This is a genomic window from Streptomyces sp. CA2R106, assembly GCF_037034245.1.
Classification (GTDB): domain Bacteria; phylum Actinomycetota; class Actinomycetes; order Streptomycetales; family Streptomycetaceae; genus Actinacidiphila.
The window spans coordinates 229,029-338,252 of record NZ_JBAGKC010000008.1; the positions used below are offsets into that span (position 1 = coordinate 229,029).

The 109,224-nt window shown below is 73.7% G+C and carries 100 protein-coding genes (1 of these 100 cut by a window edge); 46 read left to right on the forward strand and 54 right to left on the reverse strand.

Annotation, left to right across the window (positions count from 1 at the left end):
* From WA788_RS14920 to WA788_RS14930, 3 genes are all read right to left on the reverse strand, one after another.
* A protein-coding gene (locus WA788_RS14920) for a hypothetical protein (protein WP_335977336.1) crosses the window boundary here: on the reverse strand, window positions 1-129 show its 5' end (the start). 132 nt of this gene lie to the left of the window's left edge; only the first 129 of its 261 coding nucleotides appear in the window; the start codon lies at window positions 127-129; its stop codon lies beyond the left edge, outside the window.
* Window positions 130-301: 172 nt separating this feature from the next.
* Window positions 302-805, reverse strand: coding sequence for a molybdenum cofactor biosynthesis protein MoaE (locus WA788_RS14925; protein WP_435172955.1), 504 nt, complete (start codon window positions 803-805; stop codon window positions 302-304).
* Between the two features lie 6 nt (window positions 806-811).
* Complete coding sequence (locus WA788_RS14930) at window positions 812-1,915, reverse strand: SDR family oxidoreductase (protein ID WP_335977342.1); 1,104 nt, start codon at window positions 1,913-1,915, stop codon at window positions 812-814.
* 198 nt (window positions 1,916-2,113) lie between these two features.
* Between WA788_RS14930 and WA788_RS14935 the strand changes: the two genes are divergently transcribed.
* Both WA788_RS14935 and WA788_RS14940 read left to right on the forward strand, forming a co-directional pair.
* Window positions 2,114-3,631, forward strand: coding sequence for a zinc-dependent metalloprotease (locus WA788_RS14935; protein ID WP_335977345.1), 1,518 nt, complete (start codon window positions 2,114-2,116; stop codon window positions 3,629-3,631).
* Entirely contained in the window at window positions 3,628-4,158 is a 531-nt protein-coding gene (locus tag WA788_RS14940; RefSeq protein ID WP_335977346.1) for an NUDIX hydrolase, read from the forward strand. The genes WA788_RS14935 and WA788_RS14940 overlap by 4 nt, the downstream gene beginning before the upstream one ends.
* A 94-nt stretch (window positions 4,159-4,252) precedes the next feature.
* Here WA788_RS14940 and WA788_RS14945 read toward each other — a convergent pair whose 3' ends face one another.
* The 4 genes from WA788_RS14945 to WA788_RS14960 form a co-directional block, all read right to left on the reverse strand.
* Window positions 4,253-5,008: an AIM24 family protein gene (locus WA788_RS14945; protein ID WP_335977349.1), complete on the reverse strand. Its 756-nt coding sequence runs from the start codon at window positions 5,006-5,008 to the stop codon at window positions 4,253-4,255.
* A gap of 17 nt (window positions 5,009-5,025) precedes the next feature.
* Window positions 5,026-5,709 carry an AIM24 family protein gene (locus tag WA788_RS14950; protein WP_335977351.1) on the reverse strand — a complete coding sequence of 228 codons (684 nt, stop codon included), beginning with the start codon at window positions 5,707-5,709 and terminating at the stop codon, window positions 5,026-5,028.
* A gap of 6 nt (window positions 5,710-5,715) precedes the next feature.
* Window positions 5,716-7,368 carry a TerD family protein gene (locus tag WA788_RS14955; protein WP_335977353.1) on the reverse strand — a complete coding sequence of 551 codons (1,653 nt, stop codon included), beginning with the start codon at window positions 7,366-7,368 and terminating at the stop codon, window positions 5,716-5,718.
* Window positions 7,369-7,522: 154 nt separating this feature from the next.
* Window positions 7,523-8,134, reverse strand: a complete 612-nt coding sequence (locus WA788_RS14960) for a M48 metallopeptidase family protein (protein WP_435125932.1) — start codon at window positions 8,132-8,134, stop codon at window positions 7,523-7,525.
* A 276-nt stretch (window positions 8,135-8,410) separates the two neighbouring features.
* Here WA788_RS14960 and WA788_RS14965 point away from each other — a divergent pair, with 276 nt between their 5' ends.
* Both WA788_RS14965 and WA788_RS14970 read left to right on the forward strand, forming a co-directional pair.
* Complete coding sequence (locus tag WA788_RS14965) at window positions 8,411-9,709, forward strand: TOMM precursor leader peptide-binding protein (protein ID WP_335977355.1); 1,299 nt, start codon at window positions 8,411-8,413, stop codon at window positions 9,707-9,709.
* A gap of 22 nt (window positions 9,710-9,731) precedes the next feature.
* Entirely contained in the window at window positions 9,732-11,081 is a 1,350-nt protein-coding gene (locus WA788_RS14970) for an ABC1 kinase family protein (protein ID WP_335977357.1), read from the forward strand.
* A gap of 1 nt (window position 11,082) precedes the next feature.
* On the opposite strand, the gene WA788_RS14975 is transcribed toward WA788_RS14970, so the two are convergent.
* The 5 genes from WA788_RS14975 to WA788_RS14995 all read right to left on the reverse strand — a co-directional run bounded on the left by WA788_RS14975 (window position 11,083) and on the right by WA788_RS14995 (window position 15,216).
* Window positions 11,083-11,310 (reverse strand): hypothetical protein, encoded by a 228-nt coding sequence (locus WA788_RS14975; RefSeq protein WP_335977358.1) that lies wholly within the window; start codon window positions 11,308-11,310, stop codon window positions 11,083-11,085.
* Between the two features lie 171 nt (window positions 11,311-11,481).
* Complete coding sequence (locus WA788_RS14980) at window positions 11,482-11,823, reverse strand: hypothetical protein (protein ID WP_335977360.1); 342 nt, start codon at window positions 11,821-11,823, stop codon at window positions 11,482-11,484.
* Window positions 11,820-12,233, reverse strand: coding sequence for a WhiB family transcriptional regulator (locus WA788_RS14985; protein ID WP_335977362.1), 414 nt, complete (start codon window positions 12,231-12,233; stop codon window positions 11,820-11,822). The genes WA788_RS14980 and WA788_RS14985 overlap by 4 nt, the downstream gene beginning before the upstream one ends.
* Before the next feature lie 152 nt (window positions 12,234-12,385).
* Window positions 12,386-12,769, reverse strand: coding sequence for a hypothetical protein (locus WA788_RS14990; RefSeq protein ID WP_335977365.1), 384 nt, complete (start codon window positions 12,767-12,769; stop codon window positions 12,386-12,388).
* 137 nt (window positions 12,770-12,906) lie between these two features.
* Window positions 12,907-15,216, reverse strand: coding sequence for an ATP-dependent DNA helicase UvrD2 (locus WA788_RS14995; protein ID WP_335977607.1), 2,310 nt, complete (start codon window positions 15,214-15,216; stop codon window positions 12,907-12,909).
* Between the two features lie 221 nt (window positions 15,217-15,437).
* Here WA788_RS14995 and WA788_RS15000 point away from each other — a divergent pair, with 221 nt between their 5' ends.
* The 5 genes from WA788_RS15000 to WA788_RS15020 all read left to right on the forward strand — a co-directional run bounded on the left by WA788_RS15000 (window position 15,438) and on the right by WA788_RS15020 (window position 18,559).
* On the forward strand, window positions 15,438-15,692 hold the full coding sequence (locus WA788_RS15000; protein ID WP_335977368.1) for a mycoredoxin: 255 nt from the start codon (window positions 15,438-15,440) through the stop codon (window positions 15,690-15,692).
* A 107-nt stretch (window positions 15,693-15,799) separates the two neighbouring features.
* Window positions 15,800-16,423 carry an RraA family protein gene (locus tag WA788_RS15005; protein ID WP_335977372.1) on the forward strand — a complete coding sequence of 208 codons (624 nt, stop codon included), beginning with the start codon at window positions 15,800-15,802 and terminating at the stop codon, window positions 16,421-16,423.
* 102 nt (window positions 16,424-16,525) lie between these two features.
* Window positions 16,526-17,410, forward strand: coding sequence for a GrpB family protein (locus tag WA788_RS15010; RefSeq protein ID WP_335977374.1), 885 nt, complete (start codon window positions 16,526-16,528; stop codon window positions 17,408-17,410).
* 45 nt (window positions 17,411-17,455) lie between these two features.
* Window positions 17,456-17,905, forward strand: coding sequence for a MarR family winged helix-turn-helix transcriptional regulator (locus tag WA788_RS15015; protein ID WP_335977377.1), 450 nt, complete (start codon window positions 17,456-17,458; stop codon window positions 17,903-17,905).
* Window positions 17,906-18,001: 96 nt separating this feature from the next.
* Window positions 18,002-18,559: an isochorismatase family cysteine hydrolase gene (locus WA788_RS15020; RefSeq protein ID WP_335977380.1), complete on the forward strand. Its 558-nt coding sequence runs from the start codon at window positions 18,002-18,004 to the stop codon at window positions 18,557-18,559.
* A 57-nt stretch (window positions 18,560-18,616) separates the two neighbouring features.
* Here the strand turns inward: WA788_RS15020 and nudC are convergent, their stop codons facing one another.
* From nudC to WA788_RS15045, 5 genes are all read right to left on the reverse strand, one after another.
* Complete coding sequence (gene nudC, locus WA788_RS15025) at window positions 18,617-19,564, reverse strand: NAD(+) diphosphatase (protein WP_335977383.1); 948 nt, start codon at window positions 19,562-19,564, stop codon at window positions 18,617-18,619.
* Window positions 19,565-19,719: 155 nt separating this feature from the next.
* Entirely contained in the window at window positions 19,720-21,162 is a 1,443-nt protein-coding gene (locus tag WA788_RS15030) for a M20/M25/M40 family metallo-hydrolase (protein WP_335977386.1), read from the reverse strand.
* 53 nt (window positions 21,163-21,215) lie between these two features.
* Entirely contained in the window at window positions 21,216-24,611 is a 3,396-nt protein-coding gene (locus tag WA788_RS15035) for an ATP-dependent DNA helicase (RefSeq protein ID WP_335977389.1), read from the reverse strand.
* Window positions 24,612-24,688: 77 nt separating this feature from the next.
* Complete coding sequence (locus WA788_RS15040) at window positions 24,689-28,069, reverse strand: ATP-dependent helicase (RefSeq protein ID WP_443034034.1); 3,381 nt, start codon at window positions 28,067-28,069, stop codon at window positions 24,689-24,691.
* A 298-nt stretch (window positions 28,070-28,367) separates the two neighbouring features.
* The gene (locus tag WA788_RS15045; RefSeq protein WP_335977395.1) at window positions 28,368-28,790 is read right to left on the reverse strand and encodes an MGMT family protein; all 423 of its coding nucleotides are present in this window, start codon (window positions 28,788-28,790) and stop codon (window positions 28,368-28,370) included.
* A gap of 227 nt (window positions 28,791-29,017) precedes the next feature.
* On the opposite strand from WA788_RS15045, the gene WA788_RS15050 reads away from it, so the two are divergent.
* Window positions 29,018-31,954: a flippase-like domain-containing protein gene (locus WA788_RS15050; protein ID WP_335977398.1), complete on the forward strand. Its 2,937-nt coding sequence runs from the start codon at window positions 29,018-29,020 to the stop codon at window positions 31,952-31,954.
* Between the two features lie 76 nt (window positions 31,955-32,030).
* Here the strand turns inward: WA788_RS15050 and WA788_RS15055 are convergent, their stop codons facing one another.
* Window positions 32,031-32,678: a hypothetical protein gene (locus WA788_RS15055; protein WP_335977400.1), complete on the reverse strand. Its 648-nt coding sequence runs from the start codon at window positions 32,676-32,678 to the stop codon at window positions 32,031-32,033.
* Between the two features lie 305 nt (window positions 32,679-32,983).
* Between WA788_RS15055 and WA788_RS15060 the strand changes: the two genes are divergently transcribed.
* Entirely contained in the window at window positions 32,984-33,649 is a 666-nt protein-coding gene (locus WA788_RS15060; RefSeq protein ID WP_335977403.1) for a hypothetical protein, read from the forward strand.
* Window positions 33,646-34,728 carry a hypothetical protein gene (locus WA788_RS15065; protein WP_335977405.1) on the forward strand — a complete coding sequence of 361 codons (1,083 nt, stop codon included), beginning with the start codon at window positions 33,646-33,648 and terminating at the stop codon, window positions 34,726-34,728. Before WA788_RS15060 ends, WA788_RS15065 begins: the two co-directional genes overlap by 4 nt.
* Window positions 34,729-34,806: 78 nt before the next feature.
* Here WA788_RS15065 and moeZ read toward each other — a convergent pair whose 3' ends face one another.
* The 7 genes from moeZ to WA788_RS15100 form a co-directional block, all read right to left on the reverse strand.
* Window positions 34,807-35,985: an adenylyltransferase/sulfurtransferase MoeZ gene (gene moeZ, locus WA788_RS15070; protein WP_335977407.1), complete on the reverse strand. Its 1,179-nt coding sequence runs from the start codon at window positions 35,983-35,985 to the stop codon at window positions 34,807-34,809.
* 135 nt (window positions 35,986-36,120) lie between these two features.
* Window positions 36,121-36,969 (reverse strand): spherulation-specific family 4 protein, encoded by an 849-nt coding sequence (locus WA788_RS15075; RefSeq protein WP_335977410.1) that lies wholly within the window; start codon window positions 36,967-36,969, stop codon window positions 36,121-36,123.
* On the reverse strand, window positions 36,957-37,859 hold the full coding sequence (locus WA788_RS15080) for an NAD-dependent epimerase/dehydratase family protein (RefSeq protein ID WP_335977412.1): 903 nt from the start codon (window positions 37,857-37,859) through the stop codon (window positions 36,957-36,959). The genes WA788_RS15075 and WA788_RS15080 overlap by 13 nt, the downstream gene beginning before the upstream one ends.
* Window positions 37,860-38,128: 269 nt before the next feature.
* The gene (locus WA788_RS15085; protein ID WP_335977415.1) at window positions 38,129-39,028 is read right to left on the reverse strand and encodes a hypothetical protein; all 900 of its coding nucleotides are present in this window, start codon (window positions 39,026-39,028) and stop codon (window positions 38,129-38,131) included.
* 725 nt (window positions 39,029-39,753) lie between these two features.
* The gene (locus WA788_RS15090; protein ID WP_335977417.1) at window positions 39,754-41,427 is read right to left on the reverse strand and encodes a DUF3492 domain-containing protein; all 1,674 of its coding nucleotides are present in this window, start codon (window positions 41,425-41,427) and stop codon (window positions 39,754-39,756) included.
* A 272-nt stretch (window positions 41,428-41,699) separates the two neighbouring features.
* The gene (locus WA788_RS15095) at window positions 41,700-43,376 is read right to left on the reverse strand and encodes a DUF3152 domain-containing protein (RefSeq protein WP_335977421.1); all 1,677 of its coding nucleotides are present in this window, start codon (window positions 43,374-43,376) and stop codon (window positions 41,700-41,702) included.
* Window positions 43,377-43,384: 8 nt separating this feature from the next.
* Window positions 43,385-44,458 (reverse strand): alpha/beta fold hydrolase, encoded by a 1,074-nt coding sequence (locus WA788_RS15100; RefSeq protein WP_335977423.1) that lies wholly within the window; start codon window positions 44,456-44,458, stop codon window positions 43,385-43,387.
* Window positions 44,459-44,692: 234 nt separating this feature from the next.
* On the opposite strand from WA788_RS15100, the gene WA788_RS15105 reads away from it, so the two are divergent.
* From WA788_RS15105 to WA788_RS15115, 3 genes are all read left to right on the forward strand, one after another.
* Window positions 44,693-45,031 carry a hypothetical protein gene (locus tag WA788_RS15105; RefSeq protein WP_335977426.1) on the forward strand — a complete coding sequence of 113 codons (339 nt, stop codon included), beginning with the start codon at window positions 44,693-44,695 and terminating at the stop codon, window positions 45,029-45,031.
* Between the two features lie 178 nt (window positions 45,032-45,209).
* Window positions 45,210-45,863 carry a TetR/AcrR family transcriptional regulator gene (locus WA788_RS15110; RefSeq protein ID WP_335977429.1) on the forward strand — a complete coding sequence of 218 codons (654 nt, stop codon included), beginning with the start codon at window positions 45,210-45,212 and terminating at the stop codon, window positions 45,861-45,863.
* Between the two features lie 123 nt (window positions 45,864-45,986).
* Complete coding sequence (locus WA788_RS15115) at window positions 45,987-46,217, forward strand: DUF3107 domain-containing protein (protein WP_335977432.1); 231 nt, start codon at window positions 45,987-45,989, stop codon at window positions 46,215-46,217.
* A 93-nt stretch (window positions 46,218-46,310) separates the two neighbouring features.
* Here WA788_RS15115 and WA788_RS15120 read toward each other — a convergent pair whose 3' ends face one another.
* The 4 genes from WA788_RS15120 to WA788_RS15135 form a co-directional block, all read right to left on the reverse strand.
* Window positions 46,311-48,317, reverse strand: a complete 2,007-nt coding sequence (locus WA788_RS15120; RefSeq protein WP_335977433.1) for a DUF2264 domain-containing protein — start codon at window positions 48,315-48,317, stop codon at window positions 46,311-46,313.
* Window positions 48,314-49,285: a family 43 glycosylhydrolase gene (locus WA788_RS15125; RefSeq protein WP_335977436.1), complete on the reverse strand. Its 972-nt coding sequence runs from the start codon at window positions 49,283-49,285 to the stop codon at window positions 48,314-48,316. Before WA788_RS15125 ends, WA788_RS15120 begins: the two co-directional genes overlap by 4 nt.
* An 18-nt stretch (window positions 49,286-49,303) precedes the next feature.
* A complete protein-coding gene (locus tag WA788_RS15130) occupies window positions 49,304-50,362 on the reverse strand; it encodes a hydroxyacid dehydrogenase (RefSeq protein ID WP_335977439.1) in 1,059 nt (352 codons plus the stop codon).
* 85 nt (window positions 50,363-50,447) lie between these two features.
* Window positions 50,448-51,545 carry a LacI family DNA-binding transcriptional regulator gene (locus tag WA788_RS15135; RefSeq protein ID WP_335977441.1) on the reverse strand — a complete coding sequence of 366 codons (1,098 nt, stop codon included), beginning with the start codon at window positions 51,543-51,545 and terminating at the stop codon, window positions 50,448-50,450.
* A 156-nt stretch (window positions 51,546-51,701) separates the two neighbouring features.
* On the opposite strand from WA788_RS15135, the gene WA788_RS15140 reads away from it, so the two are divergent.
* The 6 genes from WA788_RS15140 (at window position 51,702) to WA788_RS15165 (ending at window position 59,448) form a co-directional block, all read left to right on the forward strand.
* Window positions 51,702-52,682: an ABC transporter permease gene (locus WA788_RS15140; protein WP_335977444.1), complete on the forward strand. Its 981-nt coding sequence runs from the start codon at window positions 51,702-51,704 to the stop codon at window positions 52,680-52,682.
* Window positions 52,679-53,569, forward strand: a complete 891-nt coding sequence (locus WA788_RS15145) for a carbohydrate ABC transporter permease (protein ID WP_335977446.1) — start codon at window positions 52,679-52,681, stop codon at window positions 53,567-53,569. Before WA788_RS15140 ends, WA788_RS15145 begins: the two co-directional genes overlap by 4 nt.
* Window positions 53,570-53,618: 49 nt before the next feature.
* On the forward strand, window positions 53,619-55,283 hold the full coding sequence (locus WA788_RS15150; RefSeq protein WP_335977448.1) for an extracellular solute-binding protein: 1,665 nt from the start codon (window positions 53,619-53,621) through the stop codon (window positions 55,281-55,283).
* 56 nt (window positions 55,284-55,339) lie between these two features.
* A complete protein-coding gene (locus WA788_RS15155) occupies window positions 55,340-57,217 on the forward strand; it encodes a heparinase II/III family protein (protein ID WP_335977450.1) in 1,878 nt (625 codons plus the stop codon).
* A gap of 196 nt (window positions 57,218-57,413) precedes the next feature.
* Entirely contained in the window at window positions 57,414-58,973 is a 1,560-nt protein-coding gene (locus WA788_RS15160) for a DUF4832 domain-containing protein (RefSeq protein ID WP_335977451.1), read from the forward strand.
* A 202-nt stretch (window positions 58,974-59,175) separates the two neighbouring features.
* Window positions 59,176-59,448: a hypothetical protein gene (locus WA788_RS15165; RefSeq protein WP_335977453.1), complete on the forward strand. Its 273-nt coding sequence runs from the start codon at window positions 59,176-59,178 to the stop codon at window positions 59,446-59,448.
* 49 nt (window positions 59,449-59,497) lie between these two features.
* Here WA788_RS15165 and WA788_RS15170 read toward each other — a convergent pair whose 3' ends face one another.
* A complete protein-coding gene (locus WA788_RS15170) occupies window positions 59,498-61,120 on the reverse strand; it encodes a DEAD/DEAH box helicase (RefSeq protein ID WP_443034035.1) in 1,623 nt (540 codons plus the stop codon).
* Between the two features lie 402 nt (window positions 61,121-61,522).
* Here WA788_RS15170 and WA788_RS15175 point away from each other — a divergent pair, with 402 nt between their 5' ends.
* The 3 genes from WA788_RS15175 (at window position 61,523) to WA788_RS15185 (ending at window position 63,798) form a co-directional block, all read left to right on the forward strand.
* Entirely contained in the window at window positions 61,523-62,269 is a 747-nt protein-coding gene (locus tag WA788_RS15175) for a ferritin-like fold-containing protein (RefSeq protein WP_443034040.1), read from the forward strand.
* Window positions 62,270-62,605: 336 nt separating this feature from the next.
* Window positions 62,606-63,520, forward strand: a complete 915-nt coding sequence (locus WA788_RS15180; protein WP_335977457.1) for an alpha/beta fold hydrolase — start codon at window positions 62,606-62,608, stop codon at window positions 63,518-63,520.
* Window positions 63,521-63,657: 137 nt separating this feature from the next.
* Window positions 63,658-63,798 carry a hypothetical protein gene (locus tag WA788_RS15185; RefSeq protein WP_200823142.1) on the forward strand — a complete coding sequence of 47 codons (141 nt, stop codon included), beginning with the start codon at window positions 63,658-63,660 and terminating at the stop codon, window positions 63,796-63,798.
* Window positions 63,799-63,888: 90 nt separating this feature from the next.
* On the opposite strand, the gene WA788_RS15190 is transcribed toward WA788_RS15185, so the two are convergent.
* The 4 genes from WA788_RS15190 to WA788_RS15205 form a co-directional block, all read right to left on the reverse strand.
* Entirely contained in the window at window positions 63,889-64,497 is a 609-nt protein-coding gene (locus WA788_RS15190) for a MarC family protein (protein ID WP_335977459.1), read from the reverse strand.
* Between the two features lie 191 nt (window positions 64,498-64,688).
* Window positions 64,689-65,549 (reverse strand): PHP domain-containing protein, encoded by an 861-nt coding sequence (locus WA788_RS15195; protein WP_335977460.1) that lies wholly within the window; start codon window positions 65,547-65,549, stop codon window positions 64,689-64,691.
* Window positions 65,550-65,810: 261 nt separating this feature from the next.
* On the reverse strand, window positions 65,811-66,449 hold the full coding sequence (locus WA788_RS15200; protein WP_335977462.1) for a DUF6758 family protein: 639 nt from the start codon (window positions 66,447-66,449) through the stop codon (window positions 65,811-65,813).
* 289 nt (window positions 66,450-66,738) lie between these two features.
* Entirely contained in the window at window positions 66,739-67,326 is a 588-nt protein-coding gene (locus tag WA788_RS15205; RefSeq protein ID WP_335977465.1) for a suppressor of fused domain protein, read from the reverse strand.
* Window positions 67,327-67,745: 419 nt separating this feature from the next.
* Between WA788_RS15205 and WA788_RS15210 the strand changes: the two genes are divergently transcribed.
* The 3 genes from WA788_RS15210 (at window position 67,746) to WA788_RS15220 (ending at window position 70,490) form a co-directional block, all read left to right on the forward strand.
* Window positions 67,746-68,891 (forward strand): magnesium and cobalt transport protein CorA, encoded by a 1,146-nt coding sequence (locus tag WA788_RS15210; protein WP_335977466.1) that lies wholly within the window; start codon window positions 67,746-67,748, stop codon window positions 68,889-68,891.
* Between the two features lie 141 nt (window positions 68,892-69,032).
* On the forward strand, window positions 69,033-69,935 hold the full coding sequence (locus WA788_RS15215; RefSeq protein WP_335977610.1) for a DMT family transporter: 903 nt from the start codon (window positions 69,033-69,035) through the stop codon (window positions 69,933-69,935).
* 9 nt (window positions 69,936-69,944) lie between these two features.
* Entirely contained in the window at window positions 69,945-70,490 is a 546-nt protein-coding gene (locus tag WA788_RS15220; protein ID WP_335977470.1) for a hypothetical protein, read from the forward strand.
* Window positions 70,491-70,510: 20 nt separating this feature from the next.
* On the opposite strand, the gene WA788_RS15225 is transcribed toward WA788_RS15220, so the two are convergent.
* A complete protein-coding gene (locus WA788_RS15225) occupies window positions 70,511-71,233 on the reverse strand; it encodes a hypothetical protein (protein WP_335977473.1) in 723 nt (240 codons plus the stop codon).
* 189 nt (window positions 71,234-71,422) lie between these two features.
* On the opposite strand from WA788_RS15225, the gene WA788_RS15230 reads away from it, so the two are divergent.
* The 3 genes from WA788_RS15230 to WA788_RS15240 are packed head-to-tail and all read left to right on the forward strand — an operon-like array spanning window position 71,423 to window position 74,600.
* Window positions 71,423-72,793 carry a magnesium transporter MgtE N-terminal domain-containing protein gene (locus WA788_RS15230; protein WP_335977475.1) on the forward strand — a complete coding sequence of 457 codons (1,371 nt, stop codon included), beginning with the start codon at window positions 71,423-71,425 and terminating at the stop codon, window positions 72,791-72,793.
* Window positions 72,783-73,397 carry a DUF1003 domain-containing protein gene (locus WA788_RS15235; RefSeq protein WP_335977477.1) on the forward strand — a complete coding sequence of 205 codons (615 nt, stop codon included), beginning with the start codon at window positions 72,783-72,785 and terminating at the stop codon, window positions 73,395-73,397. Before WA788_RS15230 ends, WA788_RS15235 begins: the two co-directional genes overlap by 11 nt.
* A gap of 33 nt (window positions 73,398-73,430) precedes the next feature.
* Window positions 73,431-74,600, forward strand: a complete 1,170-nt coding sequence (locus WA788_RS15240) for an Mrp/NBP35 family ATP-binding protein (RefSeq protein ID WP_335977479.1) — start codon at window positions 73,431-73,433, stop codon at window positions 74,598-74,600.
* 59 nt (window positions 74,601-74,659) lie between these two features.
* Here WA788_RS15240 and WA788_RS15245 read toward each other — a convergent pair whose 3' ends face one another.
* The 4 genes from WA788_RS15245 to sigE form a co-directional block, all read right to left on the reverse strand.
* The gene (locus WA788_RS15245; RefSeq protein ID WP_335977482.1) at window positions 74,660-75,277 is read right to left on the reverse strand and encodes a hypothetical protein; all 618 of its coding nucleotides are present in this window, start codon (window positions 75,275-75,277) and stop codon (window positions 74,660-74,662) included.
* Between the two features lie 164 nt (window positions 75,278-75,441).
* Window positions 75,442-75,960 (reverse strand): sec-independent translocase, encoded by a 519-nt coding sequence (locus WA788_RS15250; RefSeq protein WP_335977485.1) that lies wholly within the window; start codon window positions 75,958-75,960, stop codon window positions 75,442-75,444.
* Between the two features lie 163 nt (window positions 75,961-76,123).
* A complete protein-coding gene (locus tag WA788_RS15255; RefSeq protein WP_335977488.1) occupies window positions 76,124-76,987 on the reverse strand; it encodes a zf-HC2 domain-containing protein in 864 nt (287 codons plus the stop codon).
* Window positions 76,984-77,751: an RNA polymerase sigma factor SigE gene (sigE, locus tag WA788_RS15260; RefSeq protein ID WP_335977491.1), complete on the reverse strand. Its 768-nt coding sequence runs from the start codon at window positions 77,749-77,751 to the stop codon at window positions 76,984-76,986. The genes WA788_RS15255 and sigE overlap by 4 nt, the downstream gene beginning before the upstream one ends.
* A 115-nt stretch (window positions 77,752-77,866) precedes the next feature.
* Here sigE and WA788_RS15265 point away from each other — a divergent pair, with 115 nt between their 5' ends.
* A complete protein-coding gene (locus WA788_RS15265) occupies window positions 77,867-78,583 on the forward strand; it encodes an O-methyltransferase (protein ID WP_435173088.1) in 717 nt (238 codons plus the stop codon).
* A 140-nt stretch (window positions 78,584-78,723) separates the two neighbouring features.
* On the opposite strand, the gene WA788_RS15270 is transcribed toward WA788_RS15265, so the two are convergent.
* Window positions 78,724-78,891: a DUF3117 domain-containing protein gene (locus WA788_RS15270; RefSeq protein WP_073493047.1), complete on the reverse strand. Its 168-nt coding sequence runs from the start codon at window positions 78,889-78,891 to the stop codon at window positions 78,724-78,726.
* A 246-nt stretch (window positions 78,892-79,137) separates the two neighbouring features.
* On the opposite strand from WA788_RS15270, the gene WA788_RS15275 reads away from it, so the two are divergent.
* The gene (locus tag WA788_RS15275; RefSeq protein WP_335977500.1) at window positions 79,138-79,920 is read left to right on the forward strand and encodes an enoyl-CoA hydratase/isomerase family protein; all 783 of its coding nucleotides are present in this window, start codon (window positions 79,138-79,140) and stop codon (window positions 79,918-79,920) included.
* A 53-nt stretch (window positions 79,921-79,973) separates the two neighbouring features.
* Here WA788_RS15275 and WA788_RS15280 read toward each other — a convergent pair whose 3' ends face one another.
* The gene (locus tag WA788_RS15280; protein WP_335977503.1) at window positions 79,974-80,561 is read right to left on the reverse strand and encodes a DNA-3-methyladenine glycosylase I; all 588 of its coding nucleotides are present in this window, start codon (window positions 80,559-80,561) and stop codon (window positions 79,974-79,976) included.
* Complete coding sequence (locus tag WA788_RS15285; protein ID WP_443034036.1) at window positions 80,554-81,132, reverse strand: DivIVA domain-containing protein; 579 nt, start codon at window positions 81,130-81,132, stop codon at window positions 80,554-80,556. Before WA788_RS15285 ends, WA788_RS15280 begins: the two co-directional genes overlap by 8 nt.
* Before the next feature lie 101 nt (window positions 81,133-81,233).
* Between WA788_RS15285 and folP the strand changes: the two genes are divergently transcribed.
* Complete coding sequence (gene folP / locus WA788_RS15290; protein ID WP_335977614.1) at window positions 81,234-82,046, forward strand: dihydropteroate synthase; 813 nt, start codon at window positions 81,234-81,236, stop codon at window positions 82,044-82,046.
* Window positions 82,047-82,083: 37 nt separating this feature from the next.
* On the opposite strand, the gene WA788_RS15295 is transcribed toward folP, so the two are convergent.
* The 3 genes from WA788_RS15295 to dapE form a co-directional block, all read right to left on the reverse strand.
* Window positions 82,084-82,914, reverse strand: a complete 831-nt coding sequence (locus WA788_RS15295) for a TIGR00730 family Rossman fold protein (protein WP_335977505.1) — start codon at window positions 82,912-82,914, stop codon at window positions 82,084-82,086.
* Between the two features lie 16 nt (window positions 82,915-82,930).
* Complete coding sequence (locus WA788_RS15300; protein ID WP_335977508.1) at window positions 82,931-84,013, reverse strand: alpha/beta hydrolase; 1,083 nt, start codon at window positions 84,011-84,013, stop codon at window positions 82,931-82,933.
* 106 nt (window positions 84,014-84,119) lie between these two features.
* Window positions 84,120-85,187, reverse strand: coding sequence for a succinyl-diaminopimelate desuccinylase (gene dapE, locus WA788_RS15305; RefSeq protein WP_335977511.1), 1,068 nt, complete (start codon window positions 85,185-85,187; stop codon window positions 84,120-84,122).
* 82 nt (window positions 85,188-85,269) lie between these two features.
* On the opposite strand from dapE, the gene WA788_RS15310 reads away from it, so the two are divergent.
* Window positions 85,270-86,175 carry a hypothetical protein gene (locus tag WA788_RS15310; RefSeq protein ID WP_335977514.1) on the forward strand — a complete coding sequence of 302 codons (906 nt, stop codon included), beginning with the start codon at window positions 85,270-85,272 and terminating at the stop codon, window positions 86,173-86,175.
* 206 nt (window positions 86,176-86,381) lie between these two features.
* On the opposite strand, the gene dapC is transcribed toward WA788_RS15310, so the two are convergent.
* Both dapC and fdxA read right to left on the reverse strand, forming a co-directional pair.
* A complete protein-coding gene (gene dapC / locus WA788_RS15315; RefSeq protein ID WP_335977516.1) occupies window positions 86,382-87,488 on the reverse strand; it encodes a succinyldiaminopimelate transaminase in 1,107 nt (368 codons plus the stop codon).
* A 108-nt stretch (window positions 87,489-87,596) separates the two neighbouring features.
* The gene (gene fdxA / locus WA788_RS15320) at window positions 87,597-87,917 is read right to left on the reverse strand and encodes a ferredoxin (protein ID WP_040248668.1); all 321 of its coding nucleotides are present in this window, start codon (window positions 87,915-87,917) and stop codon (window positions 87,597-87,599) included.
* Between the two features lie 108 nt (window positions 87,918-88,025).
* Between fdxA and WA788_RS15325 the strand changes: the two genes are divergently transcribed.
* Window positions 88,026-89,012, forward strand: coding sequence for a GNAT family N-acetyltransferase (locus WA788_RS15325; RefSeq protein WP_443034037.1), 987 nt, complete (start codon window positions 88,026-88,028; stop codon window positions 89,010-89,012).
* Complete coding sequence (locus WA788_RS15330; RefSeq protein WP_335977523.1) at window positions 89,009-89,881, forward strand: transglutaminase-like domain-containing protein; 873 nt, start codon at window positions 89,009-89,011, stop codon at window positions 89,879-89,881. The genes WA788_RS15325 and WA788_RS15330 overlap by 4 nt, the downstream gene beginning before the upstream one ends.
* A gap of 45 nt (window positions 89,882-89,926) precedes the next feature.
* Here WA788_RS15330 and WA788_RS15335 read toward each other — a convergent pair whose 3' ends face one another.
* On the reverse strand, window positions 89,927-90,541 hold the full coding sequence (locus WA788_RS15335) for a response regulator transcription factor (protein ID WP_335977525.1): 615 nt from the start codon (window positions 90,539-90,541) through the stop codon (window positions 89,927-89,929).
* A gap of 39 nt (window positions 90,542-90,580) precedes the next feature.
* Window positions 90,581-90,910 (reverse strand): nuclear transport factor 2 family protein, encoded by a 330-nt coding sequence (locus WA788_RS15340; protein ID WP_335977527.1) that lies wholly within the window; start codon window positions 90,908-90,910, stop codon window positions 90,581-90,583.
* Between the two features lie 196 nt (window positions 90,911-91,106).
* Between WA788_RS15340 and WA788_RS15345 the strand changes: the two genes are divergently transcribed.
* The 4 genes from WA788_RS15345 to WA788_RS15360 are packed head-to-tail and all read left to right on the forward strand — an operon-like array spanning window position 91,107 to window position 95,040.
* Window positions 91,107-92,126, forward strand: coding sequence for an ABC transporter ATP-binding protein (locus WA788_RS15345; protein WP_443034038.1), 1,020 nt, complete (start codon window positions 91,107-91,109; stop codon window positions 92,124-92,126).
* Window positions 92,123-92,863 (forward strand): ABC transporter permease, encoded by a 741-nt coding sequence (locus tag WA788_RS15350; RefSeq protein ID WP_335977530.1) that lies wholly within the window; start codon window positions 92,123-92,125, stop codon window positions 92,861-92,863. Before WA788_RS15345 ends, WA788_RS15350 begins: the two co-directional genes overlap by 4 nt.
* A 4-nt stretch (window positions 92,864-92,867) precedes the next feature.
* Complete coding sequence (locus WA788_RS15355; RefSeq protein WP_335977531.1) at window positions 92,868-94,085, forward strand: sensor histidine kinase; 1,218 nt, start codon at window positions 92,868-92,870, stop codon at window positions 94,083-94,085.
* A 13-nt stretch (window positions 94,086-94,098) separates the two neighbouring features.
* A complete protein-coding gene (locus WA788_RS15360) occupies window positions 94,099-95,040 on the forward strand; it encodes a hypothetical protein (RefSeq protein WP_335977533.1) in 942 nt (313 codons plus the stop codon).
* Between the two features lie 63 nt (window positions 95,041-95,103).
* On the opposite strand, the gene WA788_RS15365 is transcribed toward WA788_RS15360, so the two are convergent.
* The 4 genes from WA788_RS15365 to WA788_RS15380 form a co-directional block, all read right to left on the reverse strand.
* Window positions 95,104-97,404 (reverse strand): hypothetical protein, encoded by a 2,301-nt coding sequence (locus WA788_RS15365; RefSeq protein WP_335977536.1) that lies wholly within the window; start codon window positions 97,402-97,404, stop codon window positions 95,104-95,106.
* 152 nt (window positions 97,405-97,556) lie between these two features.
* Complete coding sequence (locus WA788_RS15370; protein ID WP_335977538.1) at window positions 97,557-97,994, reverse strand: DUF6113 family protein; 438 nt, start codon at window positions 97,992-97,994, stop codon at window positions 97,557-97,559.
* On the reverse strand, window positions 97,991-98,914 hold the full coding sequence (gene mshB, locus WA788_RS15375; protein WP_335977540.1) for an N-acetyl-1-D-myo-inositol-2-amino-2-deoxy-alpha-D-glucopyranoside deacetylase: 924 nt from the start codon (window positions 98,912-98,914) through the stop codon (window positions 97,991-97,993). The genes WA788_RS15370 and mshB overlap by 4 nt, the downstream gene beginning before the upstream one ends.
* A gap of 92 nt (window positions 98,915-99,006) precedes the next feature.
* Entirely contained in the window at window positions 99,007-99,201 is a 195-nt protein-coding gene (locus WA788_RS15380) for a hypothetical protein (protein ID WP_335977542.1), read from the reverse strand.
* A 271-nt stretch (window positions 99,202-99,472) separates the two neighbouring features.
* Between WA788_RS15380 and WA788_RS15385 the strand changes: the two genes are divergently transcribed.
* The 6 genes from WA788_RS15385 (at window position 99,473) to WA788_RS15410 (ending at window position 108,590) form a co-directional block, all read left to right on the forward strand.
* The gene (locus tag WA788_RS15385; RefSeq protein ID WP_335977544.1) at window positions 99,473-101,707 is read left to right on the forward strand and encodes a S9 family peptidase; all 2,235 of its coding nucleotides are present in this window, start codon (window positions 99,473-99,475) and stop codon (window positions 101,705-101,707) included.
* A gap of 480 nt (window positions 101,708-102,187) precedes the next feature.
* Window positions 102,188-103,219 (forward strand): ABC transporter permease, encoded by a 1,032-nt coding sequence (locus WA788_RS15390; protein ID WP_335977546.1) that lies wholly within the window; start codon window positions 102,188-102,190, stop codon window positions 103,217-103,219.
* A 128-nt stretch (window positions 103,220-103,347) separates the two neighbouring features.
* Entirely contained in the window at window positions 103,348-105,126 is a 1,779-nt protein-coding gene (locus tag WA788_RS15395; RefSeq protein ID WP_335977548.1) for an ABC transporter substrate-binding protein, read from the forward strand.
* A 99-nt stretch (window positions 105,127-105,225) separates the two neighbouring features.
* Window positions 105,226-106,209 carry an ABC transporter permease gene (locus WA788_RS15400; RefSeq protein ID WP_335977550.1) on the forward strand — a complete coding sequence of 328 codons (984 nt, stop codon included), beginning with the start codon at window positions 105,226-105,228 and terminating at the stop codon, window positions 106,207-106,209.
* 113 nt (window positions 106,210-106,322) lie between these two features.
* The gene (locus WA788_RS15405) at window positions 106,323-107,384 is read left to right on the forward strand and encodes an ABC transporter ATP-binding protein (RefSeq protein WP_335977553.1); all 1,062 of its coding nucleotides are present in this window, start codon (window positions 106,323-106,325) and stop codon (window positions 107,382-107,384) included.
* A 21-nt stretch (window positions 107,385-107,405) separates the two neighbouring features.
* Window positions 107,406-108,590: an ABC transporter ATP-binding protein gene (locus WA788_RS15410; protein ID WP_335977557.1), complete on the forward strand. Its 1,185-nt coding sequence runs from the start codon at window positions 107,406-107,408 to the stop codon at window positions 108,588-108,590.
* Window positions 108,591-108,707: 117 nt separating this feature from the next.
* Here the strand turns inward: WA788_RS15410 and WA788_RS15415 are convergent.
* On the reverse strand, window positions 108,708-109,224 hold a 517-nt coding region (locus WA788_RS15415; RefSeq protein WP_335977560.1), incomplete at its 5' end, for an ABC transporter ATP-binding protein.

A 109,224-nucleotide genomic window follows, 5' to 3' on the forward strand; every position in this document is an offset into this window, starting at 1 on the left:
CCGGAACCGCTCGTATCCGGCGAGCGAGGCACCGTCCCCGGTGCGGCGCCGGCGGACGGCCCAGCGGGCCCAGATGGCGGCGGCGACCGCCGCGGCCACCGGAATGAGCAACCAAGTGAGTGCTGCCACTGCGAACTCCCCGATCCCGTATGGCCCAAACGAGGTTAATCAGACCTATGAGCAGATTAACCACGCGGTAGGTCAACGTTCGGCCGGGGCGCGGGGTTACGCAACCGGAAGTACCACTAACGGGCGGTGCCCGGTGGTCCCGGCCGACAGGGGCCCCTGGTGCCGCGGGGCGCTACGCGCCGACCCAGGTCTGCTCGCCGTCGGAGAACGTCTGCTGCTTCCAGATCGGCACCTCGCGCTTGAGGTCGTCGATGAGGCGGCGGCTGGCGGCGAACGCCTCGCCGCGGTGCGCGCAGGCGACGGCGACGACCACCGCGATGTCCCCGACCCGCAGGTCGCCGACCCGGTGCACGGCCGCGAGCGCCCGTACGGGGAAGTCCGCGGCGACCTTCTCCGCGACCCGGCGCAGCTCCGCCTCGGCGGTGGGGTGCGCGGAGTACGACAGGCCCGTCACCTGGGCGTCGGGGCGGCCGTCGTGGTCGCGGACGGTGCCCACGAACAGTGCGGTGCCGCCCGCGGCGTCGTCACCGACCGCGGCGAGGACCTCGTCGACCGACAGAGGCGTGTCGCGGATCGCGAGGAGCCGTACGGCGGGCAGGACTCCGCCCAGGGGCGCGGACTGCGACGGACCGGCCGACTCGCCGGGCGTACCGAACACGGGTGCCATGCCTTTCATCCTGCCTCACAGTCCGCGGCGGCGGCGTGCGCTGCGCACCACGGCCGCCGCGCCGATCAGGGCGACGGTCGCGCCCGCGGCGCCGAGGGTGGTGGCGTCCTTGCGGCCCAGGCGGCGCCCTGCGACGGAGTTGCGTCCCTCGACCTCGGCGAGCAGTTCGGCGAGCACCTCCTCGTTGGACCACTGGGGCCGCCACCCCGCCTCGTACAGCTTGCGCCCGCTGACCACCCAGGGGTGCATGGTGTAGGCGAGGTCCCCGGCGGGCGAGGGGGTCAGGCCCAGGCGGTGCAGCCGGGACGCCGCGCCGAAGGCGACCGCGGCCGGCAGTTCCATGCGGCGGATGCCGGACAGCTGCTCGATCTCCTCCTGCTCCAGCCAGCCGTCGCAGCCGACCGCCATCTCGCCGTCGACCTTCTCCAGCACCGCGAACTCCAGCGCCGACACCAGGTCCTCGACGTGGCAGAACTGCCAGCACGGGCGGCTGCCGGCCACCACCAGCAGCCGGGGCGACTCGAAGTAGCGGGTCAGCGCGGTGTCGGTGTCGCCCACCAGGACCGCCGGGCGCAGGATCGTCACATTGAGGCCCGGGTGGGCGCGCGGGGCGCGCCGGCCCAGCCGCTCGATCTCCAGCAGGTCGTCCACGAAGCTCGCCTCGGAGGTGGCGCGCAGCGGCGCGTCCTCGGCGAGCGGCACGTCGTTGTCGGCCTGGGCGCCGTAGACCATCGCCGAGGTGCACAGCACGACGCGGTGCACCCCGGCCGCGGCGGCCGCGGTGAGCACGGTCTGGGTGCCGCGCACGTTGAACGCCGAGCGGGCCTTCGGGTCGGACTCCAGGTCGAGGTCGAGCGCCAGGTGCACCACGACCGACGCGCCGCGCAGCTTCTCGGCGATCGCCGGGTCGCGTACGTCCAGCACCCGCCAGGTCGCCCCGGGCACCTCGCCGCGCCGCTCGTCGATCGCGACGACCTTCCTGACCTGGTCGGACTCGGCGAGCCGCAGGGCCAGCGCGCGCCCCACCCCGGAAGCCGCGCCAGTGATCGCGACCACCGGCCCGGACCCGGCCCGACCGGGACTCCGCTCTGGGCGAACGTGTGCTTCTGGGGAACTCACCGGGTGTCTCCCACGGTTGTCTCAGATACGTACAGCGCCATCCTGCCGGACAGGTGTCTACGCTGGAGGTAGAGCCCACCACACCGGGCCCGGTGTGCGAGAGTTCCTGCTCCGCCGCACCGGCGACGGCCGGGGGGCAGGCCCGACCACGAACCGGCCCCCGACACAGCCCATCACGACACAGATCCGAGGAATCCCGTGAGTGACATCCCATTCGGATTCGGCGTCCCTCCCGAGGAGCCCGAGGACGGGGACGAGGGCAAGCAGCCCAAGGGCGGCCAGCCGAACCCCTTCGGCTTCGGCGGCGCCGGTCCTTTCGGCGCGGGCGGCGGCGACAACCCGTTCGCGGCGATGTTCGGCTCCATGAACCCTGGTGACCTGGGCGCGGCCTTCCAGCAGCTCGGCCAGATGCTCTCCTATGACGGCGGCCCCGTGAACTGGGACATGGCCAAGGACATCGCCCGCCAGACCGTCGCCCAGGGCACCCCGGACGGTGTGAAGGACGCGACCGTCGGCCGCGCCGACCGCGACTGGGTCCAGGAGGCGATCCGCCTGGCCGACCTGTGGCTCGACGGCGTGACGTCCCTTCCCTCCGGCGCGGGCACCGCGGTGGCCTGGAGCCGCGCCGAGTGGGTCGAGGCGACCCTGCCGGTGTGGAAGGACCTGGTCGACCCGGTCGCCGAGCGGGTGGCCGGCGCCATGGGCGACGTGCTGCCCGAGGAGATGCAGGCCATGACCGGGCCGCTGCTCGGCATGATGCGGTCCATGGGCGGCGCGATGTTCGGCTCCCAGATCGGGCAGGCGCTCGGCACCCTGGCCGGCGAGGTGGTCGGCTCCACCGACGTCGGGCTGCCGCTCGGCCCGTCCGGGAAGGCCGCGCTGCTGCCGGCCAACGTGGCCGCGTTCGGCGACGGGCTGGGCATCCCCCAGGAGGAGGTGCGGCTCTACCTGGCGCTGCGCGAAGCCGCCCACCAGCGGCTGTTCGCCCACGTGCCGTGGCTGCGCGCCCACCTGTTCGGTGCCGTCGAGGGATACGCGCGCGGCATCAAGGTCGACACCGCCCGCCTGGAGGAGGCGGTCGGACAGCTCGACCCGACGCAGCCCGAGCAGCTTCAGGAAGCACTGCAGCAGGGCATGTTCCAGCCCGAGGACACCCCGGCGCAGAAGGCGGCGCTGGCCCGGCTGGAGACGGCGCTCGCGCTCGTCGAGGGCTGGGTGGACGCGGTCGTGCACGAGGCTGCCGCGCCGCACCTGCCGTCCGCGGGCGCGCTGCGGGAGACCCTGCGCCGCCGCCGGGCGAGCGGCGGCCCGGCCGAGCAGACCTTCGCCACCCTGATCGGCCTCGAACTGCGGCCGCGCCGGCTGCGCGACGCCGCCCGGCTGTGGGCCTCGCTCGCCGACGCCCGCGGCGCCGAGGGCCGCGACGGGCTGTGGGCGCACCCGGACATGCTGCCGACGGCGGCCGACCTGGACGACCCCGACGGCTTCGTGCACCGCGACTCGCTGGACTTCTCCGAGCTGGACAAGCTGCTCGGCGAGGCCGCCGGCGGGGCCCCCACGAGCCTGGACAAGGGCGCCACCGGCCCCGCGGGCGAATCCGCGGACCAGGCCCCCGAGCAGCCGGAGAAGCCCGCACCGGGCCAGGACGGCGGTTCCGCGGGCGGCGGCAAGCCCGCCGAGGGCTCCGGCGACGAGGACGGCGACAGCGGCAAGTGAGCACCCTGCACAAGGACGCGGTGGGCGTCCTGGAGAACTGGCACGCCCCCGACGCCGGCCAGGATGAGCTGCGCCACGCGTACCTCGCGCACCTGGCCGCCCACCCGGACGGCATGGGCAAGCCGTGCAAGGACGGGCACATCACCGGCAGCGTGCTCATCCTGGACGCCGAGCGGCAGCATGTCCTGCTGACCCTGCACGCCAAGCTGAGGACATGGCTCCAGACCGGCGGGCACTGCGAGCCGGAGGACCTCTCGCTGTCGGGCGCCGCCCTGCGCGAGGGCACCGAGGAGTCCGGCATCCAGGGGCTCGACCTCCTGGTGCCCGGCCCGGTGAACCTCGACCGCCACCTGGTGCCGTGCGCCTGGCACTTCGACGTGCAGTACGCGGCAGTGGCGCCCCCGGGTGCCACCGAGGCGGTCAGCGACGAGTCGCTGGCGCTGCGCTGGTTCAGCTTCGACGAGGTCGCGGAGCTGCCGGACCGCTCCGTCCGCACCCTGATGGCGCGCACCTTGGCGCTGCTGTAGGGCAGCCGCCGGAACAAGCCGAAAGGTAAGGGGCGCCGTCTTGGGACGGCGCCCCTTACCTGTTGCTGCGACGGCTTTCGCGCGGCCGAAGCCGTCAGCGGCCGCCCCACGCGTTGCCCTGGTTGCCGCCCTGGGCCCCGATGCCGTACTGGCCGCGCAGCCCGTGCAGTTCGACGTTCTGCGGCGGCATCATCTCGCTGGGCTGGACCAGGACGTAGCCCTGGCCGACGAAGTTCAGCTCCCAGCCCTCGCCGGTGTTGCCGCGCCGCCGGAAGACCGACGAACTGCTCGTCTGCGCCTGCATCTGGACCCGCAGCGACGTCGACCAGGCGACGACCGCGTCCGCGTCGCAGGACACGTACGTCTCCGGGGTGACCGGGAGCATCAGCGGCTTGCCCGAAGTCATCAGGGCCACCTTGCCCTGCCCGGCGATCGCGACGTTGTACTGCCCGGTGCCGGCCATGCCGTACTGGCTGTCGACCGCGACGACGTCCCAGTGCAGCCCGGAGTCCAGGGCCAGGACGTAGGCGCTGTCGACGGTGATCCCGTCGTGGTCGACATCCAGGATGTGGATCTGCTGGGCGAGGTTCGCGAGGTACACGGTGCCCTGGCCGGAGCAGCGCATCAGGTCCAGTCCCTCGCCGGTCGCCCGCGCGGCGCGGCGCTGGTGGTGCGGCTGGTACTCCCCGTCGAACTCGACCATGCCCTGGTAGGCGACCATCGCGCCCTTGCGCGCCAGGCAGTCCGGGCCGGTGTTGCCGTCGAGCCGGACCCGCAGCAGGTAGGAGTTCTGGAGGCTGTAGTGGTCCTGGTTCTGGACCTCGGTGAAGGCGAAAAGCGGGCTCTGCATGATGTGTTCGCTCCCCCTCAGCCCCGGGCCCGGAGCCGGTCGGTACTGTCCTCGCTGGGCTGGACGACCACGAAGCCCTGGCCGGAGAAGGCGATCTGGAACGCCTCGCCGCTGCCCCGCCCGATCAGCGACGACGCCTTGAAGCTGCGCTTGGCCTTCATCTTCAGCCCCGACGACCAGGCCACCAGGGCGTCCGGGTCGACATACGTCTCGTCGGCGCCAGAGCCGCAGTCCACCACGATCGGGGTGCCGCGCGAGGTGATCGCGACCCATCCGGTGCCGGTCACCGCCACGTTGAACAGGCCCTGGCCGGCGAACTTCGCCAGCCCCTTGACCCGTTCGACACCCCACTGCAGGTGGGCGTCGAAGGCCAGCAGGTTGGTGCCGTTGACCGACACCGACTCGTCGGCGAGGTTGAGGCAGACCACGTCGGCGCCGTAGTCGGCCAGGTAGAGCAGGCCGTCGCCGCTGCACTTCATCACCGGCGCGCTCTCACCGGTCAGCCAGGACGCCGCCATCTGCCGCACCGCGGGCGGGTTCGCCTCGTACTGGATGAAGCCCTCGTAGGCGATCATCGACCCGGTCCTGGCGTACAGGTCCTGGCCGGTGGCCATGGCGACCTTGAGCATGGACGAGCCGTGGTTCTCCATGCGGGCGGTGACCGGCCTGGGGGCGTAACCCGCGATCATCTGCTGGTCCATGGCGGGTCACACCTCGTAGGGCTGGACGACGATGAAGTTGCCGGGGGCGCCGCGGAACTGGAGGTTCACGGTCTCGCCGCTGTGCCCGGGGTAGGCGCTCCTGCGCAGCCGCACCTGGCTGGAGACGATCACCTGGGAGCCCGCCGACCAGGCGACGATCGCGTTGCTGTCGGCGTAGGTGGTCGGGGTGACCGGCAGGACCACCGGGGTGCCGTGGGTCTTGACGACCACCGTGCCGGTGCCCTGGAACTGCATGGTGAACAGCGCGCCGCCCGGGATGCCGTGGCCCTCGATCCTGCGCACCTCGTACTGGAGGCCCTCGTCGAAGGCGAGCACGTTCTCCGCGGAGACGCAGATCGCGTCGCCCTGCAACTCCACCGGGTGCAGGTAGGAGGCGTTCTCCGCGAAGAAGACCTGGCCGGCGCCGGTGCAGCGCATGAGCTGCATCTCCTGGCCGGTCATGTTGCCGACGACCCGGCCGCGGAAGCCCGCGCCCTTGTAGCCGAAGTCGACCCTGCCCTGGTAGAGCACCATGGCACCCTGCCGGGCCAGCACCGGCTGCCCGTCGCCCTGGCCGAGGTCGGCGCGCATCATCTTCGGGTTCTGCTGCGTCCAGCGCCGGCCGGTCGGCTGCTCGCGGTACTTCTGCATGGACACGGAGATGCCCGCGGCCAGGGTGGGTGTCTGCGGCACCGCGTATCCGCCCGGGGCGCCCGTCGGCGGGCCCGGCGGGCCGGGCTGCCCCGGGAAGGGCGGCGGGGTGGCCTGGCCGGGGAAGGCGGGCGGCGGGGACGGGGGCGGTACCTGGCCGAAGGGCGGTGCCTGGGCCGGCGGCGGGGTCAGCGGCCCGACCATGGTGGGCGCCTGGTGGATGGAGGGGGCGGCGGCGCCGGGCAGCGGCGGCGGGGTGCCCGCGGCGGGCCCGGGCGGCGGGGTGCCGAACGCGGGCGCGGGAAGGGGCGGGGGCGTCGGCGCGGGGGCGGGTGCCGGCGCGGGTGCCGGTGCCGGAAGCGGCGGCGGGGTCGCCGCGGCGGGTCCGGGCGGCGGCGCGAAGCCGGGGGCGGGGGGCGGTGCGCCGCCGGGCGGGGCGAACCCCGGGGCGGCCTGCGGCTCCTGGGCGGCCGGCTCGTCCTCGGCGACCTCGCCGCCGAAGTTCCGCAGCAGCGCCTCCAGCCCGCCGTCGAAGCCCTGGCCGACCGCGGCGAAGCGCCACACGTCCTTGAGGTAGACGTCGGCGAGCATCACCGCGCGCTCGGTGCTGAACTCCGCGCCGGTGAAGGGGTACCGCGCGACCTCCTCGCCCCCGGCGACCAGCCGGATGTAGCCGGGCGAGATCTGCGACATCTGCCCGTCGCCGTCGATGGTGGCGGTGAAGGACAGCTTCCGCACGGCGTCGGGGACCTTGTCGAGGGTGACCCGGAAGGACTCGGTGTCCCCGGCCTGCGCGCCCAGCAGCTGGATCGATTCCTCCGGCGACTTCGGCTGGTTGAAGAACACGAAGTAGCGGTCGTCCGAAAGCCGCTCGTCGGCGTCGAGCCCGAAGCAGCTGATGTCGAACGTGAGGCCGGGAGCGGTGATCTGCACGCCCACGTAGAGATCCCTGCCCGCGGTCAGATCACTGATCCTGGCCTTGTGGCCACGTTGGAACTCCCTGGCCATGCGCGAACTTCCCCCATTTCCGCCTGTCGTCCGGCTCGGCGCGCCGCTGTGCACACACCCTGCGTCCCGGTGCGTTGCGTCAGGCTAACCGCTTGCACCGGAAGCGGCCATCACCGGCTCGTACCAGCCAGGTACCGGTGCGGTCCCGGCGGTGTCAGTCCTCGCTCGGGGCGGGCGCGTGCGGCAGGCGCTCGGCGGCGACGACCCCTTCGAGGAAGCCGCGGGCGCGCTCGGTGCGCGGATAGTTCTCCAGCAGCTTCCAGAACCGCGGGCCGTGGCCGGGCACCAGCAGGTGCGCGAGCTCGTGCAGCAGCACGTAGTCGATGACGTACTCGGGCATGCCCTGAAGCCGGTGGGACAGGCGGATGCTGCCCTCGGCCGGGGTGCAGGAGCCCCAGCGGGAGTTCTGGTTGGTGACCCAGCGCACGGTGTCGGGGACGGCCCGGGCGTTCAGGTACTGCTCCGACAGGCGCGCGGCGCGGGCGGCGAGCTCGTCGTCGCCGGGCATCCGGCGGCTCTCCTGCGCGGCGAGCTTGTCCAGCATCACCGTCACCCAGCGCTGCTCCTCCGCCGCGGACATCCGGGCCGGCAGCAGCACGATCGTACGGTCGCCGTCCCGGTAGGCGGACACCGTACGGCGGCGGCGGGCGCTGCGGCGCACCTCGACCGGGCCCGTCACGGCCGGCCCGCCCGGCCCGCCGGACTCGCCCGCCCGGGTGCCGCGGGCGGGCTGGTCTGCGATGTCATGGGCAGGGTCAGCGGACACAGCTCGACGTTACCCGCTGTACCCGGCGAAAGTCCCGCCTCCAGGCCGGTTGCCCCGCTCATCACCTCGTTTTGTGCTCATCTTGAACGACTATTCCTCACAGCCTGTGGACAACTTTCGCCGGGTCGAGCGCGCTTTCGGGCACAGTGGAGCCAGCGGTCACCGAGAGTGATCGGTTGATTCGGTCGTGGTGGGTCCGGGCGGGCTTGCGGAGACGGGCGCGGTGGCGTGCCCGGGTCGGCCCGGTCCTGCCCGGCGGGTGGAGAGGGCGGAGCCATGCGGTTGATGTTGAAGAGCGCGCTGCGCAGGAGCTGGCGGGACCAGGAGTGCGTGCAGTTCGGGGTGGACCCGGAGCGGGCGGTGGTGCTGGAGCCGGTGGACGGCCCGGCGGCCGGCTTCCTGTCGCTGCTGGACGGCACGCGCAGCGCCGACGTGCTGGCCCGCGAGGCGGAGGCGCTGGGGCTGGGGCCCGACCGGGTCCGCAGGCTGCTGGGCATGCTGGCGGAGGGCGGCGTGCTGGACGACGCCTCGGCGCACGCCGACCTGTCCGGGGCGCTGCGGCACCGCACGGACATGCTGGACCGGCTGCGCCCGGACCTGGCCGCTTTGTCCGTGGTGCACCCGGCCCCGGGCGAGGGCGCGCTGCGGATACGGCACCGGCGCGCGTCGCGGGTGCGGGTGCTGGGGGCGGGGCGGGTGGGCGCGGCGGTGGCGGCGGTGCTGTCGGCGGCGGGGGTCGGCTCGGTCGACGTGGCCGACACCGGTCGGGTCGAACCCTGGGACATCGGCCCGGCGGGCTTCCCGGCCGACCAGGTGGGTGAGCGGCGGGACGCCGCGGGACGCGGTGTGGTCAGCCGGGCTGCTCCCGGAATGCCCCGCGGGCACGGCCGGGCCGGACCGGACGCCGGCCCGCGCACGCGCCCGCCGGGCACGGTCGTCGTGGTCGCCCCGCGGGAGGGCCTGCTCGCGTACGCGCCCGACGTGGAGGACGCGCGCCGGCTGGTGGCCTCGGGCGTTCCGCACCTGTACGCGGGGGTGCTGGAGGGCACCGGACTGGTCGGGCCGCTGGTGCTGCCCGGGTGGAGCGGCTGCGGCGAGTGCCAGGGGCTGGCGCTGGCCGATCGGGACCCGGCGCTGCCCCGGGTGCTGGCGCAGCTGCGGTCCGGGCGCCCGTCGGCGGTGCCGGCCTGCGACATCGCGCTGGCCACGGCGGTGGCAGGGCTGGCGGCGTCGCATGTGCTGGCCTATCTGGACGGGCGGCTGCCGCCGAGCGCGGGCGCCCGGGTGGAGCTGTCGCTGGCCCGGCTGTCCACCCGGGTGCGGGCGCTGGTGCCGGACGGCCGGTGCGGGTGCGGGGCGGTGGAGCGGGACCGGCCGGCCGACGCGCCGGAGGGCGGAGCGGATGCGGGAGGAGGGGTCGCGAAGGCCGGGCCGGAGCCGGGTGCGGGCCCGCCGGGCGGGGGCTGTGCGGGCCCGCGGGGCGGGGCGGAGGCGGCCCGGGACGGCGTTCCGCGGTCGATCGGCGCTGATCGGCACGGTCCGCCGGCGGCGGAGGGAGGCACAATGGCCATGTGACCGACGGGAAATGAGGGGGCGCATGTCTGATCTTCCGCGCAAGGCGGTGACTCGCACCGCGAAGCTGGCCGCGCTTCCTCTGGGCTTCGCCGGGCGGGCCACGCTCGGGCTGGGCAAGCGGCTGGGCGGCCGGCCGGCCGACGAGGTCGCGACCGAGTTGCAGGAGCGCACCGCGGAGCAGCTCTTCAAGGTGCTCGGTGAGCTGAAGGGCGGCGCGATGAAGTTCGGGCAGGCCCTGTCGGTCTTCGAGTCGGCGCTGCCGGAGGACGTCGCGGGACCGTACCGGGCGGCGCTCACCAAGCTCCAGGAGGCGGCGCCGCCGATGCCGGCGCGCACCGTGCACCGGGTGCTGGCCGAGCGGCTCGGCAAGGACTGGCGCTCGCTGTTCACGTCCTTCGAGGACACCCCGGCCGCGGCCGCGTCGATCGGGCAGGTGCACCGGGCGGTGTGGAGCGACGGCCGCCAGGTCGCGGTGAAGGTCCAGTATCCGGGGGCCGGGGACGCGCTGCTGTCCGACCTGTCGCAACTGGGCCGGGTGGCACGCCTGTTCGGTCCGCTGGTGCCGGGGATGGACGTGAAGCCGCTGCTGGCGGAGTTGCGGGCGCGGATCGCGGAGGAGCTGGACTACGAACTGGAGGCGGCGGCCCAGCACGCGCACGCGCGGGAGTTCGCCGGGGACCCCGACGTCGAGGTGCCGGACGTGGTGCACCAGGCGGACCAGGTGCTGGTCACCGAGTGGATGGGCGGGGTGCCGCTGTCGGAGGTGATCGCGGACGGCAGCCAGGAGATGCGGGACCGGGCCGGGCAGTTGCTGGCGCACTTCCTGTTCGCCGGCCCGGCCAGGACCGGGCTGCTGCACGCCGACCCGCACCCGGGCAACTTCCGGCTGCTCACCGACGACGGCCCGGCGGCGGGCTGGCGGCTGGGGGTGCTGGACTTCGGCACCGTGGACCGGCTGCCGGAGGGGCTGCCGCTGCCGATCGGCACCGCGCTGCGGCTGGCGCTGGCGGGCGACGCGGACGAGGTGTACCGCATGCTGCGCGCGGAGGGGTTCGTCAAGCCGACGATCAAGCTCGACGCGGAGGCGGTACTGGACTACCTGCTGCCGATCATCGAGCCGGCCGGGCAGGAGGAGTTCCGGTTCGACCGGGCGTGGATGCGGGCGCAGGCGGCCCGGATCGCCGATCCGCGCTCGCCGGCCCACCAGTTGGGCAAGCAGTTGAACCTGCCGCCGTCGTATCTGCTGATCCACCGGGTGACACTCAGCACGGTCGGGGTGCTGTGCCAGCTCGGCGCCCAGGTGCGGCTGCGCGCGGAGCTGGCGGAGTGGCTGCCCGGGTTCGCCCCGAAGGACACCGCGCCGCCGGAGTGAGCTACCACCAGGCGGAGTCGAGGCGCCCTTCGATGCTGCGCAGGTGCCGGCGGACGCAGGTGTCGCAGAAGTAGCGGCGCCGGCCGTTCTCGACGGAGCAGGCCCAGCTCAGCGGAAAGGTATCGGCAACGGTGCCGCAGCGGCCGCAGCTCGTACCGGACGCGGTGCGGGTGGTCGCGCCGGACGCTGTGCCGGTCGCCGTCGTGGCCTGATCGGGTTTGTGATCCACCGGTTGACGGTACCTCCGCGGGAGGGGGCCGCGCCGCGGCAACGCACCGCGGGACCGGCCCTGGTCGGGCCGGTCCCGCGGGATCGTAGGTGGTCAGTGCCGTTGCACAGGTGCCGGGGGGCCGTTACTGCATCCCGGCTACCCGCGCGCGGGCGTGGGTGGTGGTGCGCGTTACTGCATGACCGCCATGGCCAGTGCGCGGCGGGCGCGCAGCGAGGCGCGTTCGGCGCGGCGCTGGAAGCGGCGGGCGGCGATCAGGTGCTGGGACCTGCGTTCGCGTTCGGCCTCGCGCAGCCGGTCCTGCATATGGGCACGTGCCAGGGCTTCTGGCATGAGTTGCATTTCGAGGTTCCTGTTCTGGGTCGACGCCATGGCGTCGGAGGTGCGTGCGGGCTGATCGGTGCGGGGAGTTGTCATCGGGGCCTGATTCTTGGAGTCGCGGTGCTTCGGGTCGTGCGTCAGGGGCCGGTCGATCGTGCCGGGCCGGGCGCGGAACACGGCGCGCGTGCTCATGCCGCCACGGCGTTCTTGCGCGGACGGCCACGCGGCCGCTTGCGGGGCACCACGACACCCTGGATGAACAGCTCGCCGCCCCAGACACCCCAGGGCTCGCGGCGGTCCTTGGCACCGGCGAGGCAGGCCTCGCGGACCGGGCAGGTCTGGCAGAGGGACTTGGCGTACTCCACGTCCGCCGGGGACTCCGCGAAGAAGACCTCGGGGTCGTAGGTGCGGCAGGGGACGGGGACGCCGAGTCGCTCGATCTCGTCGTCGAGCTCGGTGAGGGGCAGCAAGGTCTTCTCCGGAGGGTCTGTGCTGGGGTTCCCGGCGGTGGAGCCGAGAGGCGGGCGGTCGGTGAGGTCGCCGGTGGGCGTCCCGGTCAGGTCGGGCTGAAGTCCGGACGTGTCGTGCGGGGCGGAATGCACGGTGTTCGTTCCTCGTCTGTCGGTTCGGCCGGTGGGCCGGTCTTCGGTTGTCCTGTCTGCGAAGACAGCGATCTCGGGTGGAGAAAACAGAAGGGCCGCGGTTCCCGGTGTGGGATTCCGCGGCCCTGAGAGGGTGCCGACCTGACTCGCTGTCAGGTTGGATCGCTCCAGGGTTCAGGCCCGCGGAAGGCCCAGCTACCGTGCTGCGTCTGCTTTTCCTGCTGTCCGTTCACCAGGCCGGTGACAATGGCCGTATCGGCACCATTGGCACCGCGCATAGCGGAGATCGCGCTGATCGCGCCGGCGCCGACGGCCGCGGAGGTAAAGGCATAGGCAGTCGCCTGTGCCTTCGCCGCCGCTACCGCGGGCGCCTCGGTCGGTCGCTCACTCCGCGCCCGCAGCGGCAGAACCGGCAGCAGAGCGGAGGCGAGGGACAGACCGGTGCCGCGCAGCGAGACCATGGAGACGTCGAGCGAGCAGGCGGCAGCGGCGACCGGGCGATCGGTCACTTTGGTGATGGTGGTGAAGGTGCTCACTGTGCTCGCCTCCTCTCGGCGTCTCGTAAGGGCGGTAAACCGGACTTGCCTAGTACATCACAGTCTTGGCGGCTCTTGGAAGACCCGCTCCCGACCGTGCTCCCGCAGGCTATGAGGACTCCTGCGGGATGCGCAAACTATTTTTCGGCTTCTTCCGAAGAAGATTCGGCGGCCTCTTCCCCGTCCGCGGGAAACGCCTCCACCGCACCCGCTCCGACCTCGTCCGAAGCCTCCTCCGGCCCCCCGTCGGCGGTGTCGTCGGTGTCGTCGGCGGCGGCAGTGTCGTCGGCGGCGGGACCCTCGGCGTCCCCGGCGTCCCCGGCGTCCTCGACCTCATCGCGCGCATCGCCGGTGCACAGTGCCAGCACCTCGGCCCCGAACTTGTCGAGCTTCCTGGCCCCCACCCCCGGGATCGCGGCGAGCCCCTGCTCGTCGGACGGCCGGACCTCGGCGATGGCCAGCAGCGTCTTGTCGGTGAAGACGCAGTAGGCGGGCTGGCCGAGCGCCTTCGCCTGCTCCGTCCGCCAGCCGCGCAGCCGGTCGTACAGCGCCTCGTCGAGGTCGGAGGGGCAGTCCTCGCAGCGCATCAGCTTGATCTCGCCCGCGTCCGAGAGGGTCCGCCCGCACACCCGGCACAGCACCGGGCCGCGCCGCCGGCTGCGCCCGCCCGCACCGCGCTCGACGCCGCCCTGGCCGCCGGCGCCCCGAGCCCCCCGCGGCGCGGAGCCCGGCCGCAGCCCGTCCATGAAGCGAGAGGGCCGCCGCCCGCCGCGCCCGCCCGGCGAACGCGACAGCGCCCATGACATCGACAGGTGCAGCCGGGCCCGGGTCACCCCGACGTACATCAGGCGGCGCTCCTCCTCGATCTGCTCGTCGGTCTTGGCGTGGGTGATCGGCATGGTGCCCTCGGTCAGGCCGACCAGGAACACCGCGTCCCACTCCAGGCCCTTCGCCGCGTGCAGGGAGGCGAGGGTGACGCCCTCCACGGTCGGGGCGTGCTGCGCGTTGGCCCGCTCGTCCAGCTCCGTGACAAAGTCCGCGAGCACCGCGTCGGGCCGGGCCGCGGCGAAGTCCTCCGACAGCCGCACCAGCGCCGCCAGCGACTCCCACCGGTCGCGCACCGCGCCCGAACCGGCGGGCGGCTCCGAGGCCCAGCCGCGCGAGCTGAGCACGGCCCGCACCTGCTGCGGGATCGTCTCCGGCTGCTCGCCGGGGTCGGCGGCCGCGCGGGCGGCGCCGCGCAGCAGCATGCCCGCCTCGCGCACCTCGGGCCGCTCGAAGAACCGCTCGGCGCCGCGCAGCTGGTAGGGCACACCGGCGTCGGCCAGCGCCTGTTCGTACACCTCCGACTGGGCGTTGATCCGGTAGAGCACCGCGATCTCGCTGGGGCGCACCCCGGCGTCGATCAGGTCCTTGATCCGGCGGGCGGCGCCCTCGGCCTCGGCCGGCTCGTCCGGATACTCGGTGTACACCGGCTCGGGGCCGGGGTCGCGCTGCGAGACCAGTTCGAGCCGGTGGGCGGCGGCGTGGCCGCGGGCCTGGGCGAGCAGGCCGTTGGCCAGGCCGACGACCTGGGGGGTGGAGCGGTAGTCCCGGACGAGCTTGACCACGGTGGCGTCCGGGTGGCGGGTGCGGAAGCCGAGCAGGTAGTCCGGGGTGGCGCCGGTGAACGAGTAGATCGTCTGGGACGCGTCGCCGACCACGCACAGATTCCCGCGGCCGCCGAGCCACAGCTCCAGCAGGCGCTGCTGGAGCGGGCTGACGTCCTGGTACTCGTCCACCACGAAGTGCTGGTACTGCGAGCGGACGGTCTCCGCCACGTCCGGCCGGTCCTGGAGCACGCCGACGGTCAGCAGCAGGACGTCCTCGAAGTCGATCAGGCCGCGGTCGCGCTTCAGCTGCTCGTACGTCGCGTAGATCCGCGCGACCTCGGCCGGGTCGCGCGGCACGTCGCGCGAGGTCTTGGCGGCGACGGCCGGATACTCCTCCGGCACCGTCTGGGTGACCTTGCACCACTCGATCTCGCCGGTCACGTCCCGCAGTTCGCTGCGGTCCAGCCTGATCCGGGAGCGGGCGCCGGCCTCCGCGACGAGCTGCACCTTGCGGTCCATGATGCGCGGCATCTCGCCGCCGATCGCGCGCGGCCAGAAGTACTGCAACTGCCGCAGGGCCGCGGCGTGGAACGTCCGTGCCTGCACCCCGCCCGCGCCGAGCTGCCGCAGCCGGCCGCGCATCTCCCCCGCCGCGCGCGCGGTGAACGTCACCGCCAGCACCGTGGCGGGCTGGAGGACGCCGGCGCGCACGCCGTACGCGATCCGGTGGGTGATCGCACGGGTCTTGCCGGTGCCGGCGCCGGCCAGCACGCACACCGGGCCGTGCAGGGCCGTGGCGACGGCGCGCTGCTCGGGGTCGAGTCCGTCGAGCACCGCGTCCGCGGAGTCGGGCATCGCGGGGAAGAGCGAGTCGTGGGTTGTCGCAGTCACACCGCCACTGTGCCAGGTTCCGGCGACAGCCCCGCCGGGTTGTCCACAGCCCGGCCCGTACCGGGTGTCCCGCCCCGGTCCGGAATGCGCGCCGGGGCCGGGGCGTTGCCGGGAATGCCGAGACCTCGTCCGGCGTTCCCGGACCGAGGCAACTTGAGGACCCTGGACGAGGAGCGGATCACGACATGTCCGGCACCGTGACGATGTACAGCACTTCCTGGTGCGGCTACTGCCGCCGGCTGAAGAGCCAGCTCGACCGGGAGGGCATTGCCTACACCGAGATCAACATCGAGCAGGACCCGGCGTCGGCGAAGTTCGTGGAGGAGGCCAACGGCGGCAACCAGACGGTGCCGACCGTCCTCGTGGTGGCGCCCAGCGGCAAGAAGTCCACGATGACGAACCCGAGCCTCGCGCAGGTCTCCCAGGCCCTGAGCGCCTGACCGGCCCTCCCCCGGGCCGCTGCCCCGGGCGCCCGCCGGCGCCCGGGGCGCCCTCGCGCCTGCGCACGCCGGCACATACCGGTACCGCCGGTGCTACGGTCGGGCGCGTGGACGAGACCGCAGGGTTCCAGGATGTGCCGCCGACCACGCTCGCCGACCTGCTCGAACGCGCCCAGGTCATGGACATCGGCATCCGGCCGCTGTGGCCGTCGGTGCCGCGGGTGGCAGGTCCGGCCTTCACCGTGCGCTGCCCGCCCGGTGACAACCTGATGCTGCACGCCGCGATCCACCGCGCCCCGGTCGGCTCCGTCGTCGTGGTCGAGGCCGGCGACATCGATCACGCGGTCGCGGGCGGCAACGTCTGCGCGGTCGCCCAGCGCAACGGCATCGCCGCGTTCGTGATCGACGGCGTGGTCCGCGACCTCGCCGAGATCCGCGAGATGCGCTTCCCCGTCTTCGCCCGCGGCGTCATCCCCATCCCGGGTGCCAAGGCCGCCGCCACGCCCCTGAACGCCCCGGTCACCTGCGGCGGGGTCCGGGTGCACGCCGGCGACATCGTCGTGGCCGACGAGGAGGGCATCGTGGTCGCCCCGCGCGACCGCGCGCCCCAACTCCTCGCCGACGCCCGCGCGAAGCTCGCCAAGGAGGCCGCGGAACCCCTCGACGCCTGGGAGGCGGCCCACCGCGCCCGCATCGACGCGATCCTCCGCGCCCAGGGCCACCAGGACTGACACCCGCCCGCCGCACACGCCAGGGGGGCGCGTGAACAGGTACGGACACCGGGCGGCGGCGCGGTGACGGCCCGCCGCCCGCAGCGCCCGAGGCGCGGCGCCGTGCACGGCGTCGCCCGCACCGCGGCCGGCGACCCGCTCGGCTACCACTACCTCGACATCACCCCGCACCAGCCGGTGGAACTGCGGTCCTCCGCCTCCTACACCAGCCCGAGCGGCGGCTTCTCCCTCTCCCTGCCCCCGGGCTCCTACACGGTCCGCGTCGGCCTGCGCCGCCGTGACGGGCAGCCGCGGCAGGGCGGCGCCCGGGTGGAGGTGGCCGCGGGTGTGACCTCCTACGTCGAGGTGGTCGGCGCCTCCGGCGAGCCCGGGGGACGGCAGTTCGCCGCCTGGAGCGCGGTGCGCCGCCTCGAAGGCGGCGCCGTCACGGCGTGCGAGCCCGCGCCCGCCGTCACCGTGGCGCACCACGACCCGCGGTGGACACGGGCGTTCGCCGCCGAGCGCGCCCTCCTCGCGGACGCACTGCCCGGCGCCCGGGCGATCGAGCACGTCGGGGCGACCAGCGTCCCGGGCCTGTGCGCGGCGCCGACCGTCGACGTCCTGGTGGTCGTCGAGGACCCGGCCGAGGCCGCCGTACGGGCCCGGCAGCAGCTCGTACGCAGGGGATACGCGCCCGAGCCGGCGCCCGAGGTGTTCCCGGCCGTCGAGCAGCCGCTGCTCCTGGCCAGAAGCGCGGGCGGGCGGCGGACGCACCTGCTGCACCTGGTGGCCGCGGGCTCCCCGCTCGCCGGGCGCTACCTGCTGTTCCGCGACTTCCTGCGGGCCGACCCCGGGACCGCGCGGCGGTACGCCCTCATCAAGCGGACGCTCGCCGCCCGGTACGCGTACGAGCCCGGGCAGTACGCGGCGGAGAAGGCGCGGCTGTTCGGCGTGGTGCTGCTGGGCGCGCGAGAGTGGCGGCACAGGACGGCGCGGTCCAGCAGATAGCCAGCCAACTGTGTAGTTGGCTGTCTAAAGTGCTAGCCTGCCGGTATGGACGGCAGGCAGGCGGACGGCGCGGACCCGGCGGTGCTCGCCGGGGAGTTGCGGGTCGCGGTCGGGCAGCTGGTACGGAAGCTGCGGGAGCAGACGGAGGGCAGCGACCTCACGCGGTCGCAGTCGTCGGTGCTGCTGCGGATCGAGCGGGACGGGCCGGCCACGGCGACCGCGCTGGCCCGGGCGGAAGGCATGCGCCCGCAGTCGATGGCGAAGATCGTCGCGGTGCTCCAGGACGCCGGACTGGTCGGCGGCGCCCCCGATCCGGCGGACGGCCGGAAGACGCTGCTGAGCCTGACCGCGGCCGCGCGGGAGCAGTTCCGCACCGGGCGGCTGGCCAAGCACGACTGGCTGACGCAGGCGATCGGGTCGCGGCTGTCCGCCGAGGAGGCCGCCCGTCTCGCGTCCTGCACCGACCTGCTCAAACGGCTCGCCCAGTCACCCTGACCCGCCCCCGGCGCCGCCGCACCCGGCGGGCAGCCGCCGGCAGCGCCCGGCAGCACTGGACCCCCCGAATCCCGAACGACATCCAAGGACCCCCCCATGCCCATCACCGCCATCGACTCGACGGCCGCCCTGGTCGTCGTGGACCTCCAGGCCGGCATCGTGCCCCTGCCGCTCGCACACCCCGTCGAGGGCGTCGTGGAGCGGTCGGTGGAACTGCTGCGGGCCTTCCGCGACCGGGGCCTTCCGGTCGTGCTGGTCAACGTCGCCGGCTCGCCGCCCGGCCGTACCGACCGCGGCGCCCGCGGCAGCCGTACCTTCCCCGAGGGCTGGACCGACCTCGTCCCGGAGCTGGAGCAGCGGCCGGAGGACCTGCTGGTGACCAAGTACGCGCGCAGCGCCTTCGCCGGCACCGGGCTGGCCGACCGGCTGCGGGCGCTCGGTGTGACGCAGGTCGTCGTGACCGGCATCGCCACCGGCAGCGGTGTGGAGTCGACCGCCCGGGACGCGCACGAGCGGGGCTTCCATGTCACGCTGCCGGTCGACGCCATGACCGACTCGGACCTGGCGACCCATGAGCACAGCGTGGCGAAGGTCTTCCCGAAGATCGCCGAGACCGGCAGCACCGAGGACGTACTGGCCGCCCTCGCCGGGTGAACGCCGCCCCGGGGAGGCCGAGGCCCCCGGGCTCCCCGGCCTTCCCCGCTCCCCCGCCTACCGCACCACCGCCGCGCCCCCCTGCTTCGGCAGCGGCTTGCCGTACCACAGCTCGATCAGCCGGGCCGCGATCGAGATCCCGTACGGGGGCAGCACCTCGCCGGACTCGAACGCGGCGCGCAGGTCCTCGCGGGAGAACCAGCGGGCCTCGTGGATCTCCTCGCCGTCGACCTGGATGTCGGAGGAGGTGGCCTGCGCCATGAACCCCAGCATCAGGCTGGAGGGGAACGGCCAGGGCTGGCTGGCGACGTAGGAGACGTCGCCGACCGTGACGCCCGCCTCCTCGAAGACCTCGCGGCGCACCGACTGCTCGATGGACTCGCCCGGTTCGACGAAGCCCGCCAGCGTGGAGAAGCGGCCCTCGGGCCAGTGCACCTGGCGGCCGAGCAGGGCGCGGTCCTCGTCGTCGGTGACCAGCATGATGACGGCCGGGTCGGTCCGCGGGTAGTGCTCCGCGCCGCAGGCCGGGCAGCGGCGGATGTGGCCGGCCGCGGCGATGACGGTGCGCTCGCCGCAGCGCGAGCAGAAGCGGTGCATGCGCTGCCAGTTCTCCAGCGCCACCGCGTGGACCATCAGCCCGGCCTCCAGCGGGGAGAGCAGCCCGCCCACCTCGCGCAGCCCGGCCGGGCGGGCCGGGTCGTCCATCCGCCCGGGCAGGGTGTCCTTCTGGAGCGCGAAGTAGCGCACGCCCTCGGCGTCGATGCCGAGGAAGTAGCGGTGCTGCTCGGTCTCGGGGGCGTCGAACGCGGGGGTCATCACGAGTTCGGCGCCGCCGTCGGAGGTGTCCTCGACCAGCACCTGCCCGCCGGAGACGACGAAGACGCGGGTGGTGGGGTGGCTCCAGGCCGCCGCGAGCCACGCCTCGTCGAGCCGGTGGTGGGCGGCGCGGTCCACCCCGGTGTACGTGAGGCTCAGCGGCTTCGATGTCGCGTCGAGTTCGGTCAAGGCGTCTTCCCAACTCCCCTTTGCGGTGCCTGCGGTCCCTGCGGTGCCGGTGCCGGCTGCGGTCCGTGCGGTGCCGGTGGTGCCTGCATTGCCTGCGGTCCGTGCGGTGCCGGTGGTGCCTGCATTGCCTGCGGTCCGTGCGGTGCGGCCGGTGGTCATCGGCTGCTCGGCCACGGTTCCTCCGCCCAGTCCGCGGCCAGTTCCGTCCACAGGTGCGCCGCGGTCTCGACGCCCTTGAACAGCAGGTCGAGATCCACCTTCTCGTCCACCGAGTGCCAACCGTCGGACGGCACGGAAATTCCCAGGAACAGCACGGGTACGCCCAGCACGTCCTGGAGGTCCGCGGCCGGCCCCGACCCGCCCTCGCGGGTGTACCGGATCTCCTGGCCGAAGGCGCGGCCCATCGCGCGCACCAGCGAGCGCAGCGCCGGGTGGTCGAGCGGGGTCAGGCACGGCCGGGTGCCCTCGCCCCAGAAGCGCAGCTCGTGCCGGATGCCCTCGGGCAGCCGGGCCGCCACCCAGTCGGTGAACAACTCCCGCACCCGGGCCGTGTCCTGCCCGGCGACCAGCCGGAACGAGAACTTGATCTCCGCGCGCGAGGGCACGATCGTCTTGCCGCCGGGGCCGCCGTACCCGGCGTGGATGCCGTTGACCTCGGCGGTCGGCCGGGCCCAGATCCGCTCCAGCGTGGTGTGGCCGCGCTCGCCGAGCGCCGCGTGCGACCTGGCGGTGCGCAGCCAGCCCGCCTCGTCGAACGGCAGCTCCGCCAGCAGCGCCCGCTCCCGGTCAGTGAGTTCCACCACACCGTCGTAGAAACCGGGGATCGCCACCCGCCGGTCCTCGTCGTGGAGCGCGGCGACCAGCCGGGCCGCCTCCGTGGCCGGGTTCGGCACCGCGCCGCCGAAGGAGCCGGAGTGGATGTCCTGGTCCGGCCCGTACAGGTCGATCTGGCCGTCGACCAGGCCGCGCATGCCGGTGCACACCGTCGGGGTGTCCTCGGCCCACATGCCGGTGTCCGAGACGATCACGGTGTCGCAGCGCAGCCGGTCGGCGTGCTTCCTGATCAGCGCCCCGAAGTGCGGCGACCCGGACTCCTCCTCGCCCTCGACGAGCAGTTTGACGTTCACCGCCGGGGCGGTGCGGCCGGTCGCCGCCAGGTGCGCGCGCAGGCCCAGGGTGTGCAGGAACACCTGGCCCTTGTCGTCCGCGGCGCCGCGCGCCCGCAGCCGGCCGTCCTGCTCGACCGGCTCGAACGGGTCCGTCGCCCAGCCGTCCTCGCGCGCCGCGGGCTGCACGTCGTGGTGCCCGTAGACGAGGACCGTGGGGGCGTCGGCCGCGCCGCTCGGCCACTCCGCGAACACCGCGGGGCCGCCCTCGGTCTCCCAGACCTCGGCCACCGGGAAGCCGGTACGGGTCAGGGCCGCCGCGAGCCATTCGGCGCTGCGGCGCACGTCAGGGGCGTTGTCGGGGTTCGCGGAGATAGAGGGGATGCGGAGCCAGTCCGTCAGCTCGGCGAGGAACGCGGCGCTGTGCTCCGCGATGTACGGGGCCGGGTCGGCCGGGAGCGGGTGGACGGCGTTGTCCGGGGTCGTGCGCATGGTTTTCAGCGTACCGGGAGCGCCGGCGGACCCGTCCGGCCGCCCGCTCCCCGTCACCCGCCGTCGGGGCCCGGCGGATCGGGGCGCAGCAGCCGCTCCAGCGCGGCCCGGTCCGGCAGCCCGGCGGGCCGCAGCAGCGTGCCGGTGCGGATGTGCAGGAACGCCGCCCGCACCCGCTCCACCGGCACCCCCTGCTGCTCGGCCCAGGCCAGCCGGTAGATCGCCAGTTGCAGCGGGTCCGCGGTGTCCGTGCGGTGCCCGGTCTTCCAGTCCACGATCTCGTACGTGTACGGGTCCGCGCCGGCGTACCGGTCCGTGTCCGTGTACGGGTCCGCGCCGGCGTCCGGTGCCTGCTCCGTACGCTCCCGGTACACCGCGTCGATGCGGCCGCGGATCAGGCGTCCGGCGAGGGTGAGGGTGAAGGCGGCCTCGACGCGGTAGGGGGTGCGGTCGGCGTACGGGGTGCGCAGGAAGGCGTCCTTGAGGGCGGCGAGGTCCTGCTCGTCGGCGATGTCGTCGCCCGGTTCGACGCCGGGCAGCTCCTCGGGGCCGAAGAGCGGCCGGGTGTCGAAGCGGGACTCGACCCACGCGTGGAAGCGGGTGCCGCGCCGGGCGGCGGGGGCGGGCGGGCGCGGCATGGGGCGGGCCAGGTCGCGGGCGAGGCCGTCGGGGTCGGCGGCCAGCCGCATGAGCTGGGTGGCGGTCAGGGTGCGCGGGAGGGGGACGTCATGGACGGTGGCGCGGGCGCGGCGGAGTTCGCCGGTGAGGGCGGTGAGGTCGCGGTCCCAGGCGGCGACGAGGCGGGAGTCCTCAGGAGGGAGGTCCGCGTCGGGGGCGGGTGCGGGTGCGGACTCGGGTTCGGGGGCGGGGGTGCCTTTCCCCCGGGTGGGTTGCGGGGGGAGGGCACCGGGCGGCGGCGGGGTGGGGGCGGGGACGGCCGCGGAAGGGGCGGTGGCGGCGATCTCGGCGAGCACCGACTCGGCGGCATGGCGGCGCCGGGCCAGGGCGGTGGGGTCCAGCGGCAGCGGCCAGGGGGGTTCGGTGGCGGCGGCCAGAGCCGGGTTCTCGGCGTTCTCGGCCGGCGCTTCGGTCCAGACCTCGATCTCGCCGTGCCCGGCCTCGCAGTGCTCGCGCAGGGCCTCCAGGAACACCGACGGCCCGAACGGTCTGGTCTGGGTGGCGCCCCACCAGTAGCCCGAGCCGAGCAGGAGGGAGCGCGGCCGGGTGAAGGTGACGTAGCCGAGCCGCAGTTCCTCCACCCGCTGGTGCTCCTTCATCGCGGCGCGGAAGCCGTCGAGCCCGGCCTTCGTCCACTCCTCCACGTCGGGCAGCGTGGCGGCGTCCCCGCGCAGCCCGTGCGGCAGCACCTTCGCGTTGACCGGCCACAGCTCGCGGCCGCGTTCGCTGGGAAAGCCCTTGGCGACCAGCCCGGGCACCACGACCACGTCCCACTCCAGGCCCTTGGACTTGTGGGCCGTGAGCAGCTTCACCGTGTCCTCGCCGCCGGGCAGCGAGCTGTCCAGGCCCTTCTCGTACTGCGCCGCGGTGTGCAGGAACCCCAGGAAGGCCAGCAGGGTCGCCTCGCCGTCCAGCGCGGCGAAGGACGCGGCCACGTCCAGGAACGCGTTCAGGGTCTCCTGGCGGCGGGCGGCCAGCGCGTGCGGCGACGCGGCCAGTTCCACCTCCAGTCCGGTGACGGCCAGCACCCGGTGCAGCACGTCCATCAGCGGGTCGGCCAGTGCCCGCCGCAGGTCCCTTATCTCGTTCGCCAGCCGGGCGAACCGCACCCGCGCCTGCGCGGAGAACGGCAGGTCGTCGCCGGGGTCGGCGTCGAGGAACGTCTCCAGGGCGTCGGCCAGCGACACCACCTCGGCCGGGTCCACGCCCTCCACGGCCGCGGCGAGCCGGTCGGGCTCCGCGGCGCCGGGGCCGTAGCGCACCAGCAGCCGGGCCCGGCGGCCGAGCAGCGCCAGGTCGCGCGGCCCGATCCGCCAGCGCGGCCCGGTCAGCAGCCGCACCAGGGCCGCGTTCGCCGTCGGGTCGTGCAGCACCTCGCAGGTCGCGACGAGGTCGGCCACCTCCGGCAGGTGCAGCAGCCCCGACAGCCCGACCACCTCCACCGGGACGTCCCGCGCCACCAGCGCCGCGTGCAGGTCCGCGAAGTGCGCCGCCGTACGGCACAGCACCGCGACCTCCCCCGGCGGGGTGCCGGTGCGCACCAGGTGGGCGACGGAGTCGGCGAGCCACCGCGTCTCCTCGGCCTGGGTGGGCAGCAGCGCGCACCGCACCAGGCCGTCGCGCTCCGCGCCGGGCGCCGGGCGCAGCGCCTCCACGCCTTCGTGCCGCGCCCGCAGTTCGGCGGCCAGCCCGTTGGCGAGGTCCAGCAGCCGGCCGCCGGAGCGGCGGTTCTCGCTCAGCGCGTACCGGTCGGCGGGCCGCCCGTCCGCGTACGGGAAGTGCCGCGGGAAGTCGTCGAGGTTCGCCACCGACGCGCCGCGCCAGCCGTAGATCGCCTGGCAGGGGTCGCCGACCGCGGTCACCGCGTGCCCGGTGCCGCCGCCGAACAGCCCGGCGAGCAGCAGCCGCTGGGCCACCGACGTGTCCTGGTACTCGTCCAGCAGCACCACCCGGTACTGCTCGCGCAGCAGCGCGCCGACCTCCGGACGGCTGAGCGCGAGCTCGGCGGACAGCGCGATCTGGTCTCCGAAGTCGAGCAGGTCGCGGCCCTTCTTCTCCTGCCGGTAGGCGGCGGCCAGTTCGGCGAGGTCGCGGCGGGCTGCGGTGGCCTGCGCCACCTCCCGCACCCAGGCGTAGCCGCGCGCCCCCGGGTCCAGGGCGCCGAGTTCCGCGGCGAGCCGGGTGTCGTGGGCGCGCAGCCGCTCGGCCGGCACCAGGTGCTCGGCCAGCTCGCCCGACAGCGCGAGCAGGTCCCCGACGAGCGTGGGCAGCCCCTTGGTCAGCGCCGGATACGGGCCCGGCGCGGCCCGCAGCACCTTCGCCGCCAACTGGAACCGGGTCGCGTCGGCGAGCAGCCGCGCGCTCGGCTCCAGGCCGATCCGCATCCCGTGGTCCTTCAGCAGCTGCCCGGCGAAGGCGTGGTACGTCGAGATCTGCGGGTCGCCCGGCACCTGGTCCGGGTCCAGGGCCGCCGGGCCGTCCGCCGCCCCCGGGGTGACGCCCGCGCGCACCAGCGCCCGCCGGACCCGCTCGGACAGCTCCGCCGCCGCCTTGTTGGTGAAGGTCAGCCCCAGCACCTGCTCCGGCGCGACCTGCCCGGTGCCGACCAGCCACACCACCCGCGCGGCCATCACCGTGGTCTTCCCCGAGCCCGCCCCCGCCACGATCACCCCGGGAGCCGGCGGTGCGACGATGCACGCCATCTGCTCCGGGGTGAAGGGGATGCCCAGCAGCTCCTTGAGCTGCTCAGGGCGGTTGAGACGGTTCACCACCCAGTGAGGCTATCCGGCCGGGCCGACACGCTTCACCTGCCGCTCCCGCCCCTGCCCCTCCCGGTACTCCCGCTCTCCTACTCCACGACCTGCTGTCCCTCCGGGCGGGCCGTGCACGCCGAGCGGAAGGCGCAGTGCGCGCAGTGGTGGCCCGCCGCCGGGGTGAAGCGCTCGTCCAGCACCCGCCCGGCCGCCTCGGCGAGCAGCTCCTGCGCCCACTCCCCCTCGAGGGGCTCCTGCCGCTGCACCGCCGGAAGCGCGTCGCCGCCCTCCTTGCGGGTGGCGCCGACCCGCAGCTGCACGAGCTCGGCGCCGCCCGGGTGCGGGCGCGCGCCGCCGAAGAGCGGGTCGACGGCCCCCTCCCGGACGGCGAGCTGGTAGACCGCGAGTTGCGGGTGCCGCTCGACCTCCTTCGCGGTGGGCTTGGCCCGCCCGGTCTTGAAGTCCACGACGTACGCCTGCCCCTCGGCGTCCGTCTCCACCCGGTCCATGCTGCCGCGGATGCGCACCTGCGCGTCGCCCGCCTCCAGCGTCACGTCGAAGGCGTGCTCCCCGGCGACCGCCTGCCGGCCGCGCTCCATGACGTGCCAGCGCAGGAAGCGCTCCAGCGCGGCGCGGGCGTTCTCCCGCTCCTGCCGGGACTTCCAGGGCGCGTCGAAGGCGAGGGCGTCCCACACCGAGTCCAGCCGGGCCATCAGCACGTCCAGATCCGCCGGGGCACGCCCCGAGGCCACCTCGTCGGCCAGGACGTGCACCACGTTGCCGAAGCCCTGCGCGGCCGTCGACGGCGGCTCCGCCTTCACCTCTCGGCCCAGGAACCACTGCAGCGCGCAGGTGTTCGCCAACTGGTCCAGCGCGCTGCCCGAGAGCACCACCGGCTGGTCCCGGTCGCGCAGCGGCACCTCCGAGCGGGTCGGCTCGTACAGCCCCCACCAGCGGTCCGGGTGCGCGGCGGGCACCAGCGGATACCCGTCGTCGGTGAGCGAGGCCATCCGGGCCAGCCGGCGCGCGGCGGCGTCCCGCAGCTCGGGGGACGCCTTCGGGTCCACGGTGGTCGCGCGCAGCTCCGCGACGAGCGGGGCCACCGCCAGCGGCCGGCGCGGTCGGTGGCCGACGTGCACCGGCTCCACGCCCAGCTCGGCCAGGAACCGCGACGGCTGGTCCCCCTCGTCCGCGGCGGACTTCACCGCGGTCACCAGCAGCCGGTCGCGCGCGCGGGTCACCGCCACGTAGAACAGCCGGCGCTCCTCGGCCAGCAGCGCGCCCGGGGTGAGCGGCGGCGCCAGTCCGTCCCGGCCGATCCGGTCGGCCTCCAGGAGCGAGCCGCGCCGCCGCAGGTCCGGCCACACCCCCTCCTGCACCCCCGCCACCACAACGAGCGGCCACTCCAGCCCCTTCGCCCGGTGCGCGGTCATCAGGCGTACGGCGTCGGGCCGTACGGTACGGCCGCCGAGCGTGTCGGCCACGATGTCGAACGACGACAGCTCGTCGATCAGGTTCAGCGCGCCCCGGCCCCCGGTGCGCTCCTCCGCCCGCGCCACCGTCTCGAACAGCGCGCACACCGCGTCCAGGTCGCGGTCGGCGTTCCGCCCGGCCGGGCCGCCGCGCAGCGCCGCCCGCTCCAGCCGGCCCGGCCATGGCGACCCGTGCCACAGCGCCCACAGCGCGTCCTCCACGGTGCCGCCCGCCGCGAGACCCGTGCGGGCCTCGGCCAGTTGCGCCCCCAGCCGCTGGGCGCCGCGCGCGTACGACGGGTCGTGGGCCGCCAGCCGCTCCGGGTGCGCCAGCGCCTCGGCGATCAGCTGGTCCGACGGGCGCGGCACCGCCGCGCCCGCGGCCCGCTCCTCCTCGCGCAGCGCGCGGCCCAGCTTCCGCAGGTCGGCAGAGTCCATGCCGCCCAGCGGCGACGTGAGCAGCGTCAGGGCGTCCTCGACGGACAACCCGGACCCGGGGTGCTCGCCCGCGCCGCCCCCCGCGCCCGGTGCCGTATCGGCCCGGGCGGCGTGCGGGGCGTCGCCCGTGGCCGCTTGCCCGCCGGGGTCCGCGCTCGGCTGCTGCTCGCGGTCGCCGGACCCGGACGCCGCGTCCGCCGACGCCGCCTGCTCCGGTGACGCCTGTTCCGGTGACGCCTGTTCCGGCGACGCCTGTTCCGGCAACGCCTGTTCCGGCGATGGCACCGGCTGCGCCGCCGCTTCCGCCGCCACCCGCAGGGCCAGCAGCAGCGGGGCGACGGCCGGGTCCGCGTGCAGCGGGGTGTCGGACGGGGCGAGGTCGATCGGCACCCCGGCGGCGGCGAGCGCGCGGCGCAGCGTGGGCAGGGCCGCGGTGGTGCGGGTGAGGACCGCCATGCCGGTCCAGGGGATGCCGTCTTCGAGGTGGGCGCGGCGCAGCGCGTCGGCGACGGCCTCGAGTTCGGCGCCCGGCGTGGGGTGGGTGCGCACCGCCAGCACGCCGCCGGGCCGGTGCGCGGTCGGGGCGCGGTGGGCGCGGGCCGCGGCCGCGGGCAGCCGCGGCAGCGCCATCCGGCCCGCGAGCTGCCCCGCGGCGGCGAGCAGCACGGCCCCGGCCCTGCGGTTGCCGGTGAGCACCCGGACCGGGGCCGGGCGGCCGTCCTGGCCGGGGAACGCGGTGGGGAAGTCGAGGATGCCGTTCACGTCGGCGCCCCGGAAGGCGTAGATCGACTGGTCGGGGTCGCCGAAGGCGACGAGGGTGCGGCCCTGCCCGGCGATCGCGCGCAGCAGCCGGACCTGCGCGGCGTCGGTGTCCTGGTACTCGTCGACGAAGACCGCGTCGTAGCGCCCGGCGAGTTCGGCGTGCACCTCCGGCCGCCGGACCAGCCGGACCGCGCGGTGCACCAGTTCGGTGTAGTCGATGACGCCCTGGAGGTCGGCGACGTCCAGGTACTCCTGGAGGAACGCGGCGGCCGCGAGCCAGTCGGGGCGGCCGATCCGGCGGGCGAAGTCGGCGAGCGCGCGCGGGGCCAGGCCCAGTTCGCGGGTGCGGGCGAGCACGGCGCGCACCTCGTCGGCGAAGCCGCGGGTGGTCAGCGCGGCCCGCAGGTCGTCCGGCCAGCCGACCTTCGCGCGGCCCTCGCGGGCGAGCCGGGCCTGCCCGGCGAGCAGTTCGCGGACCATCAGGTCCTGCTCGGGCCCGGACATCAGCCGCACCGGCTCGGCGAACAGGTCGGGGTCCTGGTGCGCGCGCAGCAGCCCGTAGCAGAACGAGTGGAAGGTGGCGGCCTGCGGAGCGGCGGTCGCGCTGCCGGTCAGGAGCTGCGCGCGGGCGGCCATCCGGTCGCGCAGTTCGACCGCGGCGGCCCGGCCGTAGGTCAGGACGAGCACCCGGTCGGCGGGGGTGCCGGCCCGCACCCGGGCCAGGACGGCTTCGACGAGCGTGGTGGTCTTGCCCGTGCCGGGTCCGGCCAGCACCAGCATCGGTCCCCGGTCGTGCTCAACCACGGCGCGCTGGGATGCGTCCAGCACTGGAGGCGCGGCGGACACCAGCGGGGCGCGCACCAGCCGGTAGCCTCCGACGCCCGGGCGGCCCGCCCGTACGTCACCGGTGCGGACGGCACCGGTCCGGGCGTCCGGGCCGGCCGTCTCGGGCGCGCCGCCAGCAGCAGTGCCAGGAAGTGGGGAAGAGGGGTTCACGTGGTTCGCCGGTTTCGTGGTGGTCAGGCAATGTACTCCGTACGGGCGGGCCGCGGCACGCGCCGCCGCCCGATGCCGGAAGCTGGGTGATATGAGCCTCGGGCCGTCATCCGCCGTCCGCGCCCGCCGTGCCGGGCGGGTCCTCGGCGTGCCGTCCGCCGTCCGGTCCCTGCCCGCCGTCCTGCCGGCCCTGCCCGTCCCAGCGGGCCCGGCGCATGTCCAGGCGCGGCAGGTGGCCCTCGGTGGCCGGGCCGGCCGTCCGCAGCGGGGTGCCCTCCGCGCGGTACTCCGCCAGCGCGCGCTGCTCGTGCCCGGCGAGCAGCACCCCGTCGGCGCGCACCACCCGCCACCACGGCACCACCGCGCCGTACTCCGCCATGACCCGGCCGACCTGGCGCGGACCGCCCTCCCCCAGCCACTCCGCCACGTCGCCGTACGTCATGACCCGGCCGGGCGGGATCAGGTCCACCGCGTCCAGCACCTTCTCCGCGTACGGCCCCAGCTCGCCCGCCCCGGTCTCCTCGCTCACCCGGTCAATCCTGCCGCACCCCGCCGACACCGGGGGGTTACGGCTCCGAACGCACAGGGCGCATGCCACCATCGTCCGGGCGGTGACTGGTGATACGAGACCAAGAAGAGACAACCGGGGACAAGCAGGGCGGCGGCGGGGCCATGGGGACCGCCGGCGCTCCCGGCGGGCTGGCCCCGGCCGCCTCCGCACCGCGGACCGGCGGCGGGGCCGGCACGGGGGCGGCGATGGCTGACGGTTCCGGCGGTTCCGGCGGTTCCGATGACTCCGGCAACTCCGGCGACCCCGACGGTACGGACGGCTCCCCGTCCACCGGCGGAAGACCCGGCGGCCTGCCGCAGCCGCACGGCGCCCACCGGGCACCGGAGGACCTGATCTGGACGGACCCGGGCACCCCGAAGCCCAACGAGTCCCCGGGCCCCCAGGACACGCACGACACGCACGGCACCCACGAACCCCCGGAAGAGCCCCCCGAGGAGCCCCCGTCCTGCGACGGCGCCTCACCCGAGCCGGCCGGCGCCACCCGCCAGGCCGTCTCCGTGGACGAGCCGCTGCTCGCCGCCCGGGTGCACCGCCCCGCCGACCTGGTCCGCTTCTTCCTCGGGCTGCTCGGCATCGGCGTGGTGCTGGCCATCGCGGGCTTCGCGCACGCCACCACCAACGGCCTGGAGACCGACATCACCAAGGGCGCCATGCGGGCGCCGGACTTCTTCTCCTCCGTCACCGGCAACGCCGCGAGCGTCGCGGTGCTCATCGTGCCGGTGGCGTTCGCGGTGGAGCGGCTGGTCAAACGGGACGGGCTGCGGGTCGCGGACGGCGTGCTCGCGGCCGTCCTCGCGCACGGCGCCGCCCTCGCCACCGACCTGTGGGTGACCAACGCCGCCCCCGGCCCGATCCGCGAGGCGCTCTCGCACGGCGCGCCGACCGGGCTGGGCATGACCGACCCGGTGCAGGGCTACCTCGCCCCGGTCATCGCCTACGTCACCGCCTCCGGCATGGCCCGCCGGCCGCGCTGGCGGGTCGCGCTGTGGTTCGTCCTGCTGCTGGACGCCTTCGCGGTGCTGGTCGGCGGCTACACCACGCCGTTCTCGATCGCGCTGACCCTGCTGATCGGCTGGACCGTGGCGAACGGCACCGTCTACGCGATCGGCTCGCCGAACGTCCGCCCCACCGGGCAGAACCTGCTGGCCGGCCTGCGCCGGGTCGGGTTCGCGCCGCTGACCGCGCGGCGGGTGGTGGAGGACCGCCCGGAGAGCGCCGACTCCGACCGCGGCCGCGGCTACCTGGTCACCCTGGAGGACGGTCCGCCGCTGGACGTCACCGTGGTCGACCGCGAGCAGCAGGCGCACGGCTTCTTCTACCGGGCCTGGCGGCGGATGTCGCTGGTCGGCGGCATCACCCAGCGCCGCAGCCTGCTCTCGCTGCGGCAGGCGCTGGAGCAGGAGGCGCTGCTCGCGTACGCGGCGATCGCGGCCGGCGCCAACGCGCCCAAGCTGATCGCCACCTCGGAGCTGGGCCCCGACGCGGTGATGCTCGTCTACGAGCACATCGGCGGCCGGCGGCTGGACGCGCTGGCCGACGACGAGATCACCGACGCCCTGATGCGCGAGGCGTGGACGCAGGTGCGGGCCCTCCAGTCGCGGCGGATAGCGCACCGGCGGCTGGTCGGCGAGTCGCTGCTGGTGGACCGGAGCGGCCGGGTCTTCCTCACCGACCTGCGCGGCGGTGAGATCGCCGCCGGCGACATCCTGCTGCGGATGGACATCGCGCAGCTGCTGACGACGATGGCGCTGCGGGTCGGCCCCGAGCGGGCGGTCGGCGCGGCGCTGTCGGTGCTCGGCCCGGACGCGGTCGCCGCCTCGCTGCCGCTGCTCCAGCCGATCGCGCTCAGCCGCTCCACCCGCGGCGAGCTGAAGGCGCTCAACCGGGCCCGCGCGGTGCGGGAGCGGGAGGCGGTGCTCGCGGCGCTGTCCGCGGACAAGGAGGCCAAGGAAGAGGCCAGGGAGCGCAGCCGGGCGCAGGCCGCCCGCGGCCATGAGGGGGCGTCCGCGGTGCCCGCGGAGCAGTCCGGCGCGCCGGCCCGGGCGCAGTCGAAGGCGGAGCGGAAGGCCGAGAGCAAGGCGGAGAAGCGCGCCATGGAGGACGCGCTGGAGGAGGTCCGCGAGGAGGACCTGCTGGCGCGGATCAGGCGTCAGGTGCTGCTGATCCGCCCGCAGGCGCCGGTGGAGCCGGTGCGGCTGGAGCGGATCAAGCCGCGCACCCTGATCACGGTCATCGCGGGCGCCTTCGCCGCGTACTTCCTGCTCTCCCAGCTGTCGTCGGTGCCGATCGGCCACGCCATCGTGCACGCGGACTGGAAGTGGGCGCTGGTCGCGCTGGTCGGTTCCGCGGCCAGTTACGTGGCCGCGGCCGGCGCGCTGTCCGGTTTCGTGCCGGAACGGCTGTCGTGGCCGCGGACGGTGATGGCGCAGGTCGCCGGGTCGTTCGTGAAACTGGTCGCGCCGGCCGCGGTGGGCGGGGTGGCGCTGAACACCCGCTACCTCCAGAAGGCCGGGGTGCGGCCGGGGCTGGCGGTGGCGAGTGTGGGCGCCTCGCAGCTCGTCGGCCTCGGCTCGCACATCGTGCTGCTGATGGCGTTCGGCTTCGTCACCGGCACTGAGAAGACGCCGTCGCTGTCGCCGTCGCGGACGGTCATGGCGGGGCTGCTGACCGCGGGTGTGCTGGTGCTGGTGGTCACCGCGGTGCCCGCGCTGCGGAAGTTCGTCTCCACCCGGGTGCGGGCGCTGTTCGCGGGCGTCGTACCGCGCATGCTGGACGTGCTCCAGCGCCCGGCGAAGCTGCTCACCGGCATCGGCGGCACCCTGATGGTCACGGTGACCTTCGTCCTGTGCCTGGACGGCTGCGTACGGGCCTTCGACGGGCACCTCAGCTACGCGACGGTCGCGGTGGTCTACCTCGCGGGCAACGCGCTGGGCTCCGCGGCACCGACGCCGGGCGGGGTCGGCGCGGTCGAACTGGCGCTGACCGGTGGCCTGATCGCGGCCGGGCTGCCGAAGGAGGTGGCCACGCCGGCGGTGCTGTTCTTCCGGCTGCTGACGTTCTGGCTGCCGGTGCTGCCCGGGTGGCTGGCGTTCACACACCTCAGCCGGAAGGGCGAGTTGTAGCGCGGCCTCGCCGCTGCGGGGGCGGGGCCTGCCGGCCGGTGGGACGACCGGTCGGCAGGAGCTGCGGGAGCGGGGCCTACGCGTCCTCGATGTCCGAGATCTGCTTCGTCGCCAGGTCGGACCGGACCTTCAGGTAGGTGTAGCCGGGGTGACTCGGGTTGCCCCAGCTCAGACGGACGGTGCTGAACGCGTGCCCGGCGTCGGTGCCGTCGGGCGTGACCTGCCAGCCGATCGGGCTGTCCTGGGCGCGCAGCACACCGTCGGCGTGCTGGGCGGCCTCCCAGGCGGCCAGCGTCTTCTGGAAGCCGGTGGTGAGGTAGTGCTCCCGCAGGCCGTTGCGCAGGTCGTCGTTGCGGGCGTCCCACACCACGTCGATGTAGGCGCCGTAGAAGTCCGCGACCCGGTCGGCGGTCGACTGCGGGTCGCCCGAGCGGGCGGCCGAGGTGGCCTTCGGCGCGTCGGAGCCGGTGGTGTGGTCGGCACCGGCGACGGGGATCGCGCCGGTGAGGGGGTCCGCGCCGGTGGTGTGGTCGGGGTGCATGATCTGGTCGGCGCCGGTGGTGTGGCCGGGGTGCGTGGCCGAGACCGGTCCGGCCCGGTGCGGGCTGCGGGTGCCGTCCGCCTGGGCGGCGGCCGCGGGCGCGGCGACAGCCAGGCCGAGAACGGCTGCGGCCAGGACAAGGCGGCGGCCGGCAGTGCGGGCGCGGGTGCGCGCGAGGTGCATGGAGGGCGACCTTTCACGAGATGGATGTGGATAGACCACTGTTGCCCTATAAGCGATCTGACACCCCGTAAGACCGGCTGTGTCCGCGAAGGGTTGTCCTCCTCTTGGGGGGAACACGTGACCACCGCCGCCCCCGGTCGCCCCGCCGTGTGACATGTCCGTGACCGAACGCGCACGTCCCCGCTCTCGTGACCCGCCCCGGAGCTTCGATACGGTGGAGCCCTGGATACGGGGGCCAGCAACGGGTGAACGCAGTGCCGCGAACCGGGGGCTCCGCAGCGACGACCGATCGGGAGCCCTCCACGATGCGCGCACGCACCGCAGCGACCGCCACCGCACTGGCGGCGGCCACCGCCCTCACCCTGACGGCCTGCGGCGGGTCCGGTGGCGGGTCCGACGCCAAGATCTCCTCCCCCGCGACGAGTTCGGCCGCCCCGACCACCCCCTCGACCCCGGCCACGCAGAGCAGCGCCCTGAAGATCGACCCGACGCTGGCGCTCCCGGCCGACCTGAAGGCGCAGTTCGAGTGGACCGCGCCGAAGAACGCCGAGGAGGCCGCCGCCCTCTCGGGCGCCGCCAACTTCATCCAGGCCATCGACCACGCCGTGGTGAAGCAGAACAAGAACGACGCGGGCCTGGTCGGATACGCCGCGGACGGCGCGCTGACGTACGCCCAGAACTACGTCCAGCAGAACGTCGACCTGAAGCTGACCATGACGGGCACCGACCGCTACTACAGTCCCGCCTTCACGCTGGGCAGTGGCGGCGGGTCCGTCGAGGTCAAGCTCTGCAACGACCAGTCCAAGCTCTACAGCAAGGAGGTCGCCGGCGGGAAGGTGCACGTCACCGGGGCGAGTGACCGCAACTACGTGTCCTGGGACATCGTGATGGTCAAGCTCCCCACCGCGCAGGCGGTCTGGCAGGCGCACTCGGTCACCGTCAAAGAGAAGGCACTCCAGTGCAAGCAGTGAGCATCGCCGGAGCGGCCCGCCGCGGGCTGGTACTCGCCGCGGTGGTGGTCCTCGCCGCCGCCACGCCCGGCCACGCGTACACCGACACCTCCAAGTCCTCGTCCGACTCCTCACAGACCTCCGGCACCAGCAGCGGCGTCGACCTCGCGGCCGGGGCGAAGGCCGTACGCATCACCTATCCGTCCGGGTCGTCGTCCACGCGCACGCACGCGATCGCCTCGGTGGACGTGAACTGGACGCCGCCGGCGTGCTGGATCGGCCCGATCGCCGACCCGGTGACGTTCAAGAAGGACGTCCTGGCCGGGGTGAAGGCCACCGATGTGCCCGGGCAGCCGAGTTACGCCCTCGAGGCGATGGACCAGTACAAGAACCACTACGACACCGGCTACACCTGGGACGGCAGCGGCAAGGGCTACAAGGACTTCAACGTCGACCAGCAGGGCAAGGGCATGTTCTGGGGCGCGGTGGAGAACCCCGACGCGCCGAACACCCTCGCGAAGTACGCCTGCAACGGCACGATCCCGTTCTTCGTGCCCAACGGCCAGCGCCCGCCGGCGGGCACGCCGAACGTGATCACCCCCGAGATGCTCTCGAAGCTCGCGTACGCGCACACGCGGGTGCCCGGCGTGACGGTCGAGACCAACCCGGTGGCCACCCAGACGGTCAACCTGCCCACGTGGGTGCGGCTGGAGGAGAAGTACACGCCGGTGAAGGTGCGCGCGTCGGTGGACCTCGGCGGCGGGCAGGAGATCTGGGCGGAGACCACCGCGCGGCCGACGAGCGTGCACATCGACCCGGGCACCTCGGACGCGACGCTCCACCCGGCGTCCGGCGACTGCCCGATCGCGGCGGACGGCACCGTGGGCGCCGACTACGGCGGGGACCCGAAGGCCGACCCGCCGTGCGGGGTGACGTATCTGAGGTCCACCCAGGCGACCGGCCCGTTCGACCTCGACGTCACCGCGACCTGGAGTGTCAGCTGGACCGGCTCCGGCGGCACCGGCGGCGCCCTGCCCGACGGCCGTGTCCAGCAGCCGAAGCAGGTCACCGTCCAGGAGATCCAGTCCGTCAACCGCTGAGACGCGAGGTAAGGGGCGGCACTCTGGAGTGCCGCCCCTTACCTCGGTCCGCTATCGCAGTGCGCCTACGGGTTCCGGCTAGTAGACCGGCTTCTCCGGCTCGATCGTGTTGACCCAGCCGATGACCCCGCCGCCGACGTGGACGGCGTCGGAGAAGCCCGCGGACTTCAGGACGGCCAGCACCTCGGCGCTGCGCACCCCGGTCTTGCAGTGCAGCACGATCCGCTTGTCCTGCGGGAGGTGTTCGAGCGCCGAACCCATCAGGAACTCGTTCTTCGGGATGAGCTTCGCGCCGGGGATCGACACGATCTCGAACTCGTTCGGCTCGCGGACATCGATGATCTCGATGTTCTCGCCGTCGTCGATCCACTCCTTGAGCTGCTTGGGAGTGATCGTGGAGCCGGCCGCGGCCTCCTGGGCCTCCTCGGAGACGACGCCGCAGAACGCCTCGTAGTCGATCAGTTCGGTGACGGTGGGGTGGTCACCGCACACCGCGCAGTCCGGGTCCTTGCGGACCTTGACCGTGCGGTACGTCATCTCCAGGGCGTCGTAGATCATCAGCCGGCCGACCAGCGGCTCGCCGATGCCGGCCAGCAGCTTGATCGCCTCGTTGACCTGGATGGAGCCGATCGAGGCGCACAGCACGCCGAGGACACCGCCCTCGGCGCAGGAGGGCACCATGCCCGGCGGCGGGGGCTCCGGGTACAGGCAGCGGTAGCAGGGGCCGTACTCGGACCAGAAGACCGACGCCTGACCGTCGAAGCGGTAGATCGAGCCCCAGATGTACGGCTTGTTGAGCAGCACACAGGCGTCGTTGACCAGGTAGCGGGTGGCGAAGTTGTCCGTGCCGTCGACGATCAGGTCGTACTGCGCGAAGATCTCCATCACGTTCTCGGCTTCGAGCCGCTCTTCGTGCAGGACCACGTTCACGTACGGGTTGATGCCCTTGACGGAGTCGCGGGCGGACTCGGCCTTGGAGCGGCCGATGTCGGCCTGGCTGTGGATGATCTGACGTTGCAGGTTCGACTCGTCGACCTCGTCGAACTCGACGATGCCCAGCGTGCCGACGCCCGCGGCCGCCAGGTACATCAGCGCGGGCGAGCCGAGGCCGCCGGCCCCGACGCACAGCACCTTCGCGTTCTTCAGCCGCTTCTGCCCGTCCATCCCGACATCCGGGATGATCAGGTGGCGCGAATACCTGCGGACCTCGTCAACGGTGAGTTCGGTGGCCGGCTCGACCAGGGGTGGCAGCGACACAGGGACCTCAGCAATACGGTTGGTAGGTCTTCGGACAGTAGGTACGGGCGGCCGCCCGTACGTCCTGGCCCTGTAACACTGCCACGCCCCACTTCATTCCACGTCACCTGGTCCGAGGGCCGAGACGGAAACCGGTCACATGCTGGGCGGCGGCTCCTCGCGGACCCTGCGGACCGCCTCCCTCCAGTAGCCGGCCAGGCCCGCCCACGGGTCGGCGCCGTCCCGGTCGGTGCGGTCGGTCACGTACACGGTGGCCGCGCCCTGCCAGCGGGCGACCCGCAGCGCGGCATCCAGGTGCGTGGCCGGCAGCCCGTGCACCAGGTGCGCGAAGAGCCGCGGCGAGTACGACGCGGTCCACTCCGGCACCTCCGACCAGCGGTAACGGGTCCACGGCCCGGCGAAGACCACCAGCTGGTCGGCGAACTCGGCGTAGCCGGGGTACGGGTGCGCGCCCGGCGCGAGCACCACCCGGCCGCCGCCGGGCAGCAGCGCGCGCAGGGTCGCGACGGTCCGGCGGCACTGCGCCGCCTCGGCGCGGAGCGTGGGCGCCCGGTCCACGTAGAAGCCGTCCACCCGGTACCAGTCCAGGTAGCGGGCGGCGTCGGCGGCCAGTTCGCCGTACGGCCGGGTGCCGTGCACCGCGTCCAGCCGTCCGAGGAGTGGGACGCCGTTCTCACGGACGCGGGTGAGCGCCTCGGTGTAGAGGGCGTCCGCCCGGCTGCCGGGCCCCGACGACACGTCGAACGCGGCCCAGTCGACGGGCGCGCCCGGCCGGGCCAGTTCGGCCCACTCCGCGGGCGCGACCAGCGGGTGCGCGAAGAGCGGCACCCCGAAGCCGGTCCTGACCGCCTCCGCCCCGCGCCCACCGCCCGCCGCCCGGTCCTGGACGGGGTCCTGAACGGGGTCCGGACGGGTGGGCGGCTCGCTTTGCGGCATGCCGCGCGGGTGGGTGTCGCCGCGCGGGAAGGGGTTCAGACGCGGCATGCCGCCTCCATCCACACATCGGCGAGCGACTCCTCCAGCCCGATCCGCGGCCGCCAGCCGAGCCGGTCGCGGGCGGTGCGCACGTCGGCCTGCTGCCAGGCGCCGCACCCGTCCGGGTAGGGCGCGGCGTGCGGCGGGTCCTCCAGCTCGCGCAGCGACCCGTCGTAGCCGGCGACATGGGCGAGCGCCGCGGCCATGTCCCGCATCCGCACCGCACGCCCGCTGCCGATGTTCACCACGCCCTGCGCGGCCGACAGCGAGGCGGCGTGCACCGCGCGGGCCACGTCGCGCACGTCCACGAAGTCGCGCTGCGCGCTCAGCCCGCCGAGCTTCAGCTCGCTCTCGCCGTTCTGCATCGCCCGCCGCAGCGCCTCCGCGACCCGGCCCAGCGGCGCCCCGGTCGGCGTGCCCGGCCCGACCGGGGTGAACACCCGCAGCACCACCGCGTCCAGGCCCGAGCCGAGCACCAGTTCCGTCGCGGCGAGCTTGCTCACCCCGTACGGGCCGCCGGGCCGCGGCACCGCGTCCTCCCCGGTGGACGACCCGGCCGGCGAGGGGCCGTACTCCGAACCGCAGCCGACCTGCACCAGCCGGGCCGCGACCGAGCTGCGGCGCAGCGCCTCGCAGACGGTCGCCACGGCGACGATGTTCTGCCGGGTCAGGTCGCGGGCGTTGCCCCGGGTGGAGCCGGCGCAGTTGACCACCACCCCCGGGTGGACCGCGTCCACGAACCGGGCCAGCACCCCGGGCGCGCCCGAGGAGAGGTCGAACCGCACGTCCGCGTCGTCGCTGCGGCCCAGCGCGGTCAACTGGCAGGCGGGGTCGGCCAGCAGGCGTTCGGCGACGTGGCGGCCGATGAAGCCGTCGGCGCCCAGGAGCAGGACCCTCATCGCACACCCCGCCCGGTCCGGTGCCGCAGGACCGTACGGCCGGCTGCGGCGGGCGGCGCGAACCGCTCCGCCGGGGCGGCCGCTTCCGGTGCCGCTTCCGGTGCCGACGGTACGGGGATCGCGAACGGCCCGACGGGTACGGCCGTACCAATCGGCGGTGCGGCCGGCGGGCGGCCGTACGCGTACGGGTGGCCGGACGCGTCCGGCGAGGTCGGGACGGGTGGGCGGTGCGTGCTCACGAGGGTTCTCCTGATCGGTGGTACGAGAGGTCAGGTGCGGTGGGCCGAGGCGCGCGGGACGCGGTGGAGGCAGTGCGCGGCCAGGGCCAGGGCGGCGGCGCCGCAGGCGGCGGCTTCGGCGGTGCCCGCGGCCACCGGCAGCAGGGCGGCCAGCAGGGCCTGCGCGGCCACGGCGGCGGCGAGTCCCGCGGTCGCCGCCCGCGGTGCGCCGTGCACCGAGAGCAGCCGCGCCGCGAACAGCAGCGCTCCGACGGCCGAGCCGCGCAGCGAGCCGAGGAGGGCGAGCAGGACGAGCAGGGTCGCCGCGTATCCGGCGAGGGCGGCCAGCAGCCGCGGGCGGACCGCGTCGGCGAAGTCGGCGAGGCTGTGGCTCGGGGCGAGTTGGGCCCGGGCGCTCGCCGCGAACCACCGGGCGAGGGCGGCCGCCGGGAGCAGGGTCAGGGCGAGCACCGCGAGGGTGCCGGTGCCGACCGGGTCCGGGCCGCAGCGGGCCAGGGCGAGCAGGGCGAGGGCGCAAAGTGCGGCGGGGACGCGGGCCGCGGCTCTTCCGGTCGTTCTCAGCGGGCCGCGGTGCAGGGCGGGCCATGCGGTGGCGGCCAGCACCGCCACCGCGACCGGGGCCGGGGTGTGCAGGGCCGCGGCCACGGAGCAGGCTGCGCCTGGCAGCAGGTGCAGGGCGAGGTCGCGGGGGTGGGGGTGGGGGTGGGGGCGGGCCCGGCCGCGGGGGTGCTCGGGGTGCGGGGCCGGGGCCGGGGCGGCGGTGCGCGCCGTCTTGCGGGGGACCCGGGCGAACAGTTCCTCTGCGAGGCCGAACACGTCGCGGTGGCGAAGCCGTCGCGCGTCGACGTCCGTGACGCCTCGGGCTTCCAGGCCCGCGGCCACCTCCCACATGTCGGCTGCGCCCGCGATCATCGCGTGGTGGTGGTGCATCACGCCTCGTACCGGGTCAGCGGGGCCCCTGCGGGGTGCGGTGCGGGGGGCGCCGGCGCCGTTGTGGGGTGCGGTCGGCGCTGCGGCTCCCGCCGGGGGATGGCTGGGCGCGCAGTTCCCCGCGCCCCCATTCCGCTCGGCCAACGGCTCCACCTCCCCCCGCAAACCTCCACCGCACGGCCCGGCCACCACCGCCTCAACGACACCACCGCCGTTGCGGGTTACGGCCGACGCCGCCACACCCGCCGGGGGACGGCTGGGCGCGCAGTTCCCCGCGCCCCCATTCCGCTCGGCCAACGGCTCCACCTCCCCCCGCAAACCGCCACCGCCGTTGCGGGATACGGCCGACGCCGCCACACCCGCCGGGGGACGGCTGCGCGCGCAGTTCCCCGCGCCCCCATTCCGCTCGGCCAACGGCTCCACCTCCCCCCGCAAACCGCCACCGCCGTTGCGGGATACGGCCGGCGCTGCGACTCCCGCCGGGGGACGGCTGGGCGCGCAGTTCCCCGCGCCCCCATTCCGCTCGGCCAGCGGCTCCACCTCCCCCCGCAAGCCGCCACCGCCGTTGCGGGGTGCGGGCGGCGGCGCCGCACCCGCCGGGGGGCGGCTGGGCGGGTAGGTCCCCGCGCTCCCGTTCTGCTCGGGTGTTGGGGGGGTGGGGTGGTAAATCGATTCGCCTGGGGAGTGCAGAAGCGATTCGTCTTGGGGTGGCATGGGGGCGGCTCCTAGCGGCACGGGGTGAGGGCTTCCGCGGGGGCGACGAAGGGGCGGGGGGCGCCGGTGGCGTCGTGGAGGGGTTCGCGGGGGACGGGGTGGCGGGCGAGGACGGAGAGGTAGGCGTCGCGGAAGGCGTGCACGCAGGTGGTGACGGTGAAGAGGGCGAGCGCGCGCTCGCGGGCGGCGGCGCCGAGGCGGGAGGCGCGTTCGGGCCCGCGCAGGAGTTGGAGGGTGGCGTCGGCGAGGGCGCGGGGGTTGCGCGGGGGGACGATCAGCCCGGTGCCGCCGATGACCTCGCGGACGGCGCCGACGTCGGTGGAGACCGTCGGGCGCCCGCAGAACATGGCCTCGACCAGGTTGAGCGGGAACCCTTCGGCGCTGCTGCTGAGCAGGACCACGTCGCCCGCCGCGTAGGCGTCCGCGGGTTCGGGCGCGCCGGGGGACCCGATCTCCTCGAAGGTGACCGGGCTCTCGCCGACGGCGTGCGGGTGGGCGGCCTCGTCGGGGAAGAGCTGGGCGGCCAGGCCCCGGCAGTACCCGAGGTAGCCGGCGCTCCGCTCGTCGGTGAGGGGCGCGTGGAAGACCCGCAGCCGGGCCTGCGGCTCCTCGGCGCGTATCGCGTGGAAGGCGTGGAGCAGGGCGATCAGGTCCTTGGCGGGGTCGGCGCGCCCGACCCAGGCGAGCGTGGGTTCGGCGGGCGCCGCGGGCTGCCGCCGGGTCTCCTCCTCGGAGGCGGCGCCGGCGCGGGCGAACCGTCCGGCGTCGATGCCCGGGTGGACGGTGCGGACGCGGTCGGCGGGGGCGCCGCACCGCTCCTGCCAGCGCCGGACGTGGGTCGAGCCGGGCGTGACGAGCGCGGCCTGCCGGTAGGACTCGCCGGCCAGCAGGCGGTGGTAGTCGCCGAGCAGGACCCGCACCGCCGGGGTCAGCCCGGCCGCGCGATGTGCGAGCAGCGCCTCCCGCACCCGCACGGTGTACTCGGTGACGATCAGCGGGGTGCCGCAGAAGCGTTTGGCCAGCAGCCCGGGCAGTGTGGCGGGGCCGCCCGAGACGGCGTGGCAGACGTCGGCGGCGCCCAGCTCATCGGTGCCGTACCAGGGCAGTGACAGCGGGCGCAGCTGGTGTTCCAGCAGCGCGGCCACGGCGAGGAGTTCGGTGACGCCGATGTCGCCGAGCAGGGGCCGTACGCCGGGTGCGTGGCAGGCGGCCTCCAGCGCGGTGAGCGCGTCCTCGCCGCGCAGCAGCTCGGGCAGTCCGCCGTGTTCCGCGGCGAGTTCGGCGAGGCCGTAGAGCCCCGCGGCGAACCGTCCCGCGCGGTCGGCGGGGTCGGTGCGGGGCGCTGCGGGCGCCGGCCGGCGCCGGTCGGGGGTCTCCGCGGCGCCCGCGAGCGCCGCGGCCAGGTCGCCGAAGTGCCAGCGGAAGGCGGCCCGCCGGGCCTTCCGTGCGGCCCGGCCGCCGCCGCGTACGGCGGACGGCGGCTCGCCCCACAGCCGTTCGGCCCGCACCCGCCGGACCGGCGGGGGCAGCTCCACCCGTCCGCCGGCCTCGGTCCGCGGCGACCGGCTGAGCGCGTACACGTCGAACTCGTGGTGCGCGAGGCCGCGGACCAGGCGGTCGCACCACGCACCCCCTTCACCTCGCGCATACGGGTAGCCACCCTCGGTGAGTAGTGCGATGCGCACGCGTGCGCCCCCTCTCGGCATACCGGTTCCACGGTCGCTGCCGGGGCGGGGCGCTGTGCGTTGGTGCGGCGGCGGTGCCCGCCCGGCGCGAAGCACGCTATGCCGGGACAACGGTGCTTCGGCGGACGGTTGTCCGTGGTGCCACCAAAAGGGGTGAAGGGGCGTAACTTCCTTGCCCGGCTGCCGTTTACGCGGCTCGGGCGCCTACGCGGCTCCGGGCACCGCCGGTCGCGCCGCCGGTCCAGCGGCGGCCGAGGGGCGGTGCGGCCGCGTCAGGGGAACGGCCAGGGGTTGGGGACGCAGGTCGGTCCGCCGTCGAGGGACAGGAACTTGGTCTGCTGCATCATCACCGGGGCGGGCGCGTCCTCGCGCGGACAGCCGACGTGGCCGTGGCCGAGGCGGTGGCCGACCTCGTGGTTGACCAGCATCTGGCGGTAGGCGAGCATCCGGTCCGGGCCGTAGGTGGCGGCGCCCTGCGCCCAGCGGTAGGCGTTGATCATGGTGCGCGGGGTGGACGCGGAGTCGCAGGAAACGTTGTCGACAGTGGTGTCCAGCCCGGACTTGGCGCACCACTTCGCGGTGGTGCCGGGGCTGGCCAGGGTGACCACGATGTCGGCCGGCCCCGAGGAGACACGCTCGAAGGTCATCGTGCCGCCGTGGCCCCAGCTGCGCGGGTCGTTCAGGGTGGCGAAGACGGCGTCGGAGAAGAGCCGGGGGTCCAGGTCGAGGCCCTTCTCCACGTCGACCCGGAAGCGCATCACCTTGCCCTTGCCGGGGGCGGCCTGGTGGCCCGGCACGGTGGTGAAGGCGCCGGACAGGCTCAGGTGCGGGTCGAGCGGGTACTGCCGGGCCATCTGCTCGTCGTACGAGGCGGCGCCGGCCGCGGCGGTGCTCGCCGTGGGGGTGCTCGGCGCGGTGGACGGCGCGGCGGAGCCGTCCTCCGCGGCGGGGCCGGACGCGCCGTCCGGGGTGGTGTCGTCCTCGGGCCGGTGGTGGCCGCGGTGGAACTGGGTGCCGGCCAGCACCGCGAGGGCGGCCAGCGCGGTCATGGCGGCGACGCCCGTGGTGAGGGTGCGGGCCCTGCGGCGGCCGGGGGCGCCGGGCGCGGACCGGTCGGCGCCGTCCGCCGCGCCCTTCCCCGTGCTCCCGCCGCCGTCGTCGCCGGTTCCGGCGCCGGGTTCGGGCGAAGGGGCCGGCACCGGGCGCGGCGCGGGCTCGTCGAAGGCGTCCAGGAACTCCTGCCGGGGCCGCGACATCACGCGCCCGGCCTGGCCGTGCCGCCCGCCGTGCGCGGCGGGTGAGTCGAACGCGGCCGCGGTGTCGTACGGCGCCCAGTCCGCGGCCCACTCCTCGACCGGGTCGTAGGGCAGGTCGCGGCGGCCGGGGCGGTCCGCCGGCCAGTCGCCGGGGGCGCCCCACGCACCGTGTTCGGGGTGTTCGGGGCGGAAGCGGGCGGGGCCGGGCGGGCCGTCGTCGAGGCGGTCCAACGGGTCGGGCCGGCCGGGGCCGCCCCACCGGTCCGCGCCGTCCCGGCCGTACGGGGGTCGCGGCGGTTCGTCGACGCCGTAGGGGCTCACCGGGCTGAGCGGGCTCGCCGGGTCCTCAGCAGCCGGCGGGTCCAGGCGGTCCAAGCGGTCCGAGCGGTCCAGGCGGTCCACCGGGTCCACCGGGCTCAGCGGCGCGAAGTAGTCGCTGTCGTCGGCGGGGCCGCGGCGGCGCCGGCCCGTACCGGGCGCGGCGGGCGGGATCGGGCCGCCGCTGACGAAGCCGCCGGCGCCGGATATGCCCGGGGCCGCCCGGTCCGTCCCGTCCTGGCCCGCGCGGCGGCGCCCCAGCTCCCGGTCGCCCCAGGGGTCGTCGTCCCACCCGGCCGGGCCGTCCGGTCCGCCGCCCCATTGGCTCGGGCTGTCCCGGTCGTCCTGGCCGTCTGTCGCGCTGTGCTTCCCCACGCCCTCGATCAGCTCCTGGTCGCCGCGTCGGTGCCCGTATCCGTGCTCGTGCCCGTACTCCTGCTCGCGCCCGGGTGCGTGCCGCTGTCCGCCGGGCCGCCGGACCCCGCCGGCCCGGCGTGCTCGCGCTCGCGCGCGGCGACGTCGGCCAGCAGGTCGCGGAAGGCCCGGTCGACCAGCTCCGGGTACTCCATCATCGCCACATGCCCGCTGCCGGGGATGACAAGCGTCCGGCGGTCCCGGAAGGCGCCGGCCGCACGGCGGGCGGACTTGGCGGAGACCAGCTTGTCGCGCCCGCCGTGCACCAGCAAGGTCGGGGCGAGGACCCGCTCGGCCTGGCGCCACAGGGCGTGCTGGCCGCCGAGGGTGTAGGCGTCCACCAGTCCGCGCACGGAGCGGACCATCACGTCCCGGAAGTACGGCAGCCGCATCCGGCGCTCGTACTCGGCGGCGGCCGCCTCGACGGCCTGCGGGTCCACCGCGTCCGGGTCGCCGTAGCAGAGCGACAGCAGGGCGTGGGTGCGGCGCTGCGGGGACCAGTCGCGGGTCAGCCGGGTGTAGAGCTGGATCACCCCGGGTGCCCCGGCGAACACGGTGGGCCACGCGGTGAGCTGCGGCGGGACCTCCGGGAGCGCGGGCGAGATCAGGGTGAGGGTGCGCACCAGATCCGGGCGGGCCGCGGCGACCTTGACGGCGACCGAGCCGCCCAGCGAGTTGCCGAACAGGTGGACCGGGCCGCGGCCCTCCGCATCCAGCAGCCGGATCACGGCTCTGGCCTGCCCCGGGATCGTGTAGTCGGCGTTGTCCGGCGGCGGAGAATGGCCGAATCCGGGCAGGTCCGGGGCCTGCGGGGCCACGATGTCGGAGATCCGGGCCATCAGGGCGGACCAGTTCTGCGAGGAGCCGCCGAGGCCGTGCACGCACAGCGCGGGCTCCGGTCCGCCGTCGGACCGCGACCGGACCACCAGGCTCAGCCCGGGCAGCCCCACGGTCCGCACCGTCTCGCCGGCCGCCAGCGGCGGCCCCTCCGGTGGTACGGCCGCCGGTGCAACGGCCGCGCGGGGAAGATCGGTCGAGGGCATACGGCAATATTACGAGAGGATCACGCCAACGCCCCTGGGTTCGCGGCGAGAAGCGGCCCGACGGCGGGCAGGAGGAGCCGAAAGCCGCCATCCCGGGTCTCCGCGGTGCGCCCCCCGGTACGGCCGCCGCCCGGGCCGCGCTGCGGGCTGCCGCCCGGGCCGCCCTGCGCATGCGCGCGGCAGCTCCTACGCTCGAAGGTGGCGGTTCTGCGCGTTTCTGCACGAGGAGGGGCCATGTCCGACCGGACCGGAAGCAACGACACCCACGCCACCGACGCCACCAACCGCGCCCATGGCGCCGACGGCGGGCCGGCCGAGGTGGACGAACGGGACGAGGTCGGCGTGATCGACGAGGCGGAGGCCGCGGAGACCTCCCGCGAGGACGCCGACCGCGACCCCTCGCTCGACCTGGAGGCGCCCGAGGCGGACACCGCCGAGCAGCGCGCCGACCTGGTCGAACCGGATGACGACCAGGTCACCGCGCGGCCCGCGGACCAGGCGGCCGAGGCCGACCCGGTGGACGCCGCGGAGCAGCGCCGTGCGGTCACCCGTGACGAGGACGACTACCGCTGACCGGGTCCGGGGGCGCCCGGGACCCCCGGTGCGCCAGGGAATGCCGCCCGTGAGGTTTCGCCCGCAGGTCCCAGGAAGTGAGAATGTCCGTCCGCGCGGCGCACAGGGTCGTTACTGAAAAGTACGATGGCCAGTGCGGTGCTCATTCGTACCTTCACCACCAGAACTGGGAGGCGGCGTGACAGCCATCGAGCAGACTCAGGCGGCACGGCCGCGTGGCACGCGCCTGCCCCGCAGGGCCCGGCGCGAGCAACTGCTGGGCGCGGCCCAGGAGGTGTTCGTCGCGCAGGGCTACCACTCCGCGGCCATGGACGACATCGCCGAGCGGGCCGGGGTCAGCAAGCCGGTGCTCTACCAGCACTTCCCCGGGAAGCTGGAGCTCTACCTCGCGCTGCTGGACCAGCACTGCGAGTCGCTGCTCCAGTCGGTGCGCACGGCGCTGGCGTCCACCACGGACAACAAGAAGCGCGTCGAGGCCACGATGGACGCGTACTTCGCCTACGTCGAGGGCGAGGGCGGCGCGTTCCGGCTGGTCTTCGAGTCCGACCTGACGAACGAGCCCGCGGTGCGGGAGCGGGTGGACAAGGTCGCGCTGGAGTGCGCCGAGGCGATCAGCGAGGTCATCACCGAGGACACCGGGCTGCCGGCCGAGCAGTCCATGCTGCTCGCGGTGGGCCTGGGCGGTGTCTCGCAGGTGGTGGCGCGCTACTGGCTGGCCAGCGGCAGCGAGGTGCCGCGGGACACCGCGGTGCAGCTGCTCACGTCACTGGCCTGGCGCGGTATCGCCGGGTTCCCGCTGCACGGCGCCGAGGGCGACCACCGGCCCGAGTAGCGCGGGCTGTTCGCTCACGGCGTTTGCGGCGTGCCCGTGCCGTCCGCCGGGCGGGGCTACGCTGTGCTCCGTACGGCGCGATCCAACCGCGCACACCGCCCGACCATCGGAGGTATCCAAGCCGTGGAGGTCAAGATCGGCGTGCAGCACGCGCCGCGCGAGATCAGCATCGAGAGCTCGCAGTCGGCCGACGAGGTGGAAACCGCTGTCGCCGACGCGCTCTCGGGCACCAGCAAGCTGCTGAGCCTGGTGGACGAGCACGGCCGCAAGGTCCTGGTCCCCGCCGACCGTCTGGCCTACGTGGAGATCGGCGAGCCCGCCGCCCGCCGCGTCGGCTTCGGCGCCGCCCTGTAGCCCCCGCCCCACCACCGGCGAAGCCGCGCCCCCGACCAAGGGGGACGCGGCTTCTCCTGTTGGCCGGTGCGGTGCGCGCGGCCCGCTCTTCGTTCAGTGCGCGGCGGGCACCTCGCCGTCCCACGGCACGAAGGTGGCGAGGTCGAGGGTGTGGTGGGGGCCGGTGCGCCAGTGGGCGTGCAGGACGGTGCCGTGGACCTCGACGCGGACCGCGGTGGCGAGGTCGGCCAGGTCGGTCGGGGTGGGGGTGGCGCGGGTGAGGGTGTGGAGGGAGACGAGGACGGTCGTCGGGGTGCCGGCGGTGGCGGTGAGGACGGGGACCGCGGAGTAGGGGCCCATCGCGTTGGTGTCGCGTTCGGCGTGAGTGGCCGCGTGCTGCCAGCCGTACAGGCCGACGACGGTGGCGGTGAGGCCGTCCGCGCGGGTGACGGCGGCAGTGCGGGCGGTGCCCGGGCCGCCGGGGGTGCGGGTGGTGAGGGGCGAGGTGTCGGCGACGGCCCAGCCGCCCTCGCGCACCGGCCGCGGCCGCGGCGTCCGCACGAGGTGGGCGCGCAGTTCGAGGTCGCCGTCGAGGACGGTGACGCTGACCACGGAGCACCCGGGCAGCAGGCGGCCGTCGAGCTGCGGCAGGTGCACCGAGCCGGCGACGGCACCCTCCACCCGCATCGCCCGGATCACCCCGCGGTGGCTGGCCCGCCCGCCGGCGTCGAGCAGCGCCAGGTGCCCGTCGACGTTGGCGGTCCAACCGGCCGCCGTGCCGGGCGCGGTGTGGCTGGAGTAGCCGAACTTGGCGTAGTGCGGGTCGTCCGGGTCGGCCCGGGTCGGCTCGACGGGGATCTCGCAGTGGTCGCTGCCGTGGTTCACCAGCCGTACGATGCCGTCCTGTTGGGTCCGCAGCAGCCACCCCAGCTCCGGCATCACCCGGGTCCGCGGCCCGCGCTCGGTCGGCTGCGGCTGCTCCGCCGCGGTCCACACCGGCGCGTCCCGGTCGATCGCGAGCCCGAGGAACCCGATGCCGGCCAGGTAGGACGACCCGAACCCGCTGTAGGTCTGCGCGATCGGCTCGTAGGGGCGGTACCAGCCCAGCTCCGGCGGGTGCGCGATGCCGACCCCGGCCGCGGTGAACCGCGCGAGCACCCCGGACGCGAGCCGCCGGGTCGCCCCGGGCGCCAGCGGGTTGACCCCGGAGATCTCCGCGCACCACAGCGCCGCGAGCGCGGCGGTCCGGTACGTCAGCGACCGCCCGACGTGCAGCATCGAGCCGTCGGGCGCCACGGTGTCGGCCCAGGACCCGGCGAACGCGCCGAGCCGTTCGAGGTGCCGCGCGCCGTCAGGTGTCGCGGTCCGGTCGGTCATCCGGTACCAGGCCCACAGGTAGGGGTGGATGGCCCAGGCGTTGTAGTAGTCGACGGCGTGCTCGGGGCCGTCGGTGTACCAGCCCTGTTCGAGGTACCAGGACTCCACGCGGCGGACGTTGCGCGTGCCGGTGCACCCGGAGGTGTCCTCCCCGACCGAGCGGAGGAAGCCCTCCGCCATCGCCGGGAACAGCTGCCAGTTGTTGTGCCAGACCTCCAGCCGCGCGTGGTGGCGCAGCCAGTCCGCGATCCGGCGCCGCTCGGCCGGGGCGAGCCGGTCCCACAGCCGCTCGCGGCTGATGTGCAGCCCGAACGCGATGTTCGCGGCCTCCACGATGGAGTTCGTCACCCCGGTGACCGGGGCCCGGCAGGTGACGCCGCGCGGCCAGGACTCGGCGCCGTCCGGGTCGGTCCCGGCCAGCAGCGCGCGGGCGTACCGCTCGGTGAGCGCCTCGGCCTCCGTGCCCCGGGCGCCGGCGATGAGCGGTGCGGCGAGCAGGAAGGACCGGCCGACCGCCTCCATGCTCTCGCGCCGCTCGCCGTCGCCGGTGACGCGGCCGGGCAGCCGCGGCAGGGCGCCGCCGGGGCTGTCGTACGGTTCGATGCGCGACAGCCAGCGCCGGCCGACCGCCTCCCAGTGCGCGCGCGTCCACCCGGTGAGGGGCGAGCGCTCCGCGTCGGGCGCGGGCAGCACGAAAGGACCGCCGGCGCCGGAAGGACCGTTGCCGTTGCCGTTGCCGCTCATGCCTCCGCCGCCTCGGCCTCGCCAGGCTCCACCTCGACCTCGCCCGTCTCCGTCTCCACCTCGACCTCGCCCGTCGCGACGTCCACCCTCCACCGCCCCGCCCACTCCAGCCGGGCCTGCCCGCCCCCGATCCGGATCGGCAGCCACACCGGCAGCGACCGCTCCAACTCCTCGGGCAGCCACCGGTCCCCGACGTACACGTACGCGGTGCGCTCGCTGCCCTCGACCGTGACGATCGTGCTGATCTGCGAGTCGTACGTCGCCGACCCGGCCGGTGCGAACCGCCGCCAGGGCGACCACGGCCCGGCGAGCGAGGGCGCGGTCGCGTACCGGTTGTCGTTGGCGGCCCAGCCGGTGAGGTCGGAGCCGAACAGGTAGTAGGTGCCCTCGACCCGGACCAGCGCGGGCGACTCGTAGCCGTGGTCGCCGCTCTCGCCGAGCGTGGTGGCCACCAGCTCCTCGACGCCGAGCAGGTCCTCGGTGAGCCGGTAGATGTGCAGCCCGTGGTCGCGGTCCTCGGACAGCAGGTAGCCGGCGCCGTCCTCCGCGTAGACACCGATGTCGCGGCTGAGGTGTCCCAGCGGCCGCACGCTGCCCCGGTACGCGTACGGTCCGGCCGGGTCGTCGCTCGTCGCGAAGCCCACGCGCGCGTCGGCGTAGTCCGCGGAGTCGATGTGGAGGTACATCACGTACTGCCCGGTGCGCGGGTGGCGCAGCACCTTCGGGCGTTCGACCACGCGGCCGGGGGCGAGGTCGCCGTCGCCGACGGCCAGCGCGGTGCCCTCGTGCCGCCAGGCCGCCAGGTCGGCCGAGGAGTAGCAGGCGATGCCCGCGAAGGTGCCGCCGGCGCTCTTGTCCTCGCCCCAGGCGTAGAAGCGGTCGCCGATCCGCAGGACGCCGGCGCCGTGGAGTTGGGCGAACCGCCCGTGCTGGTCGAGGAACGGGCGGGCGGTGGTGATGTCGGTCATCGTGGCGGCGCTCCGCTCTCAGGCCTGGAGGACGGACCGCTCGAAGGCGATCGGTTCCGCGAAGCTGCCGGTCGCGCTGAACGCCAGCGTCTCGCGTACCGCGTTGCCGGCGAGCCGGCGCAGTTCGTTGCCCTGCGAGCCGGCGATGTGCGGGGTGATGAAGGTGTTCGGCGTGGCGCGCAGCCGGGCACCGGACGGCAGCACCTCCGGCTCGGTGACGTCGAGGATCGCGGCGAGGTCGCCCCGGTCGAGCCGGTCGGCCAGCGCCTCCTGGTCCACCAGCCCGCCGCGCGCGGTGTTCACCAGTGTCGCGCCCGGGCGCATCGCGTCGATGGCGGCGCGGTCCAGCATGCCGGCGGTGGACGGCAGCAGCGGCGCGTGCAGCGAGACGATGTCGCTGGCCGCGCAGAGGTCGGCCAGGGCCATCCGCTCGACGCCGAGCCGGGCCGCGTCCGCCGCGTCGATGTGCGGGTCGGCCAGCACCACGCGGACGTCGTACCCGCGCAGCCGCTCGATCACGGCGCGGCCGACGCGGGAGGCCCCCACGACGCCGACGGTGATGCCGTGCATGCCGACGATCGGCCAGGTGCCCTCGATGTCGACGGCGTGGCCGTCGGCGGCGCGCAGCAGGTCCGCGCCGGCCAGGGCCCGCTTCGCGGCGAGCACGATCATGGCGACCGAGAACTCCGCCACCGGCACCGCGTTGGCGGTGGCGCTCGACGCGACGGCGATGCCGCGCCGCCACACCTCGTCGTCGACCACGGGCCGGATGGAGCCGGCGGAGTGCACCACGGCGCGCAGTCGCGGCATCCGGTCCAGGCGTCCGGCGTCCAGGACCGGCGAGCCCCACCCGGTGACGAGCACCTCGACCTCGGCCAGGTGCGCGGCGTCGGCCGCGCCGTCCAGGTCGAGCGGCCGGTCGGCGAGCAGCCGCACGGTGCTCGCGGCGTGCAGCGCCGCGAGGTCGGCGGCGGCGAAGACCCGGCCGAACGTCGGGCCTGGCATCGCGAAGCCGACCGCGACGGTGCGCACCGCATCGATGTGCGGCGGCCCCATGGTGTTGATGTTCGACGTCATATGACGGTGGACTCCCCTCCGGCGGACAGCGAATCCCACCTCAGCCCGGAGCGATGTGCGAAGTCAAGGCGCGGGGTGCAATCGATCAGGAGTCGAACACCGGACGGGCCGACTCCCGGATGCTCAGGGTCGGCGTCAGCGTCATGTGGCGGCGCGCGAAACCCAGTTCGGCGGCTGCCGAAAGACGCTCGAAACACATCGTGGCCGCGAACCGGCCCACGTCGTGCTTGGGCGGGGCCACCGCGGTCAGCGGCACCGCGGCGAACGCGGCGACCTCGTCGTCGTACGCCACCACCGACAGGTCGCCCGGGATCGAGACGCCCATCTCGAGCACGGTCTTCACGAACTCCACCGCGTAGTGGTCGGAGTGCACGAACACCGCGGTGGTGCCCGCGTCGAGGCAGCGGGTGACGAACCGGCGGGTCGCGGCGCCCACCGAGGAGGTCTCGTCGATGATCTCCACCGGTGCGTCGGTGCGCAGTCCGAGTTGGCGCACGGCGCGCTCGTAACCGGTGCGCAACTGCGGCGAGGTGGGGGTGTCGAACATCGCGACGCCGACCGAGCGGTGCCCCAGTTCGGCCAGGTGCCGGATGGCGACGGCGGCGCCCGCGCCGTGGTCGCTGCGCACGGACTCCAAGGTGGCGGCCCCGATGGGCGCCTCGGTCACGGCCCGTTCGACGATCACCACCGGCATCGCCGCCTGGCTCAGCAGCTCCAGCGCCGGGTACGCGTCGGCGGTCGTCGTGGTGACCAGCAGCCCGTCGATCCCGCTCGACATGAAGCGCTTGATCTGCTGCCGCTCCAGGGCCCGGTCGTACTGCGAGACGCCGAGGACGACGCGCCCGCCGAGGGCCTCGGTGCGTTCGGCGACCCCGGCCACGACCTTGGGGAAGTAGTAGCCGGGGTCGGGGACGACAAGCCCCAGCGTGAACAGCGCGGCGGTCGGCTCCCCCGGCGCCGACCGGGGCGCCGGCCGGTGCGGGACGCCCGCGGTCGGGTACGTCTCCACCGAAACGGCACCGCCGTGCACGCGCCGCAGGGCGCCGCGGTCGGCCAGTTCGCCGAGATCCCGCCGGACCGTCATCGCCGAGACACCCTCCCGGGCGGCGAAGTCGGTTGCGGACAGGCTTCCGTGGACACGCAACTCGGCCAGAATGCGCTCCTGGCGCTGACTCGGGTGCATCGTCGCTCCCCATGTGCGTTTGGTGTGCGGATGAATAATCGCTCTTGACTCTCATCATATGAGCACTTAGAGATGTCGAAGTGTTCGAACGTCGCACCGTGGTCGTCGCCGAGCCAACTCCCGGACACCCGCAACCACCCGAGGCAAAGGAGCCGCATGAGCGCGAAGTTGGTCGCCCCCGCAGCGACCCGTACCGACCGCCACGGTCACGAACTGGTCGAACGACGCGTCCCGTTCCTCGCCCGGCTGCGGCAGGACTACCCGCTGCTGATCATGGTGACGCCGGCCGTCGTCCTGCTGCTGCTCTTCGTCTATGTGCCGCTGTTCGGCAACGTGATCGCGTTCATGGACTACCAGCCCTACGTGCCGATCACCCAGAGCCCGTGGATCGGCCTGCAGAACTTCCAGACGCTCTTCGCCGACCCGACGTTCTGGCGCGCGGTGGTCAACACCCTTGAGATCACCCTGATGCAGCTGGTGCTCTTCTTCCCGGTGCCGATCGCGCTGGCGCTGCTGATCCACTCCCTGGTGTGGCCGTGGCTGCGGGTGCTGGTCCAGTCGGTGCTGTACCTGCCGCACTTCCTGTCCTGGGTGATCGTCGTCGGCTTCTTCCAGGAGTCGCTGGGCTCGGGCGGCGTGGTCAACCACATGCTGCGGCAGGCCAACGAGTCGACGATCACCGTGATGAGCGACCCGTCGACCTTCAAGCTGCTGCTGACCTCGCAGCTGATCTGGAAGGACGCCGGCTGGGGCACGATCATCTTCCTGGCCGCGCTCGCCGCCATCGACGACTCCCTCTACGAGGCGGCCGCGATCGACGGTTCGGGCGCCTGGAGCCGCTTCTGGCACGTCACACTGCCCGGCATCCGGCCGATCATCGTGCTGCTGCTCATCCTGCGCCTGGGCGAGGCGCTGTCCGTCGGCTTCGAGCAGATCATCCTGCAACGCAACGCGGTGGGCGCGCACGCGGCCGAGGTCCTCGACACGTACGTCTACTACCACGGTGTCGTCGACGGCAACTGGGGTGTGGGCATCGCGGTCGGACTCATCAAGGGCGTGGTCGGGTTCATCCTCATCCTGGGAGCGAACAAGGCCGCGCACATGCTCGGAGAACAAGGGGTGTACTCGCGGTCATGAGCACTATCCGCCGTCCGGTCTGGGCCGGAAAACCCAAGCCCGTCGTGCTGGCGCTCAAGAGTGTCGCCGTCGTGATCCTGCTCGCCGTCATCCTCTTCCCGTTCCTCATCGTCTTCTCCACGAGTGTGTCCACCAACGACGACATCACCGCGGCCGGCGGCTACGTGGTGTGGCCGAAGTCGTTCGACCTGTCGGCCTACTCGCAGATCCTGACCGGCGGGATCGTGACCCGGGCGATCGTGGTGACCGCACTGGTCACCCTGGTCGGCACCGCGATCAGCGTCAGCTCGACGGTGCTGGCCGCATGGGCGCTGAGCCGTCCCGGATCGCTCTTCCAGCGGCCGCTGCTGACCTTCGTGCTGGTGACGTTCCTCTTCACGCCCGGCCTCATCCCGCTGTACCTGGTGGTCAAGCAGCTGGGCCTGGTCAACAACTACTGGGCGCTGATCCTGCCGTCGGCCTTCAGCGTCTTCAACCTGGTCGTCGTACGCGGCTTCATGATGGGCATACCGAAGGAGCTCATCGACAGCGCGAAGATGGACGGCGCGGGCGAGTTCCGGGTGCTGTGGCAGATCGTGCTGCCGCTGTCCCGCGCGGTCATCGCCGTCGTCACCCTCTTCTACGCCGTCGGCTACTGGAACGCGTTCTTCAACGCCCTGCTCTACATCAACGACTCGACGAAGTGGACGCTCCAGCTGGTGCTGCGCACCTATGTGCTCCAGGGCTCCTCCCTCGTCTCCGGTGTCGGTGACACCACCATCCACCCCGCCGCGCAGTCCGTGCAGATGGCGGTCGTCATGATCGCGATCGCGCCGATCGCACTCGCCTACCCGTTCGTCCAGCGGCACCTCACCAAGGGTGTGCTCACCGGGGCCGTCAAGGGCTGAGCCGCCGCCATCCCCCCCGACACGGAGTCCACTTCAAAGGAGAAGTCCGATGAACATGCCCACCAACGGCTCGATCAGCCGGCGCAAGCTCCTCGGCGGCGCCGCGTTCGGCCTGCTGGCCCTCGGCACCGGCGGCGCGCTGTCCGCCTGTTCCTCCAGTGACGCCGCCGGCATGAACAAGCTGTCCGACACCCTCACCCCGCTGCCGACGTACATACCGGTGACCAAGGGCCCCAAGCCCGACCTGGCCGGCAACGGCGTCGTCCAGCCGGTGTACTACAACTCCCCGGCGCAGAGCGAGCTGTACAGGTCCGTCACGGGCACCGTCGGCGACGGCAGCACCACGTCCGGCTTCGTGGTGACCTACGACGCCCCGCCGCCGGCGAACAACACCTACCTCCAGTACATCGGCAAGCAGGCCGATGCCAAGTTCGACCTGACCTTCGTGCCCGGCGACTCCTTCGCGGAGAAGTTCGCCACCATGATCGCGGGCAACTCCCTGCCGCAGATGGTGGAGTTCCTCACCTTCGCGATGCCGCCGCGGTACCCGCAGATCCTCGCCTCCCGGTTCCAGGACCTGTCCGAGTACCTGTCCGGCGACAAGATCAAGGAGTACCCGAACCTCGCGAACATCCCGTCGCTGTCCTGGGTGAGCGCCCGGATCAACGGCAAGATCTACGGTGTGCCCGAGCACCGGCCGCCGTTCGGCAGCATCCTGGTGTGCCGCCCGGACATCATCAAGAAGCTCACCGGCCAGGAGCCCGCGCCCAAGAACGAGGCCGACTTCACCGAGCTGTGCAAGTCGATCACCGACGCGAAGGCCAACCGCTACGCCATCACCGGCCAGGGCGGCGCCGACCTCGTCGACTGGGCCTACGACATCATGGGCGCCATCTTCGGGGTGCCCAACGGCTGGAAGCGCACCGCCGACGGCAAGTTCGTCAGCAAGTACGAGACCGAGGAGTGGGTGCGCACCGTCAGCTACATCAAGAAGCTGTACTCGGCGGGCTACTACCACCCCGACACCCCCAGCATGCAGAGCGCGCAGGCCAAGACGTACATCGCCAACGGCACGGTGCTGCTGCACATGGACGGCATCTCCGCGCTGCTGGACACCACGCTGCCCGACGGCGTCGTGACCGGCGGGGTCGTCCCCTTCGGCGCCGACGGCGGCAAGGGCGGCAACTACCAGGGCTCGTCGAGCTTCTCCTTCACCGCGCTGAAGAAGGCGAGCCCGGCCACCATCAAGGAGCAGCTGCGCCTGCTGAACTACCTGGCCGCGCCCTTCGGCTCGCAGGAGCAGTTCGACCTGACGCACGGCAAGGAGGGCGTCCACTACACCGGCTCCGGCGCGAACGCCGCCCTGACCAAGGCCGGCGAGACCATGGTCAACGCCAGCTCGCTGTACCGCCTGGCCGCCGGTCCGCAGGTGCTCAACCTCGCGGTCCGCAAGGACGAGCAGCTGCGCCGCTCGCACGAATGGCAGGTCGGCACGCAGCACATGCTGGTGCAGAACCCCGCCACCGGCCTGTACTCGGCCACCGCCTCGCAGTCCGGCTCCGCGGAGTCCGCGGTCCTGGACACGATGAACGACTACATCCTGGGCCGCGCCAACCTGTCCAAGGTCCGCGGCGCCATCCGCACCTGGACCTCCGACGTCGGCAACACCATCCGCGGCGAGTACGAGTCGGCCTACGCCAAGCAGCACCCCTGATCCGGCCCGGCAGAAACAGCAGCGCCGACCGTCCGACCACCAAGGGACCCGCACCCGTGCATACCAGCGAAACCTCTCTCCGTTCCCTGTTCACTCCCGAGGTCCGTGCCGCGGTGCGGGTCGGGGCCTGGTCCCCGGCCCCACCGGTCGAGGACCGCGCCGCCTGGGCCGGCGTCGCCGAACGCGACCGGCAGGCGCTGCACGCCGAACACCTGCTCTGGCAGGAGAAGGCGGCCGCCGCGCCGCACAGCCTCACCCGGTGGGCGGCCTACAGCCGCACCGGCGACCGGGTGCCCCAGGAGCGCGCCGAGCACGCGATGTGCGGCGTGGTCGGCACCACCGCCCTGCTGCTCGCCGCCACCGGCGACGACGCACTGGTGCCGCAGCTCGCGGACGGCGTCTGGCGGATGTGCGAGCTGAGCGCCTGGTGCCTGCCGTCGCACTACGCGCTGCCGGAGTCCGGCGAGCGGCCGTTCCTGCCCGTCCCGGGCCGGGACGTCCTCGACCTCGCGAACGCCTCGATCGGCGCCATGCTGGCCGGGATCGACGCCGTCGCCGGCGCGCGCCTGGAGCGCGACTACCCCGGCATCCGGGCCCGGGTGCACTACGAGATCCGCCGCCGGGTGCTGGACCCGTGGGAGAAGGAGGTCTACTTCTGGCACGGCGTCGACGGGCCGCCCAACAACTGGGCGCCGTGGATCGTGTCGAACGTGCTGGTCTGCGCCGCCGTCGTGGAGACCGACCAGGAGCGGCTGGCCGCCACCGTCGACCGCGCGCTGGTCATCCTCGACCGCTTCCGCGCCGGGTACGACGACGACGGCAGCTGCGACGAGGGCGCCACCTACTGGTGGTGGGCCGGCGCCACTCTCTTCGAAGCCCTCGACCTGCTCCAGGAGCTGACCGCGGGGGCGCTGGACGGCTTCCCGGTCGCACCCGTCCCGCAGATGGCCCGCTTCCCGATGAGCATGCAGATCGGCGAGAACTCCCAGGTCAACTACTCCGACGGCTCACCGGTGCTGCCGGAGAACGCCAACTGGCACCTGCTCGCCCGCTTCGGCGCCCGGGTCGGCGACGAGGAGGTGGTCCGGCACGCGCGGTGGATGGGCCGCACGCACCCGCTGCGCTTCGACGGGCAGCTCGCGCCGCTGTTCCGCCGCACCCTCACCGCGCTGCGCGCCCCCGACTGGACCGACGGCGAGGCGGCGCCCGGCATGCCGGCGGCGCTCTACCTGCCCGGCACCGAGGTCGCGGTGGCCCGCGAGCGCGCCGGCGACACCACGGGCCTGTTCGTCGCGGCCAAGGGCGGCCACAACGACGTCAGCCACAACCACAACGACGCCGGCGGCGTCATCGTCGCGCTGGACGGCGACCCCGTCCTGATCGACGTCGGAGTCGGCGTCTACCGGCGCGAGACGTTCGAACCGTCGACCCGGTACACGATCTGGACCATGCGCAGCGCCTGGCACAACGTGCCGCTGCCGGGCGGCGTCGAGCAGTTGCCCGGCGCGCAGTACCGCGCCACCGGCACCGCCTTCCACGACGACGGGACCACCACGCAGCTGACGGCGGACCTCACCGCCGCCTACCCGGAGTCCAGCCGCCTGCGGCGCTGCGGGCGCACCGTGCTGCTCGACCGCGGCGGCCCGGCCGCCGAGGTCCGCGACAGCTGGACGTTCGCCGAGGACGGCACCATGACGCTGGTGTTCATGACCGCGCTCGAACCGCGCCCGAACGCACACGGGTTCACGGTCGGCGCGGCCCATGTGGCGCTGGAGCGCGACCGGTTCGACATCGTCGTGGAGCCGGTCGAACTCGACGACGCGAAACTCGCCCGCGCCTGGAACGGGCGGGTCTTCCGCACCCGCCTCGTCCAGCGCGTGCCCGCGCGCGAGGGCGAACACGTGCTGCGGGTGACCCGCGCCGCCACCGACTGATCCGCCACGATCCCGGCTGTTCCGAATTCACCGGCAGGCCCGAATCAACCGACCGCCCGAATTTCTGAACTCCGCCGCCCCGCACCCCGAATGTGCGAGATCTGTTCTCTTCGCACCCGGCTCTTGCCCCGCCGATTCGCGAACGCCCATCATCGAAAAACCACGTCGTTTTCGTCGTTTTCAAGGGAGAGAACGCATGACGGAGTCGAACAAGATCAGCCGGAGAACCGCTCTCGGTCTTGGACTGGCCACCGCGGCCTCCGGCACGTTTCTCGCCGGGCCGGCGGCCGCGGCGACCCGGTCCCCCGGGCACGGCCACGGCCACGGCGTCCACCCCCGAATCACCGCGGCCTTCACCCCGGACACCACCACGGTGCTGCGCAACCCGCTCGACGGCTGGTCGCTCTACGCCAACACGTCCTTCCCGTCGGACTACTGGACGCAGTACGACGCGGTGCCGGTCGAGGGGTCGACCGCCACCGCCAAGGTGACGGACTACGCGTCGGTGTACTACATGCGGGTCGCCTGGTCCCTGCTGGAGCCGTCCGAGGGCGTGTACGCCTGGCAGTCGGACACCCCGGTCAAGCTCGCCATCGACGAGGCCCGCGCCCGCGGCCTGCGGCTGGCCTTCCGCGTCGTGGTCGACAGCCGCGACAAGTCCTACGACTTCACGCCGGACTACGTGCGCGCCGCCGGCGCCCAGGGGTACGAGACGCAGACCGGCAGCAAGACGGTGTGGTCGCCGTACCCGGACGACCCGGTGTTCCAGGCGAAGTTCTCCGCCTTCCTGCGGGCGTTCGGCGCCCAGTACGGCGACCCGGCCGTCACGGACTACGTCGACGGCTACGGACTCGGGAAATGGGGCGAGGGCCACACCGTCCTCTACCTCGACGCCGCCAACCGCGAATCGGTGTTCCGCTGGATCGTCGGCGAGTATTCCGCCGCATTCCCGAAGGTCGCCCTCGCGATGAACTACCACCGGATGATCGGCACCGGAGAGGGATGGGGCGATCCGGACCCGGACAGCGAGGCGCTGCTCGACATCGCATTCAACGCCGGATACGTGCTGCGCCACGACGCATTCGGAATGACGGACTACTACGGCGACTGGGAAAAGGCGATCGCCGCGAAATGGCGCTACCAGCGGCCCATCATCATGGAAGGCGGTTGGGTCACCGGCTCCATGAACTACAGCGTCGACCCGCGCGGCTACACGACCGTCGCCGACGTGCGGCAGGGCGAGTACGACGACTCGGCCGAGGCGCACGTGAACATGATGGACTTCCGGGTCGGCGAGTGCCTGACGTGGTTCTCGGACGCCTACCCGCTGGTGCGGTCCTTCGACGGCGGCGGCGGGTACCGGCTCTACCCGACGCAGGTCGTCGCGCCCGGCTCCGTCGCCGCCGGCGGCACCGCCGCGTTCACGCACACCTGGGCCAACCTCGGCTGGGGCTACCTGCCGGACAACATCCCGGCGTGGAACCACCGGTACAAGGCGGCGGTCGCGCTGCTCACCTCCGACGGCACCGCGGCGAAGGTGTTCGTGGACGCCGCCAGCGACCCGTCGGCCTGGCTCAAGGGCTCCACCACGTCGTACGCGTTCACCTCGACGGCGCTCAACGTCGCGAAGGGCGCCTACCGCTGGGGCGTCGCCCTGGTCGACACCTCGAAGGGCAACGTGCCCGGCATCGCGCTCGCCGCGCAGGGCACGACCGCGGGCGGCTGGCTCGTCGTGGGTGACGTGCAGGTCGTGTGAGACCCGCCCCGGGGGCGCGCCCGTGCTCCGGGCGCCTTCCCGGGGCCGCCAACTCCCTTGTGCCCCGGGCCGGATCGACCGGTCCCCGCTGAGGCGTTCGAGCCGGGAGCAGACGGGTGAGCGCGCTTTGCGCCGGCTTGCTCCGGGGTAGGAGTGGTATGGACCGGTCCCGTTCCGTACCTGCCACCGGAGGGATACCACGATGATGCTGTGGGAAGCCGTCGTCTTCGCCGCTCTCGGGCTGCTGGCCGCATGGTCGGCGAGCCGGATGTTCCCGCTGCGGCTCCCCGCGTCGCCCCTTGTGCTCGCGACCGGCCCGGTCGCCTCGCTCCTGGGCGGCCTGGTCACCTACAGCATCGTCGGGGGCCACCACCCCGAGGCGACCTTCCCGGCCGCCCTGCTCACCTCCGCAGCCCTCCTCAGCGTCCTCGCCCGCCCCCCGCGCCGCGGCCGCCACGCCAAAGCGCTGGGCTAGCCAGGGCCTCTCGAGGCAGCGGGACACGGCGGAGGGCCGGTCGGAGACGTCAGGCGGACTGCTCCGGGGTGGCCGAGGAGCGGCTGCGGGTGCGGCGGCGGCGCGGCTTGCGCGGCTCCTCCGCCTCCGCGGCGGCCGGCGCCGGAACCGCCGGGGCGGCGGACGCGGCCGGAGCGGTCGCGGCCTCCGTGGTGGCGACGGCCGGGTCGACCGCGGCCCCACCGCGGGTGCGGCGGCGCTGCCTCGGCGTACGGGTACGCGGTGCGCGCTCGGCGACGGGTGCCGCGGCGGCGCGCTCACGCCCGCCACCGCCGCCCTTGCGCCCGCGCCCACCGGTCTCGCCCAGGTCCTCGACGGCTTCCGCGTCGAGCCCGGCCCGGGTGCGCTCCGCCCGCGGCAGTATCCCCTTGGTGCCCTCGGGGATGCCGAGCAGCTCGTAGAGGTGCGCCGAGGTGGAGTACGTCTCCTCGGGGTCGTTGAAGGGCAGCTCCAGCGCCTTGTTGATGAGCTGCCAGCGCGGGATGTCGTCCCAGTCGACCAGGGTGATCGCCGTACCGGAGGCGCCGGCCCGGCCGGTGCGGCCGATCCGGTGCAGGTAGGTCTTCTCGTCCTCGGGCGTCTGGTAGTTGATGACGTGCGTCACGCCTTCGACGTCGATGCCGCGGGCGGCGACATCGGTGCAGACCAGGACGTCCACCTTGCCGTTGCGGAACGCGCGCAGCGCCTGCTCGCGGGCGCCCTGCCCGAGGTCGCCGTGCACGGCGCCGGAGGCGAAGCCGCGCCGCTCCAGCTGCTCGGCGACGTCGGCCGCGGTGCGCTTGGTGCGGCAGAAGATCATCGCCAGGCCGCGGCCCTCGGCCTGGAGGATGCGGGAGACCAGCTCCGGCTTGTCCAGGGAGTGCGCGCGGAAGACGTGCTGCGTGGTGTTGGCCACGGTCGCGCCGTGGTCGTCGGGCGCGGTGGCCCGGATGTGCGTCGGCTGCGACATGTAGCGCCGGGCCAGGCTGATCACGGCGCCGGGCATGGTCGCGGAGAACAGCATGGTCTGGCGCCGCGCGGGCAGCATGGCCATGATCTTCTCGACGTCGGGCAGGAAGCCGAGGTCCAGCATCTCGTCGGCCTCGTCGAGGACGAGGGCGCGGACGTGCTTGAGGTTCAGCTTCTTCTGGCCGGACAGGTCGAGCAGCCGGCCCGGGGTGCCGACGACCACGTCGACCCCCTTCTTCAGCGCTTCGACCTGCGGTTCGTACGCCCGGCCGCCGTAGATCGCGACGACCCGCACCGCGCGCACCTTGCCGGCGGTGAGCAGGTCGTTGGTGACCTGCTGGCACAGCTCGCGGGTGGGCACGACGACGAGCGCCTGCGGCGCGTCGGTGAGCTGGTCGGGGGTGGCGCGGCCGGCTTCGACGTCGGCGGCGACGGTGACCCGCTCCAGCAGCGGCAGGCCGAAGCCCAGCGTCTTGCCGGTGCCGGTCTTGGCCTGGCCGATGACGTCGTTGCCCGCGAGGGCGACCGGAAGCGTCATCTCCTGGATCGGGAAGGGAGTCGTGATCCCGACGGCCTCGAGGGCGTCGGCGGTCTCATCGAGAATTCCCAGGCTGCGGAAAGTCGTGGTGGTCAGGATGTTGCCTCTTCTGTGAGACGCGGCACGGGCGGCGAGGGGGTCGAGCATCCGGCACGCCGCGGGGCGGCATGCCGTTCACTGACCGCGCAGAGTTGTCGTACGGCCATAGGTCGGCCGCTCAGGCGCGGGACCGCTGCCCTCGCTCAGGCCGCGAGCGGGCCCCTCCCGATGTCGGGAGGGCGGTCGGTTAGGAGCCGATCGGGCCACCGACCGGGCATCCAGGTGTTGCACACGTGGCCCGTCGTAGGTCGGTGCCTGGCCGACTTTGGACGGGTGCATTACCACTCTACCCCGGAAACACGTAGCTGCACCCGATCAAATGTTTCGTTCGGGGCGTCGGCCGTCTCCGCGGGCCCGCCCCACCGGTCCGCGCGGGCCGGGCCGCACCGGGCCCGGGCCCGGTCGCGGATGCCGTCACCGGGGCCGACCACGGCCGGGAACTTGGCTATTGTGCGCTGCATGGACACGCCTGACACGCCCACCGACCACCAGCCGACCGTCACCGGCATCGCCGCCCAGGACTGGGCCGCGGCGTCCGCGCAGCCGCAGTACCGCGCCGCGGTCGTCGACCTGCTCGGCGCGCTGGCGTACGGCGAGCTCGCCGCGTTCGAGCGGCTCGCGGAGGACGCGAAGCTCGCGCCGACCCTGGCGGACAAGGCGGAGCTGGCCGCGATGGCGTCGGCCGAGTTCCACCACTTCGAGCAGCTGCGGGACCGGCTCACCGGGATCGGCGAGGAGCCGCACCAGGCCATGGAGCCGTTCGCGGCCGCGCTCGACGGCTTCCACCGCCAGACCGCGCCCTCGGACTGGCTGGAGGGCCTGGTCAAGGCGTACGTCGGCGACGCGATCGCGTCCGACTTCTACCGCGAGGTCGCCGCACGCCTCGACTCCGACACCCGCACGCTGGTGCTCGCGGTGCTCGACGACACCGGGCACGCGAGCTTCGCGGTGGAGAAGGTGCGCGCGGCGATCGCGGCGGAGCCCCGGGTCGGCGGGCGGCTCGCGCTGTGGGCCCGCCGCCTCATGGGCGAGGCGCTGTCCCAGGCGCAGCGGGTCGTCGCCGAGCGCGACGCCCTGTCGACCATGCTCGTCGGCGGCGTCGCCGACGGGTTCGACCTCGCGGAGGTCGGCCGGATGTTCTCCCGCATCACCGAGGCCCACACCAAGCGCATGGCCGCGCTCGGCCTCGCCGCGTAGTGGGGTGCCCCTGACCCCCCGGGTGCCGCGGTCCTGTCGGCTCCGGGACCACCTGCCGGTGGAGGGCTGGTCGCGCCGTTCCCCGCGCCCCTTGATGTGCTCGGGTCCTTCCGGGCAAGCGCGGTGGAAGCCGCACGTACCAAGGGGCGCGGGGAACTGCGCGACCAGCCACGACGCACCGCCAAGGTCCCGGCACCCGCAGGACCGGGCAGCCCGGAGGGCAACCCCCACCGGCAGGTGGTCCCTCGGCCGACAGGACCGGGGCACCCGGGGGGTCGGGGGCACCCGGAGGGTGACGGCAACCTGACGGACATACGGGACGCGTAATCTCGCCGTATGAGCCGACCCACCACCCTCGACCTCCCGGCGAACGTCGTCTCCCGCCCGCTGGAAACCCCCCGCGGAGCGTTCGCCGTGCTGGACGGCGCCCCGGCGCCGTCCCCCGGCGCGGCGCCGCGCGGCACCGTGCTGCTGGTCCCCGGCTTCACCGGCAGCAAGGAGGACTTCCTCGGTCTGCTGGCCCCGCTGACGGCAGCCGGCTTCCGCGCGGTCGCGGTGGACGGCCGCGGCCAGTTCGAGTCGGCCGGCCCGCGGGACGAGACGGCCTACGCCCGCGGCGAGCTGGCCGCGGACGTCCTGGCGCAGACCGCGGTGCTCGCCGCCGGCGCCGCCGCGGACGCGCCCCTGCACGTGGTGGGGCACTCGCTGGGCGGCCAGATCGTCCGGTCCGCACTGCTCTCCGAGCCGTCGGCGCCGTACGCCTCGCTGACGCTGATGAGTTCGGGGCCGGCCGCGATCGCGGCGGACCAGCAGGCCCGTACCCAGCTGCTGCTGGACCACCTGCCGGCGATGGACATGGAGACGGCCTGGCAGGCGATGCGGGCGCTGGAGGCGGGGGCCGACGCGGACGCCGCCGGCGACGAGGAGGAGGCGGCCGTCCCGGACTGGCTGGACGACTTCCTGCACCGCCGCTGGATCGGCACCGTACCGGAGCAACTTCTCGCCACCGCACGGCAGTTGATGACAGAAACCGACCGAGTGGCGGAGTTGGCCGCGCTGCCGCTCCCTAAACTCGTACTCTCCGGCGAGGTGGACTACGCCTGGCCGGTGCCGTGGCTGGACGACATGGCCGCCCGGCTCGGCGCGCGGCGCGTCGTGATCAAGGACGCCGGGCACTCGCCCAACGCGGAGCAGCCGCAGGACACGGCGGCCGCGCTGATCGCGTTCTGGACGGACGTCGAGGGACGGTAGGGGCACTCGGTACCCCTTCGCCCGACTCCCTCGCCGGCGATTAGTTAAGGCAGGAAAGTTTTTCGTTAGTCTGGGGAATGTTTAGAAGGGGGCGTTCGTTGACCACACATGTAACGCGCGACGAAGGGAGAAGCCCCATGCGCTTTGAGATCATGCGACTCGACGACGTCAACGGCGAGGCCGTGGACAGCACCGTCGTGGACGCCAACGCTGTCGACAGGATCGTGCAGCAGGCCGCCGCTCTCGGGCAGCGCATCTACATCCGCCCCGCGGACTGATCACAGGCCCGACGCAACGGCGCCCCGTACCGACTGGATGTACGGGGCGCTTTCGCCTGTCCGGGCCCGATCGCCCGCCGGGCCGGGGGCTCAGCCCTCGCCGTGGACGAAGCCGATGACGCCGTTCGCCACCGACTGCACCGCGATCGCGGACAGCAGCATCCCCGACAGCCGGGTCACCAGCACCACCCCGCCCTCCTTGATCAGCCGGATGATCGCCAGCGAGTAGCGCATGGTCAGCCACAGCACCAGGTGCATCGCGGCGATCGCCAGCCACACCGAGAGCTGCTGCCCGAAGCCGTGCGCGTGCTGCACCGCGAGGATCACCGTCACGATGGCGCCCGGCCCGGCCAGCAGCGGCATGCCGAGCGGCACCAGCGCCACGTTGACGTCCTTCGTCTGCGTCGGCTCGTCCGCCTTGCCCGTCAGCAGGTCCAGCGCGATCAGCAGCAACAGCAACCCCCCGGCCACTCGCAGCGCGGGCACCGAGACGTGCAGGTAGTCCAGGATCTGCTGGCCGCAGACGCCGAAGACGGCGATCACCCCGAGGGCGACCGACGCCGCCTGCCACGCCATCCGCCGCTGGACCTTCGTCGCCCGCCCCGAGGTCAGGGCGAGGAAGATCGGGGTGATCCCGGGCGGGTCCATGATCACGAACAGGGTGAAGAAGACCGACCCGAACAGGGTGACGTCGAACATGCGTGAAGGCTTTCTGAAGGGCGCCGCGCGGACCGGGCGGACCCGGCGGGGGCGGCGTCAGGGGATGAACGTCGAGCACGGCGCCTCAAAGGGCGCCTCAAGGGACAAGGGGGGGCTACGCGGACCGCGCCGCGCACCACGGCTCCCCGCACACCGGCGCGGGAAAGCGGGGCCGAAAGGAATCCGGTGCGCTAGACCGCCGAGATGGGGACCGCGCCGGTGGCACGGCGCGCGATCTCCCGGTAGACCTCGGGGTCGGTGACGCACTCCCCCAGCCGGACCGTCTTGCGGTCGCCGTGGTAGTCGCTGGAGCCGGTGGCCAGCAGGTCGTGCTCCGCGGCGAACGCGCGCAACCGCGCCCTGGTCGCGTCGTCGTGGTCCACGTGGTCCACCTCGATGCCGTCCAGCCCGGCCGCGGCCAGCTCCGCGATCACCGGCTCCGGCACCGTCTCACCGCGCTTGTGCGCCCCCGGGTGCGCGAAGACGCTCACCCCGCCCGCGGCCTTCACCAGCCGCACCGCGTCGAAGGGGTCCAGTTCGTGCTTGTCGACGTACGCGCGGCCGTCGTTGGCGAGCCACTCCTCGGTGAACGCGTCCGAGACACTGGCCACCACACCCGCCTCGACCATCGCCGTGGCGATGTGCGGCCGGCCCACCGAGCCGTCCCCGGCGATCCGTGCGACCTGCTCCCACGTCACCGGCACGCCCAGTTCCTGGAGCTTCGCGACCATCCCGCGCGCCCTGGGCACCCGGTCGTCCCGGACGAGTTCGCGCTCCCGGTCGAGCTCCGGCTCGGCCGGGTCGAAGAGGTACGCCAGCATGTGCATGCTGATGCCGTCGATCCGGCAGGACAGCTCCGCGCCGGTCACCAGCGTCAGCCCGCCCGGCGCCAGCCCGCGCACCGCGGCGGCCGCCTCCGCGTACCCGCTCACCGTGTCGTGGTCCGTCAGCGCCACCACGTCCAGCCCCGCTGCCACCGCGTTCCGCACCAGGTCGGCCGGCGCGTCCGTGCCGTCCGACGCCGAGGAGTGGGTGTGCAGGTCTATTCGCACAGCGCGCTCCGCGGGTCTAGGGGGGTCGTAAGTGGCCGCCGCCAGCATAACCCTCCGGGGTGGTGCGTTCTGTGGGTGCCGGGACCACCCGCCGGTGGGTGCTGGTCGCGCAGTTCCCCGCGCCCCTGGGTCTGCTCGGCCCCTCCCGCGGAAGAAGCTCGCGCCCCGAAGGGGCGCGGGGAACTGCGCGACCAGCCACCGCGGACCGCCGGGTCCCGAAGCCCGCAGGACGGGGCAACCCGGGGGGCAGGGGCACCCCGCTTACGTGAGGAGGCGGGGGGTGAGGGCGCCGCAGGGGAGGAGGTCGACTTCGGCACCGGCGTCGCGGAGGTCGGTCAGGACCAGTTCGTCGTACATGAGCAGCCCCGTCTGCTCGGGCCAGACGATGGCCCAGAGCCAGAGCCCGCGGGCCTCGCCGGCGAAGACGACGCGGTCGTCGGGCACGCCTTCGACGTGCCAGAGCGGGGTGGGCCGCCCGGCGGCGAGGACCTTCGCGTGGGGCGGCCGGTCCACGCACATCCCGGGCCCCGGGTCGGGCCCGTCGATCCCGGCGAACCTGGCACCGAGCCCGACCCCCAACTCCTCGGCCACGAGCAGGAGTTCCCCGGGCCCGCCGAGCGGCCCGGGGCCCGAACAGGAAACGGCGGTGGCGCGGCCGCCACTGCGGTCGTCACCCGCGGCGGCCACCCCGGAGAAGAGCCAGCCGACGGGCAGCGGCCAGGGCATCCACACCGGCACCTGGGAGCGGTTCACCACGACGCCCAGGGCCTCGACGCTGGGCGGGACCACCGGTTGGAGCGGATGCACGGCCCCGTGCAGATCGCACTGCCAGGAATCGGCGAAGAGTCCGGGCGCACGGACCCTGCCACCGCACTTCGGGCAACTGGGTTCGCCCCTCATAAATCACCACGGTCCTCCTGGCCCCTCCCCCGCGTCAAGGACGATCACCCCTCCGGGGGCGCGGCACCACCCCCCAGAGTGCCCCGCCCGCCGGGTTGCGGGACCTTGCGGTCCGCCGTGGCTGGTCGCGCAGTTCCCCGCGCCCCTGGGTCTGCTCGGCCCCTCCCGCGGAAGAAGCTCGCGCCCCGAAGGGGCGCGTGGGGGTCCCTCCCAGGCGAAGCTCTGGGGGAGAACGGCGCGACCAGCCACCCCCCACCGCAAGGTCCCGCAACCCGGCGGGCCGGGCACCCTAGGGGGTCAAGGCCACCGCTTTCCGCAGGGGGTCGCGTAGATCCGTTTCATGGGTGAGCCACCGGTCCTGGAGGGCCGCGGCCCCGTGTACCCGCTTCCACGCGGCTTCCGCCGGCGTCATCGGGAGGAGGGGGAAGAAGCGCACCGGGTCGAGCGGTTCGGGGAGGGCCACATCGGGGACGAGCCCACCGGGTTCGGCGACGAGCACCGCGGAGAAGGGCGCCCCGGGCCACAGCGGCTCCGTGGTGTCGAGGGAACTCCCGGGGGCGATGACCAGCCCCTCGACCTGGGGCGAGGCGGCGAGCACCGCCAGCGGCCGCAGCACTTCGCGGGTGTCGGCGAGCCCCGCCCGCACCGTGAGGAGCAGTTCGGCGCGCGGCCCGCGCAGCGGGTCCGCCACGGTCGCCAGCGGATCGGCCATCGGCTGCGCCGACATCCCGAGCGTGGCGTAGCGCACCAGGTCACCGGTGGTGAAGCGGAGCACCTCGATGCGGTCGGCACCGACGAAGGTGACCGCGGCACGGGCGTCGGGCGCCCCGAAGGTCTCGGACAGCCGCGCCTCGACGAGCGCCGGAACATCAGCCATACGGCGAGCATAGAACGCGTACAGAACCGGTAAGGCGGCGCCGAGTACGCATCCGGGCTTGCTAAAGTGGAGTGTTCACTCGCGCACCAAGGACATCCCTCAGCGGGGATCGGCCGGAGGAGGTGGGGACTGACATGGATCCGAGTCGACCGTGCAGTACCGGCAGCTCTTCCGTATGCCGTTTCGCGCGCTGAGTTTCCCGCCGTACGCGCACGTCGCGCGTTTTCTACCCGGCTGACCGGGTCCAAAACGCGCCACGTCCACGGATGACGGCCCCTTCGTCACCGGTCCGGTGCGAAGGACGGCTCCCGCGGAACCGCCGCAGCGGAAGAGCGCCCTGAACTGCCTGCGATCACCCCACCCTGATCCGCATTTCAGCGCGGCGCCATGCCGTCGGCCAGTCCGTGAAGGAGCTTGCCATGTCGATGATCCGCGACCTGCGTGCAGTCGTACGCCCCGCCCTGCGCCCGACCCTGCGCAGGACCACCACGACCTACGAGTACGAACCCGTCCAGGAGCCGGACCTCGCCAGCGCGATCGTGGACTGCGCCGTCTACCGCGACGGTGTGCGCGACGAGGACGCCACGGATCTGCGGACGGCGCTGGCGGCGGTGCGCCGCGGCCGGCCGGGCGCCAAGTGCGACGGCAGCGACGGCTTCGTGTGGATCGGGCTGCACGAGCCCAGCGAGCAGGAGTTCGCGGGCGTCGCCGAGGAGTTCGACCTGCACCCGCTGGCCGTGGAGGACGCCGTCCACGCCCACCAGCGGCCGAAGCTGGAGCGGTACGACAACTCGCTGTTCGCGGTCTTCAAGACGATCCGTTATGTCGAGCACGCCGAACTCACCGCCACCAGCGAGGTGGTGGAGAGCGGCGAGGTGATGGTCTTCACCGGCCGGTACTTCGTGATCACCGTCCGGCACGGCGGCCACGGGTCGCTGCGCGCGCTGCGGCACCGGCTGGAGGACGACCCGGAGCTGCTCGCCAAGGGCCCCTCGGCGGTGCTGCACGCGATCGCGGACCAGGTCGTCGACGACTACCTCGCCGTCTCCGAGGCGGTGCAGGACGACATCGACGAGGTCGAGATCGACGTGTTCTCCGCGCACAACGGGAAGACCTCGCGCGGGGGCGACGCCGGGCGGATCTACCAACTCAAGCGCGAGGTCCTGGAGTTCAAGCGGGCGGTGACCCCGCTGCTGCGGCCCATGCAGTTGCTCGGCGAGCGGCCGATGCGGTTGGTCGACCCGGAGATCCAGAAGTACTTCCGGGACGTGGCCGACCACGTCGCGCGCGTGCACGAGCAGGTGACCGGGTTCGACGACCTGCTCAACTCGATCCTCCAGGCGAACCTGGCACAGGCGACCGTGGTGCAGAACGAGGACATGCGCAAGATCACCGCGTGGGCGGCGATCCTGGCGGTGCCGACGATGATCACCGGCGTCTACGGGATGAACTTCAAGCACATGCCCGAACTCGGCTGGAAGTACGGGTATCCCGTGGTGCTCGTGACGATCCTGGCGATCTGCTACGCGATCCACCGGGGATTCCGCCGGAACGGCTGGCTCTAGGAGCGCAGCGGCCGCCTCCAGGACGGAACGGCCGCCTCCGGGACCTGTGGTTCCGGTCCCCACGGACGGTTCCGGGCACCGCCGCCCGTTCCGTACGCTTGTGCGGTGAACACGAGTGAGCGGACCGCCGAGCAGGGTGGGGTGGCGGCCGCGGAGGGCGCCGCCGGGGCGGTCGACGCCGGGCGCGGGACGGACCTGGTGCTGCTGGCCGTGGCGATCGCCGGGGTGTCTCTGTCGGCGCCGCTGATCGCGGCCACGGCGGCGCCCGCGCTGGCGATCGCGTTCTGGCGGAACGCGATGGCCGTCGGGGTGCTGAGCCCGGTGGCGCTGTGGCGGCACCGCGGCGAGCTGCGGCGGATGGGGCCGCGGGCGCTGGGCCTGTCGGTGCTGGCCGGGCTGCTGCTGGCCGCGCACTTCGGCCTGTGGCTGCCGAGCCTGGGCATGACGTCGGTCGCCACCTCGACCGCGCTGGTGACGACCACGCCGATCTGGACCACGCTGATCCTGCGGCTGCGCGGCCACCGCCCGCCGCGGCTGGTGTGGGGCGGCACCGCGCTGGCGGTGGTCGGTGTGCTGATCCTCACCGGGCTGGACCTGTCGACGGACGGGCGGGCGCTGGCCGGTGACGCGCTGGCGCTGGCCGCCGGGCTGGCCGCGGCGGTGTACATGCTGCTCGGCTCTCAGGTGCGGCGGACCGCGACGACGACGGCGTACACGTTCGTCTGCTACACCACGACGGCGGTGGCGCTGCTGTGCGCGTGCCTGGTCTCCGGGTCGGCGCTGGGCGGGTACGACGGGCGGACCTGGCTGAAGATCGCGGCGCTCACGGTGGCCGCGCAGCTGCTGGGGCACTCGCTGCTGAACCGGGTGGTGCGGGGTCTGGGGCCGTCCACCACGTCGACCGCGATCCTGCTGGAGACGCCCGGGGCCGCGCTGATCGCCGGGCTGTGGCTCGGCCAGACCCCGCCCGCGGCCGCCTACCCGGCGCTGGCGGTGATCCTCGCCGGGCTGGCCCTGGTGATCCTCGCCGACCGCCGCCGATAGCCTGGGCCCATGTCGACGCCGTCCACGCCCTCCCCCGCCCCGTCCGCCGCGCCCTCCGCCGACGAGGAGCTGGCGGCGCTGGTGGAGGAGGCCGCGAAGAAGTCCGGGCTGGTCTGGGTGAACGGGCAGGCGGTGTGGCACCTGTGGCTGGACGGCGGCCTGCACCTGGTCGCGGGGCCCGGTGAGCAGCCGGTGCCGGGGCTGGTGGACGGCGGTACGGCGACGGTGACCGTGCGCAGCAAGGACAAGGGCGGCCGGCTGGTCGGCTGGGTGGCACGGGTGGCGGTGCTGGCGCCGCACAGCGAGCCCTGGGAGGCGGCCGTCGGCGAGATGAAGGGCAAGCGGCTGAACGCGGTCGACGCGGAGGAGCTGCCGGCGCGGTGGGCGGCGCAGTGCCAGGTCTTCCGGCTGTCGCCGACCGGGAGCGTGCCGGAGCACCCGGGTGCGATGCCCGACTCCTCGGGCGCGGCCGTGCCCGCCGCCACCTCGGCGACCACCCGCCGGCCGGCGCCCGCGGGGCTGCCGAAGCTGCTGGCGCGCCGCCGCAGGACCTGACCGGCCTGCCCGGCCGGCGGCTACTTGCCGACGGTCTTGCCGTAGTCGACCACCTCGGACTTGGCCGGGGCGGCGAGCGTGAAGTCCTGGCCCCAATCGGAGAGGGTCAGGGTGCCCCCGCCGCCGGCGCGCTCGTAGCGCAGCGGGTAGGGCGAGCCCTTGAGGGAGACGTCCAGGGAGCCGCCCTTGGTCCCGTCGAGCGCGATGGTCCTGGTGCCGCCGACCTTGCGGTGGTCGCCGGCCTTGACCTCGCCGTCCAGCACGAAGAGGTCGGCGAGCAGTGTCTTCTTGTCGGTGAACCCGGAGAACTGCTGGTAGGACGGGTCGGTGGACGGCACCTTGACGTACTTGCCGTTGAGTTTCTCGGCCGCCGCCTTGCTGTTCTTGTCGCTGTCGTCGGCGCCGTAGAAGTCGGCGCCGGCCTTGAGGTAGAGGTCGTCGCCGACCCGCAGCAGCTGGAAGGTGTCGCCCTTGGTGCTGACCTCGCCGACGCCGCCGTTGCCGCGCAGCCGCATGTCCAGGCGGTAGCTGTGGCCGCCGCTGACCACGGTGCCGGCCAGCCGGACCGCGGTGGCGCCGGCGGCCGCGGCCTTCGCCTTCTGCTCGATGGTCGCCGCGGGGAGCTTGCCGACGCCGTTGGTGCCGGCGTCGGGGTCGCTGCCGAGGCCGAGGCAGCCGGTGAGCAGGCTGCTCGCGCCGAGCGCGGCCAGGGTGGCGGCAAGTGTCCTGCGGCCGTGGTGCACGGGTGGTTTCCTCCAGGGGCGGCGGCTGCGGGCCGCCTCGAAGCTACCGCAGGGTTACTCCCGGGGACCATCCCGCGCGGCGGGCAAGATCGGCCCGGAGTAGCCTGAAGCGCGTGTGGCGGGTGTGGCCCGCAGGCACCGGAGCCAGCCCACCGGAGCAGCTGTCCGCGGACCGTAGGAGGCACCGACATGGCGGCAGGCGCCACTCGGGTCTTCGTCTCGCACCTGGCCGGGGTCGCCGTCTTCGACCCGAACGGCGACCAGGTCGGGCGGGTGCGCGACGTGGTGGTGATGCTGCGGGTGCGCGGCCGCCCGCCGCGGGTGCTGGGCCTGGTGGTCGAGGTGGCCAGCCGGCGGCAGATCTTCCTGCCGATGACGCGGGTGACGGGGGTGGAGTCCGGGCAGGTCATCACTCCCGGCGTGGTGAACATGCGGCGCTTCGAGCAGCGACCGACCGAGACGCTGGTGCTGGGCGAGCTGCTGGACCGCCGGGTGCGGCTGGCCACCGACGAGTCGGGCTCCCCCGCCGAGACGCCCGCCGCCGCGGCCCGCTCGGCCGCGGGCGAGGCCCCTTCCGTCGAGGTGACCGTGCTCGACGTGTCGATGACGCAGCTGCCGTCCCGGCGGGACTGGGAGATCGACAAGGTCTTCGTCCGCCGCGGCAAGGGCGGGGCGCTGCGCCGCCGGGGCGAGACGCTGACCGTGGACTGGTCGGTGGTGAGCGGCTTCTCGCTCGCCGAGGAGGGCCAGGGCGCGGAGAACCTGGTGGCGACCTTCGAGCAGCTGCGTCCGGCCGACCTGGCGAACGTGCTGCACCACCTGTCGCCCAAGCGCCGCGGCGAGGTGGCCGCCGCCCTCGACGACGACCGGCTCGCCGACGTCCTGGAGGAGCTGCCCGACGACGACCAGGTGGAGATCCTCGGCAAGCTGGAGGAGGAGCGGGCCGCGGACGTGCTGGAGGCGATGGACCCCGACGACGCCGCCGACCTGCTCGCCGAGCTGCCGCCCGAGGAGCAGGAGCGGCTGCTGACCCTGATGCGTCCGCAGGACGCCGCGGGCGTACGCCGGCTGCTGTCGTACGAGGAGCGCACCGCGGGCGGGCTGATGACCACCGAGCCGATCGTGCTGCGCCCGGACGCGACCGTCGCCGACGCGCTGGCCCGTATCCGCCACCCCGACCTGTCGCCCGCGCTGGCCGCCCAGGTGTACGTGTGCCGGCCGCCGGACGACACCCCGACCGGCAAGTACCTGGGCCTGGTGCACTTCCAGCGGCTGCTGCGCGAACCGCCGTTCACGCTGCTCGCCTCGATCGTGGACACCGACCTGCAACCCCTGGGGCCGGACACCGGGCTGCCGTCGGTGACCAGCTTCCTGGCCACGTACAACATGATCTCCGCGCCGGTGGTGGACGACAGCGGGTCGTTGCTGGGCGCGGTGACGGTGGACGACGTACTGGACCACCTGCTGCCCGACGACTGGCGGGAGACCGCGCTGTACGACGCGGCGGAGGACGGCCCGGGCGGCGCCGGCGGCCGGACGGGGGTGCCCGGTGGCCGCTGAGGAGCGCGAACGGACCCGGCACCCCTCGGGGGCCACCGCGACCGGGCGGCCGCGCCGCAACCGGCTGGACCAGCCGCGCGCGCCGCGCCGCAGCCTGCTGCCGTCCTACGACCCGGACGCGTTCGGCAAGCTCTCCGAGCGGGTGGCGCGGTTCCTGGGCACCGGGCGGTTCATCGTCTGGATGACGGTGATCATCGTCGCGTGGCTGCTGTGGAACGTCTTCGCGCCCCGGTCCTTCCAGTTCGACCCGTACCCGTTCATCTTCCTGACCCTGATGCTCTCGCTCCAGGCGTCGTACGCGGCGCCGCTGATCCTGCTCGCGCAGAACCGGCAGGACGACCGGGACCGGGTGAACCTCGAACAGGACCGCAAGCAGAACGAGCGGAACATCGCCGACACCGAGTACCTGACCCGGGAGGTGGCCGCGCTGCGGATGGGCCTGGGCGAGGTCGCCACCCGGGACTGGATCCGCTCGGAGTTGCAGGACCTGCTGCGGGAGCTCGAGGAGCGGCGCCCGGCCGCTGAGCTGACCGGCACCGACCGGCACACCGCCGAACGCAACGGCGCCGCCGCCCGTGACGAAGGAGACGGCCGGGGGCGCTGAAGGGCCGCCGCCCACGGCCGTATCCTCGTGCGTATGGCTACCGCTCTGCACGGTTCGACCCCGACCGGCACCCCCACCGACGACGCCGTACGCGCCGCCCTGGCGACCGTTGACGACCCGGAGATCCACAAGCCGATCACCGAGCTCGGCATGGTGAAATCCGTGGACATCGCCGAGGACGGCGCGGTCGCGGTCACCGTCTACCTGACCGTGTCCGGCTGCCCGATGCGGGACGAGATCAGCGGCCGGGTCACCGCCGCGGTGCAGGGCGTGCCCGGGGTGACGTCGGTTCAGGTCGGGCTGGACGTGATGAGCGACGAGCAGCGCCGCGAGCTGGCGGCGTCGCTGCGCGGCGGCCAGGCCGAGCGGGAGATCCCCTTCGCCCAGCCCGGCTCGCTGACCCGGGTCTACGCGGTCGCGTCCGGCAAGGGCGGGGTCGGCAAGTCCTCGGTGACGGTCAACCTCGCCGCCGCGATGGCCGCCGACGGGCTGAAGGTCGGCGTGGTCGACGCGGACATCTACGGGCACAGCGTGCCGCGGATGCTCGGGGCGGACGGCCGGCCGACCCAGGTCGAGAACATGATCATGCCGCCGTCGGCGAACGGCGTGAAGGTCATCTCGATCGGCATGTTCACCCCCGGCAACGCGCCGGTGGTCTGGCGCGGGCCGATGCTGCACCGCGCGCTCCAGCAGTTCCTCGCGGACGTGTACTGGGGCGACCTCGACGTGCTGCTGCTCGACCTGCCGCCCGGCACCGGCGACATCGCGATCTCCGTCGCCCAGCTGATGCCGAACGCGGAGATCATCGTGGTGACCACCCCGCAGCAGGCCGCGGCGGAGGTCGCCGAGCGGGCCGGGGCGATCGCGGTGCAGACCCACCAGAAGATCGTCGGCGTGGTGGAGAACATGGCGGGGATGCCCTGCCCGCACTGCGACGAGGTCGTGGAGGTCTTCGGCACCGGCGGCGGCGACCGGGTCGCCGAGGGGCTCTCCCGCACCACCGGGACCACGGTGCCGGTGCTCGGGCGCATCCCGATCGACGTGCGGCTGCGCGAGGGCGGCGACGACGGCCGCCCGGTCGCCCTGACGAACCCCGAGTCGCCGGCGGGAGCGGCACTGCGCGGCATCGCCGCGAAGCTCACCACCCGCTCCCGCGGCCTGTCCGGGATGTCCCTCGGCATCACCCCGCGCAACAAGTTCTGACCGGCCGCCGCCCGCGAGGCCCCGTCACCCCACCGGACGGGGCACCCCGGCGGGTCCGGCTAACCCGTGTACGCGGCCAGGTCGGGGACGGCGGCCAGGGCGAGGCCGTACGCGGAGAGGTTGCGGCCGTAGGCGCCGAGGTGGACGCCGCTCGGGGCCGACCCGGCCATCACCCAGCCGTACTCCGACTCGCGGTAGTGGAACGCGGTGGGCTCGCCGTCGACCGGCAGCGTCAGCGACGACCACCCGGGCCCGGTCAGCTCGTCCGCCAGCTCCCACGCCGCCGAGATCTGCTGGTCCAGCCAGTCCTGGCGCAGCGCGCGGTCCATCCGGGTGGGCCAGGTCGCCGACAGCAGCCCGGAGCCGGCCAGCCAGGCCGCGGTGGACACCGAGGTGGCCTCCATGACCCCGGTGCCGTCCGCGCTGCGCCGCAGCGGCCGCTGGGCGACGGTCACCACGACCGCGAACTTCTGCCCCTCCGGGTCGGCGGCCTCCGCCTTGAGGGACGGCTCGTCGCCGTGCCCGATCGCGCCGTGTTCGACGGCCCCGTCCGCGCTGGTCCCGAGCTGGCCGAGCCACCGGGGCCCGGTGAACGCCTGGTCCAGGCCGTACCAGGTGAAGTCGGCCGACAGGTAGCCCTCGACCGCCCCCTGTTGCGTGCCGGTCTTCGTCTCCATATGGGTCGCGCCTCCTCGATGACCGCCCGCCCTCCGGGGCGACATGCCATCTTGCCCGACCCTGGGCGGTTTCGGCTGGCGAAACGGCGTGGGGTGATGCCGAACACACGGACAACGGCCATGCAATCGGGTGAAAACGTGGATTCAGGTTGACGCTGGGGGGATCACGTCGCGTCGGTGTCGAAGGGCGGCGGCTCCTCGGCGGCCGGCTTCTTCAGCCGGTCCGGGGTGCCCCCGGCCTCGGCGGCACCGGAACCCGCGGAACCCGCGTTCGCCGAGGAGGCTGACGCGGCCGACGAGCCGTTGACCCCGGTCCGGACCCCGTTGACCGCGTCGGTGACCTCCGCCATGTCCTTGCGCAGATCGGTGACGTCGAGATCCTTGCGCAGGTCCAGGCTCTTGCCGAGGTCCCGCAGCTCGCCGAGGCCGTACTCGTCGTTCTCGCTGTTGATCAGGTTCTTGCGGATGAAGGTCTTCGGGTTGAGGTCCTCGAACTCGAAGTCCTTGAACTCCGGCCCCAGCTCGCGGCGGATGTCCTCCTTCGCGCTGTCGGAGAACTCCCGCACCTTCCGGATGAACGCCATGGCGTCGTGGATCAGCTTGGGCAGTTTGTCCGGGCCGAAGACGAGCACCGCAAGGACGACGATCGCGACCAGCTCCAGCGGGCCTATGTCGAAGAACACCTTGCAGCTCCTTGTGACGTCCACGGCCGGCGTGGGCGGGGACCGGCGGAATTCACGGTACCTGCCCGAGCAGGCAATACGGGAGTGGCTGTGGCCAACACTATGCTGCCGCCGGATGACGGCCCGGGCCGACACCGCCCGGCCCCGGGCCCCCGATCCCCGCCTAGCGCAGCGGGAACGTGCGGCTCGACGTCTGCTGCACCGGCGCTATCAGCGGCACCGACGTGGCGGAGGCGACCACCGTCCGCGTGGTCCGCCGCTCCTCGCGGTCCGCGCTGAGCACACCGCGCGGAATGGTCCCGCGGGTGTCGGAGACCTGGCCGGCGCTGAGCGGGCTGACCGCGGGGCCGTCGTCCGGCCGGGCGGCGCCGTCCATCGACGCCTCCATCGGCAGCGCGCTGCCGATCGCGATCGCGGCCATCGAGAAGGCGCCGGCCGCGGCGAACGCGAACCGCCGCCCGCGCGAGGCGCTGTCATGGACCCGGAAGCCCCGCCCGCGGCTGTCCGCGGCGGGCAGCAGGTCGGCGGCCGGGCCGAGGAACGCGAAGTCCTCCCGCCGCGCGCCGCCCAGCCGGGAACCGGACCGGGTCAGGCCCGAACCGGAGCGGTCGGCGTCGGGGTCGGAGAGCACGGAGTCCGGCACGGAGGGCCGCGACCCGAGGAAGCCGCCGTCGAACGGGCCGCGGTGCCGGCCGAAGCCGCCCGCCTCGTCGGCCGACAGGCCGTCCGGGCGGGACGGACCGCCCGGCCCATCCCCGCCGTCCATGGCCGGCAGGCCCTGGAGGCGCGCCAGCAGGCCGGCCGAGATGGCCGGCAGCTCCGAGCCGGCGATGACGCTCTTCAGCCGCCGCTGCTCGGCAGCGGCGGTCTTGCACTGTGCGCATGTCGCGAGATGGGCCATCACCCGGTCCCGGCTGTCGTCCGACAGCTCGCCGTCGACGAAGGCGGCGAGCCGGTCACCGAGGTGCTGCTCGGCGGATGCAGGACGTTGGGGACGGTGCTGCTCGCCTGAACCGCTGCTGCTCACGCTCTGCCGCCCTCCAGGGGTTTGGGTGCGGTGGCAGCGAGGGCGGGCGCCGGGCGCGCTCCGGGCGCCCGGTGCTCCAGAGCCTTGCGCAGGTGCGAGCGGCCGCGGTGGATACGGCTCCGCACGGTGCCCAGCTTCACCCCGAGGGTCGCGGCGATCTCCTCGTACGACAGCCCCTCGATGTCGCAGAGCACCACCGCGGCCCGGAACTCCGGCGCGAGGGTGTCCAGCGCCTGCTGGACGTCCGCGTCGAAGTGGGTGTCGCTGAAGTGCTGCGCGGGGGACGGCTCGCGGCTGGGCAGCCGCTCCGCCGCGTCGTCGCCGAGGGCGTCGAACCGGATGCGCTGGCGGCGCCGCACCATGTCCAGGAAGAGGTTCGTGGTGATGCGGTGCAGCCAGCCCTCGAAGGTGCCGGGCGTGTAGGTGGACAGGGAGCGGAAGACCCGCACGAAGACCTCCTGGGTGAGGTCCTCCGCGTCGTGCTGGTTCCCGGTCAGGCGGTAGGCCAGCCGGTACACCCGGGCACTGTGCGTGCTGACGATCTCCTCCCAGGAAGGAGGCGTCCACGTCGGGCCGTCTCCGTCGGTGGCGAACGTCGCGGTCACGGTCGCGGAGTCGGTCGTGGGTGAACTGTCATCAGCGGTGTTGGTCACGGATTTGGGCTGTCCGGTGGACTTGCGGAAGCGGTCGAGCATTCCCCGGTCACCGGTCACAGCCGCACCTCCCCTGTCGGCTCTGGTGGTCTCCAGTAGAGCCCCTACCATATCCACCTCGCCCGTTAGCTCCGGATAAGTGCGCTGCTGCCATAGCGGGGAGGGGCCGGTGCGGCGTCCCCGCCGGGGGCTGTTGCCACCCGTGCCCCATCTAACGCGCGGTCCCATCAGCAGGTTCCCGGCGGCAGCGGATACAGTCGCCCGGTCGGCGCAATTGCAAGGAGAACGACGGACCAGGGGAGCGGCCATTATCGGCAACCGGCAGGCGAGCTGGGCGTTCGCGGACGCGTACGTGGCCGAGGACGAAGCCCTGGTCCACGCCCGCGCCCGCTCGCACGCCGCCGGGCTGCGCGCGGTCTCCCCCGGCACCGGCGCGGCGCTGCGGCTGCTGGCCGGCGCCTGCGACGCGAAGGCCGTGGTGGAGATCGGCACCGGCGCCGGCGTCTCCGGCATCCACCTGCTGCGCGGCATGCGGCCCGACGGGGTGCTGACCACAGTGGACTCCGAGCCCGACCGGCAGCAGCTCGCCCGCGAGGCGTACCGCGAGGCGGGGCTCGCGGCGAACCGGGCCCGCTTCATCTGCGGCCGCGCCCTCGACGTCCTGCCCCGCCTCACCGACGGCGGCTACGACCTGGTGTTCTGCGACGCCGACCGGCTGGAGTGCCTGGACTACCTCGACGAGTCGCTGCGGCTGCTGCGCCCGGGCGGCGTGCTGTGCTTCGAGGGCGCCTTCGGGCAGGGCCGGGCACTGGACGCGGCCCACCAGGACGCCGAGTCCGTGCACTTGCGCGAACTGATGCGGACGGTGCGCGACAGCCCGCGGCTGGCACCGGTGCTGCTGCCCACCGACGACGGGCTGCTGTGCGCGGTACGCCGCGCCTGAGGCACCTGCCGGCTGACGGCCTGCCCCCACCGGTCACACCCGCGCCGGTCACCCCCGCCGGTCACATCCGCCGCTGGAAAAGGCGCACGGCCACGTACGTGACTTCCGTACGTGGCCGTGGTGGTTTCGGACCGCTGGTCTCAGACGATGGCCTTCTTCAGCGCGTCGCCCAGGGCGTCCGCCTCGTCCGGGGTCAGCTCGACAACAAGCCGCCCGCCACCCTCCAGCGGAACGCGCATGATGATGCTCCGCCCCTCCTTGGTCACCTCGAGCGGGCCGTCACCCGTCCGCGGCTTCATGGCCGCCATGCTCGTTCCCCTTCCTGAAACCAGCTCGGACTCGAACACATTGGTTCTCGGCCATTATCCCGCATCAGTCGACCCGATGACCAATAGCCGTAGCACTCCGTTGTACATTCCGATCCCCCAAAACCGGCTATTCCGGCGGGCGGGGCGGCTCCCGGACCCGCCGCGGTTTGACGTACGTCACATGTCGGACCGTCACCGGGTCCGGCATCCTAACCAGGACACTTGCCGCGACGAAGGGGTTCAGGCATGGGCGAGAGCGTGCTGTACGAGGTCGAGGACGGCTTGGCGACGGTCACCCTGAACCGGCCGGAGGCGATGAACGCGCTCGACACGGGCACCAAGGACGCGCTGCGCGACACGCTGCGGGCGGCGGGCGCGGACGAGGCGGTGCGCGCGGTGCTGCTGGCCGCCCGCGGCCGGGCGTTCTGCGTCGGGCAGGACCTCAAGGAGCACGTCGGCATCCTGGAGCAGGGCGGCGGGCTGTCGACGGTCGCCGAGCACTACAACCCGATCGTCACCGCGCTGGCCACCATGCCCAAGCCGGTGGTCGCCGCGGTGAACGGCGCGGCGGCCGGGGCCGGGGCCGGGTTCGCGTTCGCCGCGGACTACCGGGTCGCCGCGGACACCGCGTCCTTCACCACCGCGTTCGCGGGCGTGGCGCTGTCGACCGACTCGGGCATGGCGTGGACGCTGCCGCGGCTGGTCGGGCAGGCGCGGGCCGCCGAACTGCTGCTGTTCCCGCGGTCGGTGCCCGCGGCCGAGGCGCTCTCGCTGGGGCTGGTGCACCAGGTGGTGCCGGCCGCGGAGCTGGCGGACACGGCGGTCGCCCTGGCCCGGCGGCTCGCGCAGGGACCGACGGTCGCGTACGCGGCGATGAAGGAGGCGCTGGCGTACGGGGCGTCGCACAGCCTGGTCGAGACCCTGGCGCGCGAGGACGTGCTCCAGGCGCGGGCGGGGGCGTCGGCGGACCACCGGGAGGGCGTCGCGGCCTTCGTCGGCAAGCGGAAGCCGGATTTCCGCGGCAACTGAGGCGGCGCTGACGGGGCGGGCCCGGGGCGGGCCCGGCGGCCGGGCCGCCCCGGTCAGCGGGCGGTGCAGGCCGCCAGGTGGTCGTTGACCAGGCCGCACGCCTGCATCAGGGCGTGGGCGGTGGTGGGGCCGACGAAGCGGAAGCCGCGCTTCTTGAGGTCCTTGGCCAGGGCGGTGGACTCCGGGGTGATCGCGGCGACCTCGGCGAGGCTGCGCGGGGCCGGGCGCTTGGCCGGGTCGGGGGCGAAGGACCAGACGAGCGCGTCGAGGCCGCCGTCGTAGCTGTCGCGCACGGTGCGGGCGGCGGCGGCGTTGGCGATCGCCGCGTCGATCTTGGCGCGGTTGCGGATGATCCCGGGGTCGGCGAGCAGCCGGGCGCGGTCGTCGTCGGTGAAGGCGGCGACCTCGTCGACGGCGAAGTGCCGGAAGGCGGTCCGGAACGTCTCGCGGCGGCGCAGGATGGTGATCCACGACAGCCCGGACTGGAATGCCTCCAGGCAGATCCGCTCGAAGAGGGCGTCGTCGCCGTGCACCGGCTTGCCCCACTCCTTGTCGTGGTAGTCCAGGTAGTCGGGCGTGGACAGGCCCCACGGGCAGCGGAGCAGGCCGTCGGGGCCGGGGATGGCGGCGCCGTCACTCACCGGCGCCGCCCTGCTGCCCGTAGCCCTGCTGCCCGTAGCCGTTGCCGGGGCCGCCCTGGGGGCCGCTGTCGGGGCCCGCGGTGGGCTCCTGGCCGTAGGTGTGGCCGGGCCCCTGGTATTCCTGCCCGTAGCCGTTCCCGGCGCCGTACGGGCCCTCCGGGGCCGTTCGCGGGGCCTGCCCGGGGGCGGCCGGGCCGGCGGGGGCGCCGTAGGGGTGCCCGCCTGCCCGGCCGCCCGCGAGGTGGGCCTCCAGCTCGGCGATCCGGGCGTCGCGCTCGGCGAGTTCGGCGCCGAGCCGCTCCAGCACCTCGTCCACGTCGACCATGCGGTAGCCGCGCAGGCCCACCGGCAGCCGGACCGCGTCCACGTCGGCGCGGGCCAGCGGGCGGTCCGGGGGCAGCCGGTCCTGGAGCCGCTCGGGCTCGGCGTCCTTCAGCGCGCCGCCGTCGCCGAGCACGGCCAGCGCCACCGCCGCGACCACCGCGACGAGCGCGATGAGCATGAACCAGAACACGTCGATACTCCCGGGGTACGCCCAGCGACCTGCCGTCCGGATCGGCGGGTCGTCCATGTCAGGCACGATCGTGCCACGATCGCATGAGTCTGAGATGAGGAGTGACCGTGGGACTTCGGCTGGGCAGCCGGGAATTCGGCGCGCGGGAGCCGGTGATCATGGCGATCGTCAACCGCACGCCCGACTCGTTCTACGACCAGGGGGCGACCTTCACCGACGAGCCGGCGCTCGAACGGGTCGCGCGGGTGGTCGACGAGGGCGCCGCGATCGTGGACATCGGCGGGGTCAAGGCGGGCCCGGGCGAGGAGGTCTCGGCGCAGGAGGAGATCCGGCGCACGGTGGACTTCGTCGCGGAGGTGCGGCGGCGCCACCCGGACGTCGTGATCAGCGTGGACACCTGGCGGCACGAGGTCGCCGAGGCGGTCTGCGCGGCCGGCGCCGACCTGCTCAACGACGCGTGGGGCGGGGTCGACCCGGAACTGGCGGTGGTGGCCGCGCGCCACGGGGTGGGGCTGGTGTGCACCCACGCGGGCGGCGCGCAGCCGCGAACCCGGCCGCACCGGGTCGCCTACGACGACGTGATGGCCGACATCCTCGACGTCACCGTCGGGCTCGCCGAGCGCGCCGAGCGGCTCGGGGTGCGGCGCGACGGCATCCTGATCGACCCCGGGCACGACTTCGGCAAGAACACCCGGCACTCCCTGGAGGCGACCCGGCGGCTGCCGGAGATGACGGCCACCGGGTGGCCGGTGCTGGTCTCCCTGTCCAACAAGGACTTCGTCGGGGAGACGCTGGACCGGCCGGTCAAGGAGCGGCTGATCGGCACGCTGGCGACCACCGCGGTGTCCGCGTGGCTGGGGGCGCAGGTGTACCGGGTGCACGAGGTGCCCGAGACCCGGCAGGTCCTGGAGATGGTCGCGGCGATCGCCGGCGACCGGGCCCCCGCGGTGGCCCGCAGGGGGCTCGCCTGACCCTCCCGGACCGGCCCGGAGGGTCAGGGCGGCGTGCTTACGCGCTCTCCTTGGTGACCCGCTCCACCGCGTCGTCGACGTCGTCGGTGACGTGGAAGAGCTCCAGATCGGCCGGGGACGCCTTGCCCTCGGCGACGAGGGTCTGGCGGACCCAGGAGACCAGGCCGCCCCAGTAGTCGCTGCCGAACAGCACGATCGGGAAGCGGGTGACCTTCTTGGTCTGCACGAGGGTGAGCGCCTCGAAGAGCTCGTCCAGGGTGCCGAAGCCGCCGGGCAGCACCACGAAGCCGCGGGCGTACTTGACGAACATCGTCTTGCGGACGAAGAAGTAGCGGAAGTTGACGCCGATGTCGACGTAGGGGTTGAGCCCCTGCTCGAAGGGCAGCTCGATGCCGAGGCCGACGGAGACCCCGCCGGCCTCCAGGGCGCCCTTGTTGGCCGCTTCCATGGCGCCGGGGCCGCCGCCGGTGATCACCGCGAACCCGGCTTCCGCGAGCGCGCGGCCGATCCGGACCCCGGCGTCGTACTCGCGGGAGTCGACCGGGGTGCGGGCGGAGCCGAACACACTGACCGCGGAGCCGAGTTCGGCGAGCGCGCCGAAGCCCTCCACGAACTCGGACTGGATGCGCAGCACCCGCCACGGGTCGCTGTGCACCCAGTCGGTGGCGCCGCGGCTGTCCAGCAGCCGCTGGTCGGTGGTGCCGGAGAGCACCTGTCCACGTCGGCGGATCACCGGACCGGTGTGCCGCTCCGGCCAGCCCCGGCCCTCCGGGCGGCCCTCGGCGGCGGCGTTCGCCGCGGCCGCGGCCTCCTGCTTGTCACCCGCGTTCCCCTTCGCGTCGTCGGGGTCGGTTGCGTCTGTTGTCATACCCGCAGCGTACGCATCACGGTGCCGTCGACGGCGCCAGCGGGACCGCCCTCGGGGCTTCCAGCCGCCCGCTGAGCCAGGTCAGCGCGTCGGGGAACATCCGGCCCCAGGTCTTCCAGTTGTGGCCGCCGGCCGGCAGCCGGAGCGTGCTGACGGTGCCGGGCGGCCGGACGGCGGCGGCGATCTCGTCGGCGAACCGCGGCGGGCTCTCCCGGTCCTGGAGGCTGGACTCCACCAGCAGGTGGGCGGCCGGGCGGCCGTGCCGGGCCAGCCACAGCGGGGAGCGCACCCCGTGGCCGGGGTCGTCGGGGGCGAGCGCGGCCGCGGCGGCGAACCGGCCCGGGTAGTCCAGGCCGAGCCGCGCCGCGCAGTAGCCGCCGGTGGATATGCCCATCACCGCCCACCCGGCCGGCCCGGGCAGGGTACGGAAGTTGGCGGCCACGGTGCGCGGCACGTCGTCGGTGAGCCAGGTGGCGACCTTGCTGCGGCCCGGTACGTCGGCGCAGCCGGTGTCGACCCGGTCCGGGGTGATGGTCGGCAGCACCAGGATCGCGGGGTCGGCCCGGCCCGCCGCGATCTCGCCGGCCGTGATCCGGCCGATCCGCATCCCGCGCAGGAAGCTGTGCGGGGTGCCGGGTATGCCGTGCAGCACCTCGATCACCGGGAAGCGGGTGTGGGCGTACCCCTTCGCGGTGTACTGCGGCGGCAGCCAGACGATCACCTCGCCCTTGGTGCCGGCGTGCCAGCCGCGCACGGTCGCGCGCCGGAATCCGGCGGAGTACGAGCGGAACGCGGCGTGGTAGTCGGGCACGGCGGGCGCCGCGGCCGGGTGGGCGGCGGAGGCGGTGGTGGCCCCGCCGCCGCTGTTGGCGTCGCCGAGCAGGTCGGCCCAGGAGGCGTAGAAGCCGTACTGGTTGTTGACCAGGACCATCATCACGCAGATCGCGGTGGCCTGGCAGAGCAGGATCATGCCCACCCGGGTCGCGGCGCGCACCGCGCGGGGGCCGCGCACCCGCGACCACAGCAGCAGTGCCGCCGCCATCGCACCGACCGCCGCCACCAGCAGCAGCACGGCGAACCACGTGCTGGTCAGCCCCATGACCGGGCCCTCCCCCTCGACTCCGCCCGGATCGGGCGTATCCGATCGCACCATGGCGGATGGGAGGATGCGTACCCACCCCGGTTCGGTTGCTCCGGGGCGGGGACTATGCGGTGAGCCACTCCCGGAGCTTGCGCTCGGCTTCCTGGACGGCGGCGACGCGGACGTTCTCCTCGCGGGTGTGCGCCAGGGTCGGGTCGCCCGGGCCGTAGTTCACCGCGGGCACGCCCAGCGCGGAGAACCGCGCCACGTCCGTCCACGCCTCCTTCGCCGCGGGCGGGGTGCCGATCGCCGCGACGAACGCGGCCGCGGCCGGCTGCGACAGGCCGGGCAGCGCGCCCGGGGCGCTGTCGGTGAGCACCACGTCGAAGCCGTCGAAGACCTCCCGCACCCGCGCCAGGGCCTCGGCCTCGCTCTGGTCCGGGGAGAAGCGGTAGTTGACGGTGACCGCGCAGGTGTCCGGGATGACGTTCCCGGCGTGGCCGCCCTCGATCAGCACCGCGTTCAGGCCCTCGGGGTAGACCAGGCCGTCGATCTCCACCCGGCGCGGCTCGTAGGCCGCCAGCCGGGACAGGATCGGGGCGGCCTTGTGGATGGCGTTCTCGCCCAGCCAGCTGCGGGCGGAGTGCGCGCGGCGCCCGGTGGTCTGCACCCGTACCCGCAAGGTGCCCTGGCAGCCGCCGTCCACCCGGCCATCGGTCGGCTCCATCAGCACCGCGAAGTCGCCCGCCAGCCAGTCCGGGTGGTGCTCGGCCAGCCGCTTCAGGCCGTTGAACTCCGCGGCGATCTCCTCCGCGTCGTAGAACACGAACGTCAGGTCGCGGTTGGGGGTCGGCAGTCCCGCGGCCAGCTTCAGCTGCACCGCCACGCCCGCCTTCATGTCCGAGGTGCCGCAGCCCCACAGCAGGCCGTCCGCGTCCAGCCGCGACGGCAGGTTGTCCGCGACCGGCACGGTGTCCAAGTGGCCGGCCAGCACCACCCGTTCGGCCCGGCCCAGCGCGGTCCTGGCCACCACCGCGTTGCCGTCCCGGTCCACCCGCAGGTGCGGCAGGGCGCCGAGCGCCGCCTCCACCAGGTCGGCCAGCTCGCCCTCCTGCCGGCTCACCGACTCCACGTCGACCAGTTGCGCCGTCAACCCGGCGACGTCCTGCTCAAGATCAAGCCCAGTTCCCATTCCGCCACCCTAGGTGGTGCCGCACGCGACGGACGGTGGCGAGGGGGGCGGAACGGGGGCTCGGTTTGGGTATGGTTCGCTCGTGCCCGAGTCGCCGTCCCCAGCGAACGAGAAGAAGAGGCGCGGCTGCGGCCTGCGCGTCACCGCCGGCCTCGTTGTGCTGCTCGCCCTCGGCGGCTACATCGCGTACCGCCTGGAGAACAACAACGCCCCGGCCGCCGCCGGCTGCACCGTCAAGACCGACGGCAACGACCTGGAGCTGGACACCGACCAGGCGGCCAACGCGGCGACGATCGCCGCGGTCGCGATGTCCCGCGACCTGCCCGAGCGCGCGGTGACGATAGCGCTTGCCACGGCGATGCAGGAGTCCCAGCTGCGCAACCTCGACAGCGGTGACCGCGACTCCCTGGGCCTGTTCCAGCAGCGCCCCTCCCAGGGCTGGGGCACCGCCAAGGAGATCCAGGACCCGGTGTACGCCGCGGGCGCGTTCTTCGACAGCCTGGTCAAGATCCAGGGATACACCAAGCTCCCCGTGACCGTCGCCGCCCAGCGGGTCCAGCGCAGCGGCTACCCCGAGGCGTACGCCCAGCACGAGTCCGAGGCTACCTCCCTGTCCGCCGCGCTGACCGGGCAGGAGGGCGGGTCGCTGAGCTGCACCACCGGGGCGGACACCGCCTATAGCGCCGGCGGCCGGCTGGGCGACACCGCGGCGGTCGCCGCGCGGCTGAAGCGGGAGTTCGGCAGCCGGGCGAAGTCGAGCGACGACAGCGCGCCGCGCACCGTCGCCGTCACCTCCGGCACCAGCCGGGCCCGCAGCTGGCAGCTCGCCCAGTGGGCGGTCGCCCACGCCCACGACCTCAAGGTCGAGCAGGTCACCCTCGGCGACTCCCGCTGGCAGGCCGCCAAGTCCGACAAGGGCTGGCAGCAGACGAAAACGGCCGACGCCAAGGATGCGGACCCTGTGGTCCGCATCACCGTGGCTCGCTGACCCTCCCAGCTGCCCCGTCCGCGGAGTTGCGGGACCTTGCGGTCCGCGGTGGCTGGTCGCGCAGTTCCCCGCGCCCCTGGATTCGCTCGGGTCCCCCGGGGCAAGCCCGGTGCGGGCCGCAGTTGCTCAGGGGCGCGGGGAACTGCGCGACCAGCCCTCCACCGGCGGGTGGTCCCGGAACCGGCAGAACCACCCACCCCGGAGGGTCAGCCCAGCCTGGAAACCGCCGCGGCGACCCGCTCGTCCGTCGCGGTGAAGGCGACGCGGACGAAGTTCTGGCCGGCCGGGCCGTAGAACTCGCCGGGGGCGACGAGGACACCGTGCTTGGCGAGATCGGCGACGGTCTGCCAGCAGTCCTCGTCGCGGGTGGCCCACAGGTAGAGGCTGGCCTCGCTGTGCTCGATCCGGAACCCGGCGCCTTCGAGGGCCCCGCGCAGCGCCGCCCGGCGCTGCGCGTACAGCTTCTTCTGGGCGACCGCGTGCTCGCGGTCGCCCAGCGCCGCGGCCATCGCGGCCTGCACCGGCTGCGGCACGATCATCCCGGCGTGCTTGCGCACCCCGAGGAGTTCGGCGACGACCGCGGGGTCACCGGTGAGGAAGGCCCCGCGGTACCCGGCGAAGTTGGACCGCTTCGACAGCGAGTGCACGGCGAGCAGCCCGTCGTGGCTGTCCCCGCAGACGTCGGGGTGGAGCACGGAGACCGGCTCGGCGCCCTCCCAGCCGAGTTCGATGTAGCACTCGTCGGAGACGACGAGGACGCCGTGCTCGCGGGCCCACGCCACGATCCGGCGCAGTTCGGCGGCCGGCAGCACGCGCCCGGTCGGGTTGGAGGGGCTGTTCAGCCAGAGCAGCCGGGTGCGGGCCGGGTCGAGGTCGGCGGCGGGGTCGTCGTAGCGGGCCGCCCCGGCGCGGGCGATGAGCGCGCCGATCTCGTAGGTCGGGTAGGCCAGCGACGGGTAGCCGACCTGGTCGCTCTCGCGCAGGTCGAGCAGGGTGGGCAGCCAGCCGACGAGTTCCTTGGAGCCGATGAGCGGCAGGATGTGCGCCGGGTCCGCCCCGCTGACGCCGTGCCACTCCCGCAGGTAGCGCGCCGCGGCCTCGCGCAGCGCGGCGGTGCCGTAGGTGAGCGGGTAGCCGGGGCTGTCCGCGGCGGCGGTCAGGGCCTGCCGGACCACCTCGGGGACGGGGTCCACCGGGGTGCCCACGGACAGGTCGACCACGCCGTCGGGGTGCGCGGCCGCCGTGGCCTTGTACGGCTCCAGACGGTCCCAGGGGAAGACCGGAAGGCGGGCGGAGATGCTCAACGTGCTCACTCTCGCAGACGGTTCGTACGGTGGTGCAGCACGCCGGGCCCCGTAGCCGCGGCGGTGTGCGCGGCTACGGGGCCCGGCGGTGGTCAGCCCCGGGTGGTGGTCACCGGGTCACTGGTTCTGCGGCGGCAGTTCCGCGACGAAGGGGTGGTCGCGCTCGATCAGGCCGAGCTTCGAGGCGCCGCCCGGCGAGCCCAGCTCGTCGAAGAACTCCACGTTGGCCTTGTAGTAGTCCTTCCACTCCTCCGGGGTGTCGTCCTCGTAGAAGATCGCCTCGACCGGGCAAACCGGCTCACACGCGCCGCAGTCGACACACTCGTCCGGATGGATGTACAAGGACCGGCTGCCCTCGTAGATGCAGTCGACCGGGCACTCTTCGATGCACGCCTTGTCCTTGACGTCGACACAAGGCTGCGCGATGACGTAGGTCACGCTGTCGTTCCTCCTCGGTAGGGCTCATCTCGCGCGGGAGCGCGGCGTCGTCGATGCCCGCACCTAGTATCTCCGTTCCTGGGCACGTTCCGAACAGGAGGGGCACGCATGCCAGGGGATTTCTCGTCCGGGGTTCGGCTCGAAATCCGGATCACCCCCGCTGACGTGGGAAAACGCGTCTCGGTCCGGCAGGTGGTCCAGGTCACCGACGGGCATCCTACGTTCACCGATACGGTCGGTGTTCTCGCATCCTGGGATACGGGAGTGGTCTGCGTCACTCGGCGGACCGGGGAAACGGTGCGGATCGAGGAGGAGGCACTCGTGGCGGGGAAGGTGGTGCCGCCCGCTCCCGCGCGGCGCGGCGGCGGGACCGGCGTGCCGGCGGTGACCGACGAGGAGATCGAGGCGGTGGCGTCGCGGGCCTGGCCGGCCCTGGAGACCGCGCCGCTGGGCGGGTGGACGCTGCGGGCGGCGGGCGGGTTCACCCGGCGGGCGAACTCCGTGCTGGTGACGGGCGACCCGGGCGTGCCGCTGCCGCGGGCGCTGGCGGCCGTGACCGGCTGGTACGCCGAGCGCGGGCTCCCCGCGGTGCTCCAGGTGCCGGACGCCTCGCCGTACGCCGACCGGCTCGCGCGCGCGGGGTGGGTGCGCGAGGCGGACAGCCTGGTGCGCACCGCGCCGCTGGTGCCGCTGACGTCCCTGCCCGAACCGCCGGACGCCCCGGTGGAGTTGTCGCGTGCGCCGGACGCCGCGTGGCTGGCCGCCTACCACCGCACCGGCGCGCTCGCCGAGGCCGCGCTGAAGGTGGTCTCGGGCGGGCCGTCGGTGTGGTTCGCCACCGCGCCCGGCGCGATCGGCCGGGCCGTCGTCGAAGGGCCCTGGGTGCTGTTCGGCGCGGTCGAGGTCGCGCCCGGGCGCCGCCGCAGGGGGCTGGCCACCGCTGTGATGGGCGCGCTGGCCCGCCGGGCGTACGACGAGGGCGCGCGGGCCGCCTACCTCCAGGTCGAGGCGGACAACGAGGCCGCCCGCGCGCTCTACGACCGGCTCGGCTTCACCGACCACCACGGCTACCACTACCGGCGCCCCCCGGCATGACGGCTTCGGTACGCGAACGGTTCGCCGCCGCCGCCCGCGAGGAGCGGCCCGACCTGGCGGAGCTGTGCCTGCTGATCGGGGCGGAGGCGGACCCGGCGCTGGACGGCCCGGTGGCCGACCTCGCGCAGATCGAACTCGACCGGCTCGCCGGGCTGCTGCCGTACGGCGCGGCCACGCCGCTGGAGTGGGCGCAGGCGCTCGGCCGGGTGCTGGGCGCCGGGCACGGCTTCCACGGCACGCCCGCGGACTACGGGCGGCTGTCGTCGTCGCTGCTCCAGGAGGTCCTGCGGCGGCGGCGCGGGCTGCCGATCCTGCTGTCGGTGGTGTGGATGGAGGTGGCGCGGCGCGCGGGGGCGCCGGTCCACGGGGTGGGGCTGCCCGGGCACTTCGTGGTGGCGCTGGGCGATCTGGAGCCGCACGGCGCCCGGTTCGGGGCGGACCCGGCGCCTTATGTGCTGGTCGACCCGTTCGACGGCGGGCGCGTGCTGTCCGGGCCCGACGCCGAACGGCTCGTGTCCGGTGCGGTCGGCGGGGCTGCCGGCGGGGGCGCGGGCGGGCCTGCCGCGGCTCCGGTGCCCGCGGACACCCTGGACATCGTGCGGCGCGTGCTGAACAACATCCGGGCGTGGGCGGCGCCGCGGCCCGAGCGGCTGCCGGTGCAGCTGTGGACCCTGGACCTCACGCTGCTCCTCCCCCGGCACCCGGCCCGCCTGCGCTACGAGCGGGCCCAGGTGCTCGTCCAGATGGGCGACTTCCTCGGCGGGGCCGCCGAGATGGAGGAGTACGCCGAGGTCATCGGCGCGTTCGACGCCGAGACGGCGGCCGCCATCCGTACCCAGGCACGTGCCGCGCGGGCCCGGCTCAACTGACTCTGCCCGGTGGTGCGTCGAGCCGGCTCCGGGCCCGGGGGGGCGTCAGAGCCAGCCCTTCTCGCCCGCGATGCGGGCGGCTTCGGCGCGGTTGCGGGCACCGGTCTTCTGGATGGCGGTGGACAGGTAGTTGCGGACCGTCCCCTCCGACAGGCGCAGGCGGCGGGCGATCTCGGCGTTGAGCGCGCCGTCGGCCGCCGCGTTGAGGACCTCGCGTTCGCGGGCGGTCAGCGGGTCCGCCCCCTCCGCGAGGGCCGCCGCGGCCAGCGAGGGGTCGATGACCCGCTCGCCTGCGAGTACCCGCCGTACCGCGTCGGCCAGTTGCGCCGCGGGCGCGTCCTTGACGAGGAACGCCCGCGCGCCCGACTCCATCGCGCGCCGCAGGTAGCCGGGCCGGCCGAAGGTCGTCACGATGACGACCTTCACCTCGGGCGCGGCCGCGCGGACCTGCGCGGCGGCCTCGATCCCGGTCGCCCCGGGCATCTCGATGTCGAGCAGCGCCACGTCGGGCCGGTGCTCCAGCACCGCGGCCACCACCTCGTCGCCGCGCGCGACCTGCGCGACGACCTCGATGTCCGCCTCCAGCCCGAGGAGCGTGGCCAGGGCCTCCCTGACCATCGACTGGTCGTCGGCCAGCAGCACTCGGATGTTCCCCGTCACCCCGGCACCTTAGCGGCTCCGCCCGGCGGGGCACCGGTGTCACCCGCTGATGCGCATCAGGTCGATGTGGTCGCCGGTGACGGTGAAGGTGAAGTCGGACGGGCCGTTGAAGCCGTTGCCGCCGACCCGGGTGGAGACGGTGGTGGTGGTCTCGTCCTGGTGGGTGCCGGTGACGCGCAGGGAGACCTGCTTGCCGATGAACTCGGCGTCGCTCCACTCCCGGATGGCGTCGTGGCCGCGGAAGACCCGGCCCCAGTCGTCCACCGCCCCGTCCGGGGCGAAGGCGGCAAGGAAGTCCTCGGTGTTCCCCGCGTCCGCCGCTTCCAGGGCTGCGGCGACCGGGATCGGCAGGGGCTCGGCGCTGGTCATGCCCGCTCAACGACGGCCCGCGTGGCGGGTCACGCCCCGCGTCGGCCATCAGGGGGGCCGGGCCGGTCAGGCCCCGGCGGCGCGGGGCCGTACGGCAGCGGGATCGTACGCAGCAAGGGCCGTATGACATCTGTCATGCGGAAGTCACGACCCGGCACACTGCCGCCGACCGGCCGCCGCGCGCGACAGTGGGGCCATGACGGCAGCATCGGTGAGTACGAACAGGCAGGCGCGGGGCGCGGGCCCCGGCCCGGGACAGCCCGTGGCGGCTTTCCGGGACGTGGGCAAGAGCTTCGGGGCGGTACGGGCGGTGTCCGACCTGAGCCTGGAACTGCACCCCGGGCAGACGGTGGCGCTGCTCGGGCCGAACGGCGCGGGCAAGTCCACGGCGCTCGACCTGCTCCTGGGCCTGAAGAACCCCGACCGCGGCGAGGTGCGGGTCTTCGGCACCGGCCCGGCCCAGGCGATCGCCAGGGGGCAGGTCGGCGCGATGCTGCAAAGCGGCGGGCTGATGGAGGAGGTCACGGTCCGCGAGCTGGTCACGCTCGCCTGCGACCTGCACCCCAGGGCGTACCCGGTGGACCAGGTGCTGGCCGCCGCCGACCTCACCGGGATCGGCGACCGCAAGGTCAACAAGCTCTCCGGCGGGCAGGAGCAGCGGGTCAGGTTCGCGATGGCCACGGCCGGCGCGAACGACCTGATCGTGCTCGACGAGCCGACCACGGGCATGGACGTGACCGCCCGGCAGGCGTTCTGGGCGACGATGCGCGCCCAGGTCGACCAGGGCCGTACGGTGCTGTTCGCCACGCACTACCTGGAGGAGGCGGACGCGATCGCGGACCGGGTGCTGGTCCTGCACCAGGGCCGGCTGATCGCGGACGGCACCGCGGCCGAGATCAAGGCGCGCGCGGGGGCCCGCCGGATCACCTTCGACCTGGCCGGCGCCGTGGACGAGCAGGCGCTGCGGGCCCTGCCGCACGTGGTGGGCCTGGACGTGACCGGCCCGACGGTGCGCATCCGCTCCGACGACGCGGACGCCACCATGCACGCGGTGTACGGGCTGGGCCTGTACCCGCGCAACCTGGAGGTCGCCGGGCTCGGCCTGGAGCAGGCGTTCCTCGCCCTCACCGACGCCGCGGGGAGCACGGCGGCGAAGTCGGCGGCGCCCACCGCCGGGACCGGCACCACGAGCACCGAGGAGGCGGGGCGGCGATGACGACCCTGATCCGGCTGGAGATCACCCGCACCCTGCGGAACCGCAAGTTCATGTTCTTCTCGGTGCTCTACCCGGCGTTCCTGTTCCTGGCGGTCGCCCTGAGCTACAAGAAGGGCGACACCGTCGGCGGCCAGGGGCTGTCGGCGGTGGCCTACCTGATGGTCTCGATGGCCGCGTTCGGCGCGATGACGGCGGTGCTGATGGGCAACGCCGAGCGGATCGCCCGCGAGCGGGAGAAGGGCTGGGTGCGGCAGCTGCGGCTGACCGCGCTGCCCGGCCGCGGCTACGTCACGGCGAAGGTCGCCTCGGCGGCCACCGTCAGCCTGCCGTCGATCCTGGTGGTGCTGCTGATCGGCGGCCTGGTCAAGGACGTCCGGCTGGACGCCTGGCAGTGGGTGGCGATCGCCTTCAGCACCTGGGCGGGCAGCCTGGTCTTCGCCGCGCTCGGGGTGGCGATCGGCTATCTGGCCACCGCGGACGTGGCCCGGCCGGTCTCCATGCTGTTCTACTTCGGCCTGGCGGTCCTGGGCGGTCTGTGGGTGCCGATCTACAGTTTCCCGCAGTGGTTGCAGAACCTCGCCGGCTACCTCCCGGCGCGACCGTACGTGGCCGTGAGCCAGGCGATCGAGGTGGGCGGCTCCCCGCACCCGCGGGACATCGCCGTCCTCGTGGTCTACCTGCTGCTCTTCGCGGGGGCGGCGGCCTGGCTCTACCGCAAGGACACCCGGAGGGCATGACCGTATGACCGGCGCGTCTCGGCCGCAGTGGCGGCAGGCGGTGGAGGATGCCGACACCAGCCCGATGGGGCGGCGGCCGGAGACCCGCCGGCAGGCGCTGACCAAGCTGATGTGGATCGGCATCTGGCTCGCCTACCTCGGCTCGCCGGTCGGCGACCTGGCCGGCGGCGGCCACCCGCCGGCCGTCACCGCGCTCGCCGCGCTCGGCCTGCTCGCCTTCGTGGTGGCGTACCTGGTGCTGGCGTTCTTCCGCACCAACGAGCCCGCGCCGCCCCAGCCCTGGGTGTACGCCACCCTCGCCGGTCTCGCGGCGCTGGCGCTGGCCCTGTCGCTCGCGCTCGGCACGGACTGGCTGGTGCTGTACGTGTACGTCTGCGTGGCGTGCGGCGCCGCCCTGCCCGACCGGCGGTCGCGGTGGGCGGTGCCGCTGGCGGCCGTGCTGCTGGTGGGCACCGGAGTGGTCGTCGACCGGCAGGCGTCGCTCTACCCGGAACTGCTGCTGCCCGCGCTGCTCGGCGGCTTCTCGATGGTCGGGGTACGGCAGCTGGTGCGCACCATGCGGGAGTTGCGGGCGGCCCGGGACACCGTGGCGCAGCTCGCGGCGACCGAGGAGCGGCTGCGGCTCGCCCGCGACCTGCACGACCTGCTCGGGCACTCGCTGTCCCTGATCACCCTCAAGAGCGAGCTGGCCGGGCGGATGCTGCCGGACCGGCCGCAGGACGCGGCCGCGCAGGTCGCCGACATCGAGTCGGTCAGCCGCCAGGCGCTGGTGGACGTGCGCGAGGCCGTCAGCGGCTACCGGCGTCCGACGCTGGCCACCGAGGTCGTCAGCGCCCGCAGCGCGCTGGTCGCGGCGGGCGTCTCGGCGCGGCTGCACGTCCCCGACCGGGTGCCGGGCCTGGCCCCGGTCGCGGAGGGCGCGCTGGCCTGGGCGCTGCGCGAGGCGGCCACCAACGTCGTACGGCACTCGGGCGCGGCGACCTGCGTGGTGGTGCTGGAGACCGGCGACGGCCTGGCGCGGCTGACCGTCTCCGACGACGGGCGCGGGCCGGACCCCGCGCGCCCGGCGGGCAACGGGCTGACCGGGCTGGGCGAGCGCCTGCTGCTGGCGGGCGGCAGCCTGCGCACGTCCCGCGCGGGGGACGGCGGCTTCACGCTGACCGCCGAGGTGCCGCTCGACCCGGCGCCGGTGGGCGCGAACCGGCCGCCGGGCGGCGGGTAGTAGGGTCCGGGCTGTGCCCGAGAGCCCCGAGACACCCGAGTCGCCCGAGTCGCCCGAGACATCCGCGCCGCCCGCGCCGAGCCGGGCGGTCCCCGACGACCACGACCCCGACCCCGAAGACGGCGCCGCCGCCGGGGAGCGGCCGGACGAGCCCGGCTTCGCCCGCTCCGCTGCCGTCGGGGTGTCCGGCGGGGAGGCCGGCGGCCTCGTCCCGGACTCCGTCCGGCAGATCGCCGCGCGCGCCACGCTGCCCTTCCAGGCCGCCCGCGCGGACCGGAGCTTCGCCACCGCCTTCTGGTACAACGACCTGATCGAGACCGGCGGCGACCACGAGGTCATCCGGCAGTACCTGGTCACGGCCGCGCGCCGCACCCGCTACGAGATCGGGCAGTGGACCCTGCGCGGCGACCTCACCGACCCCGAACAGCCGCTGGACGAGCTGGTGATGGGCGGTTTCGCCAAGCGCTGGACGGTGCTGGGCCGGCTCGGCGTCGCGGTGATGCCCACCGTGGACCTGCATCTGCACGCCGAACGCAAGGGCTGGCGCTGGGACACGCAGGAGGTCACCGACGGGCTCGCCGCACGCGCCGAGGACGTCGAGGCGATCGGCGAGGGGCCGCTGACCGCCTATGTGCTGGGGCACCCGGCCGACGGCAGCGGCGCGTCCGCGCACCCGGACCGGCCGCAGGAGCTGCTGCCGGGCGAGGTGCGCCGCACCGCTCCCGACGCCCCGCTGACCTGGTCGGGCCCGCTGCCCACCGGTTTCGACGGCGCCCCGGTCTTCGCCGCGCTGCCGCTGCCCGACGAGCAGCTGAAGCTGCTGTGCCTGGGGGTCGCGCTGCCGGGCGAGGAGGGGCCGCAGGCGCCCGCGACGGTGGTGACGTTCGCGGAGCTGCGCGCCGAGATCCACGCGCTGGCCCCGCGCCGCAGGCGCCACTGGTGGCAGCGCGGCTGATGGTCCGGGCGGCCGGCGGTCCGTGGGGCCGGCGGCCGGCGGGCGCGCCGCCGGCCGCGGGCGTCAGCCGAGTTCGGCGTCCGGCAGGGTCACGCTCCGCCCGGCGGTGGTCTTGGAGTTGAGGGCCTGGATCAGCGCGGTGGCGACGTCCTGCGGGGTGACCGCTGTCTTCGAGCCGTCACCGCGCTTGAGCACCACTCCGTCGAAGGAGTTGCCGTACAGCGGCTGGAGCGCCTTCAGGTCGATGTGCGGGGCGAGTTGGCCGTCGGGCGTGGCCTGCATGGTGAGGAACTGCGGCAGCGTCTTGTTGAACGGCACGTCGCGGCCCGCGGCGATGATGTGCACCGGGCCCATCATCGCGGTCTTGCCGAAGCCGTTGACGGCCTTGTCGAGCGTGGCCTGGGTGACCTTCGGCTGCACCGTGGTGACCCGCAGGTCGATCGGGGTGTTGCGGCCGGACTCCGCCCGCAGCCGGTAGGCGGCGGAGACCTGGGTCGCGGCGGCGTTCACGTCGACGGCCTGGCCGGCCTTGCCGGGCACCGCGACGGCCTTGCCGTCCTCGAAGCGCACCATGCCGTCCGACCCCGTGCCGGAGGGGCCCGCCACGGTCTGCAGCGCCGCCTTCAGCTTGTCCTGGTCGACGACTATCACCGGGGCCGCGGTTTGGGTCTGCCCGAAGAGCGAGCCGACCACGGAGACCGGGTTGTAGTCGGGGTGCGCGACCTCGCGGACGGTGGCGTCGGTATCGATGGACAGGCCCGCGATCGACGGCTTGAGGGAGTGCTGCTTGCCGCCGACGGTGATGGTCAGCGGCGCGCTGCCGCGGTTGCCGAGCGCGGTGTCGAGCTTCTTGACGGCCGCAGCCTGGCTGGTGTTGCCGATGTCCACGCCGAGCACGGTGGTGCCCTTGGGCACGTCGGAGTGGTTCATCAGCAGCCCGGCACCGTAGACGACGACCGCGACGACGACCACGCCCGCGCCGAGCAGCGCCGGCTTGGAGCGGCCCTTCTTGACGGGCTTGGCGGCCTTGGCGGGCGCGGCCGGCGCCGACGGGGAGGTCGCGGCCGGGCCGCCCGGCACCGGCGGTCCCGGCGGCGGCACGGACCCCGGTCCGCTCTCCGGCCCGGCGGCACGGCGGCGGTCCTCGGCCGGCACCGGCGGGATGCCGCCGACCAGGGTGTCGCTCGCGGTCCGCTTCCCGAGCGGCCGGCTGCCGGCCGGGGCGGGCGGGCGGAAGGCGTGCTCGCCGGTGTCGCCGGTCACCGGGGGCACCGGCATGTCGCCGGTGGCCGGGCCGGTGGTGGGGCCGGCCGGCGGCAGCGGGGCGCCGCCGGCCGCGTACGGGTCGGTGGGGATGCCGCGCGGCACCCCGGGCGGGAAGTCCTCGGTGCCGAACGGGAGGGCCCCGGCGCCCTGCTGGGCGCCGCCCGGGGTCTCGAAGGGCGCGGCGAAGCCGCCCGAGGGGGTGTCATGCGGGCCGCGCGCGCTCGGGCCGTCGTCGAACGGCGAACCCACCGGCGGCGGCAGGTACGCCTGCGGGATCGCTTGCGTGCCGGTGTCGGGGTCGGCGAACTCCTCGACGTACGGCCCCGCGAAGGGGTCGTCCGCGCGCGGGGCGTCCCCGGCGGCGGTGCCGGCGGCGGGCGGCACCGTGAACCCGCCCGCGGGCGTGGCACCGGGCGGGAAGTCGCTCTGGAAGCCGTCGCCGGAGAAGCCCTCGGAGAAGCCGTCGCCGGTCGCGCCTGCGCCCGCGGGGAAGCCCGCCGGGGCCGCACCGGGACCGGCGGCCGGGAAGGCGCCGCTCTGCGCTCCGGCGCCCTGGGGGCCGTTGCCGGCGCCCGGGCCCGTACCCGGTGCGGCGCCCGAGCCCGCTGCCGAGCCCGCGCCCGCACCGGAGGACCCGACCGGCTTGCGCGGCGCGAACCAGTCGCTGGTCTTCTCCTTCTGCTCCGGCTTGTCGGCGCGCTCCTGCTCCGGCTCGCCGCCCGGCCCGCCGTCGGCGGTCTCGCCGGGGGCGGGCCGGGCCGCGGGGCCGGTGGCGGCGTCGGCGCCCGGCGGCGCGGGGGCGTTCGCGCCCTCCTCGACGGTGGTGCGCATCACGACCGGCGGGATCGGCCGGGAGCCGGGGATGTTGATCCTGATCCGGGTGGTCAGCGTTGTCTCGGTCCTGGGCTCGTCAGGGTCCGCCTCGCGGCCCGGCTCGGCCCCGGCGGCGCCGTCCGGCTCCTCGTCGGCCGTGCGCGGCCGCTCCTGCGGGTGCAGCGACGGGAAGGGGCGGGGGCCGTAAGGCGGGGTCCCTGACGGGTACGCGGCACCGCCGCGTCCCTGGGGACCGGAGGACGAACTGTCAGTTTCACGACTCAAAGCAGGCTCTCCCGGTTTTCCACGCCGCCCGGCGCGTCACTTGGCGGGCGGCTCGCCGGCGCACCCACCATACCGACCTGTGCGCTGAGGCGGCTGCGGTCCGGCGGAACGCTGGGCCACACCCAACCATGCGGCGGCCCCTGCCCGCCAAGTCAGGTCCTATTCGTGCCGGATGGGGGCAGTTGGGGCAGCGTGGCGCAGATCACCGCGCCGAACGCCCCGCCGAGCAGGTAGACATACGGCCCGATGCCCGCGGCAAGCAGGAAGTCGCCCTCCGGCTGGGAGCCGCTGAGCAGGATCACGCTGATCAGCCAGACCGCGGCGGGCACCACCGTGCCCAGCCGGGTGCCGGTGATCCGCCCGCCGCCCAGGAACAGGCCCACGCACCCGGCGAGCGCCAGCAGCAGCCCGCCCGGCTCCCAGGCGGCCTGCACCAGGGCGCCGGCGACCGCGACGGCGACCGCGAGGACGGCCAGCACGACGTACCCGGCGATCCGGGCGCCCTGCGTGCCGCGGGGGTGGCTGGACAGCGGCCCGACGAAGGGGGTGCGGGTCGGTACGGGGCCGCGTCCGGCGGCGGGGCGGCTCATCGCACACCTCCGGCGGCCTTGTCGCCGCCGCGGGCCCCGGCCCGCTCCGCGCCGCCCGGTCCCGGCCCGAACAGGTCGTCCGCCCGCCCGGAGGGCGCGCCGCGCACCTGCCGGTAGTACTCGACGGCGAAGAACGGCTGGCCGAGGTCGTTGGAGAGCGCGAAGAAGGGCCCGTCGACGGCGATCTGCGTGGCGTGCGCCCGCATGGCGGCCCTCTTGCGGTCGGCGTACGCGGAGCCGTCCACCGCGACCGTCACGAGCGCGTCGTCGACCACGCCGGGGATGTCGTCCGGGGTCGCGACGCCCGCGAACGGGATGTCCCGGCCCCGGGCCGCGAGCCGGTCGAACCCGGCCCGCACGACCGAGCGGGGGGTGCAGGTCTCGTAGACCCGGTCGATCCGGTGGCCGCGCCCGGCGGCGAGTTCGCAGCCCCGCATGGCGACGCGGTGCGCCTGGATGTGGTCCGGGTGCCCGTAGCCGCCGTTGTCGTCATAGGTGACCAGGACCTGGGGGCGGACCTCCAGGATGACGTCGGCGAGGTGGCCGGCCGCCTCGTCGAGGTCGGCGCGCCAGAAGCAGGCCGGGTCGTCGTTCTGGGCGACGCCCATCATCCCGGAGTCCCGGTAGCGGCCGGGGCCGCCCAGGAAGCGGTGGTCGGTGACGCCCAGCGCGGCCATGGCGGCGCTCAGCTCGCCGATCCGGTGGGCGCCGAGGGTGTCGTCGCGGTCGGCGGCGAGGTGCGCCAGCTCCGGCGGGATGACCTCGCCCTCCTCGCCGAGGGTGCAGGTGACGAGGGTGACGAGGGCTCCTTCGGCCGCATATCTGGCCATGGTGGCGCCGTTGTTGATCGTCTCGTCGTCCGGGTGGGCGTGGACGAGCAGCAGGCGCCGCTCGGGGGTGCCGCCGGGAGCATCGGTCATGGTGGAAGCCTACGGCGCCGCACGCCGGACCCGGGCAGCGGCCCGTGCCGCCACCCGCGCGCCCCTGCTCCGGACCCGGACCCGGACCGGACCTAGATCTTGATGTTGGAGATGGTCTGCGCCACGTTGCTGGTGAGGTTGGTGATCTGAGGAGCCCACGAGGAGCTGGCGAGATAGAAGCCGAGCAACGTACAGGCCACCGCGTGCCCTGCCTTGAGCCCCGAACGGCGGATCAGCAGAACCACGATGATCAGCAGCAGCAGCACCGCCGAAATCGAGAGTGCCACAGCGGCTCACCTCCTCATACGCAGGGTCCATGTCAGTTGCCACATGCTTATTACCCACCCACGGCTACGGATCATAACTTTCCGTGCGACCGCATAAGTCGGAGCACGGAAGCACGTGGGGGCGCATGAACAGATCCAGCCAACCGCCGTGTCCGGTAAGGGCCGTGGGCGACACCACGGGGTACGGCAGAGGGCCAGGTCAGCGTCGCGCGGGCGCGGCCGGGCGGTAATACGGGGGCGATTGTCGGTGCCACCCTCTAGGGTCGCGGGTATGACGTACCTCTCATTCCCACGGCAGCACGCGCGGACACAGCGGTTCACCCTCGGGGTGCCGCGGGCGTTCGCGATCGCGCCGGGCGGGGACCGGGTGGCGTTCGTGCGCTCCCGCTCCGGCACCGAGCGGGAGCAGCTGCTGTGGGTGCTGGACCTGCCGGCGGGCGGCGCGCAGGACCCGGTGGAGCGGCTGGTGGCCGATCCCGCGGCCGTACTGGGCGGCGCCGGCGAGGAGTTGCCCGCGGCCGAGCGGGCCCGGCGCGAGCGCAGCCGGGAGGGCTCCGCGGGCGTGGTGGCCTTCGCGGTGGACCGCGCGGTGGAGCTGGCCGCCTTCGCGCTGTCGGGGCGGCTGTTCGTGGCGGACCTGACCGCCGCCGGGGGCGCGGGCGGCGAGGGGGCGCCCGCGGTGCGCGAACTGGCCGTGCCGGGCCCGGTGGTGGACCCGCGGCCGTCGCCGGACGGCCGCTGGGTGGCGTACACGGCGGGCGGCGCGCTGCGGGTGGCCGCCAGCGGGGGCGCGGAGGCGGACGCAGGAGCGGGCACGGAGGGGGGCGCGGATGCGGGCGGGGATGCCGCGGACCGCGCGCTCGCCGAGCCGGACGGCCCGTCGGTCACCTGGGGGCTCGCGGAGTTCGTCGCCGCCGAGGAGATGGGCCGCAGCCGCGGCTTCTGGTGGGCGCCGGACAGCAGCGCGCTGCTGGTCGCCCGGGTGGACGAGGCGCCGGTCCAGCACTGGTGGATCTCGCAGCCCGCGCACCCCGACCGCGCCCCGGTCGAGGTCGCCTATCCGCAGGCCGGCACGCCCAACGCGGAGGTGGCGCTCGCGCTGTTCGGCCTGGACGGCTCGCGCACCGACGTGGTGTGGGACCGCGACCGCTATCCGTACCTCGCGTCGGTGCACTGGTCGCCGGCCGGCCCGCCGCTGCTGCTGGTGCAGGCCCGGGACCAGCGCTCCCAGGCGTATCTGTCGGTGGACACCGCCTCGGGCGCGACCAAGGCCCTGGCCGTCGAGGAAGATCCAACTTGGCTTGATCTCTTCCCTGGGGTGCCGGTCCTGACCCCGGCCGGCGAGCTGGTCACGATCACCGACGCATCGGGAGCACGTGCCCTGAAGGTGGGCGAACTGACCCTGACCGGACCGGAGTTGCACCTGCGGGCGCTGCTGGACACCGGGGACGGGGACTTCCTGGTCAGCGCCTCCGCCGGGCAGGCCGCGGCCGCGCCGGAGATCGGCGAGATCCATGTCTACCGGGTGCCCGGCGGCAGCGCCCCGGCCGCCCCGGTCCGCGTCTCGGCCGAGCCCGGTGTGCACACCGCGGTGCGCTCCGGCGGCCTGACGGTGCTGACGTCCGCCACGCCGGAGCGGCCCGGCCCGGTGACCCGGGTGCTGCGCGACGGCGCCGAGGTCGCCCGGATCGCCTCCCATGCCGAGACACCGTCGCTGACCGCGCGTCCGCGGCTGCTGGAGGCGGGCCCGGCGCGCATCCCGACCGCGGTGCTGCTGCCCACCGGCTGGCAGGAGGGCGACGGCCCGCTGCCGGTGCTCATGGACCCCTACGGCGGGCCGCACGGCCAGCGGGTGCACGCGGCGCACAACCCGCACCTGGTCTCGCAGTGGTTCGCCGACCAGGGCTTCGCGGTGATCGTGGCCGACGGCCGCGGCACGCCCGGGCGTTCACCGCAGTGGGAGAAGTCGATCGCGGGCGACTTCGCCGGGGTCTCGCTGCCCGACCAGGTGGCCGCGCTGCACGCGGTCGCCGAGCTGTACCCGCTGGACCTGGGACGGGTGGCGATCCGCGGCTGGTCCTACGGCGGCTACCTCGCGGGACTGGCCGCCCTGCGCCGCCCGGACGTCTTCCACGCGGCGGTGGTCGGCGCCCCGGTCACCGACCTGCGGCTGTACGACACGCACTACATGGAGCGCTACCTCGGCGACCCCCGCGAGCAACCCGAGGTCTACGAGGCCAACTCGCTGGTGGGCGACCACGGGTTGGTGCGGGCCGCGGAGCCGGCCCGGCCGATGATGGTGATCCACGGCCTCGCCGACGACAACGTCCTGGTCGCCCATTCGCTGCGGCTGTCCACCGCGCTGCTGGCCGCCGGGCGGCCGCACGAGGTGCTGCCGCTGTCGGGGGTCACCCATATGACCCCGCAGGAACAGGTCGCGGAGAACCTGCTGCTGCTCCAGGTGGACTTCCTCCGCCGCGCCCTCGGCACCCGCCCGCGGCGGTAGCCGCGCCGCCCCCGCGCGCGCGAAGCCCTCGACACGTCGTGTCGGGGGCTTCTTTCGTTGTCGCCCGGTCGGGTGGTGATACTCGAACCCGGCGCCAACTCCACACCGCGGAGATCCAGACGACGGGCCCTAAGCGGAACGGCCGGTCGGGACCCGCCTGAACGGGCCCCGACCGGCCTACGGCACCCGCACGGCCGTACGTTGTTCAGACTGCTCGGTCCGTATATCGGAGCTGCGACAGAAAAGTTGCTTGCATGTAAACGCACTACGTACCACTAAGTCCGCAATGTCCGCTTCAACTGACCACTGTCAAGCACGTACGGACACCAATCTGCAAAACCTTCGCTCAAGATGCCAAACAACAAGCTTTCTTCCTTCCTTCCCCCCTTGACTGGAAGTTGATTCCATTGCGAAAGTCCGCTCAACCCATGACGCGCAACCCGCGTCGCACTGACGCTCTCGGCCCCGGGAAGTAACCAGATGACGAGTCCAAGCCAGGCTGCCGCCGATGGCGACAGCCTCACCCTCGAGCCCGAGGGAAACTCCGGCACCCCGGGCACGAAGGGCACCCCTGAACTCGCCGGACGCACCCCCGGTCAGCTGGCCTGGATGCGCTTCAAGCGCGACAAGACGGGCATCGTCTGCGCGGTCGTCGTGGCGCTGTTCATCATCGTGCCGCTCTGCGCGCCGCTCATCGGCAAGCTCTACGGCAAGAACGCCTACGACCTGTACGGCCAGGACGACGGCCTGCTGAACGGGTTCGGCCTGCCGATCAAGCCGAACGGCGGCATCAGCTCCGACCACTGGTTCGGCATCGAGCCGCGCCTGGGCCGCGACGTGTTCATGCTGCTGCTCTACGGCATCCGCACCTCGCTGCTGATCGCGCTCGCGGTCACCGTGCTCGCGGTCGGGGTCGGCGTGCTCTTCGGCCTGACCCAGGGCTACCTCGGCGGGAAGACCGACTACTTCATGGGCCGGTTCTCCGACTTCATGCTGTCCTTCCCCAGCCAGCTCTTCTTCATCGCGTTCTCCCCGGTCGTGATCCTCTTCTTCGTCAAGCCCGGCGAGCAGGAGTCCTGGTGGGTCCGCCCGGTGGTGCTGATCGGGGTGCAGTTCATCCTGGGCTGGATGAGCATCGGCCGCCTGGTACGCGCCCAGGTGCTGAGCCTGCGCGAGCGGGAGTTCGTGGAGGCGGCCCGGATCAGCGGCGCCTCCTCGTGGCGGATCATCAGCAAGGAGCTCCTGCCCAACATCTGGAGCACCATCCTGGTGCAGTCCACCCTGATGCTCCCGGTCTTCGTGACGGCGGAGGCGGGCCTGTCCTACCTCGGCGTCGGCATCGTCGACCCCACGCCGGACTGGGGCCTGATGTTCCAGACCGGCGCGACGTTCTACGACAGTGACATCACCTTCATGTTCTTCCCCGGCATCGCGATGGTGATCTTCGTGGTCGCCTTCAACCTGCTCGGGGACTCGGTCCGGGATGCTCTCGACCCCAAGACCCTTCGCTAGCAGGCCGGTACCCGGGGTGCGGGCCTGATAGCTCATCGTTCCAGTTGTCCAGGTCGTCGGACCGGTCCGTGCACGCGGCCGCCGGGCGTCGGCATCAGTGGCAGTTCAGTCCAGACAGGCAGGATTTCATGAGACACAGCAAAGCTCGCTTGGTGGCCGCCGTCGCGGCCGTCGGAGCTCTGTCGCTGACCGCCTCCGCGTGCAGCAGCGGGGGTGGCAACACCGGTCCTAGCACAGGGGGCGCAAGCAAGGCACCGGTTCCGAACTACGGTCTCGGCACCGCCGCCGACTCCACCGGCCCCGCCCCCGCGGTCGCGGGCGCCACCAAGGGCGGCACCGTCCAGGACCTGGACCAGGCGGGCTTCGACTACCTGGACCCGGCCCAGCAGTACGTCAGCGACCAGCTGTCGGTCTCCCCGCTCTACGCCCGTACCCTCACCGGGTACAAGATCGACCCGAAGACCGGGAAGACGATCCTCGTCGGCGACATGGCCACCGACACCGGCAAGATGTCGGACGGGGGCAAGACCTGGACGTTCACCCTCAAGGACGGCCTGAAGTTCCAGGACGGCAGCACCATCACGTCCAAGGACGTCAAGTACAGCATCGAGCGCCTGTTCTCGAGCTTCGTCACGCAGGGCCCGGTCTACCTCCAGAGCTGGATGTACGGCACCAACTTCAAGGACGCGTACAAGGGCCCTTACGACGGTAAGGAGATCCCGGACAGCATCCTGGCCACGCCGGACGACAAGACCGTCGTCTTCCACTTCCAGACCCCGCACGCCGACGCGCCCTACGCGATGGCGATGCCGGTGACGGCTCCGGTGGAGAAGTCCAAGGACGACAAGGCCGGGTACAACAACCACCCGGTCTCCTCCGGCCCGTACGAGATCGCGTCGTACAAGCCCGGCAAGTCGCTGGTCTTCAAGCGCAACCCGTACTGGGACCCGAAGACCGACCCGATCCGCAACGCCTACCCGGACTCGTGGAACTTCCAGCTGGGCATCCAGCAGCCGGGTCTGACCCAGCGGATCATGGCCGGCTCGGGCACCGACAAGGACGCGCTCGACCTGTCCGGTGTCGCGGACACCTCGCAGATGGCCAAGCTGACGACCGACGCCGAGTACAAGGCGCGCACGGTCAACCAGTACCAGCCGTACGTCGAGACCCTCGACATCAACACCAAGCGGATCACCGACCCGAAGGTCCGCCAGGCGATCGCCTACGCGTTCCCGATGTCGCAGGTCCAGCAGGCCATGGGCGGCTCGCCGCAGGGCGACCTCGGCACCACGCTGCTCAGCCCGACCATCTCCGGGTGGAAGAAGTACGACCCGTTCGGCAAGCTCACCCAGCCGACCGGTAACGTGGAGAAGGCCAAGGAGCTGCTGAAGGAGGCCGGTCAGCCGCACCCGAAGCTGGTCTTCCCGTACGCGAACGTGCCGAAGTGGTCCACGGTCTCGCTGACGATCGCCAACGCGCTGGAGAAGGCCGGTTTCCAGGTCGTGCGCAAGCCGATCGACGCGACCTCCTACTACACGGTCGTCGGGAAGGTGAACAACCAGTTCGACATCTACCGCACCGGCTGGGGCGCGGACTGGCCGAACGCGTCGACCGTGGTCCCGCCGACCATGGACGGCACCAACCTGACGGACGGCACGAACAACTACTCGTTCTTGAACGACTCGCACATCAACAGCGAGATCACGCGGATCAAGAACATCGCTGACGTCAAGACCCAGACCGCCGAGTGGGAGAAGCTCTCGGAGTACTCCCTGTCGAAGGACACGGCCCAAGTGCCGTTCCTCTTCGACAAGTACTTCAACATCTACGGCTCCGGCCTGGGTGGTGTGACCTACAACTCGGTCATCGGCGCCGTCAACGCCAACACTGTGTACGTCAAGCAGTAGTCCGACAACCGGGCAGCCGGCCCAGGCGACCGCCTGGGCCGGCTGCCCCCGGATCTGACCGCGCGGCCGCCGCCCGCGCCCCCACGGAAGAGCTCACCGATGCTCCGTTTCCTCACACGTCGCGTTTTGGGCGCGATCGTGATCCTGGTGGCCATCAGCGCCGTCACCTACTTCCTGTTCTTCGTACTACCCGCCGACCCGGCTCAGCTCGCGTGCGGCAAGAACTGCTCCAACCCCGGCATCGTGCGGGACATCCACCACCGCATGGGCCTGGACCTGCCGGTCTACCAGCAGTACTGGGACTACATGACCGGCATCTTCACCGGCCGGCACATGCCCGACGGGCAGAACTGCCCGGCCCCCTGCTTCGGCTTCTCCTTCGCCAACGACCAGGCGATCTGGCCGACCATCGCCGACCGCTACCCGACCACGCTGTCGCTGGCCCTCGGCGGTTCCGCCGCGTTCCTGATCATCGGCGTCGGCCTGGGCATGCTCGCCGCCTGGCAGCAGGGCAAGACCTTCGACCGCGTCGCCAGCTCCATCTCGCTGCTCGGCAACTCGGTGCAGATCTACTTCATCGGCCCGCTGGCCATCGCGCTCTTCGCCGACAAGCTCGGCTGGCTCGACCACGGCCACGACCCGACCTGGTCCTCCGACCCGGTCGGCTCGATCAGCGGCCTGGTGCTGCCCTGCCTGGTCATGTCGGTGATCTTCTGGTCCAACTACAGCCGGCAGACCCGCTCGCTGATGATCGAGCAGCTGTCCGAGGACCACATCCGCGCCGCCCGCGCCAAGGGCATGGGATCGAAGTACGTGTTCTACCGCTACGCCCTGCGCGGCGCCGCGGCCTCCATCATCACGATCTTCGGTATCGACCTCGGCTCCGTCTTCGGCGGCGCCATCATCACCGAGTCGACGTTCGGCCTGCACGGCCTGGGCATGCTCGCGGTGAACGCGGTGACGCAGACCGACCTGCCGCTGGAGATGGCCGTCATGCTCTTCAGCGCGACCGCGATCGTCACCTTCAACATCATCATCGACGCCTGCTACGCCCTCATCGACCCGCGGATCAGGCTGTCGTGACCGCGGCCCCGCACCACCCCCGCGCTCTCGCCGGAGGGCACCCCCTCCGGCGGCCGGCGGGGGGACCCCGAAGCCGCGACCACCAGCGCACCACCCGGTAGGAGACCCCGCCCGTGACCATCCTGACGAAGCCCGAGGCCGAGCCGACGCCTCAGGAATCCGAGCACTTCCTCTCGGTGCGCGACCTGTACGTCCAGTTCGCCACGGAGGACGGCGTCGTGAAGGCCGTCGACGGCCTGTCGTTCGACCTCGACCGGGGCAAGACCCTCGGCATCGTGGGCGAGTCCGGCTCCGGCAAGTCGGTCACCAACCTGGCGATCCTGGGGCTGCACAACCCGCGCAACTCCACCATCACCGGTGAGATCGTCCTCGACGGCCAGGAGCTGACCGGCGCCTCCGAGCACACGCTGGAGAAGCTGCGCGGCAAGAAGATGTCCATGGTCTTCCAGGACTCGCTGACCGCCCTGTCGCCGTACTACACGGTCGGGCGGCAGATCGCCGAGCCCTACATGAAGCACATGGGCGCCTCCAAGAAGGAGGCGCGGTCACGGGCCATCGAGATGCTCGAACGGGTCGGCATCCCGCACCCGAAGACCCGGGTGGACGACTACCCGCACCAGTTCTCCGGCGGCATGCGGCAGCGCGCGATGATCGCGATGGCGCTGGTCTGCGACCCCGAGCTGGTGATCGCCGACGAGCCGACCACCGCGCTGGACGTGACCGTGCAGGCCCAGATCCTGGACCTGCTCAAGGACCTCCAGCAGGAGAGCGGCACCGCGATCATCCTGATCACCCACGACCTGGGCGTGATCGCCAACACCGCGGACGACGTGGTCGTGATGTACGCCGGCCGGGCCGCCGAGCGCGGCACCGTGCGGGACATCCTCCAGACGCCCCAGCACCCCTACGCGTGGGGCCTGCTGGGCTCCATCCCGCGCCTGTCCGCGTCCGTGGACGTGCCGCTCGCGCCGGTGCCCGGGTCGCCGCCCAGCCTGCTGAACCCGCCGAGCGGCTGCCCGTTCCACCCGCGCTGCTCGTTCACCGACCAGGTGCCGGACAGCCTGTGCAGCACACAGCGGCCGGTGCTGCCGGCCGGACGCGGTGCCGCGTGCCACCTCACGGCGGACCAGAAGCGTGACATCTTCATCGAGCAGATCCAGCCGCGGCTGCGCTGACCAGGAGTCGAGGAACAAGCAATGACTGAACAGGTGACCCTGGACAAGGTCCCCGAGCCGCGCCCCGGCGCGGGTGACCGGCTGCTCGAGGTGACGGGGCTGCAGAAGTACTTCCCGATCACGGGTGGGTTCGTCTTCCAGCGGCGGGTGGGCAACGTCCGCGCGGTGGACGGGCTCGACTTCCACATCGACGCCGGCGAGGCGCTCGGCATGGTCGGCGAGTCCGGCTGCGGCAAGTCGACCACCGGCCGGCTGGTCACCCGGCTGCTGGAGCCGACCGCCGGCCGGCTGTCGTACGCCGGGCAGGACATCACGCACTCCTCCCGCAAGGAGCTGGCGCCGATCCGGTCCGAGATCCAGATGATCTTCCAGGACCCGTACGCCTCGCTCAACCCGCGGCAGACGGTCGGCAGCATCATCTCCGCGCCGATGGAGATCAACGGGATCAACCCGGCCGGGGGCCGCGAGAAGCGGGTCCGCGAGCTGCTGGAGATCGTCGGCCTCAACCCCGAGCACTACAACCGCTTCCCGCACGAGTTCTCCGGCGGCCAGCGGCAGCGCATCGGGGTGGCGCGGGCGCTGTCGGTGGACCCGAAGCTGATCGTGGCCGACGAGCCGGTCTCCGCGCTGGACGTGTCCATCCAGGCGCAGGTGGTGAACCTGCTCCAGAAGGTGCAGAAGGAACTCGGCATCGCGTTCCTGTTCATCGCGCACGACCTGGCGATCGTGCGGCACTTCTCGCAGCGCATCGCGGTGATGTACCTGGGCAAGATCGTGGAGATCGGCGACCGCGAGTCGATCTACGGCGGTCCGCGCCACCCGTACACGCACGCGCTGCTGTCCGCGGCGCCGGAGGCGGACCCGGACGACGACGGCCGCGAGCGCATCCGGCTCGCCGGTGACGTGCCCTCGCCGATCAACCCGCCGTCCGGCTGCCGGTTCCGCACCCGCTGCTGGAAGGCGCAGGACGTCTGCGCCGAGCAGGAGCCGCCGCTGGTGCAGCTCAGCGGCAGCGCGGACGGCCACCTGACGGCGTGCCACTTCCCGGAGGAGCCGTCGGTCGAGGCGCGCAAGGAGGACATCGTCCTGGACCCGGCGCTGGCCGCGATCGAGGACTCCGCCGCGGAGGCGGCCGCGGAGGCCGAGGCCGAGGCGGCGGCGAAGGCCGCCGAGAAGGGCGAGGGCGGGGCGGACAAGACCGCCTGACCCCCGAGCGTCGCACGACCGGCACGAACGCCAGGGCCGTGCCCGTCCCCTCCGAGGGATGCGGGCACGGCCCTGGCGTTTTCCGCGTGCCGGCTCCCGGCGACTCGGTGGGCGCGGTCAGTCGCCCGGCACGATCTGCTTCTCCTCCGCGAAGTGGCAGGCCGAGGGGTGCTCGGCCGGTCCGGCGGTGGCCCGGAAGACCTCCGGCACCGCCAGCGGCGGTTCCACCTCCGCGCAGATCTCCTGGGCCTTCCAGCAGCGGGTGCGGAAGCGGCAGCCGGACGGCGGGTTGGCCGGCGAGGGCACGTCGCCGTGCAGGATGATCCGCTCCCGGTGCTCGCGCGCCTCCGGGTCGGGCACCGGCACCGCGGAGAGCAGCGCCTGGGTGTACGGGTGGGTGGGGTGCTCGTAGATCTCGGTGTCCGAGCCGATCTCGACGATCTTGCCGAGGTACATCACCCCGACTCGGTCGGCGATGTGCCGCACGATCGACAGGTCGTGCGCGATGAACATGTACGACAGCTGGAACTCGTCCTGCAACCGCTCCATCAGGTTGACCACCTGGGCCTGCACCGAGACGTCCAGCGCGGAGACCGGCTCGTCGGCCACGATGATCTCCGGGCGCAGCGCGAGC

What these genes read in the sequence shown, in the direction of transcription:
- WA788_RS14970 (WP_335977357.1), top strand. Translation starts at nt 9,732, where the DNA reads ATGTCTGATCTTCCGCGCAAGGCGGTGACTCGCACCGCGAAGCTGGCC.
- WA788_RS15245 (WP_335977482.1), bottom strand. Translation starts at nt 75,277, where the DNA reads ATGGAGACGAAGACCGGCACGCAACAGGGGGCGGTCGAGGGCTACCTG.
- WA788_RS15120 (WP_335977433.1), bottom strand. Translation starts at nt 48,317, where the DNA reads ATGAGCGGCAACGGCAACGGCAACGGTCCTTCCGGCGCCGGCGGTCCT.
- WA788_RS15190 (WP_335977459.1), bottom strand. Translation starts at nt 64,497, where the DNA reads ATGTTCGACGTCACCCTGTTCGGGTCGGTCTTCTTCACCCTGTTCGTG.
- WA788_RS15330 (WP_335977523.1), top strand. Translation starts at nt 89,009, where the DNA reads ATGACGGCTTCGGTACGCGAACGGTTCGCCGCCGCCGCCCGCGAGGAG.
- WA788_RS15275 (WP_335977500.1), top strand. Translation starts at nt 79,138, where the DNA reads ATGGGCGAGAGCGTGCTGTACGAGGTCGAGGACGGCTTGGCGACGGTC.
- WA788_RS14965 (WP_335977355.1), top strand. Translation starts at nt 8,411, where the DNA reads ATGCGGTTGATGTTGAAGAGCGCGCTGCGCAGGAGCTGGCGGGACCAG.
- WA788_RS15395 (WP_335977548.1), top strand. Translation starts at nt 103,348, where the DNA reads ATGAGACACAGCAAAGCTCGCTTGGTGGCCGCCGTCGCGGCCGTCGGA.
- WA788_RS15200 (WP_335977462.1), bottom strand. Translation starts at nt 66,449, where the DNA reads ATGAGGGGCGAACCCAGTTGCCCGAAGTGCGGTGGCAGGGTCCGTGCG.
- WA788_RS14945 (WP_335977349.1), bottom strand. Translation starts at nt 5,008, where the DNA reads ATGCAGAGCCCGCTTTTCGCCTTCACCGAGGTCCAGAACCAGGACCAC.
- WA788_RS15240 (WP_335977479.1), top strand. Translation starts at nt 73,431, where the DNA reads ATGGCTACCGCTCTGCACGGTTCGACCCCGACCGGCACCCCCACCGAC.
- WA788_RS15125 (WP_335977436.1), bottom strand. Translation starts at nt 49,285, where the DNA reads ATGACCGACATCACCACCGCCCGCCCGTTCCTCGACCAGCACGGGCGG.
- WA788_RS15385 (WP_335977544.1), top strand. Translation starts at nt 99,473, where the DNA reads ATGACGTACCTCTCATTCCCACGGCAGCACGCGCGGACACAGCGGTTC.
- WA788_RS14980 (WP_335977360.1), bottom strand. Translation starts at nt 11,823, where the DNA reads ATGAGCACGCGCGCCGTGTTCCGCGCCCGGCCCGGCACGATCGACCGG.
- WA788_RS15100 (WP_335977423.1), bottom strand. Translation starts at nt 44,458, where the DNA reads ATGCCCTCGACCGATCTTCCCCGCGCGGCCGTTGCACCGGCGGCCGTA.
- WA788_RS15055 (WP_335977400.1), bottom strand. Translation starts at nt 32,678, where the DNA reads ATGCACCTCGCGCGCACCCGCGCCCGCACTGCCGGCCGCCGCCTTGTC.
- WA788_RS15295 (WP_335977505.1), bottom strand. Translation starts at nt 82,914, where the DNA reads ATGACAACAGACGCAACCGACCCCGACGACGCGAAGGGGAACGCGGGT.
- WA788_RS15170 (WP_443034035.1), bottom strand. Translation starts at nt 61,120, where the DNA reads ATGCTCGACCCCCTCGCCGCCCGTGCCGCGTCTCACAGAAGAGGCAAC.
- WA788_RS15400 (WP_335977550.1), top strand. Translation starts at nt 105,226, where the DNA reads ATGCTCCGTTTCCTCACACGTCGCGTTTTGGGCGCGATCGTGATCCTG.
- WA788_RS14925 (WP_435172955.1), bottom strand. Translation starts at nt 805, where the DNA reads ATGAAAGGCATGGCACCCGTGTTCGGTACGCCCGGCGAGTCGGCCGGT.
- WA788_RS15145 (WP_335977446.1), top strand. Translation starts at nt 52,679, where the DNA reads ATGAGCACTATCCGCCGTCCGGTCTGGGCCGGAAAACCCAAGCCCGTC.
- WA788_RS15220 (WP_335977470.1), top strand. Translation starts at nt 69,945, where the DNA reads ATGTCGACGCCGTCCACGCCCTCCCCCGCCCCGTCCGCCGCGCCCTCC.
- WA788_RS15080 (WP_335977412.1), bottom strand. Translation starts at nt 37,859, where the DNA reads ATGAGGGTCCTGCTCCTGGGCGCCGACGGCTTCATCGGCCGCCACGTC.
- WA788_RS15340 (WP_335977527.1), bottom strand. Translation starts at nt 90,910, where the DNA reads ATGACCAGCGCCGAGCCCCTGCCGATCCCGGTCGCCGCAGCCCTGGAA.
- sigE (WP_335977491.1), bottom strand. Translation starts at nt 77,751, where the DNA reads ATGGTAGGGGCTCTACTGGAGACCACCAGAGCCGACAGGGGAGGTGCG.
- WA788_RS15210 (WP_335977466.1), top strand. Translation starts at nt 67,746, where the DNA reads ATGTCGATGATCCGCGACCTGCGTGCAGTCGTACGCCCCGCCCTGCGC.
- WA788_RS15160 (WP_335977451.1), top strand. Translation starts at nt 57,414, where the DNA reads ATGACGGAGTCGAACAAGATCAGCCGGAGAACCGCTCTCGGTCTTGGA.
- WA788_RS14950 (WP_335977351.1), bottom strand. Translation starts at nt 5,709, where the DNA reads ATGGACCAGCAGATGATCGCGGGTTACGCCCCCAGGCCGGTCACCGCC.
- WA788_RS15105 (WP_335977426.1), top strand. Translation starts at nt 44,693, where the DNA reads ATGTCCGACCGGACCGGAAGCAACGACACCCACGCCACCGACGCCACC.
- WA788_RS15370 (WP_335977538.1), bottom strand. Translation starts at nt 97,994, where the DNA reads ATGAGCCGCCCCGCCGCCGGACGCGGCCCCGTACCGACCCGCACCCCC.
- WA788_RS14955 (WP_335977353.1), bottom strand. Translation starts at nt 7,368, where the DNA reads ATGGCCAGGGAGTTCCAACGTGGCCACAAGGCCAGGATCAGTGATCTG.
- WA788_RS15270 (WP_073493047.1), bottom strand. Translation starts at nt 78,891, where the DNA reads ATGGCGGCCATGAAGCCGCGGACGGGTGACGGCCCGCTCGAGGTGACC.
- WA788_RS15180 (WP_335977457.1), top strand. Translation starts at nt 62,606, where the DNA reads ATGAGCCGACCCACCACCCTCGACCTCCCGGCGAACGTCGTCTCCCGC.
- WA788_RS15140 (WP_335977444.1), top strand. Translation starts at nt 51,702, where the DNA reads ATGAGCGCGAAGTTGGTCGCCCCCGCAGCGACCCGTACCGACCGCCAC.
- WA788_RS15185 (WP_200823142.1), top strand. Translation starts at nt 63,658, where the DNA reads ATGCGCTTTGAGATCATGCGACTCGACGACGTCAACGGCGAGGCCGTG.
- WA788_RS15390 (WP_335977546.1), top strand. Translation starts at nt 102,188, where the DNA reads ATGACGAGTCCAAGCCAGGCTGCCGCCGATGGCGACAGCCTCACCCTC.
- folP (WP_335977614.1), top strand. Translation starts at nt 81,234, where the DNA reads ATGGCGATCGTCAACCGCACGCCCGACTCGTTCTACGACCAGGGGGCG.
- WA788_RS15130 (WP_335977439.1), bottom strand. Translation starts at nt 50,362, where the DNA reads ATGACGTCGAACATCAACACCATGGGGCCGCCGCACATCGATGCGGTG.
- WA788_RS15325 (WP_443034037.1), top strand. Translation starts at nt 88,026, where the DNA reads ATGCCAGGGGATTTCTCGTCCGGGGTTCGGCTCGAAATCCGGATCACC.
- WA788_RS15150 (WP_335977448.1), top strand. Translation starts at nt 53,619, where the DNA reads ATGAACATGCCCACCAACGGCTCGATCAGCCGGCGCAAGCTCCTCGGC.
- dapE (WP_335977511.1), bottom strand. Translation starts at nt 85,187, where the DNA reads ATGGGAACTGGGCTTGATCTTGAGCAGGACGTCGCCGGGTTGACGGCG.
- WA788_RS15085 (WP_335977415.1), bottom strand. Translation starts at nt 39,028, where the DNA reads ATGCACCACCACCACGCGATGATCGCGGGCGCAGCCGACATGTGGGAG.
- mshB (WP_335977540.1), bottom strand. Translation starts at nt 98,914, where the DNA reads ATGACCGATGCTCCCGGCGGCACCCCCGAGCGGCGCCTGCTGCTCGTC.
- WA788_RS15285 (WP_443034036.1), bottom strand. Translation starts at nt 81,132, where the DNA reads ATGGACGACCCGCCGATCCGGACGGCAGGTCGCTGGGCGTACCCCGGG.
- WA788_RS14995 (WP_335977607.1), bottom strand. Translation starts at nt 15,216, where the DNA reads ATGCCCGACTCCGCGGACGCGGTGCTCGACGGACTCGACCCCGAGCAG.
- WA788_RS15350 (WP_335977530.1), top strand. Translation starts at nt 92,123, where the DNA reads ATGACGACCCTGATCCGGCTGGAGATCACCCGCACCCTGCGGAACCGC.
- WA788_RS15355 (WP_335977531.1), top strand. Translation starts at nt 92,868, where the DNA reads ATGACCGGCGCGTCTCGGCCGCAGTGGCGGCAGGCGGTGGAGGATGCC.
- WA788_RS15050 (WP_335977398.1), top strand. Translation starts at nt 29,018, where the DNA reads ATGGCTGACGGTTCCGGCGGTTCCGGCGGTTCCGATGACTCCGGCAAC.
- WA788_RS15410 (WP_335977557.1), top strand. Translation starts at nt 107,406, where the DNA reads ATGACTGAACAGGTGACCCTGGACAAGGTCCCCGAGCCGCGCCCCGGC.
- WA788_RS15015 (WP_335977377.1), top strand. Translation starts at nt 17,456, where the DNA reads ATGGACGGCAGGCAGGCGGACGGCGCGGACCCGGCGGTGCTCGCCGGG.
- WA788_RS15135 (WP_335977441.1), bottom strand. Translation starts at nt 51,545, where the DNA reads ATGCACCCGAGTCAGCGCCAGGAGCGCATTCTGGCCGAGTTGCGTGTC.
- WA788_RS15205 (WP_335977465.1), bottom strand. Translation starts at nt 67,326, where the DNA reads ATGGCTGATGTTCCGGCGCTCGTCGAGGCGCGGCTGTCCGAGACCTTC.
- WA788_RS15345 (WP_443034038.1), top strand. Translation starts at nt 91,107, where the DNA reads ATGACGGCAGCATCGGTGAGTACGAACAGGCAGGCGCGGGGCGCGGGC.
- WA788_RS15075 (WP_335977410.1), bottom strand. Translation starts at nt 36,969, where the DNA reads ATGCCGCGTCTGAACCCCTTCCCGCGCGGCGACACCCACCCGCGCGGC.
- WA788_RS15230 (WP_335977475.1), top strand. Translation starts at nt 71,423, where the DNA reads ATGGCGGCAGGCGCCACTCGGGTCTTCGTCTCGCACCTGGCCGGGGTC.
- WA788_RS15000 (WP_335977368.1), top strand. Translation starts at nt 15,438, where the DNA reads ATGTCCGGCACCGTGACGATGTACAGCACTTCCTGGTGCGGCTACTGC.
- WA788_RS15060 (WP_335977403.1), top strand. Translation starts at nt 32,984, where the DNA reads ATGCGCGCACGCACCGCAGCGACCGCCACCGCACTGGCGGCGGCCACC.
- WA788_RS15030 (WP_335977386.1), bottom strand. Translation starts at nt 21,162, where the DNA reads ATGCGCACGACCCCGGACAACGCCGTCCACCCGCTCCCGGCCGACCCG.
- WA788_RS15300 (WP_335977508.1), bottom strand. Translation starts at nt 84,013, where the DNA reads ATGGGGCTGACCAGCACGTGGTTCGCCGTGCTGCTGCTGGTGGCGGCG.
- WA788_RS15165 (WP_335977453.1), top strand. Translation starts at nt 59,176, where the DNA reads ATGATGCTGTGGGAAGCCGTCGTCTTCGCCGCTCTCGGGCTGCTGGCC.
- WA788_RS15020 (WP_335977380.1), top strand. Translation starts at nt 18,002, where the DNA reads ATGCCCATCACCGCCATCGACTCGACGGCCGCCCTGGTCGTCGTGGAC.